Raw genomic sequence first — 100,696 nt, forward strand, 5'->3', positions numbered from 1 at the left:
GGCGTTGCCGGACCCATCCACGGAGAAGAACTTCAGCGTGGTGTCGCTGGAAATGTAGAGGTAGCTGCCGTAGTAGGGCGTGGAGGCCGTGGTCGGCTCGCTGCCATCGAGCGTGTAGTACGTGTTGGCGCACCAGGTGTTGTCGGCGCAGTAGAGGTAGACGTACTGCCCCGAGGAGTACGTGCCGCCCGCTGGCGAGGCGTAGGTAAAGGGGGGCGTCGTGTCGGGAATGATGACGTACGCCTCGGTGTGCACCGGCTCGGCGTTGCCGGCCACGTCCACGGAGAAGAACTTGAGCGTGGTGGTGGCGGTCAGGGAGATGTAGCCGCTGGTGACGGGCGAGCTCGTGGTGGGCGTGGAGCCGTCGGTGGTGTAGTGGATGGCCGCGCAACCGCTGCCGGTGTCATCCGAGCAATACAGGTAGACGTACACGGTCCCGTTGTACGTGCCACCGGGCGGGTAGACCCCGGTGTACGGCGCCACCATGTCCAGGAAGTACCACGCGTACTGGGTGGCGCTCACGTTGCCCACCGTGTCCACCGCGAAGAAGGCGAGGGCCGTGCTGGTGGAGACGGCAATGGGCTCGGTGTACAGGGGCGAGTCCATCGTCGGAGAGGAGCCGTCGGTGGTGTAGTGGATGGCGGCGCACCCGCTGCCGCCGGTGTTGTCCGTGCAGCTCAGGGTGACGCTCTGCGCGCTGTTGTACGTGCCGCTCGCGGGGTCCGCGGACACCGTGGGGCTCTCCGTGTCGATGAGGTACGTCTCGGTCCTGGGGGACTCGGCGTTGCCGGCCGTGTCCACGGAGAAGAACCGCAGCGTGGCATTGGCGGTGATGGAGAAGGGAGCGGTGTACCGCGGAGAGCCCGTCGTCGGGAGGGAGCCGTCGAGGGTGTAGTACGTGGCCGAGCAGCCGCTTCCCGAGCCATCGGCGCAGAGCAGCGTGACGGACTGGGCGCTCCCGTAGGCGCCACCGGCGCGGACGGCCGTCGTCACCGGGGCCACCGTGTCGAGGACGTAGCTCTCGGTCGAGACGCCGCTCACGTTGCCCACCTTGTCCGCCGCGAGGAACTTGAGGGTGGTGCTGGTGGCGATGGTGAGGGGCGCGCTGTAGGTGAGCGAGGAGAGGGTGGGCGTGCTGCCATCGAGCGTGTAGTGGATGGAGGCACACGTGCTGCCGCCGGTGTCCGAGCAGGTGAGGGTGACGCTCTGCGCGGTGCGGTAGGTGCCACCCGGCGGAGCCGCGGCCACGGTGGGCTTGTCCCGGTCGATGACGTAGGTGACGGTCTTCACCGGCTCGGCATTGCCGGCCGCGTCCACGGAGAAGAACTTGAGCGAGGTGGTGGCGGTGAGGGTGAAGGGCGCGGAGTACGTGCTCGAGGAGGACGTGGGCGTGCTGCCATCGAGCGTGTAGTACGTGGCCGCGCAGCCGCTGCCCGCGCCGTCGGTGCACAGCAGCGTGACGGACTGCGAGTCCGCGTAGGGGCCGCCCGGAGGCGTGGCCGTCGTCGTGGGCGCCACGTCGTCGAGGCGATAGAGCTCGGTCTGCACGTCGCTCGCGTTGCCCACCTTGTCCGTCGCGAGGAACTTGAGCGGGGTGGTGGCGGAGACGGTGAGGGGCGCGCTGTAGGTGGCCGAGGCCGTCGTCGGCACGGTGCCGTCGGTGGTGTAGTGGATGGCGGCACACGAGCTGCCACCGGTGTCCGAGCAGGTGAGGGTGATGCTCTGGGCCTTGTTGAAGAGGCCGCCCCTGGGCGAGGCGGAGACCGTCGGCGCCACCTGGTCGAGCGTGTAGAGCGCCACGCGGGTGGGCTCCTTGTTGCCGGCCTTGTCCGTGGAGAAGTAGCGCAGCGTGGTGGTGGCCGTGAGGGACAGGGCGCCGGAGTAGAGCGGCGAGCTGAGGGCGGGCGCGGAGCCGTCCACGGTGTAGTGCGTCTCGGCGCAGCCGCTGCCCGAGGCACCGTCGTCGCAGGCCAGCGTCACGCTCACGGTGCTCCCGTACGTGCCCGCCGCGGGGGTGGCCGTGGTGCTGGGGGCCACCGTGTCGATGGTGTACGTCTCCGTCTGCACGGCCTCCTGATTGCCGGCCAGGTCCACGGAGAAGAACCTCAGCGGGGTGTTGCCGGTGAGGACGAGGGCGCTGGTGTACTTCGCGGAGGCCATCGTCGGCATGGAGCCGTCGACGGTGTAATGCGTCTCGACGCAGCCGCTGCCCACGCCGTCATCGCAGCTGAGCACCACGCTCTGGTTGCTCTTGTAGATGCCTCCCGCCGGAGTGGCCCGGGTGCCAGGCGCCACGGAGTCCAGGTCGTACTCCTCGGTGCGGACGGACTCGGTGTTGTTGGCCTTGTCCACGGAGAAGAAGCGCAGCGTGGTGTTGGCGGTGATGGAGAGGGCCGTGGTGTAGCGCGACGAGCCGTGGGTGGGGGTGGTGCCGTCCAGGGTGTAGTACGTGGCGGCGCAGCCGGCGCCCGTGCCGTCCTTGCACTCCAGCACCACGGTCCGCTCACCCGAGTAGGTGCCGCCGGGTGGGTTGGCGGTGGTGATGGGTGCGGTGAAGTCGAGCGTGTACTGCGCGGTGCCCGTCGGCCCCGGGTTGCCCAGCGTGTCCACGGAGAAGAACTTCAGCGTGGTGCTGGAGGTGATGGAGAGGGCCGTGGTGTAGCGGGCCGAGCCCGTGGTGGGGGGCGAGCCGTCGGTGGTGTAGTACGTGCCCGCGCAGCCGGTGCCCGTGCCGTCATCGCACGCGAGCACCACCGAGACGGGCGTGTTGGAGATGCCGCCCGGCGGGGTGGCCGTGGTGGTGGGGCCGGTCTCGTCGATGACGTACACCGCGCTCACGATCGGCGAGGTGTTGCCCGCGCCGTCCGTGGCGAAGAAGCGCAGCGTGGTGTTGGCGCTCACCAGCAGGGGGGCCGAGTACGCCGGAGAGTTGCTCGAGGGCAGCGTGCCATTGGTGGTGTAGCGGATGGGGCCGCAGCCGGTGCCCAGGCCGTCATCGCACGAGAGCGTCACCGTCTGGGGCGTGTTGTAGTTGCCCGCGGCGGGAGAGGCCACCACGGTGGGCGCCGTGGCGTCGAGCGTGTACTGCGCCATCTTCGCCCCCTCCGTGTTGCCCACCCCGTCCACCGAGAAGAAGCGCAGCGTGGTGCTGGCGGACACGAGCAGGGGCGCGGTGTAGCGGGGCGAGCCCGTCGTGGGCGCGGTGCCGTCGGTGGTGTAGTACGTGGCGGCGCACCCGGTGCCCAGGCCATCCGTGTCCGTGCACAGCAGCGCCACGGTGCGCGCGGAGTTGATGATTCCTCCTTCAGGAGAGGCGACGGTGAGGGGTGGCACCGTGTCCACCACGTAGCTCTGCGTCTGGGCCGTCTCCACGTTGCCCGCCGCGTCCACCGAGAAGAACTTCAGGGTGGTGTTCCTGGCGACGGCCACCGGGCTCGTGTAGCGCGTCGAGCTCGCCGAGGGCGCGGTGCCGTCGGTGGTGAAGAACGTGGCCGCGCACCCGCTGCCCGTGCCGTCCTCGCACGTCAGCGTCACCGTGAGGCTCGCGGTGAAGTTGCCACCCACGGGATTGGCCCGCGTCGACGGCGGCGTCGTGTCCGGGTTCCCGGAGGGAGGAGGCGTGGGATCGGGTTTGCAGGCGCTCGCGAGCGGGAGCGCGAGCAGCACCAGGACGAGCCGGCTCGACCAGGAAGACGTGGAGAACAAATCGATACCCCCAGAATGCATATTTACGGCGGGCGCAGCCTTTCACTGGCCGACACTTCGCCGCAAGTTCCCCTCTCTCGGTGGGTGATGGACTTCCGGAGACCTCCGGGTTTACGGGGTGGTGTCGCCTCGGGGGAGGGGGGGCCGCCGGGGATTCGTGGCCCGCTTCCCCGGGGGCTACTGTGCGGACCCGAGATGCGCTTCAAGTTCGTCCACGCCGCCGACCTGCACCTGGATACGCCCTTCCGGGGCGTGCCCGTCGATTCCGGACTGCTGGGCACCTTCCAGCAGGCCACCTTCCGGGCCTTCTCGCGCATCGTGGACCTGTGCTTGCGCGAGCACGTGGCCTTCCTGCTGCTGGCGGGGGACCTCTTCGACGCGAAGGACCGCTCGGTGCGCGCGCGCCTGGCGCTGCGGCGAGAGCTGGAGCGGCTGCACGTGGCCGGCATCCCCGCCTTCATCGTCCACGGGAATCATGATCCGCTGAGCGGGGACACGGGCGCGCTCGGGTTGCCCGGCTCGGTGAAGGTGTTCGGCCCCGACTGGGAGGAGGTGGAGGTCCGCCGCGAGGGGAAGCTCCTGTGCCGCGTGCAGGGCATCTCCTATCCCGAGGTGGAGGTGCGCGAGAACCTGTCGGCGCGCTTCCGCCGGACGGCGCCGGACTTCACGGTGGGCCTGCTGCACGCGAACCTCGGCGGAGCGGAGGGCCACGCCAACTACGCGCCCTGCTCGGTGGAGGATTTGAGCGCGCGCGGGCTGGACTACTGGGCACTGGGCCACGTGCACACCCGGGCCGAGTACGGGCTCGCCAGTGGCGCGGTGGCGGTGTACCCGGGCAATCCGCAGGGGCGGCACGTGAACGAGCCGGGCGAGCGCGGCTGCGTGCTCGTCGAGGTCGAGGACGGCGGGACGCGGCGCCGCTTCGTGCCGGTGGACCGGGTGCGCTGGCACCGGCTGGAGGTGCCGCTGTCGGGGCTCTCGTCGCTGGATGCGCTCGTGGCCGCGGTGACGGAGCAGGTGGACGCGAGCTGCTCGGACGAGCTGGAGGGCCACGCCGTGCGCCTCACGCTCACGGGCCGGGGGCCGCTGCACCGCGAGCTGGCCCGTCCGGAGGCGCTCGGGCAGTTGGAAGCGGAGTTGCGCGAGCAACTCGCCCGGCGTCACCCGCCCGTGCTGGTGGAGTCCCTGCGCGACGCGAGCCGGCCCGAGTTGGAGCTCGAGACGGTGCGCCTGTCGGGAGGTTTCTCCGGGACGCTGCTGGCCGAGGCCGAGGCGGTGGTGAAGGACCCCGAGGCCCTGGCCGCGCTGTGGGCGGAGGACGCGGAGCTGCGCGCGTTGAGTCAGCGCTTGCAGAGGCTGGGCGTGGACGCCCTGGAGACGCCCCGGCCCGAGTGGGTGGAGCAGGCGGCGGTGCGGGGCGTGGAGCAGCTGCACGAGGAGGAGGGGACGTGAGCGGGGGCTTTCGCATCGACGTGCTGCGCGTCCTCGGCTTCGGCCACTTCTCCGAGCATTCGCTGGAGCTGGGGCCGGGGCTCAACCTGCTGTACGGGCCGAACGAGGCGGGCAAGAGCACGCTGCTCGCGTTCATCCGCACCATGCTCTTCGGCCTCGAGAAGCGGGGCCGCTCGGAGGCGCGGTACGAGCCCGCGTCGGGCACCTTCGGGGGCGAGCTGTGGGTGCGCTCGGACGCGGGCCCGCTGGTGGTGCGGCGCGTGGCGGACCGGCGCGGCCGGGCGCCGCTGACGGTGCTGAGCCCCGAGGGACATGAGCTGCTCCCCTCGCGGCTGGACGAGGCGCTCGCGCATGTGTCCCGGGAGCTGTTCTGCGAGGTGTTCGCCTTCAGCCTGGACGAGCTGTCCAGCTTCGAGAACCTGGCCGAGGAGGACGGTGTCTCCCGGGCGCTGTTCGCCGCCGGGCTGCGAGGCGCGCGCCGGTTGCCGGAGGTGGAGAAGCACCTGGAGAAGCGGACCGGGGAGCTCTTCAAGAAGGGCGCGCAGAGACCCGTGCTCAACCAGGTGCTCCTCCAGCTGGAGGAGGTACGGGCGCAGCTCGACGCGCTGAAGGACCGACCGGAGAAGTACCTCCAGGAGCGCGAGCGGCTGGCGTCCCTCGGGCGCGAGCAGGAGGAGGCGCGGGCCCTCCAGGAGAACATCGCCCGCGAGCTGGAGCGGCTGTCGCGGTTGGAGTCGGCGCTCGGAGACCTGGGAGAGCTGGCGCGGGTGCGAGGCGAGCTGGCCACACTGCCGGAGCTGTCGGCCTTCCCCGTGGGCGGAGAGGACCGGCTGGAGGAACTGCTCCACCGGAGGACGGAAGCGCACGCCCAGCAGGCCCGCGTCGAGGAGCTGTTGTCCGGGGCCGGGGCGGAGCTGGCCCGGCTGTCGGAGGCCTCGGCGGTGCGCGAGCGCGAGGAGCGGCTGCGCTCGGCACTGGGCGCCTTCACGGTGAGGGCGGAGCTCCTGCGGGCACTGCCGGGCCGGCGCGCGGCGCTCGAGGCGAGGCGCTGGGAGGTGGAGCAGGCGCTCGGTGGGTTGGGGCTGGAGGTGGACGCGGCGGGCCTGCTGGCGCTGGAGCTGGGCCCCGCGGCGCGAGGCACCCTGGAGTCGCTGGCGGACCGGCTGTCGAGGGCGGAGGCCGAGCGGCGCGAGGCGGAGGTGGCGCTCGGGAGGGCACGGGTGGAGCGGGAGCGGCTCGAGGCGTCCCTGGCCCGGCTCGAGGAGGAGCGCGCGAAGCTGCCGGACGTGTCCGCGGCGGAGCTTCGCCAGCGGCAGGCGGCGCTGGGCCGCGCGAGGCTCCTGCGCGTGGAGCGGGACCAGGTGTCGGCGCAGCGCACGGAATTCCAGCAGCGGCTCCAGGCCCTGCGAGCGCGGAGTGAGTCCGAGCCCGGAGCGGCCCCCGCGCCCTGGACGGTGCTGCTCGCGGTGGGCGTGGCGGTGGTGTGGGTGGGCGCGCAGTGGCTCCACGCGGGAGGAATGGCGACGGCCATGGCCCTGCTGGGGGCGCTGCTGCTCGTCGTGACGTTGGCGCTCGGCTATGTGCGCTCGTTGCGGAGCCACCAGCAGGCGGTGGAGGCCCACGCGGCGCGCCAGCGGCAGCGAGCGCAGGAGGTGGCCCGGCTGCAGTCGACGCTGGACACCCTGACGGGGCGGCTGGTGGGGCTGGAGCGCGAGCTGGCGGCGGCCGCGAGTGAGGCGGGGGTGGCGGCGCAGGCGACGGTGGCCTCGCTCGCCGGGGCGGACGCGGCGCTGGCGGAGGCGTTGCGGCAGGCCGAGCGCGTGGAGCACCTCGAGCGAGACCGTGAAGCCCGCGAGGCGGAGCGGGACGGCGTGGTGCGCGAGACGCAGGCCGCGGAGCTGGCGGGACGGCGGGCCGAGCTTCAGGCGCGGACGCTCCGGGCCGAGCTGGCCACGTTGCTGGAGGCGCGGGGCTTTCCGGTGGAGCTCTCTCCACAGCGGGCGCTGGCGCTGTGGCGCGACGCGGCCGAGCAGCGGCAACGATTGGTGGCTTTGAGGGCGGAGGAGCAGGCCCTGGCCGCGGACGAGGCCGCCTGTGAAGCGGTCAGCGTCCGGTTGCTCGAGGAGGCCCGGGCCGCGGGGCTCCCGGAGGGGACGGCGGAGTCGGTGGCGACCGGCGTGGCCTCGGCGTTGGAGTCGCTGAAGGAGCGGGAAGCGGAAGCACGGGCCCTGCGGGCGCGAGCGGACGGATGGGCGGCGGAGCGGGCCCGGCTCGTGCGCCTCCGCGAGTCCGAGGAGCAGGCGGTGGCGGCGCTGCTGGCCCAGGGCGGGAGTGACTCCGAGGAGTCCTTCCGTCACCGGGCCCGTCAGGCGGAGCGCTTCGAGGTGCTCACCCGCCGCGTGAGGGAGCTGACGGGGCGCATCGAAGCGGCCACGGGCCAGGAGGTGGCGGCGGCGCGCGAGGCCATCCAGGCGGCGGGCGGCGAGGAGCGGCTGAAGGAGAAGCTGGGGCAGCTGCGGATGCAGGCGCCCGCCTGTGCGAAGCGCCTCGAGGCCCTGCACACCGAGTACGGTGAGGCCCGGAGTCTGCTCGCGCAGTGGGAGGGCGACGAGCGGGTGGCGGAGCTGCGGATTCAAGAGGAGCGGCTGCGGGCCCAGGCCGCGGAGCTGGCCACACGCTACGCCACGGACAAGCTGGCGCTGACGTTGCTGGCGCGGGCGCGCAGACGCTTCGAGGAGGAGCAGCAGCCCCGGGTCATCCAACTGGCCTCGGAGCACTTCGCGACGCTCACCCAGGGCCGGTACCGGCGCGCGTTCATCCCCGCGGGAGGCAAGCGGGAGCTGCGGGTGAGCGATGGGCGCGGGGACTGGAGCGCCGAGCAGCTCTCACGAGGCACGCGGGAGCAGCTCTACCTGGCGTTCCGTCTGGCGGTCATCCAGGACTTCGGGGAGACGCGCGGGGCGCTGCCGCTCATCGTGGACGACATCCTGGTGAACTTCGACCTGGAGCGCACGCGCGGCACGTTGCGGCTGCTGGCCGAGCTCTCCGAGCGCCACCAGGTCATCGCCTTCACCTGCCACCCGTGGCTGCGCGAGCTCTTCGAGGCCGAGGGCGCGCGGGTGGTGGAGCTGGCGTCCGGGGTGCAGGCAAAGACAGAGGCCACGACCCCCGAGAAGGGAGCCGTGGCCGCGTCGATGCGTCACCGGTGAGGGTACCGGGCCTTACCCGGGTTGCCCCCCTGGAGCCGGAATCAGAACTGGTGCGCCTCGGTGGAGTCGTTGAGGGCGAGCGTGCTGGAGCAGCCGCCGGAGATGACCTCGGCCACCTTGTCGAAGTAGCCGGTGCCCACCTCGCGCTGGTGGCGCGTGGCGGTGTAGCCGTCCTTCTCCGAGCCGAACTCCTTCTGCTGCAGCTCGGAGTAGGCCGCCATGCCGCGGTCCTTGTAGTTCCGCGCCAGCTCGTACATCGAGTAGTTGAGCGCGTGGAAGCCGGCCAGGGTGACGAACTGGAACTTGTAGCCCATGGCGCCCAGCTCGCGCTGGAACTTCGCGATGGTCTTGTCGTCCAGGTTCTTCTTCCAGTTGAAGGACGGCGAGCAGTTGTAGGCCAGCAGCTTGTTGGGGAACTTCGCGCGGATGCCCTCGGCGAACTTCCTGGCCTGGGCGAGGTCCGGGGTGCTCGTCTCGCACCAGATGAGGTCCGCGAACGGCGCGTAGGCCAGGCCGCGGGCGATGGCGCACTCCACGCCGCCCCTGAGGCGGTAGAAGCCCTCGGCCGAGCGGCCCGCCTTGCGGTCGATGAAGGCGTGGTCGTACTCGTCCGCGTCGCTCATCAGCAGCTTGGCGCTGTCGGCGTCCGTGCGGGCCACGAGGATGGTGGGCACGCCCATCACGTCCGCCGCGAGGCGCGCCGCCGTCAGCGTGCGGATGAAGTTGTTGGTGGGCACCAGCACCTTGCCGCCCATGTGGCCGCACTTCTTCTCGCTGGCGAGCTGGTCCTCGAAGTGCACGCCGGCGGCGCCCGCTTCAATCATGGACTTCATCAGCTCGTAGGCGTTGAGCGGCCCGCCGAAGCCCGCCTCCGCGTCCGCCATGATGGGGGCGAACCAGTAGCGCTCGCGCTTGCCCTCGGCGCAGTCAATCTGGTCCGCGCGGCGCAGGGAGGCGTTGATGCGGCGCACCACGTTGGGGACGCTGTCCACCGGATAGAGGCTCTGGTCCGGGTACATCTGCCCGGCGGTGTTGGCGTCGGCCGCCACCTGCCAGCCCGAGAGGTAGATGGCCTCGAGGCCCGCTCGCACCATCTGCACCGCCTGGTTGCCGGTGAGGGCGCCGAGCGCGTGCACGTAGCCCTTCGTGTTCAGCAGCTCCCACAGCCGCTTGGAGCCCATCTCGGCCAGCGTGTAGCTGATGCGGATGGAGCCGCGCAGCTTCTCCACGTCCGCCTCCGAGTAGTTGCGCTTGATGCCCTCGAAGCGCTGGGCGTGGAGCTTGGCGTGGGGAGAGGCGTCATTCGTCGTCGTCACGGCGTCGTACATGTCTGGGCTCCTCGAAGTCAGAAGGTAGGTACGTGTGAAGCGAAACGGGACTGCGGTTCCGGTAGGACGGCCTCTCAGCCGTGGGACATCAGGGCCTCGTAAGCGGGCAGGGTGAGGAAGTCCTCGAAGCGCGGCGCGGTGGAGAGCTTCTCGAAGAGCTCCCGCGCCTCCTTCAGGCGCTCGGCGCCGTAGCGCTCGGCGGCGCCCTCGGCTTCCATGTGCTTCATCTCCTCGGCGAGCACCTGGCGGAAGCGCTCCGCGGTGACGGGCTTGCCGTCGGTGAGCGGCACGCGGTGGTGGAGCCACTGCCACACCTGGGCGCGGGAGATTTCCGCGGTGGCCGCGTCCTCCATGAGGTTGTAGAGCGGCACGCAGCCCAGGCCCCCGAGCCAGGCGGCCATGTACTGCACGCCCACGCGGATGTTGTGGCGCAGGCCCTCCTCGCTGCGCGTGCCCTGGGGCATGGCGATGAGGTCCGCTTCCGAGATGCGCACGTCCGGGCGCTTGTTGGACAGCTGGTTCGGCCCGGGCATGTGCTTGTCGAAGAGGGCGCGGGCCACCGGCACGAGGCCCGGGTGGGCCACCCAGGTGCCGTCATGGCCGTCGCGCACCTCGCGCTCCTTGTCCGCGCGCACCTTGGCGAGCGCCGTCTCGTTGGCGGCCGGGTCGCTCTTGATGGGGATGAAGGCCGCCATGCCGCCCATGGCGTGCACGTTGCGGCGGTGGCACACCTGGATGAGGCGCAGCGAGTAGTTGTGCAGGAAGGCCTTGTCCATCGTCACCTGCCCGCGGTCGGGCAGGACGAACTGGGGGTCCGCCTGCAGCTTCTTGATGAAGCTGAAGATGTAGTCCCAGCGGCCGCAGTTGAGCCCCGCCGAGTGCTCGCGCAGCTCGTAGAGGATTTCGTCCATCTCGAAGGCGGCCGGCAGCGTCTCGATGAGGACGGTGGCCTTGATGGAGCCGCGCGCGATGCCCAGCTCGCTCTGGGCCAGGTGGAACACGTCGTTCCACAGCCGGGCCTCCAGGTGGCTCTCCATCTTCGGCAGGTAGAAGTACGGCCCGCTGCCCTTCTCCAGCAGCGCCTTGGCGTTGTGGAAGAAGTAGAGGCCGAAGTCGAAGAGGGACGCGGACACCGGCTTGCCGTCCACCTCCAGGTGGCGCTCCAGCAGGTGCCAGCCGCGCGGGCGGGCGAAGAGCACCGCCGTCTTCTCGTGGAGCGCGTAGTGCTTGCCGTTGTCGGCCGTGTAGCTGATGGTGCCGCGCACCGCGTCGCGCAGGTTGAGCTGCCCGCGCACCACGTTGTCCCAGGTCGGGCTGTTGGCGTCCTCGAAGTCCGCCATGAAGACGCTCGCCCCCGAGTTGAGCGCGTTGATGATCATCTTGCGCTCCACCGGGCCGGTGATCTCCACCCGCCGGTCGAGCAAGTCGTTGGGCAGCGGGGAGACGGTCCACTCCGATTCCCGGATGTCGCGCGTGTCGGGGAGGAAGTGGGGACGCTCGCCCTTGTCGTAGGCGGCCTGCACGGCCTTGCGCCGCTCCAGGAGCGACTCGCGGCGGGCGCCGAAGGTCCGGGCCAGCTTCGCCACGAACTCGAGCGCCGCGGGGGTGAGCACCGTCGCGTACTCGGGCAGCCAGGCGCCGCGCAGGGTGATGCCCTGGCCCAGGGTCCCATGCCCTTCGGTACGTTGCGGAGACGAGGAGGAGGGGACGGCCGCGTCCATTCAAAGCTCCTTGACGGGGTGCGTTGTAAAAGCCCCCAACGGGCTCCAATCTGTGTCCTGTCAGAGGCAGTGTGAAGTGCTCGCGTTCAGAAGTCGATAGCTTTGTAAGGATGTCAACACGGTCGGGATTAAACTTGTAAATTGACCGACGTGAAAAACGCTCGGCGAGCGGGCGATGCAATGGGGCGGGACCTGGCGCGTAGGGAGGAATGAGGCCGGCGGGTTCGGCGCGCCTCCACGAGGAGCGGAGCCATGGACGAGATGAAGCAGTGCGCGGCGTGCAAGATGGACATCCGGGCGGATGCCACGAAGTGCCCGCACTGCCGCGAGCGGCAGCCGGGGGAGCCGATGAACCGGGGGGGCCCGGGACGGGTGCTGGGCGGGGTGTGCACGATGCTGGCGCGCTCGCTGGGCGTGGACGTGGCGCTGGTGCGTCTGGCATTCGTGGTGGCCCTGGTGGTGACGGGCGGCACGGCGCTGGGCGTCTACCTGCTGCTGTGGCTGCTCACGCCGGCGGCGGCGGGGAGCCGGGCGCCGGTGCAGCGGGTGATGGGGTGGGTGGGGAAGGTGGCGGGCACGCCCGTGGAGGAGCCCCGCTACGAGCGCCGCGTCTGAGGGCCGCCTGCCCTCCGTGAGTTCGTAAAAGCCGGGCGGGGTGGGGGCGCGATGTGTTCCCGGGGTGGGTGCCCGGGTTTGTCAACGCGCCTCCCTGCCCGTGGGGCGACATGACGTCAGAGGTCAGGTATACTCTGGGCGCATGACTCAGGAAACCGGTGGGGAGTGGGCGGGGCGGCTTGCGGCTGTCGAGCTGGGACTGCATTCTGAGGGCATGAGCGACGAGCGGGCCCGGCGCGATGCCCTCTATGCGCAGCTGGAGACGCTCCCACCCAACTTGGTGGGTGAGATTCTCGGGGGCGAGCTGTACGCGAGTCCGCAGCTGCGGCCCAGGCACATGCGGGCAGCCGGTCGGCTATTGATCGTGCTGGATCCGTTCGACCGCGATCCGGGAGAGGAGGGGCCCGGAGGCTGGGTGCTTCTCTTCGAGCCCGAACTGCACCTGGGAGACGAGGTGCTGGTGCCGGACCTGGCCGGGTGGCGCCGGGAACGGATGCTCGAGCTGCCCGAGCCCGTGGGAATCGAGCTCGCTCCGGACTGGGTCTGCGAGGTGCTGTCACCTTCGACGGCGGCGATCGACAAGGGCCGGAAGATGGGCTCCTACGCGCGCGAGGGCGTGAAGCACCTGTGGCTCGTGGACCCCGCGCTGCAATCGTTGGATACGTACCGGCTGGAGAACGGCCGCTGGGTGCTGCTGGGCACGCACGTGGGCGAGGTGACGGTGCAGGCCGAGCCCTTCGAGGCCCTGGGCCTGAAGCTGGGCCGCCTCTGGAGGCGTTGATCAGGGCAGCTTGGGGCGGATGGGGCGGGGCGCGTCCGGGTTGACGTCGAGCAGGCGCACGCCGTCTCCCTCTCGCACCGTGCCTCCGCGCAGCACCTTCGCCAGCTGCCCCCGCTGGCCCCACGACTCCTTGAGCAGGCCCGGGCGGAGGCGCTCGAGCTTCGAGCAGGGCACGCAGGGCTCGGTCAGCTCCACCACCACCTCGACGCCCAACGCCAGGCGCTGCCCCGCCGGCAGGGACTCCAGCGGCAGCCCGGCGATGACCACGTTCTCCTTCAGCTCGCCCGCCCCGAGCCGCAGCGCGGCATGAGAGGCCTCGTCCAGCAGCAGGAGCTGCCGCTTGCCGTTCGGCTTCTTCTTCCCATGCCGGTCCCCCTGGAAGCCCCGGCCCTCGAGGGCCTCGGCCTCCGGGACACGCTTCATGGGGGTGCCCCGCTCCTGGGCGAGCAGCAATGCGCGGATGGTGCCGGTGGGAGTGTCCACTTCCTGAATCCTGCGCGGGGGCTCCTCCCACCGCAAGACGGATGCGGGGGGGCCCGGGCGCGGGGCGAGCGGGCCCGTGTTATCGCACCGGCTCCCGCCGAGGAGGCAACCACCGTGAGCAACCAGAACGTCCGCATCGAGAAGGACACGTTCGGTCCCATCGAGGTCCCGGCCGATCGCCTGTGGGGCGCGCAGACGCAGCGCAGCCGGCAGAACTTCGCCATCTCCACCGAGCGCATGCCGCTGGCCCTCATCCGCGCCCTGGTGCTCGTGAAGAAGGCCGCGGCACTCGTCAACATGGAGAATGGCTCGCTGCCCCGAGACAAGGGCGAGGCCCTCGTGAAGGCCGCCAACGAGGTGCTCGACGGCCAGCACGACGAGGAGTTCCCCCTGCTGGTGTGGCAGACGGGCAGCGGCACCCAGACGAACATGAACGTCAACGAGGTGCTGGCCAACCGGGCCTCGGAGCTGCTCGGCGGCGAGCGCGGTGAGGGCCGCAAGGTGCACCCCAACGACGACGTCAACAAGGGGCAGAGCTCCAACGACGTCTTCCCCACCGCCATGAGCGTGGCCGCCGCCGAGTCCGTGGTGCGCAACGTGCTCCCCGAGCTGCACGCCCTGCGCGACGTGCTCGCGGAGCGCTCGGAGAAGTTCCGGGACATCGTGAAGATTGGGCGCACGCACCTGCAGGACGCCACGCCGCTCACGCTGGGCCAGGAGTTCAGCGGCTACGTGGCGCAGCTCGAGCACGCGCGCCGGCACCTGGAGGCCGCGCTGCCGCACCTGTTCGAGCTGGCGCTCGGGGGCACCGCGGTGGGCACGGGCCTCAACGCCCCCAAGGGCTTCGCCGAGCGTGTGGCCCAGGAGCTCGCCCGCCTCACCGGTCTGTCCTTCGTCACCGCGCCCAACAAGTTCGAGGCGCTCGCGGCCAATGATGCGCTGGTGCACGCGCACGGCGCGCTCAAGGGCCTGGCCGCCTCGCTCTTCAAGATAGCGAACGACGTGCGCTGGCTGGCGTCGGGGCCGCGCTCGGGCATCGGCGAAATCACCATCCCCGAGAACGAGCCGGGCAGCTCCATCATGCCGGGCAAGGTGAACCCCACGCAGTCCGAGGCGCTCACCATGCTGTGCGCGCAGGTGATGGGCAACGACGTGGCCATTTCGCTGGGCGGCGCGTCCGGCAACTTCGAGCTGAACGTCTTCAAGCCGCTGCTCGCCCACAACTTCCTGCAGAGCTGCCGGCTGCTGGCGGACGGGATGCGCAGCTTCCGGCTGCACTGCGCGGTGGGCATCGAGCCGAACCCCGTGCGCCTCAAGGAGAACCTGGAGCGCTCGCTGATGCTCGTCACCGCGCTCAACCCGCACATCGGCTACGACAACGCCGCCAGGATTGCCAAGAAGGCGCACAAGGAGGGCAAGACGCTCAAGGAGGTGGCGGTGGAGCTGGGCCTGCTCACCGCCGAGCAGTTCGACCAGTGGGTGCGCCCGGAGAAGATGATCGGCAACCTGTAGCTCCGGTGCACCCGGGGCCCACTTCCCCGGGGCCGAAGCGCGGCCCCGAGGGAGCAGAGCGTCACCCGCCTACCGCTGGCGCCGGGGAGCGCGGGAAGGGCGGCCCGGCCGCAGCAGCCACAGCAACAGTCCCGTGGCCGCGAACGTGGCGCCCGGCACCGAGCTGCAACCCCCGCCCTCCGAGTCACCCTGGGGCGTCAACCGCGAGCTGTCGTCCGGGGCCGGAGCTTCAATCGGCTCGGAGGGAGCGGGGCTCGGCGCGGGCGTCGTCGGGATGCGCACGAGGTGTCCCGTCACCCTGAACTCGGTCTCGGTGACGCCGCTCTTGAGCGCCACCTTGCCGAGGTCATCGGTGGGAGGCGCATCCGAGCGGAAGGCGAAGCGGTCCGCCAGGAGCACCTCGGTCCCGCCCGGAGGCCGCACCCAGACGCTGTACGTCTTGGCGTTCAGGTCCGTGCGCATGCGCACGTGGTAGGTGGTGTTGGCCACGTAGGGCTGGCTCACGAGCGCGGCGTAGTTCGCCCCATTGCGCACGTCGAAGAAGCCGGAGTTGTTCATGCGCACCGCCATGGCCAGGCTGGGGTAGCCGGTGACGGTGGTGGAAGTGTCCGCGTAGCCGATGACGCCGTCGATGGGCTTGGCAAGCGGCGTCACGTCGAACTCGGTCTCCCGCAGCCCGGTGTTGCCCGTTCCCAGGTCGTGCACGCTCTGGGCCCAATTGAGCGTGGAGGTCCATTGCTGCGGGGTCTGGGTCTCGGACCGGATGGAGTGGTTCGTCACCCGGAACTCGTCGTTGAAGTGGCCGCTCTTGAGCGACACCTTGCCAATGTCGCTGATGGCGGGCGCATCCGAGCGGAAGGCGAAGCGGTCCGCCAGGAGCACCTCGGCCCCGCCCTGGGGCGTCACCCAGACGCTGTAGTTCCTGGCGCCCAGGTCCGCGCGGATGCGCACGTGGTAGGTGGCCTTGGCCTCGTAGGGCACGCTCGCGAGCGCGGCGTATTCCCCACCCCGGCGCACGTCGAGGAAGCCGCTCGGGTTCATGCGCACCGCCATGGGCAGGCTGGAGTACGCGGTGACGCTGACGGAGCTCCCCGTGTAGCCGACGACACCGTCGATGACCTTGCTCAGCGGGGTGACGTCGTACTCGATGATGCGCACCCCGGTGTTGCCCGTGCCCAGGCTCTGCACACTCTCGGGGAAGCCGAGCGTCGAGCGCCAGCCGGTCACATTCCACAGCTTGAAGCGGCTCAGCGCCTCGACGAAGTAGTAGTCCCCGTAGATGAGGCTCTTGTCGATGTCCTCACCCGAAGGCTTGATGGGCGTTTTGTAGAACGCCGTGCCGTGCAGGAGGATGCCGGGGCCGCCGCTGGTGGCCGGGTTCAAGTAGGCCGTGGAGCTGAGGCTGTCGAGCGTCGAGAGCGCGGCGTTGCGGTAGCGCTGGGCCGTGGCCGGATCCGTGACGTACTGGCTCAGCTCCAGGAGCGCCGAGGCGACGGCGGCGGCGGCCGAGGAGTCCTTCTGCTGCGAGGGCGCGTTGAAGTCCCAGTTGGGGACGAAGTCCGCGGGCAGATGGGACAGCCAGTACTCGGTGACCTTCTGGGCGGCCTGCAGCATGCGCGCGTCGCGCGTGTACCGGTACGCCATGGTGAAGCCGTAGATGGCCCACGCCTGGCCCCGGGACCACGTGGAGCTGTTGGAGAACCCCTGGAAGGTGCTCTTGCTGATGACGCCGCCCGAGGTGTTGTAGTCCACCACGTGGAAGGTGCCGCCGTCGGCGCGGACCATGTCCGCCGCGGTCTTCAGCGCATGGCTCAGCGCCATGTTGTTCCATGCGGGGTCTCCGCCGTTGCGCGCCGCCCAGAAGAGCAGCTCCAGGTCCATCATCGTGTCCGTCACCATGGGCACGTGCCAGACCGGGTCATTCCAATCACAGCAATCGATGACGCCCACCGTGGAGTTGTAGCGCCGGGCCAGCGTGTCCGCGGCCGTGAGCATCACCTGGTGGTAGTACTCATCCCCCGTCAGCCGGTACGCCTGGCCGTAGCTGGTCATGAACTTGAAGCCGATATCGTGGGTGATCTGCCGGATATCGCTCTGGGTCTTCTGGACCTCGAGGCTGCGCGTCCAGGCATCCGCCTTGCCGCGCCAGAAGGGGTCCCTTCCCTGGTCGTACATGAGCCAGAGCTGGCCGGGGAAGAAGCCCTGGACCCAGTCGATGTTGGCGGTGTTGGGGACGAGCCTCCAGCTGACGTCATCCGTCGTGGCCTTGGGGTACTGAGTCGTCGGAATGGCTGGGTTGGTGGCCGTGGCACGCAGCTTCTGCTGGGCGACTTGCAGGGCCCGGTCCGCCGTCGCGTCATCGAAGGCCCGCGCCGGCAGCGCCGCGAGCACACACAGGCACCCCGCCAGGAGCCATGGGAAAGATTTTCCCCTCTGTCTGCCCATCATGCACACCCCTCCCTGGATCGTGCGACCCGGAGAAGATGGGAGGTGCGGAGAGCCAGGGCATCCGCCCGGGAAGGGGTCCATTGCGTCGAGGCCCCGACGCTGCGGGGCGAGCGCCAGGGCCTCGGGGGTCCGGCCCTTCCGTGACAAGGGCCGTGGGGTTTTGTCCGTACCGGGCCGCCTGCTCTCCAGGCGTCCGGGGGTGCTGCTTCAGCGCGGAGCGAGCCGCTTGAGGATGGTTACCGTGTCCACCGCAGCCTGGGCCGGCGGGAGCGCCGTGTCGGCAATGCCAGACACCACGCGGGTGATGTCATGGTCCACCGTGCCCGCCTTCGCCCAGGTGTCCACCGTGGGCGCGGTGATGTAGACGGAGTAGGCGTGGTGTCCCGAGCCGGGCCGCTCGCCGATGAGGTGCAGGATGGCCCGGTGCGAGTCCTTGTCCGGCAGCGAGCCGTACAGCACCTCGCCGATGTGGTAGCCGGCGCGCACGCGTCCCGCGGTCACCACGATGGGCTGTGGTGCCACCTCGTAGCCCGCCGCCGTCAGCTCCGCGCGCACCCGCTCCAGGTACGGCCCCAGGTGTCCTTCGTCCGTGAGCGCCAGCGCGTTGAGCCCATCCGAGAGGACGAGCTGCACGTCGTACTGGCCCGCGTGCGCGTCGCGTAGGAGCCGCAGGGTGTCCACCGATGGCTCGGCGACCTGCTCTCCCGAGGGCGGGTGGAGGATGTAGTCCTCCCGGTCCTTGGAGCCGGTGGCCACCGTGACGGCACCCGGCAGCGCGCTCGTGAAGGTGGTGGGCAGCTCGGCCCAGATGCTCTTCTTCGCGTCGTCGTAGAGGTAGCGGATCTCCTGGTCCAGCGTGGGCTCGAGGTCCCACGTGTTGACGCCGTGGCCCTCGGCGAGCCACACGCCGCGCTCGCGCACCTGCGCCATCTGCGCCCGGGCCTCGGCGAGCACCTCCTCGTCCGAGCGCGCGTCCCCCTTGCGCCGCCGGTACTGGAGGTACACCCAGGTGGGGTCGCCGAAGTGCTCGGTGGGCCGGCCCTGCGCGTCGATGACGCCGAGCTCCTGGTAGAAGGCCCACAGCGCGTCATCCACCTTGTAGCCGAACTTCTCGCGGATGCGGACGTGGTCCTGGAACGCCGTGGTCAGGTAGCTGAGCATCGGATCATTCTTCGTGGGCAGCGCCATGAGGTAGGCGGGGTTGGCCGGCATGATCTGATCCAGGCACCAGTCGAGGTCATCCAGATTGACCTCCATGTGCAGCGTGGAGCAGACGTCGAGGCCAATGGTAATGCCGTGCAGCTTGCCCATGACGATGTCCTCGAGGCAGCAGCGCACGAGCTGCTCGCGGGTGCGGAACACCTCGGGGCCGATGAAGCCCGCCACGTCGTTGAGGTGCACCCAGGGCGCGGCGGCCCTGCCCGCCCCGAGCTGCGCCTGGGCCACGCGCTGCCCGAGCACGCGCGCGAAGCCGTACTTGCGCGACTCGTGCACCACCATGTCGAAGCCCTCGGCGTGGCCGTTGGTGGCGTCGGCGCCCTGGCCCGTCTCGAAGTAGAGGCCGTAGCGGCCGGTGCGCTTCGCCGCGTGCGCCAGCATCTTGGCGAGGGTGACGTCGAACGTCTGGTTGGCGGCCTCGGTGCTGCCGAGGCTCTGGAACCAGAGCGCCGTGGAGCCGGGGTCGAGCTCCTCCACCTGGGCCTGGATGTCGATGTGGGCCAGCACGCAGTGGGGCATCACGTCCAGGATGCCGAATGTCTCCAGCACATCCTTGAGCGCGTTCTCCACGGTGCGCACCGACTCCACCTCGCTGGAGACGGGGTTGGTGCCGAGCACCACGTCGCCCACGGCGTAGGCCCAGCCGTTGAACACCTGCCAGCGGATGTCGTCCGGGTGGTCGGTGGGCGAGTTGGGCTGGATGCGCGCGCCCAGGTAGCCCTTGGAGCCAATCTTGCTGCCGGGCAGCGGGTTGAAGATCTTGCTGCCCACCGCGATGAGCTCCTCATTGCTCATCAGCTTCACGAGGCAGCCGATGATGTCGCTCGTCAGCCCAGGCATGAGGGCCTTGATGTCGGCCTCACTCCGCTCGAGCAGGAAGCGCTTGAGCTCGCCCATCCTCCAGCCCTTCAGGGTGTCCGCGGCGGTGGGGTCCGCGCTCTGCTCGATGAGCGCGTAGATGCCGTCCTCGAAGACGGGGTGGGCGCGCAGATCCCCGATGCGGGTGTTGGCGAGCAGCAGGCGCGCGTTGGCTCGCGAGCGCTCATCCGCGGCGGCCAGGCCCACGGCTTCGTCCCCCTCCTTGTACGCGTTGGCCGCGCCGAGGAGCTGCTTGTAGAGCGTCTGATCGAAGCCGCCCTTCTTGCGCTCGAGGTAGCGGAAGAGGTCGTCCGTGGGCCGCGCGTCGGGGATGTACACGCCGGGGGGCGGGGTCGTCTGGGGCGGCGTGTCCTCCTTGCAGCCCGCCAGCGCCAGTGCCGAGGCGCCGAACATCACCGAGCGCATGAACGTGCGGCGGCGCATGCTCACCGGTTGAAGGAGTGGGTGGGGAGAGGGTGGAGTGAAGCCGTGTGCTGTCCCCCGGCGAGGCCGGACCTTGTGCATCGTCTTCATGGGTGTTCCCCTTCGGCGAGTGGGAGCGGAGCTCCGCGCGCCCCCTCGGTGCGCGGAATGACTGGAAGTGTCACGGGGCGCTGACATGGAAGGCAAAGCGGCCCTGTCTGACTTTGATCACCCGTGAGCATTGCGCGCGGGCGGGGTTCCGGAGAGCCTCGCGGGTGCATGACGGAGCGCCCGGAAGATTCACTGGAGGATCTCGAGCTGCCGTGGCTCCAGGCCGTGGTGGTGCAGGTGTACGCGCTCATCCTGAGCGTCCTCACGCGCACCGCGGATGTGCTCGTGCTGCTGGCGCGTCCCCGGTTGCTGCGGCCCTACCTGGGCATCTGGCTGGCCGGGCTGATGCACTCGCCCTACCGCTTCCGGCGCTCCTTCGAAGTCGTCCGGGTGCTGCGCTCCAGCGGCCAGGGGATGCGCGAGCTCATCTATGGCGAGACGCCGCTGTTCACCGCGGTGGGGCTCTTCCGGAGGGCGGGAGTGGGGCGGGGCAGCCGGGTGGTGGACCTCGGGGCGGGACGGGGGCGGGTGCTGCTCGCGGCGCGGTGGCTGGGCGCGGAGGCGCGCGGGGTGGAGTTGTTGGCGGACCACGTGGCGAGCGTGGCGGGACAGTTGAAGCCCGCGGGCGTTACCCTCGCCGTGGGGGACGCGATGCGGGAGGAGCTCGGGGATGCCACCCATGTCTTCGTGAACTGGACGGCGCTGAGCCCCGAGACGAAGGCCCGGCTCACCGAGCGCTTCCGGACCTGCCGCCCGGGAACGCGCTTCGTCGTGGTGACGCGGCCCATCGAGGGTCCGGACTTCGTGCTGCTCGGCCGGTACCGGAGACTCTTCACCTGGGGCTTCGAGGCGGTGTGGCTCCAGGAGTACCGTCCCGGACCCGGATGAACCTTCCCAACCTGGACAGCATCGAGACCCCGGCGGCGCTCGTGGACGAGGACCGCCTGGAGAGCAACCTGCACAAGGCCGCCGCGTACATGCGCGAGCGCGGGTTGCGGTGGCGGCCGCACACGAAGACGCACAAGGTGCCGGAGCTGGCGGCGAGGCAATTGCGCGCCGGTGCCGCGGGCATCACGGTGGCCACGCCGCGCGAGGCGGAGGTGATGGGCACGGTGGCCGAGGACGTGCTGCTGGCGTACTCGCCCGTGGGGGACTCGAAGCTGGCGCGGCTGATGGCGCTGCCCCGGAAGGTGCGGCTCTCGGTGGGGCTGGACTCGCGCGAGGCACTGGCGGGGCTGGCCGGAGCGGCCCGGGGGGCGGGGCGGACGGTGGGGGTGCTGGTGGAACTGGATATGGGGATGCGCCGCGTGGGCGTGCAGACGCCGGAGGAGACCGTGGCGCTGGCGCGTGAGGCCGCCGGGGCGCAGGGGCTCGAGTACCGGGGCGTGATGTTCTACCCGGGGCACATCCGCATGCCGATGGCCGAGCAGGGCCCGGCGCTCGCGGAGGTGTCGAGGCGGCTGGCCCCGTTCCTGGAGGCGCTGGAGGCGGCGGGGTTGAAGCCGGAGGTGGTGAGCGGGGGCTCGACGCCGACGCTGTGGCGCTCGCACGAGGTGGTGGGGATGAACGAGGTGCGGCCGGGGATTACGCCCTTCTTCGACCGGGCGAGCGCGTGGATGGGCGTGTGCGGTTGGGAGGAGGTGGCCTACTCGGTGCTCGCGACGGTGGTGAGCACGGCGGTGCCGGGGCAGGCCGTCATCGACGCGGGCTCGAAGGCGCTGGCCAAGGAGGAACTGCCGGTGGGCGGGTATGGCGCGCTGCTGGAGCGGCCGGAGGTGGTGGTGCACGCGCTGTCCGAGGAGCACGGGCTGTTGGACTTGTCGCGCACGGCGTGGAGGCCGCGCGTGGGCGAGCGGGTGCGGGTGGTGCCCAACCATGTCTGTGTTTCGGTGAACCTGCAGGAAGAGCTGTGGGCCGTGCGCGCAGGCCAGGTGGTGGGCCGCTGGGATGTGACGGGGCGGGGACGCGGCCCGGCGTAGCGCCCCTCGGGGACCGTGGCGGATTCGAACAAAAACTCGTCCGACCCACGAAAGACGTCCGGGGCGGGTTGGGGCACGATACCCGCCATGAAACACCTCACACTGATGACGAGCCTGTTGCTGGCAATCCTGACCGGCTGTGCCACCACAGCTCCCTCCGCCTCCTCCGAGCGCCGCTACGAGGGCTCCGCCCACCGGTTGAAGGAAGACCCCCGGGTGGGCGTGTACACGTCGAAGCCCTGGGGCTTCTCGACGAACTCCTTCTGGATTGAAGGCCCGGAGGGGGTGGTCGTCATGGACACCCAATTCCTGACCTCGGCGGCGCGCGAGCTCATCGAGCTGGCCGAGCGCGAGACGGGGAAGAAGGTGGTGCTGGCGGTGGTGCTGCACGCCAACCCGGACAAGTTCAACGGGACGCCGGTGTTCCAGGAGCGGGGCATCCGGGTGGTGACGGCGCGGCAGGTGAGCGAGCGGATTCCCTCGGTCTTCGAGCTGCGCACGCGCTGGTTCAAGAGCCGGTATGCGCCGGACTGGCCGGAAGTGGAGCCCCGGCCGGAGGTGTTCGGCGCGGAGACGACGGTGCTGGAGGCGGCGGGGCTGAAGCTGAAGGCGCACGTGCTGGGGCCGGCGTGCAGCGACTCGCAGGTGGTGGTGGAGTGGGAGGGGCACCTGTTCACGGGCGACATGGTGGCCAACGGCACGCACGCGTGGCTGGAGCTCGGGCATCAGCACGAGTGGATTCAGCGGCTGGACGAGCTGGCGCGGATGAATCCCCGCCAGGTGCACCCGGGGCGGGGCGAGTCCGCGGGTCCGGAGTTGCTGACGCGGCAGCGGGCCTACCTGGAGAAGGTCATCGAGCTGGTGCGGGCCCTGAATCCCACGCTGCCGGTGCGGGACGAGGCGGTGGCCGAGGCCGTGCAGAAGGTGAAGGCGGCCTACCCGGAGCTGAGCCTCGAGGTGTTCCTCCGCGTGGGCATGCCCGAGGTGTACCGGCGCGAGGCGGAGCTGCGCGCGAACGCGGCCGGTCACTGAGTGCGTCGCTCGGGGACCATGACAGGAGGCGGGCAGGGTGTTACGCCCGTGGCCTTCGAGGTCGAGAGCGAATGCGCCAGGAGAAGTTCGCGACAGCGGTAGAGGCCGGTCACAAGGGTCTGGTCTACATCCGGATTCCGTTCGATCCGTCGGTGACGTGGGATGTACGGACCCGCCACTTCGTCCGGGGCCGCCTGAACGGATGCTCCTTCGAGGGGGAGATCGGCTTCCGACGGAGGAAGTTCTACATGCTCCTGGACGAGGAGCTTCAGCGGGCGGCGAAGCTGTCACCGGGCGACACCGTCGAGGCCGCCATGGAACCGCGCGAGCCGGGGGAGGAGGAATCCTCATCCAAACCCGGCCTGGCGTGGGGCCGGCTCGCCAGCGGTGCGGCGCCGCGTCCACGGGCCAAGAGCGCCACTCGTGCGGTCACGGCCGCGAAGAAGCCCGTCAGGGCGGCCACGAAGAAGAAGGCCACCCGGAAGGAGGCGCAATCCGCACCTGCTCCCGCCCGAAAGAAGCCTCCGGCGCGCAAGCGGGTCGTGAAGAAGACATAGGCCCGGGAGCCCTCCGGCCGCGTTTTTCGCGGACTGGTACGACCATCGGACCAGTTGCGGGAAAACGCGCCGGGGGGGGTGCCGTCTCCCGCTGGGGTTCTCCAACCGCTCAGTGCTCGGTGCGGCCCTCCTGGCTCTGCTTGTAGACGGAGAGCCGCGTGGCGTGCAGGAAACCGCGGGGGATGATGCCGAGCCCGTCCCGGAAGGGATTGAAGCGCAGCCGCTCGGGGTCCAACCGCACCTCGTCCCGCAGGAAGAGGTCCGCCAGTGGCGTCCAGGTGTGCGGCAGCCCGTGCTCCCTCGGCAATATCTCGAAGGTGAGCAGGGCGCGGCCCTCGAAGATGGCGTCCCTCAACCGTTGCACCCGCGAGCCGTGCCGCTGGGGCATGCCTCGCAGCGTGGTGAGCCGCAGCTTCGCCCTCCCAATCCCTTGCACCGTGAAGGGCGCCAGGCCGTAGTAGTCGTTCTGGAGCCAGTCGTGCACGTGCGTGGAGAGGAACGCGGGCGCCAGCGTCCACACGTGGCGCAGGGTGGCGAAGAGCACGTCCTGGTCCCCGGGCGCCGCCTCCGCGGTAATCCGTGAGTCGCGCCGGAAGCGCACCGAGGCCCCGAGAATGTCCGGCCACTCGCGTCCGCCCCGCCACGTTGCCGTGGAGAGCCGCACCAGCGCCGGACCCGCGAGGCGCTCGGCCACGGCCGTGAAGGGGGGATCCGTCTGTATCGGCACGACTTCGGCCAGCAGGCAGATGCCCTCGGCGTGCAGCGACCGGGCGTGCCTCCGCTCCGAGATGGCTCGGAAGGGCGGCCCTCCCAGCGTCCCCACTGCCCGTCCGACCGTCTCCAGCAGGCCCATGCGCACCACCTCCGGGAGCACAGGGTGGGGTGCCCCCGGCTCCTCCGCCCAATTCCGGCTCCCCGTCCGGACGCAGGGCGAGCGGGGGAGCGGCTTCGCGCTGGCTCCGCCCTACTCCAGGGCCGCCCAGAGGCCGTCGAAGGCCCGGCAGAAGGGGAGCACCAGCCGCGGGTCGTCCGACACGAGCACGTTCTCGTGATTCACGTCCGCCGCCGCGCGCGTCCAGTTGTAGCTGCCGGTGAGCAGGCGCATCCGGTCGAACACGGCGAACTTGTGGTGCATGTGCGCCTCCGTCCGGTCCACCCGGACGGCCACGCCCTCCCGCCGCAGCCGGTGGATGTCCGAGCCCGGGTCCATCGCCTTGTCCCCGTCCGACACCACCCGCAGCCGCACGCCCCGCGCGTGGGCCTCCAGCAGGGCCCGCGCAATCCGGTCATCCGTCAGGGTGAAGACACACACGTCCGCGCTGCCCCGGGCCTCGCCGATGAGCCGCACGATGGCCCGCAGGGGCTCCTCCCCGGGGCTGAACCAGGCCTCCACCCGGCTCGTCTCCCGCAGCTCCCGCGAGGGCAACAGCGCCTTCACCGTGTCCTCCAGCCAGCAGATGACCTCCCGGGCCCGGGGGTCCGTTACCGAGCCGCGCGCCAGCTCGAAGGCCCGCGAGCGGAACAGGGCCAGCACCGCCTCCCCGGCCTTGCGGTCGTCGAGGACGGCCTGGAGCGCCTGGCGCTCGGTGCGGCTGAGGGTCCGGTCCTCCAGCGTGGCGGCGAGGATGGCGTCGATGTCGGAGGCGTTCATGGGCTCACCCGGGAAGGGCCCCGAGCGTAACCTGGAGCACGAATCGGAAAGAACGGAGGGGCGCCCGGCCGGAGGGCGCATTAGTGTTGGGGGGCCATGAACATCCCCTTTGTCATCGAGACCACCCACCGGGGCGAGCGTGCCTACGACCTCTACAGCCGGCTCCTCAAGGACCGGATCGTCATGCTCGGCACTCCGGTGACCGATGATGTGGCCAACGTCATCATCGCCCAGCTGCTCTTCCTCGAGTCCGAGGACCCCGACAAGGGCATCAACCTCTACATCAACTCGCCGGGGGGCTCGGTGACGGCGGGCCTGGGCATCTATGACACGATGCAGTACGTCAAGTGCCCCGTGTCCACCATCTGCGTGGGGCAGGCGGCCTCCATGGGCGCGCTCCTGCTGCTCGCCGGGGCGACGGGCAAGCGCTACGCCCTCCCCAACGCGCGCATCATGATTCACCAGCCGCTCGGTGGCGCCCAGGGCCAGGCCTCGGACATCGACATCCAGGCCAAGGAAATCCTCCGGCTGCGCTCCTACATCAACGGCCTCATCGTGAAGCACACCGGCCACACCATCGAGCGCATCGAGAAGGACACCGAGCGCGACTACTTCATGAGCGCCGAGGAGGCCCGCCAGTACGGCCTCATCGACGAGGTGGTCACCAAGCAGACGCTGTCGGCCGCGGTCCCCACGCCCAACAAGGGCTGAGCCGCCGCACCTCGCCACTTTCGCGCGCAAGCGCCGCGGCCCGGGATTCCCACGGCTGCAACGCTTGCGTGCCGGGCTTTGGGGCTCTCGTCGCGTCGCGAGGGAGCCCCCCGTGGCACGGACCGTGCTCATTTTCAAGCTGTCATGGTCCCTCTTCGCTCCGCCCTCGCCCTCATCGTCTCCTCCGCCCTCCTCGGCAGCGCCTGCACCGGTCCGACCCAGGAGGGGCGCATGGTCCCGGAGTCCTCCCACACCGTCCAGAACGAGCTGGGCTACACCGACGTCGTCAAGCTCAGTCAGGACTATGCCCTCACCTCGGGCTACGAGGTGACGGAGGTGGCCGAGGCCGTGCAGGTGCGCCCCAACTACTGGCGCATCCGCTTCGGCCTGGCGCCCGAGGGCTCGGGGAAGATGCTGGACGTGGACTTCGACCAGACCCAGGGCCGCGTCGTGGGCACCACCGTGGTGGGCAGCGAGGCGGCGGGCCGGGGGGTGCGGTAGGCCGTCCGCTCAGGGCACGGCCGACAGGAAGCGCGTCACGTCCTGCTCGAAGCGGTCCGCCTCCTCCAGGTAGGGGAAGTGCCCGCTCTGCTCGTACTCGAGGAAGGTGGCGTGCGGCAGCGTCGTCGCCAGGGCCTTCATGCTCTCCAGGCCGATGGAGTTGTCGTACCGGCCGCCCACGACGAGCACCGGCGCGGAGACGCGCTCCGGGGCGGAGAAGCGGTAGTTGGGCAGCTCGGTGGAGAAGAGGGCCCGGGACATCTCCCCCGTGTTGCGCAGGCCGCTCTCCGCGTCCACCGCCTCCTGCATCTGGAGGGACGTGGTGTTGTGGAATTGCAGCTGGTTGAAGAAGGCCTGCGCGTCCACGCCCCGCAGCGCCCGCATCACCCGCGCGTAGTCCGAGGTGTCCTTGTCCTCCGCGGGGGTGGCCGGGGCCGAAGCCAGACGCTCGGGGTACAGGCGCTCGAGCTCGCGCTTCCAGGTGGCGAAGGAGCTCGCCGCGTCGGAGAAGCCGCTCACGTACACCACGCCCGCCACGTGCTCGGGGTAGCGCGCCGCGTACTCCAGCGCGAGCGTGCCGCCGAAGGAGTGGCCCATCAGCACCCAGCGCTCCAGGCCCAGGTCCTGACGCAGCGCCTCGAGGTCCGCCACCAGCACCTCCAGCGAGTAGCGGGCGTCCCACGGGCGCTCGGAGCGGCCGCAGCCGCGCTGGTCGAGGTACACCATGCGCCGCTTCTTCTCCAGGCGCGGGCCCATTAGGCGGGCGAAGCTGTAGCTGTTGTAGCCGGGGCCCCCGTGGAGGAAGAGCACCGGGGCGCGCTCCGCCGGTGCCTCGCCGGCGATGCGGTAGTACAGCCTCACCCCATTGAGGACGCGCTGGTGCTCGCCCGCGGCCAGCGGCGGCTCGGTGTTGAGGGCGAGCGGCGCGTGGTGCGTACAGGCGGCCACCAGCGCGCACAGGACGGCACAACCCAGGAGTCCAAGACGCGAGGTTCGCATGGCCCGTATGTGTGTCATCTCCGGCCCCGGGTTGCCCGTGCCACGGGCGGCAAGTGTCGCCCGCTGTCCGGCGCGACTGTCGGGTGGTGGCTATTCCGTCCGGGTGATGCGGTTCGTCTCCGGCGGGGCGAGCGGGGAGTGCGTCTTCAGGTACGCCTCCAGTGCGTCCAGGTCCACCGGGCCGCCGCGGCGCTCGGTGCCCTCGGCGAGCACGCGGAAGCCGTCGCCGCCGCCCGCGAGGAAGTTGTTCACCGTCACGCGGTAGCGGCCCGCCGGGTCCACCGGCGCGCCGTTGAGCCGGAGGCTGGCCGGGTCCACCTTCTGGCCCACGGGTGCCGAGGCCTTCCACGTATAGGAGAAGCCCCGCGAGGGCTGGAGGATGCGCACGGTGTTGCCCTCCCACTGCGCCTCCAGCAGCGAGTGCAGCTGCGCGCCGGTGAGCGTGAGCGTCACCAGTGAGTTGCCGAAGGGCTGGATGGTGAAGGACTCGCCGTAGGTGACGTCGCCCGCGTCGAGGTCCGCGCGGACGCCGCCCGGGTTCATGAAGGCCACCTGGGCGCCCGCGTCCTTCGTCGCCTCGAGCTGCGAGTCGGCGATCAGATTGCCCAGCGTGGACTCGCCCGAGGGCCAACGCCGGGCGCCCGGCTGCTGGAGCGGTGCCGTCACCTTGCCGAGGACGCGGTCGCGCAGCGGGGCGGCCAGCCTGTCGTAGCGCTCCACCAGCGCCTGCACGTCGGGCACGCCCTCCACGTCCTGGGTGACGAGCACGTTGTGCGCGGAGCTGCCCACCACGTCGCCGGTGGAGGTGTCCAGCACGAGCTCCAGGTCGGTGATGACGCGCCCATAGGAGGCCGCGCTGGTGACGGGCTTGCCGTCGATGACGCAGTTGTAGGCCTGGTGGGTGTGGCCGCTGATGACGGCGTCCACCTCGGGGTCGAACCGGTGGACGATGTCCACGATGGCGCCGGAGATGCCCTCGCACCCGTCATACGGGCCCGGCGCGGGGTTCTGCGCGGCGCCTTCGTGAATCAGCACCACGATGGCGCGGATGCCCTGCCGTTTCAGCTCGGGGACGAGCGCGTTGACCGTGTCGGCCTCGTCGCGGAACTGGTAGCCCTGGATGCCCGCGGCCTCGACGATCTCCGGCGTGCCCTCGAGCGTCATGCCGATGAAGGCCACCTTCACGCCCCCGAGCTCGCGCACCGCGTAGGCCGGGAAGAGCGTGTGGCCCTGGGCGTCCACAACGTTGGCGGAGAGGTACTGGAAGCGCGCCCCCTCGAAGGGCGTGCCGTCCTGGCAGCCGTCCACCGGGTGGCAGCCTCCGGTCTGCATGCGCCGCAGCTCGGTGGTGCCCTCGTCGAACTCGTGGTTGCCCACGGAGGTGAGATTCAGCCCCGCGAGGTTCATCGCCTCGATGGTGGGCTCGTCGTGGAAGAGCGCGGAGACGAGCGGGCTGGCCCCGATGAGGTCTCCCGCCGCCACCACCAGGGTGTTTTGCGGATCCCGGGCGCGCAGCTCGGCCAGATGGCGGGCGAGGAAGCTCGCGCCGCCCACCTTCACCTTCTGGGCGCTGCCGTCGGGGTTGGTGCCGGTGCGGATTTCTCCGGAGGAGCCCTGGGGCGGCAGGAGGTTCCCGTGGAAGTCATTGATGGCCAGCAGGCGCGCATGGACCTGGCGGGGCGTTGTGCCCCGTGCCGTCGCTGTGCCCGGGCCCGGGCCCGGGTGGGCGCAGGCGGCGAGGAGCGTGGTGGCGAGCAGGAGCGCGTGGAGCGGCGAGGGCCGGGACGGCGAGGGAGGGTGCATGCGGGGGTTCCTATCACCCTCACCCCGTGCGTTGGCGCGTGCGTGCGAGTTCGCCCTAAGCTTCGGAGGACCGTGAAGGGAAACGTCATGTGGGCCCGCTCGTACACAGTCCGCGCGCTCTTCGCGGTGGGGTTCCTGCTCCTTTTCTACACGGTGACGCTGGGCGTGGCGCTCGGGCTGCTGGCCCTCCCGTTCTTCCTGGACACGACGCACCGCTTCCATGCGCTGTTCTCCGCGCTGTGCCTCGCGGGCGCGGGGGCCATCCTCTGGAGCCTGCTGCCGCAGCGCGAGCGCTTCGTTCCCCCCGGCCCCCGGCTCACCGCGGACGAGCACCCGCGGCTGTTCGCCACCCTCCAGGACGTGGCCGGGCGCATGGACATGGCGCTGCCCGCGGAGGTGTACCTCGTCGAGGACGTCAACGCGTACGTGTCCCAGGTGGGCGGCTTCCTCGGCTTCGGCGGCCGGCGGATTCTCTGCATCGGCCTGGGGCTGCTGGCGGTGGATGACCTCTCGCAGTTCCGCGCCGCCGTGGCGCACGAGCTCGGGCACTTCAAGGGCGGGGAGACGAAGCTGGCGGGGCTCGTCTACTCCACGCGCTCGGCGATGAGCCGCGCCCTGGCGTTGCTCGGCCAGCACGAGCTGCCGCTGCGCAAGCCCTTTACCTGGGTGCCCAAGCTCTTCCTGCGCATCACCCAGTCCATCTCCCGGCAGCAGGAGCTGGTGGCGGACGAGTGGAGCCTGCGCATCGCCGGCAAGCGGGCGCACGTCTCCGGCCTGCGCTGCGAGGCGCTCCACGCCCAGGGCTACCGCCGCTTCCTGGAGCACGAGGTGTACCCGCTGGCGCACCGGGACGTGGTGCCGGACAACCTCTTCGAGGGCTTCCGCCGCTACCTCGCGAGCCCCGCCTGGGAGGAGGCCCGGTGCGAGCTGGCTGGGGCCGGGCCCGCGCGCGACGCCCGGCCCTACGACTCGCACCCGGGCATGGAGGAGCGCATCGCCTTCGCGGAGGCGGTGCGGGTGCCGGACGTGCCCGAGGACCCGACGCCCGCGTACACGCTGCTCTCGGACGCGGAGGCGCTGGAGCGGCGCTTCACCGCGGAGCTGTGGCCGAACGCGGTGGAGCTGGTGCCCTGGGCCGAGGCCGGCGCGCGCTGGAGCGTGCTGTGGAACGAGACGGCCACGCGGGTGCAGGCGCGGGTGCCGGACTTCTCGCTGGCGCGGGTGCCGGGGCTGCTGAAGGACGCCGCCGCGCGCGAGGCCTTCGCGGAGGTCATCGACCCGCGGCTGGTGGGCTACCGGGCGCCGGACCGCGACGAGCGGGTGCACGAGGTGGTGAGCCACGCGGTGAGCGCGTACGTGGCGAGCATCCTCGGCCGGCACGGCATGACGTGGCGGACGTCCCCCGGCGAGCCGCTGACGTTGGAGCGCGACGGGGAGCGGGTGGAGCCCACGGCCCTGGTGGAGGGACTGCTCGCGGGGACGCTCGGGCCCGAGGCGCTGGAGCGCCTGCGCGAGCGGCTCGGGGTGGCACCCGGGGCCACGTGGAGCGTGCGCGAGGAGGAGCGGGCGAGGGCGCTCGCGCCGCTGGCGGTGGTGACGGTGCTGCGGGTGGGGGACGTGGTGACGGTGCGCGCCCCCTTCGAGCGCATGGGCCTGCCGCTGTGCTGCGCGCTGTGCCGGGGCACCCTCGCCCGCCACGTGGAGACGCGCTTCCACGTGGGTGGCGTGATGCGGGATGACGGCGACGTCACCATCCAGGTGCCCGTCTGCGAGGCCCATGCGCGCCAGGCGCACAAGGCCTTCAAGGTGCGCCACTACGACGAGGAGTCGGACCTCATCACGCTCGAGGTGCCCGGCCCCGAGTACGCCGAGCTCGTCCAGCGCAGCAACGCCTGAGCACCGTCAGTGCACCCGGCTCCCGGGCGGCGGCGTCACCGGAGGCGAGAGCTGCTCGCGCGACACCGTCTCGTTGCCCGTGGCCTTGCCCAGCTCGATGAGCGACTTGAAGCGCAGCAGGTCATCGTCCATCTGCCGCTTGGGGTCCGCTCCCAGCAGCCGGGCGAAGGCGTGGCCGAGCGCGCCCGCGGGCGGGTTGTAGGACATGCGGATGTCCAGCCGCGTGGAGCGCCCGCCGTGGAAGGGCTCGAAGTGGATGATGCCCGCGTTCTCCACCGTGGAGCCCTCCACGCTCTTCCAGGCGAGCACCTGGTTGGGGATGAGCCGGGTGATGAGCGCGTCCCACTCGAAGGCCATGCCCGCCGGGCCCCGCACCCGCCAGTGCGAGCGGTCCTCGCCACTGGTGCGCACCGACTCCACGTGGCTCATGAAGCGCGAGAAGTTCTCCATCGCCCGCCAGAAGGCGAACACCTCCTCCACCGGCGCGTGGACCATGATGTCCTTGTGGATTTCGATGGCCAGCCGCCCGCCACCCAGGCCCGTGAGACGCTTGAGCTCGATGTTGGTGATGCTGCGCAGGGTGAGCAGCGAGCCGAGGCACGTGGACACCACGCCGGGCACGCTCCGGTTCCTCGCGCCCCACGTGAGCAGGCTCGCGCCGCCGAGCCCCGCCACGAAGCGCGCCGCGGGAGACCAGTTGTGCTGGAGGAACTCGGGCCGGGCGCCGGGCCGTATCGCGCCTCCCTGCAACTCCGGGTGGCTGCCGGGTTGTTTGAAGACCTGTAGGTTGTCCGTCACGTCCAGCACGCCGCGCACCCGCCTCACGCGCGAGAGGATGCGAGGATGCTCGGCCTTGAGCGCGACGCCGTGCAGATGCACGCGGCCCTGCTCGACGTTCACGTGGATGGCAGCCGGGTGCGAGCACACGCGGCCCAGTGCCGAGCGGATGCGCGCCTCGATGGTCCGGTCGTCGACTTCCTCGCGGCGCACCCGGCCCATGGAGTTGAAGAAGAAGCCCCGGGTGCGGTGGACGAGATCCCTCGCCACCACGCCCGCCGCATCCCCCGCCGCGTGCACCACGTGAAGGGCCTTGTCCTGGGCCACGGCACGGCGGCGCCGCCCCGCGCGCGGATCCGACAGGTACATGACGCTCGCGCCCAACCCCATGCCCCCCACCAGCCACCAGGTAGCTCTCATTTCCCTGCCCTCCTTGGAACTCCAGTGCCCCAAGCTGGGTCCGGGTAATCCGCTCGGCAGCAGGCGGGCGAGGGCTCTCCTCCCTGGCTGTCTCGTACCTGGACCCACCTGCATGCACAGATTGGTGGGACGAAGGAGGGGAGAGCATGCCTGAACTGCCGCCGAACAGACCGGGAGGGCCGGTGAAGGAGCCGGAGCCGCGGACGTCGCCCCAGCGCGAGCCGGAGCCGCAACGTCCACCGGAAATCGAACCGCCCACGCGGAGGCACGCGCCGGAGATTGAACCGCCCACGCGCCAGCCCCCGGAGATTGAACCGCCCTCGCGGCGCGAGCCCCCGATGGAGGAGCCCGGCCGTCAGACGGAGCCGGAGAGCAATCCGCCGGGCATCCACGAGGCGCCGGACCCGTACCAGCAGCCGCCGGGGATACCGGGCATCATCGCCTGAGAGCCGTCCTCAGTCGCCAGCACCCGCGTGCCCGAAGAGGTTCTCGATGACCTGGGCATAGTGGGTGCTGACGATGTGGCGGCGCACCTTGAGCGAGGGCGTGAGCTCGTTGCGCTCGATGGTGAAGTCATGCGGGAGGATGACGAACTTGCGGATGGACTCCGCACGCGACACCGAGCGGTTGGCCGAGTCGATGGCCTGGCTGATCTCGGCGCGCAGCGCGGCGTCTTCCGTGAGTGACTCGAGCGGCTGCCCCGCCTTGTCATGCTTCCGCGCCCAGTTGGCGAAGGCCCCGGGGTCGAGCGTGACGAGCGCCGCCACGAAGGGTTTGCCCTCGCCCACCACCATGGCCTGACTGACGAGCGGGTGCTCGCGGATGCGGTCCTCCAGCGGCCCCGGCGCCACGTTCTTGCCCGCCGCGGTGACGAGGATCTCCTTCTTGCGGCCGGTGATGCGCAGGAAGCCCGCGTCATCCAGGCTGCCCAGGTCTCCCGTCTGTAGCCACCCGTCCTGCGTGAAGGTGCGCTGGGTGGCCTCGGCGTTGTGCCAGTAGCCATGGAAGATCTGCGGGCCCTTCGCGAGGATTTCCCCGTCGTCCGCGATGCGGATGGTGGTGCCCGGCAGCGGCTTGCCCACCGTGCCAATCCGGTTGGCCGTGTCGGAGTTGATGGTGAGCACCGGGCTCGTCTCGGTCATGCCGTAGCCCTCGAGCACCCTCAGGCCCATGCCGTTGTAGAAGTGGTTCAGCCGCTCCGCCAGGGGTCCGCCGCCCGACACGACGAAGCGCAGCTGCCCTCCGAAGGCCTGGCGGATGTTGCGGTACAGGAGTCGATCGAGCACCGCGTGCTGCAGCCGCGTGAAGAGGCCGAAGCGGCCCTCGGCGCGGTTGCGCGAGGCCTGGATGGCCACCTCCGTGGCGAGGTCGAACACGCGCACCTTGCCCGCCTGGTCCGCCTTCTGCTGCGCCGTCTGGTAGAACTTCTCCAGCACGCGGGGCACGGTGCCGAACCACGTGGGCCGCACCATGCCGAGCTCCTCGGGAAGCCGGCCCGCGCTGGTGGCGAAGGCCACCGTGCAACCCCGCTCCACCGCGGCCAGGAAGAGCATCTTGGCCAGGGCGTGGGCGAGCGGCAGGAAGAGCATCGTCCGGTCCTGCTCGGTAATCAGGTTGCCCGCGTAGGTGAGCACCTGCAGGGCGTTCATCCGGATGTTGGCGTGCGACAGCTCGCAGCCCCGGGGCCGCCCCGTGGTGCCCGAGGTGTAGATGAGCGTGGCCAGCCCGTCCGTGCGCAGCCGCGACAGCCGCTCGTCCAGCCGGGCCTCGTCGACCTCGTCCCCGCGCTTCTGCAGGTGCTCGAGCGCCGCCTGGTCGATGACGAAGGTGTTGCGGCAGGCCGGGAGCCGCTCCGCGGACTGGCGGTAGAGCGCGTGCAGGGCGTCCGTCTCGAAGAAGGCGGCCACCGCCTCGCTGTCCTTGAGAATCCACTCCACCTGGTCGGCGGAGGACGTCTCGTAGATGGGCACCGTGGTGGCCCCGATGGCGAGGATGGCGTAGTCGAGCAGCACCCACTCGACGCGCGTCTTCGACATGACAGCCACGCGCTGGCCCGGCTCGACGCCGAGCGCTATCAATCCCCGGGCCACCCGGCGCACCGTCCGGGCGATTTCCCCGGCGGTGAGGGGCTCGAACGTGTCACCGACACGACGCGAGAACAGGGGCTTGTCCGGTGTCTCGCGTGCGTGCTTCAGCAGGGGTTGGAGCAGGTGTGCATCCGGTGCGAGCGTGACCTGTCCCTGACCCGCCATCTCCTTCGTCTGCGCGCTGCCGCTCATATGGGAGCGCACCATAGGCCCTGGCAAGCGGCTCGACTACGGTCCGCAACCCACGTTGTTCCGATACCGACGCCGGTCCTCGTCGCTGCCCAGCTCGAGCGACTCGGCGAGCAGCCATTGGAACATCCCGTTGGCGATGGCCCGCTCCTGCCGCTCGTTGAACAGCCACGCGCCGAGGTTGCACAGGGGAATGTTCACCGCCTCGAAGGCGAGCCGCCGCGCCTCCCCTCCGCCGATGGCCGCGGCCAGGGTGCACTGCCGCTGGAGCGACAGGAAGCCCCGCCACTCCTCCTCGGCCTCGAGGGGGCGCCGCTCCGCCAACCGGCGTTCCACGTCCTCGGCGGCGGCTTCGATGCGCTCCAGGAGCTCGTTGCGCGCCCGGTACTCGACACTCTCGAAGAGTTGGCCGCTGGGCTCGAGCCGGTACAGCGGCACCTCCCGCGCCAGCACCCAGGCCGCGAGCTCCTCCGTCACCTGCTCGCCGAGCATCTCCAGCGCCCGTGCTCCGGCCCCGGGCGCGAGCCCCTTCGCGCGCTCCGCCACGAGGTCCTTCACCGTGAACGAGGACAGCGCCTGCTCCCATGCCTCCGTCGCCAGGGCGAGCACCATCGCCTCCTGTCCCGGAGGCACCCGCGCGAGCGCCGCGTGGAGCTCCAGCGCCCGGGCCAGGGGCTCCGGCGTGCTGCCCGCCAGCTCGCCCATGGCCAGCAGCAGGGACGGGGCGGGCGTCTGCTGCCAGGCGCGCTTCAGCAGGGGCCAGGTGGCCCACCAGCGCCGGGCGAGCACCCACCACGCCCCCAGGGCGAAGCGTCCCGCGCGAGGCTCGCGCAGCAGGCGCCGGGCCGCGGCCTGGAAGAAGGCGGCGAGCGAGTAGGAGCCACTGCCGCGTTGAGAGAGCTCGAGCACGTCGCGCCAGCGGCCGTGGGCGGCGGCATCGGCGAGGCTCCACTCCAGCGCGGCCTTCCGGGCCAGCCGGGGCGCGACGCGCCGGTCCAGGTGGCTCACGCTCCGGCACAGGGCGCGCGCGGTCTCCAGGTCTCCACGCGAGGCGGCCAGCAGTCCGCTCGCGACGAGGGCCGCGCCCCGCATCGGGACGCACGTGTCCGCCAGCTGTTGCTCCAGCCAGTCCCGGTCCTCGGCGGAGGGGTTCTTCGAGCGCAGGAGCGCCCAGGCGCCAGCGAGCACCCGCCCGCCCTTGGGGTCCGCGCCCCAGCTCAACGCGGCCAGGGAGCCGAAGCGGTACGCCGCGCGAGTCCAGCCCAGCGGGATGAACACCCACCGGACGGTGGTCCAGGGGAAGAACAGCGCGAGCCCGAGCAGGACGAGCGGGGCGCACCACCACGCTCCCTCCAGCAGCGCCGCGAAGCAGACCAGCGTGGCCGGGAGGATGAAGATGAGGCTGAGGACGAAGTAGCCCGCATCTGCCGCATAGGGGTTGGGCTGTCCCTTCGCCCCCTTCGCGCCGTTCAGGGCCCGGAGCGCCATGACGGCACCGACGATGGCTCCGACGGGAATCATGTTTGCCTCCGCCAGCCGAGCCGTGCCGCGGCCTCGGGCCAGGGCGCGGCCTCCTGTGCCGGGGACGCCTGCTGGGGAAGCGCGTCACCGGGGGGAAGCTGAGCCCAGAGCGCGTGCAGGAGCCGGGTGTCGGGGTCGCGCAGGGTGGCCATGGCGGAGCGGACGGTCTCGGCGGTGCGCGGCATGCGGCCCACGGGCGTGTCGTAGTGCGCGGCCTCGGCGAGCCCCAGCTCCAGCATGGCGAGCAGCTTCTGGCCCTCGCGCTCCACCTCCATGCGGGTGCACGAGGGGCGCAGTCCGAGCACGTGGAAGGCGTTCTCCCTCAACCGCGCGAAGACGTCCTTTTCGGACAGGCTCATCGGACCCCCGAGTCGTGCGCCATTCGGCGCTCCTGCGCGTCCTCGGGCAGCAGCCGCCAGAGCTGCTCCACCACCTGGCGCAATTCCTCGCGGCGCTGCTGCTCCAGGGCGCGCCGGCCCTTCTGGACCAGCTCCTCGGCGCGGGCCACGTCGGAGGCCTCGGACACGCGGCTGGAGGCGGAATCGAACTGCCACTCCCACGCCGAGGGGTGACGGTAGAAGGCGGCGTTGCCCAGCTTGCGGACGCTGCGCAGATGCCGCTGCAGCTCCACCGCCTGACGGCCGGCGTGCGCCCGCTCACAGGCCCGCATGGCGTCCTCGAGCAGCTTCTGCTCGGTGGGGCTGCCGAACTGCGACACCCAGGAGGACGCGACGGCGAGCTCCTCGCGCACCGTCTCCTCCAGCTCCGGCCAGCGCAGGCCCGACTCGGCCTGCTCGAGCTGCGCGTCCAGGTCCAACAGCCCGCGCCGGGCCTTCTGCCCCGCGTCCGCGTCCCCGCCGCGCGCCGCCTCCACGTCCCGCTCTATCTCCGCGAGCGCCGGGTCCGCGTAGCCCAGCAGGGACACCACCTCGGAGGCCCCGCGGCGGAAGGCCGAGCTGCGCAGCATCGCCACCCGCTCGCGCGCCGTAGTGAGGCCCTCCTGGAGGGACTCGGGCGTGGCGTCGGGCACGAGGAGCTGGGCCACCTGCTCGAAGACCTGTCCGAGCGCGGGCACCAGCGCACGGGCCGACAGCCGGCCGCCACGGTCCAGCTCCAGCGTCAGCTCCACCTCGGAGTCCGCGGGCAGCGAGGCGTTGAGCTGCTCTCCGCGAATCTCCAGCGCGCCGACGAGCCGGCACAGGTGGGCCCACTCGAGCTCGCCTTGGACGATGGGGATGCGCAGCACGTTGCCGGTGGAGCCGCGGGCGACGGCCTCGACGGTGCGCTGGCGGAAGGTGCGGCGGGCGGGGAGGGGAGCGCCGCGCTCGAAGTAGACGCGCACGGCGTTGTTGGCGAGCGCCACGCCGATGCTGCGCGACAGGGGCGGGTCGCTCAGGGTGAGGCCCTGGACGATGGTGAACGTGGTGGGAGACAGCGCCACCGGCTTGCCGTCCGCGCCGCGTCCCTCGAGGCGGAAGACATTGGGCTTGCGCGGGACGAGCTGCACGGAGAGGACGAAGGCGCCCTCGGCGGAGAGCGGGGACTCGGGGCTGCTCCAGCCACCGTCGGCCCGGACAAGCCGGATGTGAGAGGGTTTGGGGCCCGAGTCGCCCTCCACGAGCCGGCCCACGACATGCGGGGACAGGTCCGAGCTCATGGCGGGGTACTGGAGCCACACCTTGCGGCCGGAGGGCGCGGGCGGGGCGCTGGAGGCGGGGCGGCCATCGAGCCCGGCGGAGGCGGCGTAGAGCGCGGCACCCTGGGCCACGAGCGTCATGGGATCCAACCCCTCGGCGAAGGGAGCGCCAAGCGCGCTCTGCACCTGGGAGCGGAGGAAGGGCATGGCGGTGGGGCCGCCGACGAGCACCACCTTGCCGAGCTGCGAGGGCTCCAGCCCGTGCGAGGCGAGCAATCGCAGACACACCTGGATGGAGCGCTGCACCAGAGGAGCGCAGGCGGCCTCGACGCGCGAGCGGGAGAGGAGCACGTCCACGTCCACCGGGCCGCTGTCGGTCTCGAAGGCGGCGGGCACGAGGAGGGGGACCTCGTCGGAGCGGGACAATTCAATCTTCGCCTCCTCCACGGCGCGCTTGAGCTTGCGCAGGGCGGTGGCGTGGCGGGGGTCGGCGCGGCGGATGTCGGCGCCCTGGGTGCGCAGGAGCTCGGCGAGCACGTCGTCGACGATGGCCTGGTCGAAGTCGCGGCCGCCGAGGAAGTTGTCCCCGTCATGGCCCACGACGCGCAGCAGCCCATCGCGCGTCTCGAGGAGGGACACGTCGAAGGTGCCGCCGCCGAGGTCGTAGACGAGCCAGCTGCCCTCGTCCGAGTCGGCGCTCCAGCCAGCGGCGAGCGCCGAGGCGACGGGCTCCTGGATGAGCTCGACGCGGGAGAAGCCGGCGAGACGGGCGGCCTCGGAGGTGGCGGCGTTCTGGGGCAGCTCGAAGAGGGCGGGGACGGAGATGACGGCGCAGGTGGGGGCCACGCCGAGCTGCTGCTCCACGTCCTTGCGCAGGGACTTGAGGACCTCGGCGGCGAGCTCCTCGGGCTTGCGCGAGAGCTTCGCGGCGGCGAAGTCGAGGGACTGGGCGGTGCCCATGAGGCGCTTGAACTCGGAGCGGGTGTTCTGGGGATCCGAGTCGAGGAGGCGGCGGGCGCGCTCTCCGACGGTGACGGCGCCGCGAGCGTCGATGCGCACCACGGAGGGGGTGAGGTTGGCGCCCTGGGCGTTGCGGAGGAGCGTGAGTTGCTCTCCGTCGAAGGCCGCGGCGGTGGAGTTGGTGGTCCCCAGGTCGATGCCGAGGTAGAGGGGAGAGGCCATGGCGGCGGATGATACATGGCCGCTCCGAGCCAGCGCACCGGGGCCGGGGCTCGTGGGCCTTGGAATTCTGAGAGCGCCAAGGCGCGTGGGTCTCGCTTCCGTGCACGGCCCCGAGGGGCGGGGTCCGGAGTCCCTCTGGCCCGCGTGTTGCTCAGGCGCTGGGCACCATTTGAAGAGGGGGAACGATCATGAAGGGACAGGGGTGGAGTGCGCTTGCGCTGGGAGTGTGTCTCGTGGGTGGAGCGGCGTGGGCTGGGGAGCACGAGCACGAGAAGCAGCTCTGGCTGGAGCCGGCGTGGGGGGCCTTGCTGCCCGTGGTGGGGCTCGCCTCCAGCGGGCCGCTGCCGGGGACGGTGCTCTACGTGCCGGTGGGCATGAACGTGCCGCTGGGCGAGCGGAGCGCGCTCGGGGTGGAGCTGTCGTATCTGCACCGCCGGTGGATGCCGACGGAGGAGGGGACGACGCTGGACCACCGCGCGGATGCGGTGCGCGTCTCGGTGGGGCCTGTCTTCCAACTCTCGGGAGAGCGCCCCTACGAGGGATTCTTCGTGCAGCCGCTGGTGACGGCGATGTTCGTCTACAAATACGAGGAGACCCTTCTGCACGAGGGCGGCCGCAACGTCGTGGACAGGTGGGGGATGTCCACGGTCGTGTTCGAAGCGGGCCTGGACGTGGGCTACGGCTTCCGGTGGGGGAACTTCACGCTGACGCCCTTGATTGGAGCGAGCGTGGGTTACAGCCCGCTGGCGCTGCTCGGGACGGGACCGGACTGGCTGTGGATTGCCAGGGGGCAGCCGGGGGAAGCGAACAGGGGCGTTGCGTGGAACCTCAATCTCGACCTGCTGCGGCTCGGCTGGGTCTTCTGAGCGGGGAGTTCACCGCTTCGACAGGATGCGCCCTTGCGCGTCGATGGCGTACTCCGCTCCCGCGTCAGGGACGATGAATCCCGGGGCGCATTTCGACAGGTCCGGGGAGAGCAGCACGAAGAAGAGGTTCTCGTTAGCCTGCATCACGACGGTCCGATACGTGTCCCAACGGGCGAGACATTGGAACTCGGGGCCCTCCTGCTTCTCTGCCTGGATGTAAGGAGGCAGGTAGTCATTCATGGCCACCGAGAGGGCCTTCATCATGGCTCCGTCGAGGCGGGTGCCACCCTCATATGAGTTTGGAAAATTGATCTGGGCCGACTCCTCGGGAGGAGCCATCTCCGCCTTCTGATATCTGTGATAGCCGAAGCGCTCGAGCATCACACAGCCCGAAAGAGCGCAGGAGCACAAAAGGACGGCGGGGAAGAGAAATTTCATGTCGGCCTGCTTCGGTATCTTCCCCGCAGAGGTCTTCATAAAGAGAGCATTGGCTTGTATTACACTTCGGCAAAAACTGACCTTGTCAGGGTGACTTCGCTGAAACCAAGTCTCTGACGTAGCGGAGTGTATCTACCAGTCCTTGGATGACCTCATGATGTTCCACACCCAATCTCGGGTAGAGGGGAATGACAGGAGTGTCCCGCCAGCTCGGATCTCGTAGGAGCATCGGTGGCGACTTCAATGCAAGAGGTTGCAAGGCACGTAGGAGGTCAGGCCAGGCGTCTGGCTTGTTGGGGAATTCCAGCCAGAAAGGCGTTTCGGCAATAGTGTGCCAGCGCCAGGGACTCAAATAGAGGTAGAAGTCATGCCCAGCAATTCGAACTGTACGCCAGTAGGACATTTTGCTGCCGCCACTCGTTCCCCTGGCGCAAACATTTTGCGCAACGGCGGCTTCACTGACTTCTTCGATGAGTGCTCCAAACTGGTAGATACGCTGGCCGATGCCAGCTGACAGCTCTTCCTGGCGCAGCGGCAGGAACGCCGTCGTATCCTCACGTGTGCATAGCCCCAATAGCTGGTTCAGGTTCTCTGCGGAAACGTGATCCCCCTGCGAGAGGGCTGCGCTCTGGAGACTCTCCAGGAACGGCTTCCATGCGGCAATAGCCAGAAACTTGTTCGAACCGACTTGCGAAACGGACTGCCGCTCATGCCCGAATGCGGTGGTGGCACCGAGGAGCCCGTCCTTACATCGCAGCAGGAGTTCTCTCCACAGCAACTGGCGTCGTGCTTCCGGTACGATGACAAGCAGTGCCGTGGGCTTATCAGGCGGGAGCGCGTTAAGGTACGTCACCGGCTGGTTATCGGTCAGCCCCGCCCAGAACTTTGCTTCGATGAACAAAACCGGAGCTCCGCTTTTGTCGGCGCCACGCAGATCCGGACGTGCGGCGTTTTCTTCGCTTTGCTGCGCCGAGAAGGAAACCACCTGAGGCGGCGGAACGCCCAGCCTCTCCAAAAAGCGCAGGACCGCCTGTCGCAGGTACTCGTTTCGGCGCAGGATGAACGCGAGTGCTTCCGTGGCCACATTCTCGGGATGAGCGCTGAGACGAGAGGCCAAGTGTCCGAGCAGGCTGTCGTTGGTATCCATGACCCGTGATCCTCTTCCATCAAGGTCATGGATTCAAGATACGAATACGTAGGGGAAAGAACGGAGGAGGTGACTGCACTCTGCTTGCGTGCGCCCGGCCCGGTGGAGTCTGGGTCTCACGTCCCACCCTAATGCTACTCGTTCACTTCGCGCGCCCTCCGAGGAGGATTTCGCCTCGTAATTCCATGGCGGCTCTCAGGAAGTGACCGGGTAGTGTTAGCCGATGGAAATCCATGTGACAGCCGCCAAGGCAGAGGCGCCTACAGGTCTTTAGCCTGCTCTTTCTTGTGCTCCAGGCGCTCCATTTCCAGTTCTTGGTGCAGCCTTGGCGCCAGCATTATGCTTTCATAATCAATAAACAGCATGTCCTCATCAGGGATGCGGCGCCCGAAGAGGTTGATTCCTGTTTCTGAAGTTTCCCATTTCTTTTGCAGAATGAAATCACTCTGGGCACTGATGGCCTGCTGTTGAGCCTCAGCCTCTGCTCGTTCTGCAGATGCATCAATGCGAGACTGCTTGTACGTATCCGCTGGGGCCCCAGAAAGCGCTTCATTGATTTTGGCGCTCGACCACACGAGATCGGCTGCGAGGCGATGTTGGCCAACACGCTCCGCAGCTTCTTGTGCTGTATCAACATCTTCTGACGGGATTCCGTATTTCGTTGTCAGCAGTTCAGCGAGCGCTTTGTGTTCTATGCGAATATCTTCAAATTGCGTAAAACGGATGTGAACTACACCCAAGCGTCCCTTCGTAAAGAGGAAAACCACCCGCGCTGGATGCTCAGCGACGTTCATCGAGAGGGCAAGATCCCCTCGTGGCAAAGACTCGGCTGCAGGATAGAGCGATGCCACTTCATCGCGCGTCATTCCCCAGCGCGTCGACTGAAAGCCATCACGACTACGGTAGGTTCCTTCATTGAGCGCTCGGTTCGCCGCGTAGATGGCATCTCTCCGTGCCAGAGCGGATGAGCCCTGTTGTTCAGTCGCGCAAGCCACAAGTACAAGAGCCGTCAACCCCAAATAGCGCATGCGTCGCTTCTACTCCTCGAACAGTAGTGGAATCAATCCAGAGAGCCGCACCCGGACATCGGGGTTGGTGCTTGCGCAACCGAGGGCACTCACCAGCAGTGGCAGCACGAGCAGCCAGCAAGACTTGGTGAGCACGCCGTCTCCTCCGGCCGTCGATACCGTCAGCGTGAAAATCATCTTGTCCGGGCTGGTCCGGAGTCAAGGCTTCCACGATGTCAGCGGCTCGGACTACTCTGCACGTACTGCGTTGGCAGGGGGACCTGAGCATGGCCGAGGAGCGGACGTACCTGGAGCTGTCGGAAGACGGAGGCGGCTCGCACAAGTTCTACGAGGTGAAGGTCGAGGGCAACTCCCTCACCGTTCGCTACGGCCGCATCGGCGACAAGGGCCAGACCCAGGTCTCCCAGTTCCCCACTCCCGATAAGGCCCTCGCCGAGGCCCGGAAGAAGATCAACGAGAAGGTCCGCAAGGGCTACGCCCCCGCCGTCCTGGGCGCTCGCACGAAGCGCTCCGTCACCCGCCGCGAAATCACCAGCGGCCGCTCCAACGCCACCCAGGCCCCGCTCCTGTGGAAGTTCAACTCGGGCGACCGCGCCTTCGGCGTCTTCGTGGACGACTCGCGCTGCTGGGTCGGCAATGAGAGCGGCTCCATCTACTCGGTGGACCACGAGGGCCGCACCCTCTCCCAGTTCCGCCTCCTCGATGGGGTGAAGTGCATCGTCGCCGATGACCGCTGGCTCTACGCCGGGTGCGACGACGGCCGCGTCTACGACCTAGGCGGCAAGGTGCCGCGCGTGGCGTACAACATCTCCGACGACCTGGACATCTACTGGCTGGACATCAAGGACGGTGTCCTCGGCGTGTCCGACGCGGGCGGCAAGCTCACCGCCATCAACCACGAGGACGAGTCCCAGTGGGAGAAGCAGAGCGTCGGCACCCACGGGTGGATGGTGCGCTGCGACGAGCTCGGCATGTACCACGGCCACGCGCGCGGCGTGACCATGTACGACTGGGAGGACGGCCGCGAAATCTGGCACCGCCCCACCCAGGGCAACGTCATGTTCGGCTGGCAGGAGGAGTCCTCGCTCTACGCCTGCACCAACCTGGGCTTCGTCCACCGCTTCACCAAGAAGGGCGACGTGGGGCCCATCATGCAGTGCGATGCCGCCGTGTTCTCCTGCGCCGCCGTGGATGACGGCCGGTACGTCTTCGCCGGCGACAACATGTCCAGCGTCTACTGCTTCAACGACAAGGGCCAGCGGCTGTGGAAGCTGTCCACCGGGTGCGGCTCGGCCTTCTCCATGCAGTTCTTCCAGGACCGGCTCTACCTCGTCACCACCGAGGGCGTGCTCGGCTGCATCGACGCGAGCGAGAAGGCCATCCAGGCCGCGCAGTCCGGCTCGCTGCCCAAGGCACGCGACATCAAGGCGCCCGCGCCCATGGCCGCCGTGCCCACCAGCACCGTGGAGACCACGCGCGAGGCGGGCAAGGGCGTCATCGTCGAGTGCTACCAGGACGGCCCCCACGTGCGCGTGCGCGTGGTGTCCCCCGGCTACCGCCCCGAGTGGTACGTGCAATTCCCCAAGGACATCCGCCAGGCGGGCAGCCGCTACGTGGTGGAGGGCGTCCACGAGTCCGCGCGCGGTGGCTTCTACCGCGCCCATGGCGACATCCGCAGGCTGGTGAGCTGACGTGAAACTGCTCGAGCAGGTGACGCTGCTCTTCCAGGAGGGGAAGAGCGACAAGGTGTACGAGGTGGACCTCCTGGAGGTCTCCCCCGGCCAGTGCGTGGTGAACTTCCGCTACGGCCGGAGGGGCACCGCGCTCAAGGACGGCTCGAAGACGCCCGTGCCCGTGCCCCAGGCCGAGGCCAAACGCGTCTTCGACAAGCTCGTCCAGTCCAAGCTGGACTCGGGCTACCTGCGCGGCGGTGCGCCCGGGACTCCGGTGTCGCCTCCCACGCCCCGCGCGCCCGCGCCGCCGCCTCTCACCGTGGAGGCCCTGTCGGATACCTCGCCCCGCGAGCGCACCCTCCTGGAGCAGCTCCAGCAGGAGGCCACCGCCCGGCAGTGGTTCCGCCGCGCCAACGTGCGCGCCCAGCCCCGGGCCCTGGAGCGCGTCATCTGGCGCGTGGGCGAGCTGCGCCTGCGCGCCGCCGAGCCCCTGTTGCTGCCCCTGCTCGAGCGGGCCACGCCCCTGCGTGCGTACTGCGTCGCCGCCGCCCTGGGCCGCGTGGGCTCGGAGAAGTCCGTGTCCGCGCTCGGCCGGCTGTATGGGGACGCCTCCACGCCGGACATGGTGCGCCGCATCGCCACCGAGGCGTTGCTGCAACTGTCCGACGAGTCCACCCGCGCCGACTTCCGCCGGGACGTGCTGGCGAAGCTGCCCCCCGCGCTGCGCGAGCCGGCCCGGGGCTCGGACGCGGAGGCCTTCGGCAAGGCGCTCGATGCGCACCTCGCCTCCGGGAAGGAGGACGCGGCCGATGTCCTCGAGCCCCTGTACCTGGTGGACTCGGAGACGGTGCGGCCCGCGCTCCTGCGGGTGCTGCGCTCGCTGCCCTTCACCCTGCGCTCGGTGCGCGTGCTGCGCCACCTCTTCAAGGCCGCCGAGTACCGGTACGACGGCGAGGTGTTCGGCCTCATCGCCTGGCGCTACGAGAAGGAGCGCCCGCTCGGAGCCAGCCGGCCGCGCGGTTACACCCGCGACACGCGCCAGTACCTGCGGCGCCGGGTGTGGCGCACGCTGCGCCGCCTGGGCGAGCTGGAGAGCCCGGACTTCGTGAAGATGGCGGTGGGCGTGCTGCTCGCCTTCAGCGACGCGGACGCCTGCCCCGTGCACACCTCCGGCTATGGCAGCTACCAGAAGCAATGGGACGCGTGGTGGCCCTACTGGGCCTTCAACCAGCTCCTCTACCGGCAGAGCCCGCGCTACGAGCCCTATGAGAACGCGCTCGCCTTCGCTTGCAAGGGCGCGTACCGGCCCGGAGCGCGGGCGCCCGAGGTCCGCGAGGAGGCCTTCCCCCGGCTGTGGGAGCGCACTCCGGCGGGACTGCTGCACCTGCTCGACGAGAGCCGCTGCGCCCCGGTGCACGACTTCGCCTCCCGCGCGCTGCGCGCCTGCCCGGACTTCCTCGCGCGGCTGGACGTGGACGCGGTGGCCATGCTGCTCGAGCGCCCCTACGAGTCCACCGCGCGCCTCGGCTTCGAGCTGGCCTCGCAGCGGCTGGACGCGCGGCGTGAGCCCCGGGCCCTGCTGCTCGCGGTGGCCCGCTCCTCGTACGCCCCCGCCCGTCAGCAGGCCTTCCGCTGGATGGACGAGGTGCGCCACTCCCTTCTCGAGGACTCCGGCTTCCTCGCGGGCCTGGCCACCGCGCCGCACTCGGACACCCGCGCCTATGCCCACACCCTCGTGCGCGGCTCCGTCCTCTCCGCGCAGGCGATGCAGGCGCTCGTGGGCCGGTTGGTGGCGGCGCTGCTGTCGCTGAAGACGCCGGAGGACGCGCCCATCGCCTCGGACGTGGCCCGCGTGGTGCTCGCCGCGCTGGGGCCCTCGCCCCGGGCCATGGGGCTGGAGGTGGTGCGCGACCTGCTCACCCACCCGCTGCCCGAGGTGCAGGAATTGGGCGGTGAGCTGCTCCTGCGCTGGGACTTGCGCGGCGAGCCCGTGCCGGAGGAATTGCTCCTCCTGCTGGTGCAGTCCGAGCACGCGCCGCTCCGGGCCCTGGGCCTGCGGCTGCTCGTGCTCCTCTCCGAGACCGAGGCCACGTTGCTCGCCCAGGAGGCGCTCCTCACGCGCCTGGCCACCAGCCGCGTGCCGGACGTGCGCGCCGCGGTGCGCCCGTTGCTCGGGAGGCTCATGGCCGCGAGCCCCTCGGCGGGAGAGCGGGTGGTGGAGGCCCTGCTGGCCGCGCTGCTGCGCCGCCGCCTGCCCGAGGGCGTACCTGCCCATGTGGCCGCGCTCCTGTCCGGAGAGCTCGCGCCCGCGCTGGCCGCGTTGCCGGTGGAGACGGCGTGGCGGCTGCTCGACTCCGAGGACGCCGATGCGCAGACGGTGGGCGCGGCGTTGCTCGAGCGCCATGGCACGGTGCTGACGGTGGATGTGGCGCGCGCGGTGAAGCTCGCCGGGCTGGACGTGCTCGCGGTGCGCGAGTGGGCCTGGCGCTGGCTGGAGGCCCATGTGCCCGAGGTGCGCGCGGAGCTGGCCACGGCGGTGGGGATGCTCGACGCGCGTTGGGACGACACCCGCGCCTTCGGCTTCCGCTACTTCCGCGAGCGCTTCACCCCGGAGGACTTCTCGTTGGAGGTGCTCGTCTCCGTGGCGGACAGCGTGCGCAAGGACGTGCAGGCCTTCGGGCGGGAGCTGCTCACGCGCTCGTTCCGCGAGGAGGACGGGCCCACGCTGCTGGTGCGCCTGTCCGAGCACCCCTCGCCCGCGGTGCAGCTCTTTGCCACCAACTACCTGGAGCGCTTCGCCAGTGGCAAACCGGCGCTGGTGGAGCAGCTGGTGCCGTACTTCATCCGGGTGCTGAGCCAGGTGAACAAGGGCCGCGTCGCGCGCCAGCGGGTGCTGGGCTTCCTCCAGCGCGAGGGCCGGGGCACCGAGGCCAATGGCCGCGTGGCCATGGAGGTGCTGCACCGGATGTCAGCCACCATCGCTATAGAGCACCGGGCCGCGGCGCTGGAGGCCATGGTGGCCATCGCCAGGGCGCAGCCGGCCATTCCCATTCCCTTCCACATCCGTCCGGTGGAGGTCCGCCGTGCAGTTTGAGTACTCCTACGCGGGCAGCACCACGGTGCAAAACCGGGGCGACAGCACCGAGCTGTCCTTCGCGCCGGACCTCAAGCGCGAGCCCACCTTCTTCTCCGGCGAGCTGCGCCAGAACGTGGCCTTCCGCGAGGCCATCTCCGCGCTCCACGACGTGGTGGTGTCGGACCTGCGCTTCAAGCCCAAGGACAAGACGGCCTACAAGGCCTGGGCCGCGCAGCAGGAGCAGGTGGACCTGGCGGCCATCGCCGCGCAGAAGCAGTCGGTGGTCAGCCGCCTCAAGGCCCTGCGCGAGGAGCTCCAGGCGCTGGATACGGACAGCGCCCGGCGGATGAGCGGCTTCCACTCGGCGCGCGCGCGCTACTTCCAATACCTCTACGAGAAGAACCGGGACATGTGGTTCGTGTTCGACCCGGTCATCACCGTCCACCCGGACGAGTGCTTCTTCGAGTGCTTCAGCCAGGACGAATCCAGCTATGGACGGCTCGGCGCCAGCTACGAGGTGTTCCAGAACGTCGGCGAGTTCTCCTGCGGCACCACCAACATCGACTACTCGACGCCGCTCTACGACGAGTTCCAGAAGATCCGCTCCTACAAGCGCACGCGCTTCGAGGTGGACCCGAGCGGCTTCACCACGAAGACGGGCACGGACGCGGCGTACAAGGAGGTGAAGATCGACCTCCCGGACTCGTGGGTGCGCGGCTTCCTCCAGGTGAACTCGGCGATGGCGCTGCCGGCGGTGCGCTTCACGCTGCACCCCATGGACGTGCACAACTTCCTCTTCGTGCTCAAGCGTCACAAGGAGAAGAAGGGGCCGCGCTCCATGCGCTACGTGCTGGCGCCGGGGCAGCCCGTCAAGGTCATCTTCGAGCCGTGGGGCACGGAGGTGGTGTGCCGGCGCTCGGTGTTCGAGGGCGAGGGCTCGCACGACCTTCGCGTGTGGGGCCGCCGGCGCCTGGGCGTGCTCGAGCGGCTGATTCCCGTGGCCCGGCGCTTCACCGTGCACCTGCTGGGCTCGGGGCTGCCGTCCTTCTACGTGGCGGACCTGGGGGACCTGTCCTTCACGCTGGGCCTGTCCGGGTGGACGGCCAATGACTGGGCCACCGCGGGCAACTTCGACCTGATGGCGCCGCGCGGGCAGGTGGACGACTTCACCCGCCGCCGCGTGTTCGACGCCCTCAAGGAGACGTGGTCCGCGAAGCCCGAGGCCCTGGCCGCGAAGCTGGGGCTGGAGCGCGGCACGGTGCTCGGCGCGCTGTCGGCGTGGACGCAGGCGGGGCGGGCCATCTGGGATTTGAACAAGGGCGTGTACCGGGCGCGCGAGCTGAGCCGTGAGCCCCTGCCCATGGACAAGCTGCGCTTCGCCAACGAGCGCGAGGAGCGTGCCTCGCGCTTCCTGGACGCGGGGGCGGTGGTGGTGAAGGCGCGGGTGTCGCCCGCGGACGGCTCGGTGGAGCTGAGCGGCACGGTGCGCCAAGGGGACAAGGTGCTGCGTCCCACTTTGCGGCTCGACGCGGACCAGCGTATGGTTTTCGGCGAGTGCACGTGCAACTTCTTCCAGCAGAACAAGTTGTTCCGGGGGCCGTGCGAGCACCTGCTCGCGTTGCGGCTCCAGCACTCACGGGTGTCTCGCACATGAGCGCGGAGAGGGTCCGCGCACGCGGCGGTCAGGGGGCAGTACCTTGCAATCCGGACGGTGTTTCGCCGTCCATGCCTCATGGCCTGTCATGCTTCACTGGCCCGCTCTTTACTGTGCGGTGCCTCCCTCCCTGTGGCGGCAGCGTTGTCGACCTCGTAGGTCCAGCGCGCCACAGGGAGGGGGCACCGCTTGAGTTGAGACGGTCCAGTCCCGAGAGCAGTACGAAGGTGCTCTCTGACCGCCGCGTGGACGGACCCTCCCTGCCTCTCTAGAGCGACCATGTCCTCTCAGCCCCCTCGCAACCGGCAGGAGCTGTACGACCGCATCCGCGCCACCTCCAAGGAGGAGGTCATCCTCGAGGAGATGGTGCGCCTGGGCTTCTGGCCCGCGCGCAGTGGCATCCCCGGGGACCCCGTGGACGTGCTGCACCGGCGCAACGAGCTGCTGGGGGAAATCCGCGCGCTCGCCACCGAGCAGAGCCGCCTGGGCAACCTGGAGGCGCTGAAGCGCGAGCTGCGCAAGCGGCGGCTGGAGGAGAGCCGGCGCAAGCAGCAGGAGACGAAGGAGCGGCGCGAGCGCGAGCGGCTGGCGCGGGCCGCGGCCTGGAAGGAGCGCAAGGGCGGGGAGCTGCTCTTCCTCGGCCGGGGCGTGTCCGGCGGCCTGAGCGAGCGCACCCCGGACGAGGCGAGGCTTTCGCGTCTGGGATTGCCGGTGCTGGCCACGCCGGAGGTGCTGGCGGGAGCGCTGGGGCTGAGCGTGGGGAAGCTCCGGGCGCTGTGCTTCACGCGCACCGCGTCCACCACGACGAACTACGTGCGCTTCCTGCTGCCCAAGAAGACGGGCGGCACCCGGCTCATCTCCGCGCCCATGCCCCGGCTCAAGGCCGCGCAGGCGTGGGTGCTGGAGAACATCCTCGAGAAGGTGCCCGTGCACGAGGCGGCGCATGGCTTCCGTGCCGGGCGCTCCATCGTCACCAACGCGCGGCCACACGTGGGCTCGGGCGTGGTGGTGAACCTGGACTTGAAGGACTTCTTCCCCTCGGTGCGCTACCCGCGGGTGAAGGGCGTCTTCGCGCGGCTGGGCTACAGCGAGGCCACCGCCACGGTGCTCGCGTTGTTGTGCACCGAGCCGGACGTGGAAGAGGTGGAGCTGGACGGGCAGCGCTTCTACGTCACCCAGGGTGGGCGGCGGCTGCCCCAGGGCGCGCCCACCTCGCCCGCGCTGACGAACCTCCTTTGCCGGCGGTTGGACAGACGGCTGGCGGGCGCGGCGCGCAAGCTGGGCTTCGTCTACACGCGCTACGCGGATGACCTCACGTTCTCCGCCCATGGGCCGGGGCCGCACGACGCCGGCGAGCTGCTGCGCTTCGTGCGCTGGGTGGTGGGCCAGGAGGACTTCACCCCGCACCCCGACAAGACGCGCGTGCTGCGCCGGGGCCGGCAGCAGGAGGTGACGGGCGTCGTCGTCAACGACAAGCTCGGCGTGGATCGCCAAACGCTCAAGCGCTTCCGCGCCCTGCTGCACCAGCTCGAGAAGAGCGGACCCGAGGGCAAGCGGTGGGGGCAGGGCGGGGACGTCATCGCCTCGGCCGTGGGCTACGCGAACTACGTGGCCATGGTGGACCCGGTGAAGGGCAAGGCGCTGCAGCAGAAGGCCCGGGCCCTCGAGGCGCGCTACGGCCGCCGTCCCACCGCTCCCCCCCGCGCGAAGGCGGCCCCCGTGGCCACCGGCTCCGCGTCCGTGTCCTCCGTGGCTCCGGCGCAGGCTCCGGCCGCCCCGCCCGTGGCTCCCGCCGCCAGCCCGGGGAGCGAGCAGAAGCCCGCCGAGCCTCCGAAGAAGAAGTGGTGGAAGCTGTTCTGAGCCGGGACTCGCGTTAGGGTCCGGCCGTGAACGTGAACGGAGAAGTCGCCACCGGGGACCTCATCGTCCTGGTGCTTGGAGCGCTGCTGGCGCTCGGAGTCGTCTACTGGCTGCTGGCCGGCAACGAGGTCGGCCGCCTGAAGGACCAATACCTGCGCAGCGTCCACCTGCCGCGCGCCGAGGCCGAGCAGTCCCTCGCGCGTCACCTGGCCCGCATCCGGGAGCGCCACCCGGGCAAGTCCGAGGCGTGGTACCTGCGCCAGGTGCTCGCCGAGCTGCACCGCGATCGCCGCTGAGAAAAGACGACGGCCCGGAGACCGCGACCCACGCGGTTCCAGGCCTTCTTGGAGGGGACAGCGAAATGGATTAGCGCGTGCCCGAGGCCGCGCAGCGCAGCATCATCGCCTCGAGCTCCATGCGCGTCTGGGCGAGCGACTCGCGGCGCAGATCCTGGCGCAGCGCGTTCGACAGCGAGCGCGACAGGGTGCGGACGATGGCCAGCTCGTCCGAGGACCAGCGGCGCTCGTTCTGGCAGTCGTCCAGCCGCAGGAAGCCCCACCACTGGCCGTTGAGGTTGCCCACGTTGATGGGGCTGAGGAGCACCGACTTCACGCCCTGCGCCTCCAGGTTCACGTGCAGCGGGCCCGGGATGTTGCGCACCAGCTCCCAGACGGGCTGGCCGCGCGAGAGCACCTCCACCCAGCCGGCCATCTGATCCTTCAGCGGGAACGTCTGCAGCAGCGGCGTCATCGGGGCCACGCCCCAGACGTGACGCATCGGCGCCTGCCGGCGGCCCGGCATCGTCGCCAGGGTGTTCTCGTACACCACCGCCCGGTCCACGCCGATGGCCTTGCCCACCATCTCGATGGCCGACAGGACCGCCTTGGACGTGAACCCCTGCTCCACGAGCAGCTTCGAGGCCTCGGTCACCTTCGTGAATGCTTCGAGGGACATCGCATCCTCCGTTCCGAGGGGTCCGGGTGGAAACCCAGAATAATCAGACTCAGTCGCCTTCCTAGCGACTCATGAGTTCATTGAACAGCAAGAAGGGCCGGACTGTCAAGCCTCGCTGGATTTTCCTAGTTCGTCCGCAATTTCATGTTTTCCGGGAGTGAACCTCCCCGCACAGGTCCCCCGTGCACCGGCCCCCATCCGAGGGCCGGCTCGGTTAGCCTCGGGGGCGCCGGTGCCGGCCGGTGGGCCCGGATCTGGAGGTCTCTCGGGATGGATAGCCTGGACACGCGCCTGGAGCGGCTGGAGCGCCGCTGCCGCCGCCTGCAGTCCGTCACGTTCGCCGCGCTCGCGCTCGGGGTGCTGGGGGTGGGGGTGGCCGTGCTGCGCCCGGGCACGCCCGCGGAGGGTGGGGAGCTGGTGGCCTCGCGGTTGACCCTGCGGGACGCGAAGGGCCGCACCCGCGCCACGCTCTCCGCCACGGAAGGGGGCGAGGGCGGCCTGGTGCTGCACGACACCGAGGGCCGGCCCCGGGCCCTGCTGGGCGTGGACTCCAGCGGCTCGCCCCGGCTGCGCTTCGCCACCGCCCAGGGTGCCATGCTCGCGGAGCTCACCGTGTACGCGAACGAGGCCCCGCGCCTGGTGCTCGGCAACAACGGCGGCACCGAGTTCTTCACCGTGGCGATGATGGCGGATGGCTCCTCGCGCCTGGAGCTCGCGGACGGGGACGGGCGCCCGCGGGCCATCCTCGGCGCCGACGAGCACGGCTCGCCCGGGCTGCTGTTGGTGGATCGCCTGGGCCAGCCCCGGGCCACCCTGCGCGTGACGCCCAAGAACGACGCGAGCCTCGTGCTCGAGGGCCACGACGGCGAGGTGTTCCGGGCCCCGTCCTCCGTGCAGTAGGGGCGGGTAGGGCCTCGCGCACTCGCAGGTGCTCGCGCTGGACCGCTGAGTGTCCGGCGCGGCTCAGCGCGGCTGGCGCACGCCCACCTGCCGGCACATGGACAGCACGGGGCACGTGGAGCACTTCGGCGCCGTACCCGTGCACACGTGCTTGCCGAAGGGCACCAGCAGCCGGTTGAGCTCCACCCAGTGCTCGCGGGGAAGCTTTTCCTCCAGCGCGGCCAGTGTCTGCTCGGGCGTGCGCGCCCGCACGTAGCCCCAGCGGTTCGTCACCCGGTGCACGTGGATGTCCACGCTGATGCGCTCCTGCCCGCAGGCGACGCCCAGCGCCAGGTGCGCGCACTTGGGCCCCACGCCCTTGAAGGACTGGAGCACCTGCGCGTCGGCCGGCAGCTCGCCGCCGAGCTCCTCCACCGTCCGCACCGCGAGCGCGTGGAGCGTGCGCGCCTTGGGCTCGTGGAACGTCACCGGGCGGATGAGCGCGTCGATGCGCTCGGGGCCCAGCGCGCGCAGGGCCTCGGGTGTACGGGCCCGCGTGAGCAGCCGCAGCGCCACCGGCAGCGTCACCTCATCGCGCGTGCGGATGGACAGGATGCAGCCCACCAGTTGCTCGAAGAGGCTCGCGTGGCCCCGCTCCGCCAGCTCGAACATGGCGGCGTCCGCGAAACCCCGGATGGACTCGCGCACCCGCGCCAGCACCCTGTCGATCTCGAAGGGTTCCTTGTCCGCGCGGGGAGGCGCTTCCGGGGCCTCGCGGGCCGTCCGTCCGCTCCGGCTCGCCGGAGCCCGGAGACTACTGGGAGCCCGCCTTGGAACTACCCGGGGCATGAACCTTTCTCGCGTCTTCCTTGCCGCCCTTGTTCGGGCCACCGTGCGTGCCGAACTCGCCCGCGTTGCGCTGCTTGGGATACTCCTCGTCGTCCCGGCGCTCGCGGCCCTGGCCCGAGACGTCACCCGAGTCGACCTTCGGGTGCAGCTTCTCCTTGTCATCGGCCTGCACGTTCTTCCTGTCCTGGTCCTGTGCCATTCGGGCACCTCCCTTTCCCGGAGAAGATGGGGATGACCGGGGGGAGTTGGCTCCTGGACTCTGCCGCTCCGAGGGGCGGGCAGGCGGACGGACGGTGGAAGTGCCGCTCGCCATACCTGGGATTGGCGATTCGGTGTCCCGGTGCTCGGCGATGTCTACCTTTATTCCCATGAGCAATGGAGAGCGGGCGTTCGTCCAAGAAGGAGACCGGGTACTCATCCGGCAGCTGGAGGAGCGTTTCCGGTGGTTGACCGAGCTGCTCTACGACACCCGCGTGCCCTCCCACGTCCTGGATGAGGAACTCCTGCCGTACCTGGCCGAGCACGTCCGCTTCACGGACCCCTGGCAGCAGGGCGAGGGCCGAGAGACGTATCGGCGCGGCGCGGCGGGCTTCCACTGCATGTTCTCCTTCGACTTCGACATCTTCCAGCTCAACGTCCAGCTGGAGGAGGGCGGCACCGGGGGCCGCGCCATCGTCGACGGGGTGATGAACCTCAAGCAGTTCAGCTGGCTCTACACCTATCCACTCCGGACCATCCTCGTCTACGACTTCACCCTCGTGAGCTCCGCCGTGTCGGGTGGGGACGTGAAGCCGCTCGTGCATGCCCACGAGGAGATGTGGAGCCTGGGCGACATGATCGCCGCCGTTCCCGGGGTGGGCCGCCTCTACACGAGCGTCTTCCGCAAGGGCTTCAGCCACGGCTTCCTCGCGGCGTCCGCGCTCTGCCGCCGCTTGCGGGGTGCCTCGGCGACCCGGGGTTGAGGTGTCTCAGCTCACAGGTCGAGCGCGAACCAGCGGTCGCAGCCGAAGTGGCCGGTGGCCCCCATGGGGCGCGGCAGCGGCTGGAAGCCCAGGCGGCGGTAGAGCTTCTGCGCCTGCTCCATCCCCGCGAGCGTCTCCAGGTAGCAGATGCGGTAGCCCGCCTCGCGTGCGAAGGCCAGGCACTGGCGCAGCATGCGCTCGCCCGCGCCGCGTCCGCGCGCCTCGGGGAGGAAGTACATCTTCCGCAGCTCGCACACGCCCGGCACGTCTCCGTCCAGCGGCGCGATGCCGCCTCCGCCCACCACCCGGCCCGTCTCGTCCTCCACCACCCAGTAGGCCCGGCCCGGGCGCGAGTAGGCCGCGCTCATGCCATTCACCTCGGGGTCATGGATGGCGAACCCCGGCCCGTCCGCTCCGAACTCCGGCATCACCTCGCGGATGATCGCCGCCACCGCCGCGTCGTCCCGCGGCTCGATGGGGCGCAGCTTCAGTTCCGTGCTCATGGTGGCGGCACGGTTCCACAGCGGCCGCCTCGAGGCCAGTGCTGTCTCGGACGGCGCGCGGGCCCATACGGGGAGTGACACCGGCGCGAGCGCGTGTAGGGGAGGAGACAGGGCCGCATGGCCCGCTGCGTCAGCGTCGCGGTGTGGTGGATTTCCCCGCCGGGGAGCCCCTATACACCCGCCCGGGAAGTCCCTCCCGGAGACATCGCACATGGCCAACAAGGTCAAGGCAGTCCTCATCGGCGGTACCGGTTACGGCGGAGCGGAAATCCTCCGCCGGCTCCTCTTCCACCCGAACGTGGAGGTGGTGCGCATCACCGCGGTGGACAACATCGGCAAGAAGGTGGGCGACGTCCACTTCAACCTCGCCGGGCTCACCGAGCTCACCTTCCAGGAGATGCCCCCCGCCCAGGCCGTGGCCGGCGCGGACGTGGTGTTCCTGGCCATGCCCCACAAGACCACCGCCAAGGTGGTGATGGACATCATCGACTCGGGCGTGCGCATCGTGGACCTGTCGGGCGACTTCCGCCTGCGCGACGCGGCCTCGTACGCGAAGTACTACGGCGTGGACCACCCGGCGCCGCAGATGCTCACCGACGGCACCTTCACCTACGGCATGCCCGAGCTCAACCGCGAGGCCATCCGCAAGGCGCGCTACCTCGCCAGCCCCGGCTGCTTCGCCACCACCATCGCGCTCGGCCTGATGCCGCTGGCGAAGGCGGGCCTGCTCACCGGCCCCATCCACACCGTGGCCGCCACGGGCTCCTCGGGCAGCGGCGCCAATCCGCAGATTACGACGCACCACCCGCTGCGCGCGGCGAACCTGCGCACGTACAAGCCGCTCGAGCACCAGCACATCCCGGAGATCCTCCAGACGCTGCGCCACGCGGGCGGCAAGGAGGACATGTCGCTGGAGTTCGTGCCGGTGTCGGCGCCGCTGCCGCGCGGCATCTTCTCCACCTCGTTCGCCGAGGTGCCCGCCTCCGTCACGCAGGAGCAGCTCACCGCGGCGTGGAAGAGCGCCTACGGCAGTGAGCCCTTCATCCGGGTTGTCGGCGGCGGCCGCCAGCCCGAGGTGGTGGGGGTGTCCGGCAGCAACTACGTGGAGGTGGGCTTCACGCTCGGCCCGGTGACGGGCAACACGCGGCGCGTGGTGTGCTTCTCCGCGCTCGACAACCTGGTGAAGGGTGGCGCGGGCCAGTCCATCCAGAGCTTCAACCTGATGATGGGCTGGGACGAGCGCCTCACCCTCGCCGAGCCGGGGCTGTGGCCGTGAGCGGGCTCTCGGACTTCCGAGGGCGCTGGTTCGTCGTGAAGATTGGCGGCGAGCTGGCCATGGACAGGCCGAAGCTGGCCGCCAGCGTGGGCGCCGCCGTGCGCGCCTTCCTCGACGCGGGTATCCGCGTGGCCGTCATCCACGGCGGCGGGCCCCAGGCCACGGAGCTGCAGAAGAAGCTCGGCCTGCAGCCGAAGATGGTGGCGGGCCGGCGCTACACCGACGAGGCCACCCTCGAGGTGATGAAGATGACGCTCGCGGGCCAGGTGTCCGTGGACGTGGCCTCGGCCTTCCGCATCGCGGGCGTGCCCGCGCTGTGCACCACCGGCATGTCCGCCGGGCTCATCGAGGCGAAGCGCCGGCCGCCGAAGGTCATGAGCGGCGCGGGACCGGATCCGGTGGACCTCGGACTGGTGGGCGACGTCACCGGCGTGAACACCGAGGCCTTTCAGCGGATCGCCGACGCGGGCTTCGTGCCGGTGCTCGGCTCGCTGTCGGGAGATGGCCAGGGCAACGTGTTCAACATCAACGCGGACACGGTGGCCACGCGCGTGGCGGCGAAGCTGGGGGCGGCCAAGCTGTTCCTCGTGTCCAACGTGCCCGGCGTGCTCGCGAACAAGGACGACCCGTCCACGCGCCTGCCCACGCTGACGCCCGCCGAGGCCCGCGCGAAGATCGCCTCCGGCGTCATCCAGGGAGGGATGATTCCCAAGGTGGAGGAGAGCCTGGAGATGCTCGAGGAGGGCATCGAGGCCATCCACATCGTGGGCATCTCGCCCAACGACGCGGTGCTGCGCGAGGCCGAGAAGGCCGGCAGCCACGGCACCGCGTTCCTGCGCGGCTGATAGGCTTCACCCGCCTGTGCCCCGAGTGCGAAGGAAGCACCGGGGCGCGGGCGTGTGCTTCTGGTGGCTACCCCGAGGTGGTGGGGGGCGGGTTCAATTGGCTCAGCAGCTGGTCGATACGTGGCAGCAACTGGTTCCGCTGCTCGGACGTCAGCCGTGAGGTTGCCGCGAGTTGCTTGAGCATGTGCTTCGCGCGTTCGAGCAGCGCCCGAGCGCGCGAACGTTCATCCGGTGTTCCTGGCAGGAGCAGCTCGGCGAACTCCACGCTGGCTTCGATCAAGGTCTTCCGCCACTCGAGATGTTCGGGGTCCTTCGACGTCAGCTCCTCCGCGAGCTTCAGGCTTGTTTCGAGAGCCTTTCGTGCTTCTCCCCATTCTCGCCGGGCCATCAGCACGCGCCCCACGTTGAGCTGGCCAATCGAGACGTCGTACCACCACATGATGTAATCGGGCTCTCTGTTCGCCGCGTCCTCGGAGATAGCCAGGCTTCTCTTGAAGGCATTCAACGCCGCGTCCAGATCCCCCTGGGCGTTCAGGAAATGTCCCAGCTTCTCCAGGCAGATCGAGACATCTCGTAGCCAGTCCACGTTCCCCGGATCCGCCTGTAGCAGCGCATCGAGGATGGACAGACTTTCCTGATAGGTCTTCAGCGCCGTGTCCAGTTCCCCCTGCGCCTTCAGTACGTCTCCCAGGTTCTCCAGGCTCACCGACAAGTCCCGCTGCCTCAATGGGCTTCCGGGCTGCTTGCGTACCAACTCCCTCGCGGTGCTCAGGCTTCGCTCGTAGGCCTTCCGAGCCTCGACCCAGTCTTCCTTGTCCTTCAACACGTCTCCCAGCTTGGTCTGTCCCACCCAAACATCGCGCTGCCGCATGATGTTCTGGGGCTCCTTCGGCGCCAGTTCCTCGGCGATGGCGAGGCTTTGCGCATAGACCTTCCAGGCTTCATCCAAGGCGCCCTGCTGCCGCAGCACATCTCCCAGCCTGTTCAATCCCACGGAGGCGTCCCGCTGGGGAGAGACACCGTCGGGAACCTTGTCTGTCCAGGCGGCGGCGAAATCCACCACGGCTTGGTAGAAGCGAGACGCATCCCTCAAGCTCCCGCGGGAGAAGTACAGATCGCCCAGGCCCAGTCCCAATTTGTATCGGCCATAGGTCCTGAGTCCGTGGGTTGTTCTCCAGAGCTCATCCGCATGGGAGGCCCGCTCTCCCGTGAGCCGTTCCCATTGGGGGTGCGGGTCCTTTCCCAGAACCAACGGGAAATCGCCAGGATGAGCAGGGAAGAGCCGCGCGATTGCTTCGATTAGGAGCCGCTGCACCTGCTCGCGTTCACTCTCCATCATGCTCCAGCGGGTGTAGTCGGCGACGAGCGGGTGGATCCTCACGTCACTCGTACACCCCTGTTCATCACGAACCGGGTCGAGCAGTGACAGGTCCTTCTCCAGTCGCGCCAGGGCTCGGCCGAGCTCTTCCATGTCGACGTCGACGTCGAGGCTCTCTCGTTTCAGCAGGCGCTGAAGGAGCTTCCGGTCGATGGGGACGTTGGGTGCCAGGAACGCCGCCATCCGCAACGAGCGCCACGCCAGCGCATCGACCGGCATGTCCAGGTCGAGTTGCCGCCGGCTCAACTCATAGGTGGCGACGATCGAACGCTCATGGTCCCTGACGGTGTATCCCACCTCCTTCGCCGCCGCTTCGAGCCGATCCGTCAATCCCTTCCGGCTCACCGCGTCCCGATACTCCGCGAAGGAGAGCCCCAGCCGGCGCACATAGGCGCCCGCGAGGGAGAGCGCCAGCGGGTGTCCTCCCAGGATGCGCACGGCGATGTCCCTGGCCACGGGCAGCTCGTCGTGGGTGAGGGTCAGACGCCCCGCCTTGTCGGTCAGGAGCTCCAGCGCCGCGGTGTCCTCAAGTTGCTTGATCTCGAGCCCCTGGGCCCCTGGGAATTCACGCATCCGGGTCGTGATGAGGAGGCTCACGTGCTCGGGCGGAGGGGGCCAGAGGACGACTCCCCGCTGGATCTGCCTGTCGAACCGCGTCATGAGCTCTTCGGGAGCGCGGGCCTGGATGTCATCGAGGACGAGGAGGCGCCGGCCCGGCTTCGGCTCCGCGAGCCATTTCGCGAAACGGAGGGCCGCCTCCTCATCCTGGAGCTCCGACGCATCCGGGAAGAACTGGCGGGCGAGCTGGGCCCAGATGGCTCCGGGGGCGTGCTCCTCGGCCACCACGAAGAAGACTCCACCCGGGTAGTCCTGGCGATGACGCCATGCATACTCGATGGCGAGGCGTGACTTCCCGATGCCTCCACTTCCATGGGCGAAGACCCGTCCCGCCCACACGCCTGTCAGCACGACGCCTCCAGAGCCGCGAAGCGACTTGTGCAGCCGTTCCAGGTCTTCCGCTCGCCCCTTGAAGCCCTCTCCCAGGCTTTCACTCGGCACGCCGATGAAGGGCTCCCCCGCCGTGGGCTTCGCCTCGGGTGGCGTGCCCGCGGGAGCCGGAGGGCTCGCTTCAGGGCTCCCGGGTGCATCGAAGTACCCCTCGGGCCAGATGGGCCAGCGCGTCTGGTCCAACTCGCTCCGGGAGCGCAGGGGGCCGCATTTCTCCCAGACACCCCGGAACCCCGTTTCGAGCGCTCCCGGGCGAGGCCCATGGCGGCAGACAACGTGGTCGAACAGTTCGGGCTCCCCGGTGTTGAACGTGACCTGGTACTGCTCTCCGGCCCGGATGTGCTTGAACTCGCCAGCCCGATACCCAACGCCCCACGGTTGGGAGAGCAGGCGCGAGACCAGGAAGCGGTTGAGGATGGAGGCATCGAGCGTCAAGGGAGACGCCTCGAGCCCGTTGAGCACGGCCTCCGTGTCCGCGCGCAGCCGCTTCTCGAGCGCGCTGTCGACCCCGGCGGGGACCTGGAGCTTCCTGTACCGCTTCTCCAGGAACTCCGACGATCCTTCTCCCCGGGCCCGCCGTGCGAGGGCCTCCTGCTCGATGGACAGCAACTCCTGTTTGACGGTGTCGAGCCCGGGAGCGCTCAGCAACTCCTCGACGAGCTTCTCATGGCGGAAGTCGCTCAGCTTGACCCGGAGGAGGTCCACCAAGCCGCCATCTCCGCAGCCAGAGATGAGATACCGGAGCTTGCCGCCCCGGCGATGCGGTTGGTGCAGCCGGTCATCATCCCAGTACGACAGCCACTCGATTCCCTCGACCTCGCGCTCGAGCCCGAAGCCCACGGCGAGCACCACGGCATCGAACTCGTCCGGGACGTAGGCAGATGCGGTGTTCCACGCGACACGGCGTGGCGTGCCCTTCGCCGGGGGGAGGTCCACGGAGCGGACACCGCAGACGACCCGGAGGCGGGAGCGCTCGGGCAACCGGTCCCACTCCGCGTCGAGCTGACGGGCGACCTCCCCCGCCAGTGCGGCCCTCCAGGAGAGCAATGGCAGACCGGCCTCATCGGACAGGGACTCATCCTCCGGCCAGTCGTAGATGTGGGGATGCAGCCAGCGGGTGTGGTTGCCGCGAAACAGGGGGAGCAGTTGTGCCTGCTTCTCCAACAGCGTCACTGCGCACCCGAGCCGGGCCGCCGCGGCCGCGAGCGTCATTCCCGCGGCCCCACCTCCAATCACGGCCACGTGGCTGTCCTGCCGGATGCGTCCCGTCTCGCGGAGCGCATGGACGAGGTTGAGCGCACGCACCTGCTGCGAGCGCAGGGTCACCCGCCGCTCGAAGCACCCGAGCACGTAGAGCCCGGGCTCCTCGGGCACCTGCATGTGACGAATGACATCCGCGACACCGATGCTGCGCATCCACGCCCTCCTCGGTCCTCGGCAACACAGCTGCCGGGAGCCTCTCCATTCAAGGGGATGATACGCCTACGGACGAAGCACCCCATCTCCGCAAGGGTGGAGACCGGGCAACCCGTCGCGATGGGTAGACCATCCGTCAAATGCGCTCGGGTCTGGATTGTCGTCGTGAGAGCGCCTGGGTATCTTGATTCTGGGAGTCAGGTGCTCGTTGTTCCTCAACCGGTCTATGGGTGACGACCGGCGAACCGGGTAGGACGGTCGGGATTTTCTCTTCGTTTGGGTCTACCGGAACGTGACCTACGAACGAGGGAGCTCTTCAAGGCTCCAAGTCCCGGTTGAATCCCCTGGGAGTCACGACAGGCCCCCCTCCTCCCACGCACGTACCGCGTGGGCCACACGTATCCGGGAGCCGTCATGTCATCGCGTCACCGTCATTGTTACTCGAGCGAGCCTTCGCTCGAATCCGTCCTTCCCAAGCCAGTGGAGCAGCCGTCGGCTGCCGGGTCTCCCGCTGCTTCACGGCGCCTGGCTCGCGGACGCATCCGCCACCTGGGCGGCATGTGGAGGCGCATGCTGCGCGCTTCCTCGCGCTGGTTCGGGCACCCGCGTCCATCGCGGAGCCGGAAGTAGCGCACCCTCGGCATACACGGGCCCTCCACTTCGTTGGAGGGTCCGCTGTCCTCATCACCCCTTACGGGAGAACCGAAGATGTCCCGTACCCACGAGACGTCTGTCCCGGCCGAGGCCGCGCGCGAGCCGCGTGTGGCCGTCCTCATCGCCACCCATGGACGCCCGGAATTGCTCGCCACCCGGAGTCTGCGCTCGGTCGCGGCGCAGTCGCGGCGGCCGGACCTGGTCGTGCTCGTGGACGACTCGGCTCCCGGGCAGCGTCCGACGAACCGTGAGCTCGTACACCACTTCGCGGCGGACCTTCCGGGGACTCGGGTGGAGTACCTGGAGAACACCCGCACGCCGGGCCCCGCGGGAGCCTGGAACACGGGGCTGCTGCGGCTCTTCTTCCTGGAGGACCCGCGGGCGCTCTTCGTCGCCGTGCTGGATGATGACGATGCCTGGGCTCCAGATCACCTGGAGCACTGCCTCGGAGCGGCCGGGCAGCGTGGTCTCGACATGGTGGTCGCGGGCCTCATCCGCCACGACGAGGCGACCTCCGAGGGCAGACCCCAGTCCATCCCCGAACGGCTGCTCGCGGACGACTTCCTCGTCGGCAATCCCCACGTGCAGGGCTCCAACCTCTTCGTGCGCCTGCGCACGCTGCTGGAGGCGGGCCTGTTTGACGAGGCTCTCCCCAGCACGACCGACAGGGACCTGTGCATCCGTCTGGCCGACCTCGGGGACGTGCGTTTCGGAGCCATCGCCCGGCATACCGTCCATCACTACGCCGAGCCGGGGCGGGAGCGGGTGTCCTCACCTCGCTCTCCTGCGAAGCTGGCGGGCCTGGAGGGCTTCTGGCGCAAGTACGGCAGCAGGATGGCTCCCGAGCAGCGGCAGGCCTTTTTCAAGCGGGGCCGGGAGTTCTTCGGCTGGGAGCCCGCTCCCATGCAAGTGGAGCCATCCGTCTCGGAAGGAGCTGAACGCCTGGGAGAAGGCACCCCCGAGCCAACCCGTGCTCCTCCGCCGGAATTGGCCTTCGTCGTCGGCATCATCGCCGATGCGGGTGCTACCGCGCGTGTCCTCCCGCTGCTGAAGGACCTTCTCGCGTTCTCCCATGAGCCGGAGGTGGCGGGCCTCGATGTGGTGCTCCTGGAGAACGGACCGCGCCCGAAGGACGCCCACCCACTGGAGGAACTCACCTGGAGCATGCGGCGCGAAGGGCTCCGCTGCTGGCTGGTGGACCTCGAGCAACAACGGCGCGATGCCGAACGGGGCATCTTCGGTTTCCCCTTCGAGCGCGGTGAGGGGCGCGCGGAGATCGCCACTGCCCGCACGCTGCTCCAGCGCTACCTCTACTCGTTCGCGCATCAGAGGATCCGGGCCGTGGTGTGGATCCTCGATGATGACAAACGGCTCGAGGCCCTGGTTGGCCGGAGCGACGGCCAGCTCGAATCCGCCCGCCTCCCGTTGGTGCCACGGCTGCACCGCTTGCGTGAGCTGGGCGCTCACGTGGTACTGGGGGAGGACACTGGTGCTCCGCCCCTGCCAGCCGCGAGCACGCTCCGAGGGCAACTCGTCGACCTGCATTCCAACCTGCGGTGGATGAGCCGGCTCGAGCCCCACGCGCCCCTGCCAGATCGCTCCGCAGAGAACGCCCGGACGAGGCGCCACTTCCACGACTACTATTATGACCTCTCCCGCGAGGGCGGAGCCGCGGAGACGCCCTTCTGGCTGGTTCCGGAGCGCACCGGCGAGACGGTGATGGAGGCCCTGCGGCGGCTCGCCTCCCGGTTGCCGCTGCTCCTGTCGGGGGAACCGCTCTTCCGTCCCCTGGTGCATGACCTGGACGAAGATCCCGTGCTCAACGCCACGCCCTCCGTACGCCGCGGCGGCAGCACCTTCGTCTTCGATATCGAGGCGCTACGGGATGCCCCGAATGTCGCGCCCACGGTGAATGGCCGCGCCACGCGCCGGTCCGACATGCTCTGGGCGCTCCTCAACGTACACACGGCGGGGCGCCGCATCCTTCGCGCCTCCCTGCCGGTCCGGCACGATCGGAGCGATCTCTCCGCGCGTGGGCTCGACCTGGAAGGCTTCGCCAGCGATCTGCGTGGAGGGGCTCTCTACTGCGCCCTCGAGGAGCTCCTCCAGTCCAGGTGCGAGGGGGGTGGGCTTCGGGACGTTCCGTGCTTCTCCGAGGTGGAGCTCGAACGAGCCGTGAACGCTTTCACCAGACACCTCCAGGCCCGCACCGTCGCGGCCATGGCGGGCTTCGAGCGCATCCGGGGCGTTCTTCGCGGCCTCCGGGCCCTGCTCGTTTCCGAGCCATCCTCCTCGGCGTGCTGGCACTCGGAGCCAGGCGGGCGTGAGGTCGTGCGCGCGATCCATTCCATTCTCGACACGCTCGAGGTGGCGATTCATCCGGACCGTCTGGAGGCACTGCGGCGGGAATTGCTGGGCACCGACCTCACCGCCATCCGTGCCTTCTTCGCGGGGCTGAGCGCCGTCACCGAGGCCTACCGTAGCGCCTGCGCGCGCTCCGATGGGATGGAAACCTGGCTCGAGGAGCAGTCGGTGCAGAACGCGCGGACCCAACTCGAGCGGCTCTGTGCGCTTCCGAAGGATGCGCACCTGCTGGGCTGGGGATACGAGGGGGTTGTCTTCACCGCGGGAAACAGGGTCTACAAGTACTTCGCTTATTGGAAGAGCCGCGCCTCCCACGAGAAACGGCTCTTCCTTCGCGGCCTGGTCGGGCGCTGGAGGGGGACTCGCGTTCTCTACCCGCTCCTACGCCTCCACGAGGAGGGGGTGCATGCCGCGCTCGTGTACCCGTATGAGCCGAGCACTCCCTACGAAGGAGGACATGCGGAGGGTTTCGTCCGGCTGCTCCAGGAGTGCCGCCAGCAGGGAATCGTCTTCCGCAACATCACCCCCTCCAACCTACGCGTCACGGCGGAGGGACTGCGGCTCATTGACTACGGCTCGGATCTGGAACCCTTCAGTGAGGAAGAATTCCAGAGGATGTGCCGGCGGGCCTGGCTCACCTGGCGCTGGCACCACCGGGCGGACCTCAAGGAACTCCTCCGCCGTTCGGTTCAGGACGCGGACATGCCTGAGTTGTGTGGGATGGAGCGGCTCGTCCAGGCTGTGAACGCACCTCCAGCACTCCAGCAACTCGACCAGTTACTCGAAGCGGAGGTCCTGCGCCTCGGAGCGGGAAGGGTGCTCGATTACGGGTGTGGCAAGGGCAGACTGGCTGCGCGGCTGGCCGCCCGGGGACTGGAGGTGTTCGGCTACGATCCGGATGCTGGGCTTGCCTCGAGTTGGGAGCGGTGGCGCGGAAGCGAGCGGCTCGAATTCACCACCACTCCCGCACGGCTCGGTACCGAGCCCCCTTTCCCGGTGGTGCTCTGCTCCCTGGTCCTGTGCACGCTGGAGGAGGGTCCGGCCTACCATGAGGTCCTCCGGCACCTGAGGACGCTCGTGCACGACAGCAGCGGGTGTGTACTCCTCGCGGTGTGCAATCCCTTCTTCGTGCTCGGGGGGAACACCCCCTTCCAGGAGCGGCACGCGCCGGCTGGCGTGACGCTCGAGGACACCTTCTCCTGGGAAAAGGTCGTGACCGGCTCCTGCGAGCGGCGCCGGGACGTGCACCGTCCGCTGGAGCGGCTACGGAGAGACCTGCTCCGAGCCGGGCTGGCCCTCGAGGCACTCTCCCAGACGGAGACTGTCGACCTCTCCCGGTTGGAACCCTCGTCCGACTTCCTCGTTCTCCGGCTGCGTCCCCTGCCTCTTGGCGGCCCGCGCGTCTCGCTGATGGTGAAGACCTGCGTGATGGAGTGGGCCACCCTCGAACACCAGGTCCGGCACCTGGTGGGACAACTCGAAGGTCCCCGGGTCTTCTGCGAGCGCCTCCTGGTGGTCGACTCCCGCGCGAATGGATTCTCGCGCCCGTATGCCCCCGCGGATGCCAGTGCGCATGAAGTGGCCGTGGAGCGGTTGTTGCACGAGGGCTGGGTGGACCGCGTCGTCCGAGGCCCCACGACTCACGAGGAGGTGAGGGCGCTGAACGAGCGCTGGTTCGGCGTTTCCGCCCCCGCGACCCACGCGTCGAATGGCTCTCAGGTTGCCTCCACGCTGGCCGGCTTCGAGGCGTGCACGGGTGAGTATGTGCTCCAGGTCGATTCCGATGTTCTCGTCTGCCGGCGTGATCGCGGGTGGGATTACCTGGGTGAACCGTTGGCGCTCTTCGGGCAGGACCCGCACGCCCTCACTGTCGCCCTCAACATCTGTCAGGAGGATGCGCACCCCTTTACCTCGTCCCAGCAGGGCATGCCCTGGCGCGTGGAGGTGCGGGCCGCCCTGTTCCACCGGGACAGGTTCCTGGCCGTCCGCCCGCTGCCCAATGAGGTTTCAGAAGGAGCGCTCGTCCACTCCTGGTACCGCGCGGCGGATCAACGGCTTCTCCGTGGCCCCTGGCGTTCCTACCGGGGTGGAAGCACGAGCACCTTTTTCATCCACCCGCCCAATGCGTGCAAGCGAGACATGGGCGTGTGGATGGCACTTCTCGACCGTGTAGAGGACGGTTGGGTTCCCGAGGCGCAGCGAGGAGCGGTCGACCTCGTGGGGCCTGTCGAGGCGTGGCTGGGACCGCACCGGGGGGAGCGTTTCGTCTTCCTCATCCAGGGGCGCAACGTCCCTCCCGGCCGCCTCCTCCGCTGTCTCGATTCCCTGCTGAGCCAGCGGCATCGCGACTGGGGCGCAATCGTCGTCGATGACGGCTCCTCGCCTGCGCATGCCGCGTTCCTGGCTCAGGTGCTCGAGGACCACCGGGATCGTTTCACCTTGCTCCGCCCGCGCCTGCGACGCGGCAAACTGGCCAACTTCGTATGGGCCGTGCGGCATGTGGTGTCCCATCCGGAGTCCATCATCGTCACGCTCGATGCGGATGATGCACTGCTCGGTACCTCGGTGTTGGAGCGGCTCGCGCGCGAGTACGACCGGGGAGCGGATGCAACGGTTGGCTCGATGCTGCGCACCGACAAGCATGTGCACTACCCGGCCGTCCTCGAGGACCCTCGCTCCTGCCGGGGAGGCAATGTGTGGCAGCACCTGCGTACATTCAAGAAGAGGCTCTTCGATGCCGTGCCGGATGACTACCTCCGAATGGACGGGAGCTATGTGGCGGTGGCCAACGACTGGGCCGTCATGCTGCCGATCATCGAGTTGGCGGAGCACCCCGTGTACATCCCCGAGCCGTTGTACCTCCACGAGCCCTCTGGGGTGGGCAAGGGTCCGCAGAGGGAGAGGCGGGAGCGGATCATCGCCGGACTGATGGCTAGACCTCGTCTCGGGAGGACAGGCCCGTGAGCACGCGCAAGCCCTTGGTGGCGGTGATTGGAGATGCCGTCGTGGCACCCGGTTCGAGGAAGGAGCAGCTCGCGGAGCAGTTGGGAGGGCTGTTGGTGACGGCCGGGTACCGGGTCCTCACGGGGGGCCTTGGAGGGGTCATGGAGGCCGCGTGCCGGGGTGCACGTGGCGCCGAGTCCTTCCAGCCCGGTGACACCGTCGGCCTGCTTCCGGGCTTTGATCCGGACGAGGCCAACCCCTATGTCGACGTGGTGCTCCCGACCGGTCTGGACCATATGAGGAATGCTCTGGTTTCGACCGCGGATGCGGTGGTGGCCATTGGAGGTGGCGCCGGTACGATGGCGGAGCTAGCCCACGCCTGGCTTCTCAAGCGACTCATTGTCGGCTTCCGTGTCGAGGGATGGAGCGGCCGGGTCGCGGACACGCGGCTCGACGACCGTATCCGGCACCGCGACGTGCCGGATGACCGCGTCTACGGTGTCGACTCGCCCCAGGATGCGCTCGCATTGCTCGGAGACCTGCTCCCTCGCTACACCGGACGGCATCGCGGCATCCGACGAAGGAGCTGAGCCATCATCCGCCAGCTGAGGGGCTCACGCGGGCGTGCCCGTCACGGCGCGTCGCAGGCGCTCAGGGCCTGCTTGAGCTCGTCGGGATCCACCTCCACCTCCTTCAGCGCTTGCAGCCGCTTCGCCTGCTTCTGGGCCTCGGGGCATTGGCCCTCGGCCGCCAGCCATTGGATGGCCGGCACGCGCATCCCGACGTCCTCCTGCATCGCCTTCTTCAGCCACTCCTCGCGCCAGGGGCCTCCGCAGGCCGCGAGGCGGGGATGCATGGCGCAGATGCGGAAGCGGGCCCGGGTGGACTCCCATTCATAGCCATCCTCACGGGTCTCCAGCTTCGCGAAGAGCGCCAGGGCCTCCTCGTAGTGCCCCATGTCCTGCAAGGCCTCGGCGTACTCGTAGGTGCGCTCGGGAGAGTCCTGGCGCTTCGACCACGCTTCCCGGCGGCTCTTCAGCTCGACGGGCTCGGACAGTCGCACGGTCTTCAGCACGGTCTCGTAGAACGACTGGCGGGGCGGCGCCACCCCGGCCTTCTCCGAGTACCAGCCGATCCGGTAGATGCGCGTTCCCTCCACGCGGGCCTGCTCGAAGACGCTGCGGCCCTGACCGGTGAACGTCCAGGCCTTCCAGCCCTCCTGAAGGGCGGGGACCTCGGTGCGGGTGACGGGGCCTCGCAGTCGCCGCTCCCAATCCTGCTGCAGCAGCTCGGGATCCAACTGGTCCGGCTGCCGGAGCAGGTGCGAGGCCGTGTAGATGCCGCTGCCGGAGACAGGACCTGGCTGCCACGCATCGAGCCCCACGAACGTGCCCGGGTGGTTGGCCATGCGCCAGCAGATGGACAGCTCCAGCCCCTCCTTGGGCTCTCCGGCGCTCCGCTCGAGCGAGCACAGGCGCGTTGGCGAGGAGGCCAGCCACCACGACAGTCCCGCCGGGAGCGTCAGGAGGACGAGGCCGACGCCCAACATGCGCAGCCGCGTAAGGGCCCGTCCCGTGCGAGGCGCCAGCGTCGCCGCGGGAGTCCACAGCGACACGGCCAGGCCTCCGAGATAGCCGCCCAGGTGGCCCAGCACCGAGACCTTCTGGGCCGAGAAGCCAGACACCAGGAAGAAGGCGAACAGGATGTACGAACGCCAGCCGTAGGCGCTGCGCTGCCCGCGCGGGATGGCGTCCCCCAGGCGCAGCCCCAGACCCAGCTGGGCGCCCCAGGCGCCGTAGGCCAGGATGGACGAGCCCACGACCGGCAGATCCGAGAAGGGCACGATGAGCAGCGCCGCCCCGAGGCTCGCCCCGAGCAGCACCAGCAGCAGGCCCGCCATGCCCAGCACCCGCTCCACCCGGAAGCAGCTGTAGGCCAGGAGGGGCAGGTTGGTCATCAGGTGCAAGGCATTGCCGTGGAGCCAGGGCGCCGTCCATGCACTCCACCAGGCGCCCTCGAGAAGGGTCGGCTCGAACCCGACAGCGCCCACCCGTCCGGGCTCCATCCCTTGCAGGCCGAACCAGAGCTGAAGGCCGAAGGCCGCGAGCATCAGCACGCTCACCAGCGCGCTGGCCCACGGGATGTGCTTCCCCGACAGCCGCGCCGCCGCCCGGGCCGCGGGCGCATCCACGGCGCTGGCCAGCGCGGGGATCGTCTCGATGCGGGCGAACCCTGTCCCCGTCCAGGGGGCGTAGCGGACCTCGGCCGAGCTGAGCACCCGTCCCCGCCGGATTTCCTCCTCCAGCTCCGACGGATGCAGGGCCGTCTGCTCGTCATCGCCTCTCAGTTCGATCTGTTGCATGTTCCCCCTCGCCGAGCCCCGCGTGCCTTCGCACGGCTCGAGCTTTCCGCATCCTGGCACACCTCGCGCGGAGTACGCTGTTGTGCCTTTCCCTCATGACCAGGAGTCCTCCCTCGTGCGCAGCTTCGTCCGCCGTCTCGCGACGGCCGCGGTCTTCCTGTTGAGCCTCGCCGCCGTCAGCCCCGCCGCCGCACAGGGCCCGCTCCGCACGCGCATCGACGCGTTCATGCGCGCGGAGATGGAGCGCCAGAAGGTGCCCGGCGTCGGCATCGGCATCGTGAAGCAGGGCAAGGTCTTCCTGGCCAAGGGGTATGGCTTCGCCAACCTCGAGCATCAGGTTCCCGTCGGGCCCGAGACCCTCTTCCAGTCCGGCTCCCTGGGCAAGCAGTTCACCGCCATGGCGGTGATGCTCCAGGTGGAGGCGGGCAAGCTCTCGCTGGCGGATCCGCTGACGAAGTTCTTTCCCGAGGCTCCCACTTCCTGGGGCACCATCACGGTGCGCCACCTCTTGAATCACACCTCGGGCCTTCCCGATCTGGAAGGCAAGCTCGATTACCGGAAGGACTATTCGGATGAGGATCTCGCGCGCTACGCGTACGCGCTGACGCTCGAGTTTACCCCGGGCTCTCGCTGGAGCTACAGCAACACCGGCTATGTCCTGCTGGGCATCATCGTGAACCGGGTGGCGGGCACCTTCTACGGCGACATCCTGCGCGAGCGTGTCTTCAAGCCCACGGGCATGACGACGGCGCGGACCATCAACGAGGACGACATCATCCCGCACCGCGCCGCTGGCTACCGTCTGGTCAATGGGGAACTGAAGAACCAGGAGTGGGTCTCGCCCTCGCTCAACACCACGGGCGATGGCTCGCTCTACGTGTCCGTGCGGGACATGATCGCCTGGGACGCGGCCGTCCAGGCTCATGCCATCCTCGAGCCGGAGAGCTGGAAGGAAATCCTGCGCCCCGCTCCTCTCAACAGCGGAGCCACCTTTCCGTATGGCTTTGGCTGGATGCTCGATGAGCGCAATGGAAAGCCGCTGCACCAGCACAGCGGGGGTTGGCAGGGCTTCACGACCTACTTCGCCCGCTACCTCGGAGACTCCCTCTCCATCATCGTGCTGACCAACTCCGGTACCGAGAACCCCAGGTTCTTCGCGGAGGGGATCGCCGCCATCATGAGCCCCGCGCTCGCCGCGCCCGTCCCCAAGCCCATCGAGGACAAGGAGCCTCAGGTCACCGCTCGGATTTCGGCGCTGCTCGAGAAGGCGCGGGAGGGCACCCTCACGCCGGCCGACTTCGCGTATGCCCGCGCGGGGTTCTTCCCGGACCGGATGAAGGTCTATCAGGAGAAGCTTCGCGCCCTGGGGCCCGCGGGGCCGCCGGTGCTGGTCGAGCGAATCACGCGGGGCGATGACCGGGTCTACACGTATGACGTGCCCTTCGGTGCCAAGACCTATCTCTTCACCGTGGCGCTCGCCCCAGACGACCGATTGTCCTCGTTCGGGCTGCGGCCGAAGTGAGCCTGTCGCGGACGCGGAGCAGGGCAGGGGGGCCCGCGCTCCGAGCGTGAAGGACGCATCGGGGCGCGGGCGGGACGCGCGCTACTTCTTCACGGCGATGGAGCCGCGATACTTCGTGTTCTCTGCCCCGTTCGCGGCGACGGGGAGCAAAGTCATACACGCGAGAATCAGAAGAATCGCTTTCATGCTTCGAGTGCCTCCTTGGGCGCCCGGAGCCTCGCGGCGGGTTCTGGCGCGTCCAGCTTTGTCCCCGGAGGCCCGTGCTCCCTGGGGGCCTCCGTGCACTCGCGTCCACTTGTGCAGTAGGCTGCGCAGGACTTCGGGTGCACTGCGTCGTGCGGGTGGCACCCCGAGTCCAAGTTCCTCATTTCCCTGGGCCTCGGCCCCGGCATGGTCGTTGTAGGGGTCTTCACCCACCATGTACTGCTCGTCCTGTCGCCAGGAGCGTCTCGGCGGCCTGCTCTGCGCCGCATGCGGCAAGGCCATGGCCCCGCGCCCTCGCGAGGTCCTCGAACAAGAGCTCGCCCACGTCCACTTCCTCCTCGGGGAAATGCAGGCGTGGGACTCCACCTACGTCCCCAAGGGCGCCCGGACCTACCTCAGCCAGCGCTACGAGCGGCAGGCCCGCATCCTGCTCTCCGTGATCGCCGAGTCCCCCGCGGCCCCCGCTCCCGTGCGCGCTGAGACGGTGCAGGCGCCCGAGGTCGAGCCGGCTCCAGAGGTGGAGACTCCCGCTCCCGCTCCAGAGCCGGTGCGTCCTCCGGTCGTCCTCGAAGTGGCGGGGGAGCGCGAAGCTCCTTCGGAGGCCGCGGCTCGCGTCGCCCGGGGCTTCGATGAGGCCTCGGAGCCGGCTTCGGCTCCAGCTTCGGCCGAGTCCGTTGACGGGGATCCGGCTCGAGAGGCCCGGTACCCTCACCCCGACCCTCTCCCGGAGGGCGAGGGGGTGGAGGCACGGCTTCCTCCCATTGTCACCGAGCCCCTCTTCGAGGCTCCTCCTCCTCGCACCGTCACCGCTCGCATCGTCGAGGAGGTCTCCACCTGGGACACCGTCTGGCGCCCCTTCCTCTACGAGAGCATCGGCTGGTTCATCGGCGCCTTCCTCATCGTCGCCGGCTCCCTCTATCTCGCCTTCGATAGCTGGGCGGGCCTCACCTCCTTCTCCCGCTCGCTCGTCGTCTTCGGCATGACCGCGGGCTACTCCGCCGCCTTCTCCATCTGCGGCTCCCTGCTCGCCCGCCGCGAGGCGCTCGCCGGTGCGGGCCGCATCCTCGGCCTCATCGGCGCCGCCGTGGCTCCGCTCGCGGGCGTCGCGCTCGGGCCCCTCGACAGTCTCAGCCTCGAGGGCGTTCCGCTCGCGCTCCTCCTTCCCTTGCTGCTCGGTTGGTCGGTGGGCGCCGCCGTCCTCGTGCGCAAGCCCGCCGAGTCCTTCGACGCGCCCTCCCGTCCCTTCGTCCAGCTCGCGTTGGTGGGCACCACGTTGATGATGGGGCTCGCCCCGCTCTTCGCGCGTGTAGGCGCCCTGGCGTCCTGGCTCGACGTGCTGCCCTGTGCCCTCTTCTTCGTCCTCTCGCGCCGGGCCGTGCCCGAGCCCCGGAACAACAAGGCGCTCGCCTTCGTCCTGGCCGCGCCGCTCTACCTGATGCTGCTCTACGCGGTGCGCCTGCACGTGGCGCTCTCCGCCGCCGGGGTGGCTCCCTCCTTCGGGGGTTACGCCCCGTTCCTCGCCTTCCTGCTCGCCGCGTGCCTCGGCTTCCGCCAGCTCCCGCCGGACGAGGCCGCGGATTCACTCTCGGTGAGCGTCGCCTCGCTCCAGGTGGCCTGCCTCGCGCTCGCGGCCACGGGCTCGCCTCCGGCCTTCTTCTTCACCGCCGCCGTCTTCACCTGGACCGTGTTCGGCCTCTCCCGTGGCGAGCTGCCCCGGGTGAGCTGGTTGTATGCCGTCTATGCCGGCGCGTACTTCGCCTATGCCTCCGCGGGTCAGCTCGTCCCCGGCGCCGTGCAGGCCCTGATCGACTCGCTCAAGGCCTCGCTCGGCTACCCCGTGTCCGGTGCGCTCCCGTTCCAGTACGGGGCCCTCACGGCCGTGCCCTTCGTGCTCGCGGGCTCCGTCCTCGCCGGAAGGCTGCTCGCCCGAGAGGAGCGGACCGGCTCGGAGCGTGACGCTCAGAGCGCCGAGGTGCTCCTGCGCTCCACCGCCATCGCCAGCGGGCTCTTCGTCCTGCTCGGGCACTCGTCGGGTGCTGACTTGCGCCCGGGCTTCTGGACCGCGCTCGGGCTCATGGTCGTGTGCGTGGCCAGTGGGCTGCTCTACGAGCGCCTCTATCTGTCCATCGTCGGCGCGGCGCTCACCGTTCCCCTGTCGTTCTCCGCCTATGCCCTCTTCGGCTATGCGGGGGCCTGCCTCGTGTGCGGTGGGGTGGCGCTCGCCTTCGCCGGGCTGTCGCTCGTCTGCACCCGCGACACGCGCCTGAACTTCAGCGTCGCGGTGGGGTGGCTCTCGCTCATCGGCTTCGCGTATGGCCTCAACGCAGGCCCCACGGTGTCCGCTCTGGTGGGCCTGGTGCTCTGCGGCGCCGCCGGGCTCCTCGTGGCGTGGAACCTCGCCAATCCCTACCTGCTCGCCGTCGCCGCCTTCGCGGCCGCGGCCGTGGTGCCCAAGCTCGCCAGCCTCGTCGATCCCTCGTGGGTGCCCGTGGCGCTCGCCGTCTCGGCGCTGGGGCTCGCGGGCCTCGGGGAGCTCGGGGGCCGGGCGCGGCTGCTCGGCTGGCCCGGCATCGCGTATGCCCTCCTGGCGTTCGGCTGGGGCTTCTCCATCGGAGTGCCCTGGTTCGGCGTCACCGTCCTCCTGGCCGCCGCCGCAGTGGCCGTGGCCTCGCGACTCACCCCCGTGGTGCGTCCGCTCGCCGTCGTCCTTGCCGGCTTCGCGCTCCTGCCCCAGGTGGACCACGTCATCGTCTGGCCGTGGATGACGCCGGCCCTGTCCGTGGCCCTCTTCGCCCTCTGGTCGCTGGGGGCGTCCCTGGCCGCGGCGCGCTGGGGCCGCAGTGCGAGCACCCTCACCGCGGGCCTCGTGTCGCTCCTCTTCACCGGGGCGGTGGTGGTATCGGAGACGTTCCCCTCGGTGCAGCCGTACCCGCTCACGCTCGGCGCGGCGCTCGGGGCCCTGCTCACCGCGCGCGCGCTGCACCCGTCCGTCAGCGTCGTCGTCGCCGCGATGTGGGTCGGCTTCCATGTGTTCTACCACCTCAGTGGGCAGGAGGGGCTCGTCGCGGCCACGCTGCTGAGCCTGCTCGCCCTGCTCGAGTCGCACCGCGGGGCCTTCCGTGTCCTCGCGGGGGAGCGCCGTTTCGCGCTCGCGGCGAGCGTGTGCGCCATGCCCTTCCTGCTGCTCGCGAGCGTGAAGGGCTACGGTGCGCTGGTCCCGCTGGTGTTCGCCGGCACGATACTGTTGCCCCTGGTGTGGACGCGTGCCAACCGCCAGCCCTTCTTCGCGGCCCTCGCGCCGCTCTTCACCCTGGTGGTCGCGCTCCAGAAGCCCTACGCCATGCACTGGGCGGCCGCGCTGCCGCTGCTCGCGCTCGCGCTGGTGCGCGCCGCCGAGCACCTGCCGGCCGCGCGCGTCCTCCTCTTCGGCGAGGAGGATGAATCGGCCGCGCTCAAGCTGTCCGGGTGGATGCTGGCCTCGCTGACGCTGGTGGGCGTGGTGCTGGTGCCCGAGACGAAGGCCGACCCGGGGGCGCTCTCGCCGCTGGTGGCCTCGCTCGTGCTGCTGCCCGGGCCGAAGCCCTCGGTGCGCGTCGCCATCGGCGTGGGCCTGCTGCTCTTCTGCTTCCCGCTGCATCCGGTGGTCATCGGGCTGCTGCTGGCGCTCGGCTTCCTCACGCACCACATTCCGGGCGCGCTGTGGGCCTTCTTCCGCTCGCCGCCGGACGCGTCGCTGCGGCCCGTCACGGTGGTGGGCTCGCTCGCGCTCTGCGGATGGAGCCTCGTGCTGGAGGCGCCCACGCCCGGCGCCATCACCCTGCTGGCCGGAGTGCTGCTGGTGGGGGCCTTCCTCCTGTCGCGGCGCTGGATGTTGACGGCCTCGGTGCTCACGCTCGCCGTGGCCTCGCTGGGCAAGACGCCGGAGCACGGCTTCCTCGAGTGGCGTGCGGAGTCGGCGCTGGCCTTCGCGGCGGTGGGGCTCGGCGCGGCGGTGCTGTCGGCGCTCTTCCAACTGGGGCGCATCCAGCGGGCCGCCTCGCGCTGGTCCGAGCGCCTGTCGCCGGGGCTCCCCGACACGTGGAGCGAGCCGCTGTGGAGCGCGGGGGCCATGGCTACGGTGGTGCCCGTGCTGCAGCACCTGTTGAATCAGGGGCCGGGCGGACTGCCGCTTCCGGTGGCGCTGCTGGCGGGGGGCGCCTCGGTGGTGCTGATGGTGTCGCGCGAGCGGGCCATGGCCAACGTGGCCACCGCGCTGCTGGCGGGGGTGCTCGTCGCGGTGGTGCCGCCGCTCTGGACGCCCGCGGTGGTGAGCGTCACGGGCCTGGTGCTGTGCATGGTGGGCACGTGGCTGGACGAGCGTGACGTGGACGTGGGCGCGGCGCTGCACCACGCGGGCTGGGTGCTGGCGCTGCTCGCCATCTTCGGCTTGAGGGACCTGAAGCACCCGGGCACCGCGGTCTGCCTGCTCTCCGGCATGACGACGGCCTGGGCGGTGGTGTACCGGCGCCCCGAGCGCGCGGTGGTGGGGTGGGTGGTGACGCTGCTGGGGCTGCACGGGCTGCTCGCGCACGCGGGGTCGCTCTTCTCCACCGGCAAGGGGCCCGAGCTCATCCTCCCGCTCTTCGGCGCCCTCAGCGCGCTGCTGGCCACCACGGCCCTCTTCCTCGCGCACGAGCGGGATCGCCGGGGCGTGGGCCACTCCTTCGCGGTGGTGGCCATGGCGGAGATGTTGCTCGGGCTGGTGCTGGTGCCCGGGTCGGCCGGAGTCATGCTGTCTGCCATCATCGACTGCGTGTGCCTGGCGGTGCTCTTCTTCGCGCTGGTGCGCCGCGCCGTGCGCGAGGAGGACGAGGGCTCGGCCTTCCTCGCGCAGGCGGTGCTGGTGATGGGCTACCTGTCGGTGCGGCTGCATGCGCTGGCCGCGGGGCTGGGCCCGTCGGACAGCATCGCGGCGCTCGTGGGTGGCGCCCTCTTCTCCGGCCTCTACGTCTTCGCGCAGCGCGAGGGCGCGGGGCTGCCCGCCTTCCGCAGGCCGGCGCTGTGGGGCGCCTTCCTCTTCCCCCTGGCGGGCCTGCTCACCGCGCCGTGGGAGCAGCCGCTGTACGTGGCGGCCCTGCTGGTGGGCTATGCCGCGCACTTCGCCGCGCTCTCCGTGCACCCCTCGCAGCGCGGCGTGTCCTCGCTGGTGTCGGTGGCCGCCTTCAACGCGGCGCTCTTCCTCGTCTGGCAGGGGACGGGCGCGGGGGAGCCGCAGTTCTACGTCATCCCCGCGGGCCTCTCGCTGCTGGTGCTGCTGCGCGTCTTCCACGAGGCGCTCGAGCCGGACACACGGGCGAAGCTGCGCGCGCTGGCCATCACGCTTGTCTACGTGGCCGGGGCGTGGAAGCCGCTCATGTTCCAGGACGGCGGGGCCATGCTGCTGTGCGTCCTGCTGTGCCTGGTGGGCGTGGCCGCGGGCATGGCGCTGCGCATCCGCTCCTACGTGTACCTGGGCAGCGCCTTCCTGGTGACGTGCGTGCTGGCCAACCTCGCGCGCTTCGGCATTCGAGACCATCGCATGGGCGCGGCCTTCCTCTCGCTGCTCGGCGTGGGCGTGGTGGGCTTCATGGTGCTCTTCACCGCCAAACGCGCCGAGCTGCTGGAGCGCTACGAGCGGGTGCGCGCGATGATGTCCACCTGGGAGGGCTGAAGCATCGTCCCATGGGGCCGGCTGGAGTCCGCTGGCCCGCGAGGTGCAATTCCTCTCCGCCGAGGGGGAGGAGAGAATGGGGACGGGACGAGGCGCGGCGCTGCTGGTGTGTCTGGGGGTAATCCTCGTGGCCGGGTGCGGACCCACCGGTGACGAGGGGGAAATTTCCTTCCCACCCTCCGACCCCGGCACGGACACCTGTGCCGAAGCCATGGGCCCCGGTGGGCTCCAGGTGGCCCCCGTGTGCTCCGAGCCCGAGCCGGCTCCGCCACCGTCCGCGCCACCGTCCGAGCCACCTCCCGCGGCCTACGTCTTCCAACCGGGCTTCCACCTGGCGCTGCGCTGGTCCCACGCGGTGGGCGGCACCACCACGTTCCGCCTGCGCGTGCCGGTGCACCGGGCCGGGCCCCGGGTGCGGCTCGCCTTCCGCTCGGGGGATGGGGCCCTGGTGCTGCGCCGGGTCACCGTCGCCCGGGCGGGCCCCGAGGCCTCGCTGGCCTCCGAGCCGGTGCCGGTGACGTTCTCCGGCGCGCCCGGCGTCTCCGTGGGTACGCGCACGCGCGTGGTGTCCGACCCCGTGTCCTTCCCCGTGCGCTTTGGGGACGAGCTGGCGGTGTCCTTCGAGGTGCAGGGCGAGCTCGCCGCGAGCGCCATCGAGCTGCTCCCCGGCAGCGCCATGCGCCCGGGTGCCTGGGCCACCACGCCGGGGCCGCTGGGAGGCTCACCCTGGGCGGTGCCGGTGGGGCTGGCCACCGTGGACGTGGAGGGCCCTCCCTCGCGTGCCTTCGTCGCCCTGGGTGACAGCATCACCGAGGGCTACATCACCGGCCACGACGACCTGCGCGACACCTGGTCCTTCCGGGCCAGCGCCGAGCTCGGCGTGCCCATCGTCAACGCGGGTGTCTCCGGTCAGGGCTTCTACGATGCGCTGCGGTTGCTGGACGGGGAGGCGCTCGTGTTGTCTGGCATTACCGACTGCATCGTCCTGCTGGGCACCAATGACTTGAGCGGCGTCCCGGACAGCAAGCTCCAGGAGGACATGGTGCAACTGACGGAGCGGCTGAAGCCCTTCTGCCGCACCTGGGTCGGCACCCTGCTACCCAAGGAGTCCGCCAGCAACGGCAAATACGAGCAGGTGAAGGCGAGCCGCCTGGTGCTGAATGACTGGATACGGGCCCACCGGCAGCCGGACGTCATCGACTTCGAGGCGGTGACGCACGCGCCCGACAACGTGCACCTCTTCATCGACGGGTTGGCTGTGGATGGCATCCACCCGAATGCCGCTGGCCACCGGGTGATGGCCTCGGAGGTGGTGCGCGTGCTGCGCTCCGAGGGCGTGCTGCCACAGCCAGCACCCTGAGTGTCATGGTCTCACGGCTCGAGAAGGCTCGAATCACAGACGTCGGACGGCGAACATCTCGGGGGCCGCTTCCGGGGCCGTCCTCCAGCGGGCCGGTATGTTCGATGAGCCGCTGTGAGCCGCGCGGACGGGGAGGAGAGCCATGCGGGGGCGCGAAGTCGTCGTACAGGCGCCAGTGCGCCAGGAGGCGGAGCTGTTCCGGCGTCTCCTCGACGCGCTGCCGTACCCCATCTTCTGGAAGGGGAGGGACTTGCGCTACCTCGGGTGCAACGCGGCGTTCGCGCGGGTGGCCGGCCGGGCGCACCCCGACGAGGTGGTGGGGCTGAGCGACTACGAGCTGCCCTGGCGCAAGGAGGACTCGGACTTCTACCGGGCGTGTGACCGGCAGGTGCTGGAGTCGGGCGTGCCGCTGTCGGATTGCGAGGAGCCCATCCGGGGTGGCGACGGCCGGCCGCGCTGGACCCAGACGAGCAAGGTGCCGCTGCGCGACGAGCACGGCGCGCTCTTCGGGGTGCTCGGCATCCTCATCGACGTCACCGCGAGGCGCGAGGCGCAGGAGCAGCTCCAGGTGGCGCTGGCCGCGGGGGACGCGGCCAACCGCCTGTTGAAGGCGCAGGTGGCCGAGCGCGAGGCCATGCAGCGGGCCCTGGCCACGAGCGAGATGCGGCTGCGCACGGCGGTGCGCGGCGCGCAGCTGGCCATCTGGGCGTTGGATGCGGCGGGCACCTTCACCTTCATGGATGGAGGGGCATTCGGGGCGCTGGGCCTGGAGCCGGGCTTCCTCGCGGGCCAGTCCATCTTCGAAGTGTTCGGCGAGCATCCGGACATCCCCGAGCAGGTGCGGCGGGCGCTGGCGGGCGAGTCCTTCACCGGCTACGTCTCCTTCCCCGGCTTCCATTACGAGACGCGCTACACGCCGGTGTACGACGAGGCCGGCACGCTGACGGGCGCCATTGGCCTCGCGTTGGATGTCACCGAGCGCGTGCACTACCACGAGCTGCTGGAGCGGGAATTGGAGCGCACGCGCGCGCAGCTGCTGCAGGTGGAGCGGCTGGCGACGCTGGGCACGCTGGCGGCCGGCGTGGGGCACGAGCTGCGCAACATCTCCACCGTGCTCAACAGCCTGAGGACGTACTTCACCGAGTGCGCCCAGCGTGGCGTGCCGCCGGAGCCCGCGGAGCTCGAGGAGCTGGGCTGGGCCTGCGAGCACGTGGCCACGCACGGGCGGCACCTGATGGACCTGGGCCGGCCCGGACGCGCCGCGCCGGAGCGGGTGGATCTGCGCGAGCTGGTGTCGGGCACGCTGGCCATGCTGCGCACGGCGGGCATCACCAAACACCTCCAGGTGTCGTCCTCGGCGCCCGATGCTCCCCTCTGGGTGGAGACGAGCCGGACGCGCGTGGAGCAGGTGCTGCTCAACCTGGTGAGCAACGCCGCGGACGCGGTGGAGGCGGTGCACGGCCGGCCCGCGGAGGTGCGCGTGCGCCTCTTCGAGGACAGCGCCGCGGGTTTCGCCTGCTGCCGCGTGGAGGACACCGGGGTGGGCATGGCCCCGGACACGCTCGCCTCCATCTTCGAGCCGTGGTTCACCACCAAGCCCCCGGGCCGCGGCACCGGCCTGGGGCTGCCCGTGGTGCGCACCATCCTCCAGGAGTACGGCGGGGACCTCGCCGTGGAGAGCCAGCCGGGAGAGGGCAGTGCCTTCACCTTCCGGCTGCCCCTGGCGCTCCGTCCGTCCTGACGGCCGGGCAGCGGGGCCATGCCAACGCCTGGCCGTAGAGGGTGCAGGCGGGGGCGGGGGTGGATAATGTCGCCCCCCCTCCGTCGCCCAGGGATGTCCGCATGCGCCGTCTGCTCCTCGTTCCGGTGTGTCTCCTCGCCGCCTGTGCCGGCACCGCGCCCGCGCGCCGTCCGGCCACCGGCCCGGTGCCGCCCGCTCCGGTGGCCCCCGCGTCCGAGCCGGTGTCCGAGGCCTCGCGGATGGAGACGATGGAGAGCCGGGCCGCCTCCCTGGAGGCCGCGGCGCGGGCGCTGAGCGCCACGGTGGAGGCCGCGCGGGCCCTCTCCGGGGCCACCAGCCTCCGGGCCTCGCTCGCGGCGGGGGCGGGCGCTCCCTCGCGCGTCGCGTCCCTCATCGTCGCGCGCGCGGTGCGACTGGTGGGGGTGAAGCAGCTCGGCCGCGTGGACCGGGGCGTCCCGGATGATTGCTCCGGCCTCGTGCGGCTCGCCTACCTCGAGGGCGGCATCGACCTGGTCAACCACGGCTTCCTCAATGGGGAGAATGCCGTCACCGCCATCTACCGCCGCGCCGAGACCCGGGGCGCCCTCCACCACCACCGCCCCCGCCCCGGGGACCTCGTCTTCTTCCGCGAGACGTATGACCGCAACCGCGATGGCAAGCGCAACGACGGGTTGACCCACATCGCCGTCGTCGAGAGCGTGGAGCGGGACGGCACCGTCACCTTCATCCACCGGGGCAGCAAGGGCATTGCCCGCTCGCGCCTCAACCTCTTCTTCCCGCGCACCCACCGCATCGGCCAGGACGGGCCCGTGCTCAATGACTTTCTTCGCGCCGCGTCCCAGGGCCAGCGCGCCTGGCTGACGGGCGAGCTCCTCGTCGGCTTCGCCTCTCCCGGACCGCTGTAGGACGGGCGGCGTCCGTGTGGGCTCGAAGACAGACTTGAAGACAGACGCCACTCATGCGTTATGAGCGGCATGCGAAATCTTCTGCTCCTCGGAGTGCTCTGCCTCGCACCGGGCTGCGTGCTGCACACCGGCCATGGCCACTACCCACTTCCTGGCCCCCAGCCCGCGCCCCGGCCGCGCGCCATGTCCTATGACGAGGCCGTGTCGCTCGGCCTGGGCCAGTGCCGCTCGCGCGGCTACCAGTGCGAGCTCAAGGAAGCCCACATGACGGGCAACGACGTGTGGAAGGTGAAGTTCCGCGCCTTCGCCTCCGGCGGCGGCAAGGGCCACCTGCACATCGACTACGACGCCTACAGCCGCGCCATCCTCACGCTCGACGACAAGGTGAAGGGCCGGGAGAAGGATTGGGACGACGACGACGACGATGACCACGGGCACGGCCATGGCCACGGGAAGAAGAAGGGCCATGCGAAGTGGGAGGACTGACGGACGCTGAGCCGGCGCGAGGCCGGGACGCTCACTTCTTCGTCAGCGTCTCGAGGGCGTCCTGCGCCTCGTCCTGGCCGCAGTTCTTCGAGCCGAGCAGCGCCTTCTCCCGGGGCACCCGGGCCAGCTTCTCGAGCGCGGGCACCGCCTGCGCGTCTCCCAGGCCCGCGAGCCGCTTCGCCGAGCGCACCCGGATGCCGCAATTCTTCGACTCGAGCGCCCGGGCGTACAGCTTCACCAGGTCGAGCTTGTCGGTGGACTGCACCGCCTCGAGGTAGCGCAGCGCGCCCCACTCCCGGGGAGAGAACGGCTCGTCCGCCAGCTCCTCGAGGTGCTCCTTCACCTTGTCCTTGGGGAACGAGGACAGCAGCTTGCGCAGCTTCGCGTTCGACTCGTCGTTGCCGAAGTCCTCGGCCAGCCCGTCGAGCACCGCGGGCTCGAGCGACTCGCGCGCCTCCGCGTCCAGCCCCGTCAGCGCCGAGAGCTCCTCGTCGTGCCGGTCGAGCTCGTGCAGGGCCCTCGCGCGCGTCTGCCGCACCGGCGCGTCCTTCTTCGCTCCCGCCGGGACCTCCGACAGCCGCTTGAGCGCGTCCGCGGGCTTGCCCGCCTCCAGCAGCCCGCGCGCCTGGTAGACGGGATCATTGTGGCGCGCCACCTCGTACGACGTGAGGCCCACCACCGCCACCAGCCCCAGGCTCACCCCCGCGGTGCGGCCCGGGTGCGCGCGCACGAGCCCCACCCCCCGCTCCGCCAGCGAGCGCGCCACCCGCGCCACCGGCTCCCAGGCCGCCCGCAGCACCCGCACCACCGGGCCCAGCCGCGACTCGAGCGGCTCGCCCAGCGACGGCGTCACCTCGTCCTGGCCTCCGAAGGGCAGGCCCTCCGGGGCGCGGCGGCAACGGTAGAGATTCAGCGGCTCGCCGTTGAGGGGCGTGGGCACGCTGCCACACGGCTCGGCGTCGCCCTCCACCCGGCTGCGCGCGAGGTTGACGGACTCGGTGAAAACCACCTCACCGGGCTCGGCCACCTGCTCCACCGCCTTCGTCACCTCCACCGGCTCGCCGAGCACCGCGTCGTGCGAGACGAGCACCTCGCCGGTGTGGAGGCAGACGCGCACGGGCAGCTGCTCGTCCGGGCCGCACTGCTGGTTGTGCCGCCACAGCCGGTCCTGCATGGCCATGCCGCAGAGCACCGCGTGGGTGGGCGAGGCGAAGACGGCCAGCAGCGAGTCGCCGCGCTTCTGCACCAGCCGGCCGCCGTAGTTGCGCACCAGGGGCAGCAGCAGCCCGTCGTGCGCCTCCAGCATGCGCGCGTTCTGCTCGTGCGTCTGGCGCGAGGTGCGCTCGGTGTAGCCCTCCAGGTCGGTGAGCATCACCGTGAGGTTCTGCGCCTTGCTGCCCGACAGCGTCCCGCTGCCCACGGGGACGAGCGTGCCCGAGGGCTTGGAGACGAGCACGCCCGTGGTGCCGCGCACCGCCTGGCGCACGGCCAGCGGGGTGGCGGGGCGGGTGAGGGCGCGCGAGGGCGAGGCGGCGTTGGGGGGCACCACCATGTCCTGCGAGCGCGTGGGCGCGCGCGAGGGCGAGGGGCCCACGGGCTCGGGCGTGGCCGGCACGGGCGGGCCGAAGGCATGCGTGCCCGGGGCGGGGGACTCGGCGGGCCCGGGCGCGGACTCGGCGAAGGGGGCCGTGCCGCTGCCGGGCCGCGAGGGCGGCTCGGGGAAGAGGAAGGTGGAGATGCTCGGGCCGGGGGCGGGCGCACCCGAGGCCATGGCCAGGGGGTGGCCCGCCGCCACCTGGGCCTCGGCGGCGAGGGCGCCGAGCGCATCCACCAGCGCGCTCGCATGCTGCAGCCGGTGGGCGGGGGCCTTCTCCATCAGGCGCATCACCAGCGAGACGAGCGCGGGATGGGCCGCGAGCGTGGGCGCGGCCTCGATGAGGGGCAGGGGAGAGGCCGCCGCGTGCTGGGCGACGTACTGGGTGGGGCCGGGCCCGGGGAAGGGCAGCTGGCCGGAGAGGACGCGGTAGGCGAGCACCCCGAAGGAGTACAGGTCGCTGCGCGGGTCCACCGGCGCTCCCACCGCCTGCTCCGGCGAGAGGTACTCCGGCGTGCCCACCACCAGCCCCACCTGGCTGAGGTTGCTCATCGCCGCGTCCGGCTCCACCAGCCGGGCGATGCCGAAGTCCAGCAACCGCGCCTGCTCGCCGCGCAGCCCCTTGGTGAGGAGCACGTTCTCCGGCTTCAGGTCCCGGTGGATGATGCCCTTGTCGTGGATGGCCGCCAGGCCCTCGGCGAGCTGGTACAGCAGGGGCAGCGCGCGCGCGGGCGCCAGGGCCCCCTGCTGCAGCACGTCATAGAGGTTCTCGCCCTCCACGTACTCCATCACCAGGCAGGCGCCGACGCTGGCCTCGCCATAGTCGATGACGTGCACCACGGCGGGGTGCTCCACCGCGGACAGCAGGCGCGCCTCGCGCTTGAAGCGCTCGATCATGCTGGGGTGCACCATCAGGTCCGCGTGGAGGACCTTGATGGCGACCTTGCGCCCCAGCGACACCTGCTCACCGAGATACACCTCGCCCATGCCGCCAGAGCCGAGGAGCTGGAGCACGCGGAAGCGGCCATCGAGGACGAGGGTACCGGTTTCGATCACGAGCGCAGCATCTTCGCCGGAAACGGGTGGCGCGGGCAGTGGCTCCGCGTGAAGGCGGGCCGCTCCTCTACCCGCCCTCCGGCCAGCGGAACAGCAAAACCCGCGTGCCCCTCCCCGCGCCGCTCGTCGCGTGGACTCTCACTGCATCTGTCCCGCCGGAGCGGACGAGGGTGTGCGGACGTGTGGGGTGCGCGGGACGTTCGCCAGGAAACAGAGGAAGGGGAGGGCTCACTTCGCCGCTCGGACTCCTGGCGGGTTCTAATTTCTTTCATTTCTTCCAATCCCAGGCGAATACCAGGAATCATACCTAAATCGGCAAAACCTGTTTGACAGGACAGGGCTGGAATCGTAGGGTGGTTGGCGTTGCCGCACGGATGAGCGCGCGACGGTCCCGCGGGGGGCCGTGTCGTGCGGGGGCCGTGGGCTTCTTCCCTCGATTCAACGCTCTGGAGTCCTTCATGAACCTGAAGAAGAACGCCCTCCTGTTGGGGGCCACGGGATTGCTGTGTGTGCTGCCCGCCTGTGGCGGCGAGCGCGCTGACACGGGCGCCGTCTCGGACGTCAACGAGGTCGAGCAGGCCATCTACACCGACCACGCCATCGTGACGTGCTCGAGCGCGACGATGTACGGCAACTACTCGACGACGGCGGGGCCGCAGAACCCCATGCGCGTCCTCTACTACGGCGACAAGGTCGGCATCCGGCAGGACGCGGGCTATCCGTCCTGGGCCGTCATCCTCGACTACGGCCCGGATGACTGGGGCTACCTGCTGCGCAGCTGCATGACGCGCTGCACGGGTGTGAACGCTCCCATCGCCGGCTGCTTCTGAGCCCCATGTCTTCCACGGAGAACACTTCCATGTCCGCTCGTCGGTTCTTCTCCCAGAATCCGCGCACCAACCTCGTGCGCCTCGGCCTGACCGCGCTGTGTGCCGTCGGGGCCTACCAGGCCTTCCAGGTGCAGAAGGCCTACGCCGCCACGCGCCGCACCGTCTGCGCCCAGGATCTCTACGTCCGCGATGCCCCGGCCGGCATCTTCATCGGCACGCTCTACTACGGGCAGTCGATGGATGTGACGAAGTACTCGCCGAGCGGTGAATGGGCGTACGGCTTCGCCTACGGCAACGTCAACAAGTGGGGCTGGGTGCAGAACGGTTGGTTCTGCAACTGAGCTACACCCCGGACACCCACCCGCCCGGTGGGTGTCTGGGATGGGCGGCGGGGGTTGGGTAGAGTCGGCCCATGGCCGAGAAGCGCCAGCACCGCCGGCTCAAACGCCGTTTGATCGTGAAGTACGGGGAGCGGGACCTGTCCCAGTCCGGATTCACGGCGGACGTGTCTCCGACCGGCGTGTTCATCGTCGCCTCGGTGATACCCCGGCTGGACACCCGGCTGCATCTCCAGCTCTTCGTGACGCCGGAGCAGTTCCTGTACTTCGAGGGAGAGGTGCGCCGGCACAAGCTGGTGCCTCTCGAGCTGCGCACCCTGGAGCGCAGCGGTTTCGGGGTGCGGCTGCTCACGCCGAGGGAGCTCATCACCTCGGTGCTGGGCCAGGAGCTGAACGCGCCGCGCTTCGAGCTCGTCTACGCCACTCGCGTGGCCTTCCAACAGGCGTACGAGCGGGAGCTGCGCATGGGGGCGGCCTTCATCTCCACCACCCGGCGGATTTCCCTCAACACGGAGGCGCTGCTGAGCCTGGTGCTGGAGTTCGCCGGGAACATCGTGGAGCTGGAGGCGCAGGTGGTCCAGGTGTTCCCGCCCCAGGAGAGTGCGGACGCCCCCGTGGGCCTGGCGCTCATCTTCAAGGACCGGGCCCGGGCGGAAGCGCTGCTGCGCCCCTGGTTGGGTTGAGACGCACGCCCGAGAGTCCGGCGCGCGGAAGAAGGTGCCGCGGCGGGCACACGCGCCGAGGACATTCCGGGGGCGGGAGCGGGAGCCCCGCCGCCTGCTCTCCGGGCGGGGGAACAGCAAAAATTTCGAGGGCTTAGCCCACGTGATACCCTCTGGCGCCCCTCAGCAGCCCCCGCGATGGCCACCGATAGCGACAGCCCCAAGCCCGCGTCCGAAGCGCAAGCCGCCGCCCCCGAGCTGCGCCTGTTGGACAGGCGCGCCTTCGTGGGGTTTCCGCCCCTCGAGCTGGCACCCGGGCTGTCCATCGCCGACTTCGCGCTGCAGATTCCCGACGTCACCTTCCCCTTCAACGTCAGCGCCGGGGCCTCGCGCTACCAGCGCAAGAAGCTCCTCTTCGGCTTCCTCGAGCTGCACGTCGACGCGGGGCTGGTGGTGCGCAAGGTGGCGGAGCTCGCCGGGCGCGTGGCGGGCCTCGAGGGGCTGAAGCTGCACTTCCGCCCCGGTTACCTGGAGGGCCAGGCCTTCCTCCAGGCCCCCGAGCGCACCCCGCTCACCTTCAAGGTGGCCTTCGACGCCGACGGCGAGCGGCTCGTGCTCTACCTCTACGACGTGCGGCTGTACGGCTTCTCCTCCACGCCCTCGGTGCAGGTGCCGGGCCTGATCGCCGCCACCGTGGCCGAGCTGGGCCTCCTGCCCGACGTGGAGGTGCGCGGCGCCACCGGCTTCGCCACCCGCGTGCTGCCCGCGCTCTGCCAGAAGGCCGCCGTGAGCCGGGGCTTCAAGATGCCCGTGCTCGACACCGCGCGCCTGTCCTCCGCCGAGGTGAGCAGCGCGGGCCTGCGTCTGCGTTTCACCGCCGGGGGCCTGCCGCCTCCCGCTCCGCCCGACGAGGAGCTGCTGCTGGCCCTCGAGGGCGCCCGCGCCTTCGCCGATGCCGAGGCCCTCGTCGCCGCGGGCAAGCTCGCCGAGGCGCGCGATGCGTACCTGCAGGCCGGGGACGCCCAGGACGCGCACCCCTTCGCCGCCGAGCGCCTGCTGTCGCTCCTCGTGGCGGACCCCCAGGCGCATGACCTGGCCCTGGACGTGGCCTCCACCCTGCTGCGCCGCCGCGAGAAGAGCCCCGCCGCCCTCTGGGGCGAGGCCGTGGTGCGCGAGCGCCGGGGAGAGCACGCCCGCGCCGCCGAGCGCTACCTCGCGCTGTGCACCCTGTCGCGCCGCGCCTCCGAGGAGGCCGCCGCCTTCTTCTCCGCCGAGGCCGCCGCCCGCGCCGCCCGCGACCACGCGCCCCAGGTGGCGGTGAAGGCCCTTCACGAGGTGCTCGGCCTCAGGCCGGACCACCTGCCTTCCCTCAAGGCCCTCGCGCGCGCCTCGGATCAGAGCCGCGACCGTGCCGGCGCCGTGCGCGCCTACCGCCGCATCGCCGCGCTCGCCCGCGACCCCGCCGAGGCCGCCGATGCGCACGTGCACCTCGCGCGCCTGTGCGCCCAGACGGAGGATGACGTCGCCGGGGCCCGCCTGCACTGCGAGGCCGCGCTGCGCCTCTCTCCGGACCAGCCGGATGCGCTGCTGCTGCTCGGTGAGCTGTGCCACCGCGGCGGCGAGCACCTGCGCGCCCTCAAGGCCCTGGACCGTCTGCGCGAGGTGGCCATGGCCCGCCACGAGTTGGACCGCGTGGGCCGCGCCAACCTCCTCGCCGGCCGCATCTGGGAAGAGGGACTCCAGCAGCCGGACAACGCGCTGCTGCGCTACCGCGAGGCCGTGTCGCTGCTGCCCGGCGAGCCCGAGGCCCTCTTCGCCTCCGCGCGCATGGCCGAGAAGCTGGGCAAGCTCCAGGAGGCGCTCGCCGGCTACCAGCAGGCCCTCGAGCTGGCCGGCCCCGCGCCGCGCTCCGAGGCCATCCGCCAGGCCGCGCACCAGAGCCACCACGCCCTGGCGCGCCTGTACCGCACCAGGCTCGGCGACCCCGCCCGCGCCCGCGAGCACCTGGAGGCCGCGCTCGCCCTGGAGCCGCGCGACGCCACCGCGCTCGACGAGCTGATTCCCTACTTCCGCGCCACCGGCCGCTCCCAGGAGCTCGCCGAGGCGCTGGAGAAGGCCGCCGCCATCCACGAGGAGCCCGCCCGCCGCGCCGCCCTCTGGGCCGAGGCCGGTGAGCTGTACCGCGGCCGCCTGCAGCAGCCCGAGAAGGCCGAGCGCCTCCTCACCTCCGCCCTGGAGGCCGACGCCGACCACAAGCCCGCGCTCGAGTCCCTGCTGGCGCTCGCCGAGGCCCGCCGCGATGGAGGCCTGCTCACCCGCTGCCTCTCCTCGCTCGCGCGCCTCACCCCCGAGCCCAAGGAGCGCGCGCAGAAGTACCGCCGCCTCGCCGTGGCCGCGCGCGACCTGGCCTTTGATTTGGACCTCGCCGCCACCGCCCTCCAGGAGGTGCTGAAGGCCGAGCCGGATGACCTGCCCACCCTGGGCGAGCTGTGCGCGCTGCAGCGCAAGCGCTCGGACATGGCGGGCCTGGCCCACGCCCTCGAGGAGCGGGCGCGCGTGGCCGAGGCGCAGGGTGACAAGCGGCTCGCCGCGGCGGCGTTGCGCGAGCTGGCCAACGTGCTGGAGGCCCGGCTGGGACGGCTCGGCGAGGCGCTGGTGGCCCTGGAGAAGGCCGCGCGTCTCTCCCCGGACCAGGCCGTGCTGCTGGAGCTGGCCGACCTCTCGCTGCGCTGCGAGCGCCCCGAGCACGCCCGGCGCGCGCTGGAGACGCTGCTGTCCACGCTGCCGCGCACCAGTGCCCCCGAGCGCCTCGCGGACGTGCGCTCGCGCCTGGGCCGCGCGTGCGAGCTGATGGGAGACCGCGAGGCCGCCATCGCCGCCTACGCCCAGGCCTTCCCGCTGCGCCGCCTGGACGACGCGCTCGCCTCGCGCCTGGAGGCCCTCTACACCGAGGCCGGGGAGACGCGGGAGTTGGCCGAGCTGTGGGCCACGCGCGCCCAGGCCCTCGTCACCGCCGAGCGCGCCGCCGAGGCCGCGCCCCTCTTCCTGCAGAGTGCCCGCGTCCTCCTGGAGCGCGGCGAGAAGGGCCCCGCCCTCCTGCGCCTGTCCGCCGCCCTCGACGCGAGCCCCTCCGGGCCGCTGGCCGCCGAGGCCCTCGACGCGCTCGCCGAGCTGGAATTGGAGCGCGGCGAGAAGCTGGAGGCCGCCCGCCTCTTCGCGCGCAAGGCCGCCCTCGTCACGGAGCCCCGCACCGGTGCGAAGCTCCTCTTCCGCGCCTCGGTGCTCGCCATGGGCACCAGCCGCGAGGAGACGTTCCTCGCCGAGGCCCTGGAGCGCGATGCCTCCTTCGCTCCCGCCCGTGTGCGCCGGGGCGAGCTGCGGTTGCAGGCGGACCCCCGCGCCGCGCTCGAGGACTTCGAGGCCGTGCTGGCCCTGCCCGCCACGGACGCGGACGCGCTGGGCGAGGACGAGCTGCTGGAGCTCACCCGCCGCGCCTCCTCCGCCGCCGTGCGCGCCGGCCGCGCGGATGCCGCCCGCCGTCTGCTCGCGCAGTACTGCGCCCTGGCCCCCGACGACATCGAGGCCCAGGTGGAGCTCGCGGGCCTGCACCGCAAGGCGGGCGCTCGCGAGCCCCTGGCGGACCTCCTCACCTCGCTGTGGCCGCATCTTGCGGGAGACGCGCGCCGCTCCGCCCGCCGCGAGCTGACCGAGCTGTCCCTCACCCTGGGCCGCTCCTCCGAGGCCGCCGACGCCCTGCGCAGCCTCCTCGCCGAGGAGCCTCACGACACCTGGGCCACGCAGTCCCTGCTGGAGCTGCTGCCCCCGCCGGGCACCGGCACGCCCCAGGAGGAGGCCGAGCGCCTCGCGCTGCTGGGCACCCTCATCACCGCTTCCGAGGGGGATGCCCGCGCCGAGCTGCTCGCCCGCCGCGCCGCGCTGCACCGCAACGCCGGCCGCTCCCAGTCCGCGCGCGAGGACTTCCTCACCGCCACGAAGCTCTCCCGCCGGCCCGCGCCCCTGTGGCTCGCCCTCGCCGCGCTCGCCCGCGAGGCGGGGGACGACGTGGACGAGCTGGAGGCCTGGCGCAACGTCGTCGTCTCCGAGCCGGACCTCGCCGAGCGCGCCCGCGCCCGTCTCCTCTCGCTCGCCTCCACGCTGGTGGAGAAGGACGCGCGCACCCCGGCCCGAGAGGCCCTGCTCGCCGCCGTGGCCCTGCCGCTGTCCCCGGCCGAGCGCTGTGATGCCTTCTTCGCCCTCGCCACGCTCGCGCGGCGCGATGGGCAGACGGACGCCGAGGCGGAGGCGCTCGCCGAGGCCGCTCGCCAGGGGCCCGTGCCCCGCCGCGTGGAGGCCCTGCTGGCGCGCGCGAGCCTGCTCGAGAAGAGTGAAGACTTCCCGGAGGCCGCGAGCAGCCTGGAGTCGGCGCTCTCCCTCGCCCCGCGCCATGCCGGGGCCACCACCGCGCTCCAGCGCGTGCTGAGGGAGCTGGAGGACTGGGCGCGCCTCGCGGGCCTGCTCGCCTCCGAGGCCCCGCATGCGCCTCCCGCCGAGGCCGCCGCCCTCTACGCGGAGCTGGGCACCCTCCACCTGGAGCGCCTGGAGCAGCCGGACGCCGCCGAGGCCGCGCTGCGGCAGGCCGTGCGTCTGGCTCCCGAGAACGTCGACGTGCGCCGCCGGTTGGTGGCCCTCGTGGCCGGCCGGGGCGACTCCGCCGAGGCCGCGAAGCTCCTCGACGTCGACACCCGCGGCATTCCTCCCGCCGAGGCCGCCTCCCTCCTGCGCGAGGGCGCCGTCCATGCCCGCGCCGCTGGAGACATGGCCCGGGCGCTCGAGCTGGCCCGCCGTGCCCATGCCCTCGTGCCCGCGCGCGACGCGCAGCTCGCCGAGCTGGCCGAGCTCCTCTTCCTGCACGGGGATGTGAAGGAAGCGCTGCCCCTGCAGGAGCAGCTCGCCGCCGCCGCGGACTTCTCCGCCGAGCCCGAGCGCGCCGAGAAGGCCTGGCTGCGCCTGGGCGCCCTCGCCGAGAAGCTGGGCGACTCGCGCCGCGCGGTGTCCGCGTACAAGCGTCTGCTCGTCGAGCGCCCGCTGAACGAGGTGGCCGTGCACCGGCTCGCCTCGCTGCTGGAGAAGGACGAGCCCCGCGCCGCCTTCGAGGTGCTCGTCACCCACGCGCGCGCCCTGCCTGCGTCCGAGGACACCGCGAAGCGGCTCGTCTCGCTGTCGGAGCGGGCCCGCGAGTCGCTGGCGGATGCCCAGCTCGCCGCGTCCCTGCTGGCGCGCGCGGCGGAGATGGCCGACGAGCCGCTGCCGCTGCACCAGTCGCTCGCCGACCTCTACCGCGAGACCGGCCGCGTGCCCGAGCTGATGGCCCAGCTCCAGGTGGTGGCCTCGCTCTGCCAGGAGGAGGGAGACCTCGACGGCGCCATTGACGCCTGCTCCGAGCACGCGCTCCTCGCCGAGGAAGCGGGCCGGGTGGACGAGTCCCTGCGCTCGCTCGAGGCGCTGTGCTTCCTCCTGGAGAAGGCGGACCGGAAGGACGAGGCCGCCGACTACGAGCGCCACCGCGCGGAGATGCTGCGCGATGCGAAGCTGGACCTGCCCGCCGCCGAGCTGGCGCTGGAGCGGGCCTTCGCGCTCTCCGAGCAGCTCGACACGGCGCGCATGGGGATTGAGCTCGCCGTGCGCCGGGACGACTCCGCCGCCGAGGCCCGCTGGCTGGAGCGCGCCCTGCCGCTGCTCCCCGGGACGTGGGAGAGGGCCGTGTCGCAGCTGCGGCTGGCGAAGCTCCACCTCGACGTGCTGGGGGACTCCGCCAAGGCCGAGGGCTTCCTGCGCGAGGCGCTCCGCCACGACCGTTCCCTCGAGGAGGCCGAGACGCTCCTGTGCGAGCTGCTCGAGCGCGAGGGCCGCGTGGCCGAGCTGGCCGCCTTCTTCGAGGACTCCGCCTCGCACGAGGAGGACGCCCAGCGCCGCGTGCAGCGGCTGCTGCGTGCCGCCACCCTCTACCGCGAGCACGCCGGACGCCCGGAGGCCGCCGTCCTCGCGATGCTCGCCGCGCGCTCGGCGCAGCCGGATGACCTGGGCCTCACCCGGCAGACGGCGGACCTGCTCCACGAGCTGGGCCGCGAGGAGGACGCCTCCGAGTTCGACGCCCTCCTGCTGGAGTCGGACCCCTTCCTGGAGCCCCTCTACTCGCGCCACCGCGCATACCTCGCCCGCTCGGGAGACACCCAGGCGCTCGCCGCGCTGATGCTGCGCCGCGCCCAGAAGCAGCCTCCCGCGCAGGCCGCGGAGAGCTACCTCGCCGCCGCCAGGGCCTTCCGCGAGGCCGGTGCGCTGGAGCGCGCGCTGCTGTGCGAGGACCAGGCCTTCGAGCTCGCGCCCGCCAGCGCCGAGGCCTTCAACGTCCTGCGTGCCCGCGCTGGCGGGGACGTGCGCCGTCTGGCGGAGCTGCTCTCCCTGCGTGCCGCCGCCGTGCCGGCCGAGCAGGCCCTGCCGCTGCTGCGCGAGCGCGCGGGCCTGTTGCTCGACGCGGGCGAGTCGCTGCTCGCCGCCCAGGCCTTCGATGACTACCTGGCCAAGGCGGGCGATGACGTGGACGCGCTCTCCACGCGCGCGGAGCTGGCCGCCGCGGGTGGTGGCCCCAACGCGGCCCAGCCGTATGACCGGCGCCTGCTGTCCGCCGGGGGCGAGTCGCTCCCCGTGCCGGTGCGCGTGCGCACGCACCTGCGGCTCGGCCATGCCTCGCTGTCCTCGGGTGCGTTCCGCGATGCGGCGGAGTCCTTCGAGGCCGTGGTGGCGCTGGAGCCCGAGGGCGAGCGCGGCCAGGAGGCCCTGTCGCTCCTCGCGGAGGTGTACAACCGCACGGGCGACTCCAAGGGCTTGTACCGCACCTCGCTGAAGCTCGCGCGCAAGGCGGACCCCACCACCGCCGAGGTGCTGTACCGCCGCGCCGCGGACCTCTTCGAGGACCCGAAGGACTCCATCGACGCGCTGCTGCACCTCACGCGCCTGCGTCCCGCGGATGCCACCATCATCGACCGGGCGGTGACGGGCCTGCGCGCCCTCGGCCGCCCCGCGGACCTGCTCGCTGTCTACGAGGCCGGGGCCCAGGCCTCCGGTGGCTCGCGCGCGGCGGAGCTGCTGCTGGCCGCCGCCGACGTCGCCGCGGAGCAGCTCGACGACCCGCGGCGTGCCATGGCCCTCCGCGATCGCGCGGCCGAGGCGGACCCGACCAACGCGGCCGCGCTCGAGGCCCGGGTGGACGGCCTGCGCAAGCGGGGCGACCAGACCGCGCTGCTGGAAGCGCTCGAGCGGCTGGTGCCCGCGACGGAGGACGCCGACGAGGCCTCCCTGCTGCGGCTGGAATTGGCCTCGCTCGCCGCCGCCGCCGGCCGCGAGCCGCTCGCCCGCGAGACGCTGGAGGCGGTGGTGGCCCGGGGTGCTTCGGGTTCCGGTTACGCCGACGCGCTGGAGGCCCTGGAGCCGTTGCTCGCGCAGGAGCCGGGCCGTCTGGCCGAGGTGCGTCTGGCTCGCGCCGAGCTGCTGGCCAACGCGGAGCGCCGGGAGCTGTTGCTGTCCGCGTCGCGTGAGTTCGCGGCCGCCGGCCGCATGCAGGAGGCGTTGAGCGCGGCCCGGTCCGCCGTCGCCGTCGAGCCCGACGTGGAGTCGCTGCGGCACGTGGCCAGCCTGCATCAGGCCGTGGAGGAGCCCGGTCGCGCGGCCCAGGCGCTGTTGCAGGCCGCCCGCCTCGCGTACTCCGCGCAGCGGCCCACGCTGTGGGTGGAGGCGGCGGACCTCTGGGAGTCCGCGGGTGAGAACGCCGAGGCCCTCGAGGTGCTCGAGCGTCTGGCCACGGAGGCCCCGGGCACGCTGGCCCCATCGGAGCTGGCCGAGCGCTTCCACCGGCTGGGCGCCCCCGCGCGCGCCGTCGAGGTGGGCTTCGGCCCGGCGCTCGAGTCGGGAGATCTCACGGGCGCCCTGGCGCTCGCCGAGCGCGCGGGAGACGTGGCTCGTGCCCGTCAGGCGCTCTGGGCGCTGGTGGCGCTGCCGGAGGCGGATGCCGCGCACGTCACGGACCTGTCCACCGGCCTGCGCGCGGAAGGGGACTGGGAGGGGCTGCTGCGGTTGGCGGAGCTCCTCGCGCAGTGGGACGCGGCCCTGGCCACGAGTCTCCGCGACGAGGTGCTGCGCGCGGAGGCCGCGTCGGCCGAGCTGCGCCTGCGTGCCCTGGAATCGCTCGCGGCGCTGCCGGGCTTCACCGAACGCCTGCGCGGCCTGATGTCTGGCATTGGCGGCTTCCCCGAGGCCGTGGCCGAGACGCTGCTCAACCATGTCCGGGAGCTGCCGCTGGACGAGCGCGTGGAGGCCCTGGCGGACGCGGCGGATGGCTGGCCGGAGCGGCGCGGCAAGCTGCTGCGCGAGCGCTTCCGGTTGCAGCGGGACGCGGGCCGCACGTCGGACGCGGCGGACACGCTGGGTCTGCTCATCCTGCTGGAGACGGAGCCCAAGGCTCGTGCGAGCCTCCACGTGGAGCATGGCGACATGCTGATGTGGGTGGGCGACAAGGCGCGGGCGCTGGAGGCTTTCGAGAAGGCGCTCGAGGATGCTCCCGGCACGGTGCGCGCGCTGGAATTCCTGCTGCCCATCTACGACGAGACGAAGAACCACGCGCGCTTCGTGGTGGTGGCCGAGCAGCTCGCCTCCATCCTCGCCGGCCCGGCCGCGATGGGGCTGTGGCGCGAGCGGTTGGCGGAGGCCTACGAGGCGCTCGGCCGTCTGCCGGAAGCCGCCGAGCAGCTCAAGCTGTTGCCGGAGACGCCGGAGCGGTTGGAGCGGCGCGTGCGCATCGCCGAGGCGCAGGGCCTCACGGGCGAGGCGCTGCAGCTGCGCGAGCGTCTCACGGAGGACCCGGCCCAGCTGGAGGCCATCCTCCGCCAGTACCTGGACGGGCAGCTGGTGGTGTTCGCGGTGCGCCTGGCCGAGCGGCTCTTCCAGGCGGGCCAGCTCTCGCTCGAGGCGAAGCGGCTGGTGGCGGAGCGGCTCTCGCCCACGTACGAGGGCTCGGCGCTGGCCATCTACCTGTGGCCCGAGCTGTTGCGGCAGCAGCTGGTGGACGCGGACGCGTGGACGCTCTACGCCGAGGCGCTGGCGGCCAGCGACGACGTGCCCATGGAGGTGGCGCGCGTGGACGGCTTCGGCGCGGCGCTCGTGTCCAGCACGGCGAGCGCCTCGGCCGCGACGCTCTCCCCGGTGGCCCTGCCCGAGGGCTTCCGCCACCCGCTGCCGCCCCACGCGGTGCCCGTGACGGACGAGAGCATGCCCCGCCTGCACTCGGCCCTGCGGCCCACGCTGAAGGGCCTGGGAGCCGGTGAGCTGCGTGTCTTCATCAACCCGACGGGCGGCGTGGAGGCGTACCTCGCCTCGCCGGAGGAGCTGGTGCTGGGCGCGGGAGCACTGGCCGGCTTCGGCCCGGTGGAGCTGAGCTTCCTCTGCGCGCTGGCGCTCTGCCTGGGGGCATCCGGCGAGGCGCTGAGCCGGCCCGGTGCGGTGCCGGGCTTCGACGAGGCGGCGGTGGCGGCCTTCCGCGCGGTGCCGGCCTCGCTCGCGGCGTCGCGCGTGCTGGCGCACCTCTCACCCGAGGTCCGCGGCTCGGACCCCTCGCGCCTGGACGTGGGCACGGTGCTGCGCACCAGCTCCGCGTTCCGCGCGGTGGCCCTCGCTGCCCTGGAGACCGTGTAACCTCCCTCGCCCTCTATGCCCATCCGTCGACGCCTGCTCCTCGTGTCGCTCCCCGTGGTCGCCATCGCCATCGCGTGTGCTTCCGAAGCGGTGTTACCGGGGGACCTGGTCATCGGCATGTTCGACTTCCACGCCCAGGCGGACTGGCCGCGGACGGACTGCAAAGCGGACGGTGGCGACTTCACCCGGCTCGTGGATGGGGGCTTCGACTTCTCGGGCACCTTCTCGCGCGACAGCGTGGACGGTGGGGTGTGGTTCTCCATCGACGGCTTCTCGCGCACGGCCACCTTCGATGCGCCGTCGCAGCGCTACGTGTCCACGCACCGGGCCTCGGCGCAGATTCCGAGCTGCGGGGAGAGCTGCAAGGGCGCGGAGATCGAAGAGACGATTTCGGTGGTGGTGCTGAGCGACAGCCAGGACGAGAGCATTGGCAGCCGGTGCGGCAACCTGCCCGATGCGGGCCTGCCGGATGGCTCGGTGCCGGGCCCCACGGTAAATGGTTACGACGCCGAGCGGGCCTGTGGTGAATTGAAGGTGACCTTCCTTCCGGGGAAGGAGAACTGCAAATGCGTGACGTCGTGCACGGCGGTGTACGGCGTGGAAGGGAAGCGGCGCTTCAATGGCGGCAACTAAGAAGGCGGTGGTGCTGCTGTCGGGTGGGTTGGATTCGACGACCTGTCTGGCAATGGCGAAGGCGGACGGTTTCGAGCCGGTGTGCCTGGCGGTGTCCTACGGGCAGCGGCACGCGGTGGAACTGGAGCGGGCGCTCCGGGTGACGCAGGCCATGGGCGTGAAGGACTTCCGGGTAGTCACGGTGGACCTGCGGCAGGTGGGCGGCTCGGCACTGACGGCGGACATCGAGGTGCCCAAGGACCGGCCCGAGAACGAGCTGTCCCACGGCATTCCGATTACCTACGTACCGGCGCGCAACGCGCTCTTCCTGTCGCTGGCGTTGGGGCTGGCGGAGGTGGTGGGCGCGAGCGACATCTACATCGGCGTGAACGCGGTGGACTACAGCGGGTACCCGGACTGCCGGCCCGAGTTCATCCGGGCCTTCGAGCAGATGGCGATGCTGGCGACGAAGGCGGGGGTGGAGGGGACGCACTTCCAGGTGCACGCGCCGCTGTCGGGGATGAGCAAGGCGGACATCATCCGGGCGGGGGTGAAGCTGGGCGTGGACTACGGGATGACGCACTCGTGCTACGACCCGGACGCGGAGGGCAGGGCGTGCGGACGGTGCGACAGCTGCGTGCTGCGGCGCCGGGGATTCGAGCAGGCGGGGGTGCCGGACCCCACGCCTTACGTGAAGGGAGCCTGAGCGATGGCGGGACCAGCAAGCGTGGCGTTGGGACTGTGGCTGGCGGCGGGAGGCGCGCCGGTGGTGGACGCCACCGAGGTGGTGAAGGACCTGGTGGTGGAGATGAAGTACGCCACGCCGGACAACTTCCTGAAGCGCAAGGTGTACCCGGACGGGGCGCGGTGCCTGATGCTGCCGGAGACGGCCGAGCGGCTGAAGAAGGCGGCGGACGCGCTGAGGCCGAAGGGCTACCGGCTGAAGGTGTACGACTGCTACCGGCCCATCGCGGTGCAGTGGGAGATGTGGAAGATCTACCCGCACCCGGGCTACGTGGCGAACCCGAAGAAGGGGGGCAATCACAACCGGGGGGCGGCGGTGGACCTGACGCTGGTGACGCTGGACGGCGGCGAGGTGGAGATGCCGACGGCGTTCGACTCCTTCGAGAAGTCGGCGCACCACGGGTACGCGGGAGGCACGCAGGTTTCGCGCGAGCACCGCGAAGTCCTGCGCGAGGCGATGGAGGGAGCGGGCTTCAAGCGGAACCCGATGGAGTGGTGGCACTACGACCTGCCGGGAGCGACGAAGCTGCCGGTGCTCGACGTGCCCTTCACGAAGCCCGAAGAGGGCTCCAACCCCAAGTAGTTCCTTACCCCGTGTGGGGCAGGTGGACATGAATCCAAGATGGCTCCTCCTGCTCTGCGGCGTGGTCTTCACGGGCTGTGCTCATCGGCCCTGCCAGGTTCTGGGAGACCTGTTCGGCTGCAGCTGTGTCAGCAAGAGGCCGCAGCCGGAGTCCCAGGACATGAGCGTCCAGCTTCCCGTCTTCGATCACACCCTGACGCCAGACGTGGACGTGGATGGCTATACGCTCCAGGCCATTCGCATCGCGGCGGATGATCTCCTGAATGACGACCCAACAGGGCTCCCCTGTGGCGAGAATCAGGTCTCCTATCGCTACAGGGCCCAACGGAAGGGGGATGTCATCTTCGTCCGGATTGAATTCAAGCCTGAGAATTGCGGCAGGACCGTCGGCATGCTCGATGACGGCGCAACCTACGCCATTGGCGTGGACGGCCGAATCCTCCGGCGAGAATTGGATGGCGGCTGAGGCATTTTCTAGAGATCGAGTCAGCTCGCGCAGCCCCGCTCTTCCTCTCAAGGCACTCGTTCAGGTTGACTGATGAAGAGCGCGTGGAACAGGGTGGTGTTCGGGGGCTCCTTCGGTTCCACGATGAGCGGAACAGGTGTCTCGGCGAGTTCGCGTGACAGTGCCTCGATTCCGAACGTCGCTTCGATGCTCCTGGCGACGACGCTCGCGGGAGCCTGCATTTCAGGCGGAAGGGGTCCGAGAAAAACCTTGTCGCCGATGCGCTTGCCGTCTCTGTAGTCGTACTGCACGCCATAGACGGTGTAGACGGGCGCGAGGATGCTGACACATCCGACGACGACCCAGTGTCGCGGCTGGTTCTCCGATTTCAGGTACACGGAGCAACGGAAGCAGGCGTCACATGTCGCCGTGGCATTCCCGAGGGTGAACCCAGGCAGCGCACCTCCGAGCTCGCGGAGGAACGCCCTCCATTGATCCATCTTCTCGAGTTCCTTCCCCCATAGTGCCTGGAACCGCTCGACCTCCGGACTGTTTTCGAGCCTGAAATTGAAGTCCTTATCCGGACGCCAATATTTCCGCGCGATGGAGGTCAGTTCTTCCGCTGTAAATGGCATGGGGTCAGAACCCGAACTTCACAGGTTTTGTCTTCTTGTCACATGGAGTTAGTACACGCGAACCAATAACAGCGCGGTTCAAGATGATGTTGAACGTGTTCTTGAACTCCTCACAGGCGAGGCCAGGAGTCGTGGCAGCTGTAGCGGAGTCGATTACGGTCTCTGCGGCCTGGTTGCCGCAATCCGCGGCGATGCGTTGCGCGAGGATGGTGGAGATGGGGCCCACCTCGTCGGTTTCGAGCGGCATCTCGATGCCGAACTTGCAGACGAACGATTCCTCGGTCGTCATGTTCGTCATGCGCGCATGGATACAAGCTGCGCGCCACCCGCCTGCTCCTGGCTCGGTCTGCTCGACGACCGTGACGAACTGGAAGTGGCTGGGCTGCAGGCGGTTGAAAACGCACCCCGCGAGCGTTGACAGCAGGAGGACGCTCAATATCAGCCGTGCTGTCGGTTCGGGCATATCGAGGGCCTGGGGTTCTGCTCTCCGGTATCCACGGCCAACACTTCAGCACGTGACCAGACCACCCAGGGCACTCCAGTGCGCCGAGCAGTTCCCGAGCCGACAATGCTTCGCGGGTGCTGCTCCAGGCCCAGCAGGGAGAAGTGCCGGAGGCCCGTGAAACCCAGACACGGACCTCCGGCTCAATGCGTCTCAACTCACGGGCACGTGGCCGTCACGGTGAAGCCGCGGTTCGTCAGGTGCGTCTTCACGGTGGTGCAGTCGGTGGACGAGTAGCCGAGGTTCTTCGCCGCAGTGACGAGCGCGTTGGCCGCGGTGTTGAACGACGGGTTGGTGGGCAGCAGGAAGTGGTGCTGGAGGATGAGCGTGTCCGCGCGCGTGCCGCCGAGCGACGTGCGGATGTTCCACAGCGCGCCGGACCAGATTTCGCCGTCGGCGTGGACCTCGCCCGCGACGCTCTCGGGGTAGTGCTTGGTGGTGTCGAGCCGCCGCAGGCAGGGCGGGTTCGCGCTGCTGTACGAGACGGCGTCCCAATCGGCCACGCAGGCGTCCTGGAAGCCGCCGCTGGTGGCGGTGCCCAGCGAGGCGCCCCAGTAGTCGCCGAAGCCCTCGCCCATCGCGCCGGACTCCGCACCCGAGCCGAAGCCGGGCACCTGGTTGTCCTGGATGGAGTGGCCCAGCTCGTGGAGGATGACCTCGGCGTCCTCGGCGTCATCCACGCCGCCCGTGCCGTAGGTGATGATTTTGGTGTTCGGCGTGTACCAGGAGTTGTCCTGGGTGGTGCCGTTGGCGCTGAACACCTGCTGGCGGTTGTTCACGTTGGTGAACCCGAGCGACTGGATGTAGCGCTCGGCGTAGTCGATGTGGAAGTAGCCCATCGTCTCGGTGAAGCCCGCCTGGCCGCGGCTGTAGCTGAACGTATTGGTGGCCGAGGACACGCGCTTCTTGGTGTTGGAGCTCGAGGCGTACGTGCCGTCCAGGAAGCCGTTGCCCGCGAGGTTGAGCAGCGACTCGGTGCGGTAGGCGGTGCTGGGGACGGTGGAGGTGTCGCGCAGGGTGATGTCGCGGGTGGCGACGACGGCGTTGGTGCCGATGAAGACGCGGCCGGTGCCGGTGGCGTAGCGGTTGGTGTCGCGCGGGTTGGCGAGCAGCTCACCCGAGTCCGCGTCCACGAGCATCTCCCAGGTGGGGCCGTCCTCGGAGGGCTCCACGACCTTCCACGCCAGGCGCGGGGCGGCGCCACGCGCGGAGACGACGAGCGAGGCCGAGCCGTTGGCGCTCGCGGTGGCCAGGCCCACGGCGGTGCGGGCGTTGGCGCGGGCCTGCTCGGCGCCGAGGGCCGGCTTCACCGAGGCGAGCGCGGGCGCGGACACCGAGTCGTTGTTGAGGCCCACCACCTCACCGGCGCGGTTGAAGTGCACCCGCACCTCGGCGCCGTCCACGGGCACGCCGCGGTGCACCTGCTGGAAGGTGTAGTGCGCGCCCATGGGGCTCTCCACGGAGCGCACCAGCTCGAGGTCCCCCACGGCCTGCACGCCGTAGCGCCCGCCGTAGGTGCGGAGGAACTCGCGGGCCGCGGCCTCCGAGGCCTGTCCGTAGCCGCTGGCGAGCACGCCATAGGCGCTGGCGGGCTTTCCATCCGCCCGGAGCTCCGAGACGGCCGTCTGCGAGTCATCCACCTCTCCAGCGGGGGCCTCCCCACAGGCGGACAGCGTGAAGAGGCCGAGGACTCCAGCGAGGGCGGAACGCGTCAGGATATTGCGCTGCATGGACTGCACCTCCGGTGAGGAACGTCGAACGGAGGCGCAGTCTAACCCAATCCGGCTGGAAAATCCCGTTATCCTAGAATGGAAGATTTCCCTGGACCTTGAGGCTCAAAGGTTCGCGGCTCAAAGGGTCGCGTTGAGCTCGAGCACGGGGAGCTTGGGGCTCATGACGTCCGGGTACTTGATGCCGGCGCCGGTGTTGAGCAGGAGGACGCGCTGGCCGGCGTCGAGCCAGCCGTCGCGCAGCAGCATGCGAGCGGCCCCCACGAGCGCGGCGCCCTCGGGGCAGATGAAGGCGCCCTCCAGGCGGCTGATGCGCTCGAGGCCCCACAGGGTGTCGGCGTCGGGCACGGCCACGCAGGTGCCGCCCGTGTCGCGCA

At 70.5% G+C, this 100,696-nt stretch carries 68 protein-coding genes and 1 pseudogene; 39 read left to right on the forward strand and 30 right to left on the reverse strand.

Going from position 1 to position 100,696, the window contains the following annotated elements; all coding sequences use genetic code 11:
* Nucleotides 1-3,705, reverse strand: a 3,705-nt coding sequence (locus tag ACJ8AN_RS36290) for a chitobiase/beta-hexosaminidase C-terminal domain-containing protein (RefSeq protein WP_407760166.1), incomplete at its 3' end; no start/stop codon positions are given.
* A 195-nt stretch (nucleotides 3,706-3,900) separates the two neighbouring features.
* Between ACJ8AN_RS36290 and ACJ8AN_RS36295 the strand changes: the two genes are divergently transcribed.
* Entirely contained in the window at nucleotides 3,901-5,157 is a 1,257-nt protein-coding gene (locus ACJ8AN_RS36295; RefSeq protein WP_407760167.1) for an exonuclease SbcCD subunit D, read from the forward strand.
* On the forward strand, nucleotides 5,154-8,366 hold the full coding sequence (locus ACJ8AN_RS36300) for an AAA family ATPase (RefSeq protein ID WP_407760168.1): 3,213 nt from the start codon (nucleotides 5,154-5,156) through the stop codon (nucleotides 8,364-8,366). Before ACJ8AN_RS36295 ends, ACJ8AN_RS36300 begins: the two co-directional genes overlap by 4 nt.
* 41 nt (nucleotides 8,367-8,407) lie before the next feature.
* Here the strand turns inward: ACJ8AN_RS36300 and aceA are convergent, their stop codons facing one another.
* Both aceA and aceB read right to left on the reverse strand, forming a co-directional pair.
* Nucleotides 8,408-9,694, reverse strand: a complete 1,287-nt coding sequence (gene aceA / locus ACJ8AN_RS36305; protein ID WP_407760169.1) for an isocitrate lyase — start codon at nucleotides 9,692-9,694, stop codon at nucleotides 8,408-8,410.
* A gap of 74 nt (nucleotides 9,695-9,768) precedes the next feature.
* On the reverse strand, nucleotides 9,769-11,415 hold the full coding sequence (gene aceB, locus ACJ8AN_RS36310; RefSeq protein ID WP_407760170.1) for a malate synthase A: 1,647 nt from the start codon (nucleotides 11,413-11,415) through the stop codon (nucleotides 9,769-9,771).
* Between the two features lie 252 nt (nucleotides 11,416-11,667).
* Here aceB and ACJ8AN_RS36315 point away from each other — a divergent pair, with 252 nt between their 5' ends.
* Complete coding sequence (locus ACJ8AN_RS36315; protein WP_407760171.1) at nucleotides 11,668-12,030, forward strand: PspC domain-containing protein; 363 nt, start codon at nucleotides 11,668-11,670, stop codon at nucleotides 12,028-12,030.
* A 214-nt stretch (nucleotides 12,031-12,244) separates the two neighbouring features.
* The gene (locus tag ACJ8AN_RS36320; RefSeq protein WP_407760172.1) at nucleotides 12,245-12,811 is read left to right on the forward strand and encodes a Uma2 family endonuclease; all 567 of its coding nucleotides are present in this window, start codon (nucleotides 12,245-12,247) and stop codon (nucleotides 12,809-12,811) included.
* Here the strand turns inward: ACJ8AN_RS36320 and ACJ8AN_RS36325 are convergent, their stop codons facing one another.
* Nucleotides 12,812-13,294, reverse strand: coding sequence for an MOSC domain-containing protein (locus ACJ8AN_RS36325; protein ID WP_407760173.1), 483 nt, complete (start codon nucleotides 13,292-13,294; stop codon nucleotides 12,812-12,814).
* Between the two features lie 114 nt (nucleotides 13,295-13,408).
* On the opposite strand from ACJ8AN_RS36325, the gene fumC reads away from it, so the two are divergent.
* Nucleotides 13,409-14,806, forward strand: a complete 1,398-nt coding sequence (fumC, locus tag ACJ8AN_RS36330; RefSeq protein ID WP_407760174.1) for a class II fumarate hydratase — start codon at nucleotides 13,409-13,411, stop codon at nucleotides 14,804-14,806.
* 69 nt (nucleotides 14,807-14,875) lie between these two features.
* On the opposite strand, the gene ACJ8AN_RS36335 is transcribed toward fumC, so the two are convergent.
* Both ACJ8AN_RS36335 and eutB read right to left on the reverse strand, forming a co-directional pair.
* The gene (locus ACJ8AN_RS36335) at nucleotides 14,876-17,197 is read right to left on the reverse strand and encodes a glycoside hydrolase family 88 protein (protein ID WP_407760175.1); all 2,322 of its coding nucleotides are present in this window, start codon (nucleotides 17,195-17,197) and stop codon (nucleotides 14,876-14,878) included.
* 264 nt (nucleotides 17,198-17,461) lie between these two features.
* Nucleotides 17,462-19,774, reverse strand: coding sequence for an ethanolamine ammonia-lyase subunit EutB (eutB, locus tag ACJ8AN_RS36340; protein ID WP_407760176.1), 2,313 nt, complete (start codon nucleotides 19,772-19,774; stop codon nucleotides 17,462-17,464).
* A gap of 258 nt (nucleotides 19,775-20,032) precedes the next feature.
* Between eutB and ACJ8AN_RS36345 the strand changes: the two genes are divergently transcribed.
* From ACJ8AN_RS36345 to ACJ8AN_RS36360, 4 genes are all read left to right on the forward strand, one after another.
* Nucleotides 20,033-20,752, forward strand: coding sequence for a class I SAM-dependent methyltransferase (locus ACJ8AN_RS36345; RefSeq protein WP_407760177.1), 720 nt, complete (start codon nucleotides 20,033-20,035; stop codon nucleotides 20,750-20,752).
* On the forward strand, nucleotides 20,749-21,843 hold the full coding sequence (locus tag ACJ8AN_RS36350) for a D-TA family PLP-dependent enzyme (RefSeq protein WP_407760178.1): 1,095 nt from the start codon (nucleotides 20,749-20,751) through the stop codon (nucleotides 21,841-21,843). The genes ACJ8AN_RS36345 and ACJ8AN_RS36350 overlap by 4 nt, the downstream gene beginning before the upstream one ends.
* An 87-nt stretch (nucleotides 21,844-21,930) precedes the next feature.
* The gene (locus ACJ8AN_RS36355) at nucleotides 21,931-22,875 is read left to right on the forward strand and encodes an MBL fold metallo-hydrolase (RefSeq protein ID WP_407760179.1); all 945 of its coding nucleotides are present in this window, start codon (nucleotides 21,931-21,933) and stop codon (nucleotides 22,873-22,875) included.
* 71 nt (nucleotides 22,876-22,946) lie between these two features.
* Nucleotides 22,947-23,432: a DUF1905 domain-containing protein gene (locus ACJ8AN_RS36360; RefSeq protein ID WP_407760180.1), complete on the forward strand. Its 486-nt coding sequence runs from the start codon at nucleotides 22,947-22,949 to the stop codon at nucleotides 23,430-23,432.
* Nucleotides 23,433-23,541: 109 nt separating this feature from the next.
* Here the strand turns inward: ACJ8AN_RS36360 and ACJ8AN_RS36365 are convergent, their stop codons facing one another.
* Both ACJ8AN_RS36365 and ACJ8AN_RS36370 read right to left on the reverse strand, forming a co-directional pair.
* A complete protein-coding gene (locus ACJ8AN_RS36365; RefSeq protein ID WP_407760181.1) occupies nucleotides 23,542-24,285 on the reverse strand; it encodes a hypothetical protein in 744 nt (247 codons plus the stop codon).
* A 111-nt stretch (nucleotides 24,286-24,396) separates the two neighbouring features.
* Complete coding sequence (locus tag ACJ8AN_RS36370; protein ID WP_407760182.1) at nucleotides 24,397-25,083, reverse strand: phospholipase D-like domain-containing protein; 687 nt, start codon at nucleotides 25,081-25,083, stop codon at nucleotides 24,397-24,399.
* 96 nt (nucleotides 25,084-25,179) lie between these two features.
* Here ACJ8AN_RS36370 and clpP point away from each other — a divergent pair, with 96 nt between their 5' ends.
* Together clpP and ACJ8AN_RS36380 are read left to right on the forward strand one after the other, a co-directional pair.
* Complete coding sequence (gene clpP, locus ACJ8AN_RS36375) at nucleotides 25,180-25,794, forward strand: ATP-dependent Clp endopeptidase proteolytic subunit ClpP (RefSeq protein WP_407760183.1); 615 nt, start codon at nucleotides 25,180-25,182, stop codon at nucleotides 25,792-25,794.
* A 231-nt stretch (nucleotides 25,795-26,025) separates the two neighbouring features.
* Nucleotides 26,026-26,295: a hypothetical protein gene (locus ACJ8AN_RS36380; protein ID WP_407760184.1), complete on the forward strand. Its 270-nt coding sequence runs from the start codon at nucleotides 26,026-26,028 to the stop codon at nucleotides 26,293-26,295.
* A 9-nt stretch (nucleotides 26,296-26,304) separates the two neighbouring features.
* Here ACJ8AN_RS36380 and ACJ8AN_RS36385 read toward each other — a convergent pair whose 3' ends face one another.
* Complete coding sequence (locus ACJ8AN_RS36385) at nucleotides 26,305-27,294, reverse strand: alpha/beta fold hydrolase (RefSeq protein WP_407760185.1); 990 nt, start codon at nucleotides 27,292-27,294, stop codon at nucleotides 26,305-26,307.
* A 90-nt stretch (nucleotides 27,295-27,384) separates the two neighbouring features.
* The gene (locus ACJ8AN_RS36390; protein WP_407760186.1) at nucleotides 27,385-29,097 is read right to left on the reverse strand and encodes a bifunctional metallophosphatase/5'-nucleotidase; all 1,713 of its coding nucleotides are present in this window, start codon (nucleotides 29,095-29,097) and stop codon (nucleotides 27,385-27,387) included.
* A 72-nt stretch (nucleotides 29,098-29,169) separates the two neighbouring features.
* On the opposite strand from ACJ8AN_RS36390, the gene ACJ8AN_RS36395 reads away from it, so the two are divergent.
* Nucleotides 29,170-30,993 (forward strand): M48 family metalloprotease, encoded by a 1,824-nt coding sequence (locus ACJ8AN_RS36395; RefSeq protein WP_407760187.1) that lies wholly within the window; start codon nucleotides 29,170-29,172, stop codon nucleotides 30,991-30,993.
* Nucleotides 30,994-30,999: 6 nt separating this feature from the next.
* Here ACJ8AN_RS36395 and ACJ8AN_RS36400 read toward each other — a convergent pair whose 3' ends face one another.
* Nucleotides 31,000-32,190 carry an SRPBCC family protein gene (locus ACJ8AN_RS36400; RefSeq protein ID WP_407760188.1) on the reverse strand — a complete coding sequence of 397 codons (1,191 nt, stop codon included), beginning with the start codon at nucleotides 32,188-32,190 and terminating at the stop codon, nucleotides 31,000-31,002.
* 146 nt (nucleotides 32,191-32,336) lie between these two features.
* Here ACJ8AN_RS36400 and ACJ8AN_RS36405 point away from each other — a divergent pair, with 146 nt between their 5' ends.
* Nucleotides 32,337-32,636 (forward strand): hypothetical protein, encoded by a 300-nt coding sequence (locus tag ACJ8AN_RS36405; RefSeq protein ID WP_407760189.1) that lies wholly within the window; start codon nucleotides 32,337-32,339, stop codon nucleotides 32,634-32,636.
* A gap of 9 nt (nucleotides 32,637-32,645) precedes the next feature.
* Here ACJ8AN_RS36405 and ACJ8AN_RS36410 read toward each other — a convergent pair whose 3' ends face one another.
* The 4 genes from ACJ8AN_RS36410 to ACJ8AN_RS36425 are packed head-to-tail and all read right to left on the reverse strand — an operon-like array spanning nucleotide 32,646 to nucleotide 38,805.
* A complete protein-coding gene (locus ACJ8AN_RS36410; RefSeq protein WP_407760190.1) occupies nucleotides 32,646-34,469 on the reverse strand; it encodes an AMP-dependent synthetase/ligase in 1,824 nt (607 codons plus the stop codon).
* Between the two features lie 36 nt (nucleotides 34,470-34,505).
* A complete protein-coding gene (locus tag ACJ8AN_RS36415) occupies nucleotides 34,506-35,987 on the reverse strand; it encodes a hypothetical protein (protein ID WP_407760191.1) in 1,482 nt (493 codons plus the stop codon).
* Nucleotides 35,984-36,346: a hypothetical protein gene (locus ACJ8AN_RS36420; protein ID WP_407760192.1), complete on the reverse strand. Its 363-nt coding sequence runs from the start codon at nucleotides 36,344-36,346 to the stop codon at nucleotides 35,984-35,986. Before ACJ8AN_RS36420 ends, ACJ8AN_RS36415 begins: the two co-directional genes overlap by 4 nt.
* Entirely contained in the window at nucleotides 36,343-38,805 is a 2,463-nt protein-coding gene (locus ACJ8AN_RS36425) for an Hsp70 family protein (protein WP_407760193.1), read from the reverse strand. Before ACJ8AN_RS36425 ends, ACJ8AN_RS36420 begins: the two co-directional genes overlap by 4 nt.
* Nucleotides 38,806-39,038: 233 nt before the next feature.
* Between ACJ8AN_RS36425 and ACJ8AN_RS36430 the strand changes: the two genes are divergently transcribed.
* Nucleotides 39,039-39,671 carry a hypothetical protein gene (locus tag ACJ8AN_RS36430; protein WP_407760194.1) on the forward strand — a complete coding sequence of 211 codons (633 nt, stop codon included), beginning with the start codon at nucleotides 39,039-39,041 and terminating at the stop codon, nucleotides 39,669-39,671.
* Between the two features lie 9 nt (nucleotides 39,672-39,680).
* On the opposite strand, the gene ACJ8AN_RS36435 is transcribed toward ACJ8AN_RS36430, so the two are convergent.
* The 4 genes from ACJ8AN_RS36435 to ACJ8AN_RS36450 all read right to left on the reverse strand — a co-directional run bounded on the left by ACJ8AN_RS36435 (nucleotide 39,681) and on the right by ACJ8AN_RS36450 (nucleotide 42,419).
* A complete protein-coding gene (locus ACJ8AN_RS36435) occupies nucleotides 39,681-40,109 on the reverse strand; it encodes a hypothetical protein (RefSeq protein WP_407760195.1) in 429 nt (142 codons plus the stop codon).
* Between the two features lie 85 nt (nucleotides 40,110-40,194).
* The gene (locus tag ACJ8AN_RS36440; protein ID WP_407760196.1) at nucleotides 40,195-41,256 is read right to left on the reverse strand and encodes a hypothetical protein; all 1,062 of its coding nucleotides are present in this window, start codon (nucleotides 41,254-41,256) and stop codon (nucleotides 40,195-40,197) included.
* A 260-nt stretch (nucleotides 41,257-41,516) separates the two neighbouring features.
* On the reverse strand, nucleotides 41,517-42,284 hold the full coding sequence (locus ACJ8AN_RS36445) for a hypothetical protein (RefSeq protein WP_407760197.1): 768 nt from the start codon (nucleotides 42,282-42,284) through the stop codon (nucleotides 41,517-41,519).
* Nucleotides 42,285-42,293: 9 nt separating this feature from the next.
* Nucleotides 42,294-42,419: a hypothetical protein gene (locus ACJ8AN_RS36450; RefSeq protein ID WP_407760198.1), complete on the reverse strand. Its 126-nt coding sequence runs from the start codon at nucleotides 42,417-42,419 to the stop codon at nucleotides 42,294-42,296.
* Between the two features lie 131 nt (nucleotides 42,420-42,550).
* Here ACJ8AN_RS36450 and ACJ8AN_RS36455 point away from each other — a divergent pair, with 131 nt between their 5' ends.
* The 5 genes from ACJ8AN_RS36455 to ACJ8AN_RS36475 all read left to right on the forward strand — a co-directional run bounded on the left by ACJ8AN_RS36455 (nucleotide 42,551) and on the right by ACJ8AN_RS36475 (nucleotide 50,843).
* On the forward strand, nucleotides 42,551-43,975 hold the full coding sequence (locus ACJ8AN_RS36455) for a WGR domain-containing protein (RefSeq protein WP_407760199.1): 1,425 nt from the start codon (nucleotides 42,551-42,553) through the stop codon (nucleotides 43,973-43,975).
* A 1-nt stretch (nucleotide 43,976) separates the two neighbouring features.
* Nucleotides 43,977-47,051, forward strand: a complete 3,075-nt coding sequence (locus ACJ8AN_RS36460; protein WP_407760200.1) for a hypothetical protein — start codon at nucleotides 43,977-43,979, stop codon at nucleotides 47,049-47,051.
* A complete protein-coding gene (locus ACJ8AN_RS36465) occupies nucleotides 47,041-48,687 on the forward strand; it encodes an SWIM zinc finger family protein (protein ID WP_407760201.1) in 1,647 nt (548 codons plus the stop codon). The genes ACJ8AN_RS36460 and ACJ8AN_RS36465 overlap by 11 nt, the downstream gene beginning before the upstream one ends.
* Nucleotides 48,688-48,966: 279 nt before the next feature.
* Entirely contained in the window at nucleotides 48,967-50,547 is a 1,581-nt protein-coding gene (locus ACJ8AN_RS36470; RefSeq protein WP_407760202.1) for a reverse transcriptase family protein, read from the forward strand.
* Nucleotides 50,548-50,573: 26 nt separating this feature from the next.
* Nucleotides 50,574-50,843: a hypothetical protein gene (locus ACJ8AN_RS36475; RefSeq protein ID WP_407760203.1), complete on the forward strand. Its 270-nt coding sequence runs from the start codon at nucleotides 50,574-50,576 to the stop codon at nucleotides 50,841-50,843.
* A 70-nt stretch (nucleotides 50,844-50,913) separates the two neighbouring features.
* Here the strand turns inward: ACJ8AN_RS36475 and ACJ8AN_RS36480 are convergent, their stop codons facing one another.
* Nucleotides 50,914-51,501 (reverse strand): GAF domain-containing protein, encoded by a 588-nt coding sequence (locus ACJ8AN_RS36480; protein WP_407760204.1) that lies wholly within the window; start codon nucleotides 51,499-51,501, stop codon nucleotides 50,914-50,916.
* Nucleotides 51,502-51,771: 270 nt separating this feature from the next.
* Between ACJ8AN_RS36480 and ACJ8AN_RS36485 the strand changes: the two genes are divergently transcribed.
* On the forward strand, nucleotides 51,772-52,401 hold the full coding sequence (locus ACJ8AN_RS36485; RefSeq protein ID WP_407760205.1) for a hypothetical protein: 630 nt from the start codon (nucleotides 51,772-51,774) through the stop codon (nucleotides 52,399-52,401).
* 63 nt (nucleotides 52,402-52,464) lie between these two features.
* Here the strand turns inward: ACJ8AN_RS36485 and nth are convergent, their stop codons facing one another.
* Nucleotides 52,465-53,100 (reverse strand): endonuclease III domain-containing protein, encoded by a 636-nt coding sequence (nth, locus tag ACJ8AN_RS36490; RefSeq protein WP_407760206.1) that lies wholly within the window; start codon nucleotides 53,098-53,100, stop codon nucleotides 52,465-52,467.
* Between the two features lie 94 nt (nucleotides 53,101-53,194).
* Nucleotides 53,195-53,428: a hypothetical protein gene (locus ACJ8AN_RS36495; RefSeq protein ID WP_407760207.1), complete on the reverse strand. Its 234-nt coding sequence runs from the start codon at nucleotides 53,426-53,428 to the stop codon at nucleotides 53,195-53,197.
* 169 nt (nucleotides 53,429-53,597) lie between these two features.
* On the opposite strand from ACJ8AN_RS36495, the gene ACJ8AN_RS36500 reads away from it, so the two are divergent.
* Nucleotides 53,598-54,191 (forward strand): hypothetical protein, encoded by a 594-nt coding sequence (locus tag ACJ8AN_RS36500; protein WP_407760208.1) that lies wholly within the window; start codon nucleotides 53,598-53,600, stop codon nucleotides 54,189-54,191.
* Nucleotides 54,192-54,202: 11 nt separating this feature from the next.
* On the opposite strand, the gene ACJ8AN_RS36505 is transcribed toward ACJ8AN_RS36500, so the two are convergent.
* Complete coding sequence (locus ACJ8AN_RS36505) at nucleotides 54,203-54,694, reverse strand: GNAT family N-acetyltransferase (protein ID WP_407760209.1); 492 nt, start codon at nucleotides 54,692-54,694, stop codon at nucleotides 54,203-54,205.
* A gap of 211 nt (nucleotides 54,695-54,905) precedes the next feature.
* On the opposite strand from ACJ8AN_RS36505, the gene argC reads away from it, so the two are divergent.
* Both argC and argB read left to right on the forward strand, forming a co-directional pair.
* Nucleotides 54,906-55,970 (forward strand): N-acetyl-gamma-glutamyl-phosphate reductase, encoded by a 1,065-nt coding sequence (argC, locus tag ACJ8AN_RS36510; RefSeq protein WP_407760210.1) that lies wholly within the window; start codon nucleotides 54,906-54,908, stop codon nucleotides 55,968-55,970.
* Nucleotides 55,967-56,815, forward strand: coding sequence for an acetylglutamate kinase (argB, locus tag ACJ8AN_RS36515; RefSeq protein WP_407760211.1), 849 nt, complete (start codon nucleotides 55,967-55,969; stop codon nucleotides 56,813-56,815). Before argC ends, argB begins: the two co-directional genes overlap by 4 nt.
* A gap of 67 nt (nucleotides 56,816-56,882) precedes the next feature.
* Here the strand turns inward: argB and ACJ8AN_RS36520 are convergent, their stop codons facing one another.
* Nucleotides 56,883-60,617, reverse strand: a complete 3,735-nt coding sequence (locus tag ACJ8AN_RS36520; RefSeq protein WP_407760212.1) for an FAD-dependent oxidoreductase — start codon at nucleotides 60,615-60,617, stop codon at nucleotides 56,883-56,885.
* A 708-nt stretch (nucleotides 60,618-61,325) separates the two neighbouring features.
* On the opposite strand from ACJ8AN_RS36520, the gene ACJ8AN_RS36525 reads away from it, so the two are divergent.
* A complete protein-coding gene (locus ACJ8AN_RS36525; protein WP_407760213.1) occupies nucleotides 61,326-66,599 on the forward strand; it encodes a glycosyltransferase in 5,274 nt (1,757 codons plus the stop codon).
* On the forward strand, nucleotides 66,596-67,168 hold the full coding sequence (locus ACJ8AN_RS36530) for a hypothetical protein (RefSeq protein WP_407760214.1): 573 nt from the start codon (nucleotides 66,596-66,598) through the stop codon (nucleotides 67,166-67,168). Before ACJ8AN_RS36525 ends, ACJ8AN_RS36530 begins: the two co-directional genes overlap by 4 nt.
* A gap of 41 nt (nucleotides 67,169-67,209) precedes the next feature.
* Here ACJ8AN_RS36530 and ACJ8AN_RS36535 read toward each other — a convergent pair whose 3' ends face one another.
* A complete protein-coding gene (locus tag ACJ8AN_RS36535; RefSeq protein WP_407760215.1) occupies nucleotides 67,210-68,940 on the reverse strand; it encodes a rhomboid family intramembrane serine protease in 1,731 nt (576 codons plus the stop codon).
* Nucleotides 68,941-69,055: 115 nt separating this feature from the next.
* On the opposite strand from ACJ8AN_RS36535, the gene ACJ8AN_RS36540 reads away from it, so the two are divergent.
* The 6 genes from ACJ8AN_RS36540 (at nucleotide 69,056) to ACJ8AN_RS36565 (ending at nucleotide 80,847) form a co-directional block, all read left to right on the forward strand.
* Complete coding sequence (locus ACJ8AN_RS36540; RefSeq protein ID WP_407760216.1) at nucleotides 69,056-70,462, forward strand: serine hydrolase domain-containing protein; 1,407 nt, start codon at nucleotides 69,056-69,058, stop codon at nucleotides 70,460-70,462.
* 484 nt (nucleotides 70,463-70,946) lie between these two features.
* Nucleotides 70,947-76,355 carry a hypothetical protein gene (locus tag ACJ8AN_RS36545; RefSeq protein WP_407760217.1) on the forward strand — a complete coding sequence of 1,803 codons (5,409 nt, stop codon included), beginning with the start codon at nucleotides 70,947-70,949 and terminating at the stop codon, nucleotides 76,353-76,355.
* Nucleotides 76,356-76,566: 211 nt separating this feature from the next.
* Nucleotides 76,567-77,715 carry an SGNH/GDSL hydrolase family protein gene (locus tag ACJ8AN_RS36550; RefSeq protein WP_407760218.1) on the forward strand — a complete coding sequence of 383 codons (1,149 nt, stop codon included), beginning with the start codon at nucleotides 76,567-76,569 and terminating at the stop codon, nucleotides 77,713-77,715.
* A gap of 142 nt (nucleotides 77,716-77,857) precedes the next feature.
* The gene (locus tag ACJ8AN_RS36555; protein WP_407760219.1) at nucleotides 77,858-79,456 is read left to right on the forward strand and encodes a PAS domain-containing protein; all 1,599 of its coding nucleotides are present in this window, start codon (nucleotides 77,858-77,860) and stop codon (nucleotides 79,454-79,456) included.
* Between the two features lie 101 nt (nucleotides 79,457-79,557).
* Complete coding sequence (locus tag ACJ8AN_RS36560) at nucleotides 79,558-80,361, forward strand: CHAP domain-containing protein (RefSeq protein WP_407760220.1); 804 nt, start codon at nucleotides 79,558-79,560, stop codon at nucleotides 80,359-80,361.
* 69 nt (nucleotides 80,362-80,430) lie between these two features.
* Nucleotides 80,431-80,847, forward strand: a complete 417-nt coding sequence (locus ACJ8AN_RS36565; protein WP_407760221.1) for a hypothetical protein — start codon at nucleotides 80,431-80,433, stop codon at nucleotides 80,845-80,847.
* 31 nt (nucleotides 80,848-80,878) lie between these two features.
* Here ACJ8AN_RS36565 and ACJ8AN_RS36570 read toward each other — a convergent pair whose 3' ends face one another.
* Nucleotides 80,879-83,497 (reverse strand): protein kinase domain-containing protein, encoded by a 2,619-nt coding sequence (locus tag ACJ8AN_RS36570; protein WP_407760222.1) that lies wholly within the window; start codon nucleotides 83,495-83,497, stop codon nucleotides 80,879-80,881.
* Nucleotides 83,498-83,955: 458 nt separating this feature from the next.
* Here ACJ8AN_RS36570 and ACJ8AN_RS36575 point away from each other — a divergent pair, with 458 nt between their 5' ends.
* The 8 genes from ACJ8AN_RS36575 (at nucleotide 83,956) to ACJ8AN_RS36610 (ending at nucleotide 97,473) form a co-directional block, all read left to right on the forward strand.
* Entirely contained in the window at nucleotides 83,956-84,327 is a 372-nt protein-coding gene (locus tag ACJ8AN_RS36575) for a hypothetical protein (protein WP_407760223.1), read from the forward strand.
* A 29-nt stretch (nucleotides 84,328-84,356) separates the two neighbouring features.
* A complete protein-coding gene (locus ACJ8AN_RS36580; RefSeq protein ID WP_407760224.1) occupies nucleotides 84,357-84,668 on the forward strand; it encodes a hypothetical protein in 312 nt (103 codons plus the stop codon).
* A gap of 71 nt (nucleotides 84,669-84,739) precedes the next feature.
* Nucleotides 84,740-85,348: a PilZ domain-containing protein gene (locus ACJ8AN_RS36585; protein ID WP_407760225.1), complete on the forward strand. Its 609-nt coding sequence runs from the start codon at nucleotides 84,740-84,742 to the stop codon at nucleotides 85,346-85,348.
* A 177-nt stretch (nucleotides 85,349-85,525) separates the two neighbouring features.
* Complete coding sequence (locus ACJ8AN_RS36590; protein ID WP_407760226.1) at nucleotides 85,526-95,068, forward strand: flagellar hook-length control protein FliK; 9,543 nt, start codon at nucleotides 85,526-85,528, stop codon at nucleotides 95,066-95,068.
* 15 nt (nucleotides 95,069-95,083) lie between these two features.
* Entirely contained in the window at nucleotides 95,084-95,701 is a 618-nt protein-coding gene (locus ACJ8AN_RS36595; protein WP_407760227.1) for a hypothetical protein, read from the forward strand.
* Nucleotides 95,688-96,386: a 7-cyano-7-deazaguanine synthase QueC gene (queC, locus tag ACJ8AN_RS36600; RefSeq protein ID WP_407760228.1), complete on the forward strand. Its 699-nt coding sequence runs from the start codon at nucleotides 95,688-95,690 to the stop codon at nucleotides 96,384-96,386. Before ACJ8AN_RS36595 ends, queC begins: the two co-directional genes overlap by 14 nt.
* A gap of 3 nt (nucleotides 96,387-96,389) precedes the next feature.
* Nucleotides 96,390-97,007, forward strand: a complete 618-nt coding sequence (locus ACJ8AN_RS36605; protein WP_407760229.1) for a M15 family metallopeptidase — start codon at nucleotides 96,390-96,392, stop codon at nucleotides 97,005-97,007.
* Nucleotides 97,008-97,167: 160 nt separating this feature from the next.
* On the forward strand, nucleotides 97,168-97,473 hold the full coding sequence (locus ACJ8AN_RS36610; protein WP_407760230.1) for a hypothetical protein: 306 nt from the start codon (nucleotides 97,168-97,170) through the stop codon (nucleotides 97,471-97,473).
* 47 nt (nucleotides 97,474-97,520) lie between these two features.
* Here ACJ8AN_RS36610 and ACJ8AN_RS36615 read toward each other — a convergent pair whose 3' ends face one another.
* The 4 genes and pseudogenes from ACJ8AN_RS36615 to ACJ8AN_RS36630 all read right to left on the reverse strand — a co-directional run.
* Nucleotides 97,521-98,087 (reverse strand): hypothetical protein, encoded by a 567-nt coding sequence (locus ACJ8AN_RS36615; RefSeq protein ID WP_407760231.1) that lies wholly within the window; start codon nucleotides 98,085-98,087, stop codon nucleotides 97,521-97,523.
* A 4-nt stretch (nucleotides 98,088-98,091) separates the two neighbouring features.
* A complete protein-coding gene (locus tag ACJ8AN_RS36620) occupies nucleotides 98,092-98,550 on the reverse strand; it encodes a hypothetical protein (RefSeq protein ID WP_407760232.1) in 459 nt (152 codons plus the stop codon).
* A gap of 197 nt (nucleotides 98,551-98,747) precedes the next feature.
* On the reverse strand, nucleotides 98,748-100,319 hold the full coding sequence (locus tag ACJ8AN_RS36625; RefSeq protein ID WP_407760233.1) for a M36 family metallopeptidase: 1,572 nt from the start codon (nucleotides 100,317-100,319) through the stop codon (nucleotides 98,748-98,750).
* Nucleotides 100,320-100,439: 120 nt separating this feature from the next.
* Nucleotides 100,440-100,696 (reverse strand): annotated as a pseudogene (locus tag ACJ8AN_RS36630) (threonine synthase); the annotation flags it as partial.

The sequence above is a fragment of the Archangium sp. genome, assembly GCF_045802675.1.
GTDB lineage: Bacteria > Myxococcota > Myxococcia > Myxococcales > Myxococcaceae > Archangium.

What these genes read in the sequence shown, in the direction of transcription:
- ACJ8AN_RS36295 (WP_407760167.1), top strand. Translation starts at nt 3,901, where the DNA reads ATGCGCTTCAAGTTCGTCCACGCCGCCGACCTGCACCTGGATACGCCC.
- aceA (WP_407760169.1), bottom strand. Translation starts at nt 9,694, where the DNA reads ATGTACGACGCCGTGACGACGACGAATGACGCCTCTCCCCACGCCAAG.
- aceB (WP_407760170.1), bottom strand. Translation starts at nt 11,415, where the DNA reads ATGGACGCGGCCGTCCCCTCCTCCTCGTCTCCGCAACGTACCGAAGGG.
- ACJ8AN_RS36315 (WP_407760171.1), top strand. Translation starts at nt 11,668, where the DNA reads ATGGACGAGATGAAGCAGTGCGCGGCGTGCAAGATGGACATCCGGGCG.
- ACJ8AN_RS36320 (WP_407760172.1), top strand. Translation starts at nt 12,245, where the DNA reads ATGAGCGACGAGCGGGCCCGGCGCGATGCCCTCTATGCGCAGCTGGAG.
- eutB (WP_407760176.1), bottom strand. Translation starts at nt 19,774, where the DNA reads ATGCGCCGCCGCACGTTCATGCGCTCGGTGATGTTCGGCGCCTCGGCA.
- ACJ8AN_RS36345 (WP_407760177.1), top strand. Translation starts at nt 20,033, where the DNA reads ATGACGGAGCGCCCGGAAGATTCACTGGAGGATCTCGAGCTGCCGTGG.
- ACJ8AN_RS36350 (WP_407760178.1), top strand. Translation starts at nt 20,749, where the DNA reads ATGAACCTTCCCAACCTGGACAGCATCGAGACCCCGGCGGCGCTCGTG.
- ACJ8AN_RS36355 (WP_407760179.1), top strand. Translation starts at nt 21,931, where the DNA reads ATGAAACACCTCACACTGATGACGAGCCTGTTGCTGGCAATCCTGACC.
- ACJ8AN_RS36360 (WP_407760180.1), top strand. Translation starts at nt 22,947, where the DNA reads ATGCGCCAGGAGAAGTTCGCGACAGCGGTAGAGGCCGGTCACAAGGGT.
- ACJ8AN_RS36365 (WP_407760181.1), bottom strand. Translation starts at nt 24,285, where the DNA reads ATGGGCCTGCTGGAGACGGTCGGACGGGCAGTGGGGACGCTGGGAGGG.
- ACJ8AN_RS36370 (WP_407760182.1), bottom strand. Translation starts at nt 25,083, where the DNA reads ATGAACGCCTCCGACATCGACGCCATCCTCGCCGCCACGCTGGAGGAC.
- clpP (WP_407760183.1), top strand. Translation starts at nt 25,180, where the DNA reads ATGAACATCCCCTTTGTCATCGAGACCACCCACCGGGGCGAGCGTGCC.
- ACJ8AN_RS36380 (WP_407760184.1), top strand. Translation starts at nt 26,026, where the DNA reads ATGGTCCCGGAGTCCTCCCACACCGTCCAGAACGAGCTGGGCTACACC.
- ACJ8AN_RS36385 (WP_407760185.1), bottom strand. Translation starts at nt 27,294, where the DNA reads ATGCGAACCTCGCGTCTTGGACTCCTGGGTTGTGCCGTCCTGTGCGCG.
- ACJ8AN_RS36390 (WP_407760186.1), bottom strand. Translation starts at nt 29,097, where the DNA reads ATGCACCCTCCCTCGCCGTCCCGGCCCTCGCCGCTCCACGCGCTCCTG.
- ACJ8AN_RS36400 (WP_407760188.1), bottom strand. Translation starts at nt 32,190, where the DNA reads ATGAGAGCTACCTGGTGGCTGGTGGGGGGCATGGGGTTGGGCGCGAGC.
- ACJ8AN_RS36405 (WP_407760189.1), top strand. Translation starts at nt 32,337, where the DNA reads ATGCCTGAACTGCCGCCGAACAGACCGGGAGGGCCGGTGAAGGAGCCG.
- ACJ8AN_RS36410 (WP_407760190.1), bottom strand. Translation starts at nt 34,469, where the DNA reads ATGAGCGGCAGCGCGCAGACGAAGGAGATGGCGGGTCAGGGACAGGTC.
- ACJ8AN_RS36415 (WP_407760191.1), bottom strand. Translation starts at nt 35,987, where the DNA reads ATGATTCCCGTCGGAGCCATCGTCGGTGCCGTCATGGCGCTCCGGGCC.
- ACJ8AN_RS36420 (WP_407760192.1), bottom strand. Translation starts at nt 36,346, where the DNA reads ATGAGCCTGTCCGAAAAGGACGTCTTCGCGCGGTTGAGGGAGAACGCC.
- ACJ8AN_RS36425 (WP_407760193.1), bottom strand. Translation starts at nt 38,805, where the DNA reads ATGGCCTCTCCCCTCTACCTCGGCATCGACCTGGGGACCACCAACTCC.
- ACJ8AN_RS36435 (WP_407760195.1), bottom strand. Translation starts at nt 40,109, where the DNA reads ATGAAATTTCTCTTCCCCGCCGTCCTTTTGTGCTCCTGCGCTCTTTCG.
- ACJ8AN_RS36440 (WP_407760196.1), bottom strand. Translation starts at nt 41,256, where the DNA reads ATGGATACCAACGACAGCCTGCTCGGACACTTGGCCTCTCGTCTCAGC.
- ACJ8AN_RS36445 (WP_407760197.1), bottom strand. Translation starts at nt 42,284, where the DNA reads ATGCGCTATTTGGGGTTGACGGCTCTTGTACTTGTGGCTTGCGCGACT.
- ACJ8AN_RS36455 (WP_407760199.1), top strand. Translation starts at nt 42,551, where the DNA reads ATGGCCGAGGAGCGGACGTACCTGGAGCTGTCGGAAGACGGAGGCGGC.
- ACJ8AN_RS36470 (WP_407760202.1), top strand. Translation starts at nt 48,967, where the DNA reads ATGTCCTCTCAGCCCCCTCGCAACCGGCAGGAGCTGTACGACCGCATC.
- ACJ8AN_RS36480 (WP_407760204.1), bottom strand. Translation starts at nt 51,501, where the DNA reads ATGTCCCTCGAAGCATTCACGAAGGTGACCGAGGCCTCGAAGCTGCTC.
- ACJ8AN_RS36485 (WP_407760205.1), top strand. Translation starts at nt 51,772, where the DNA reads ATGGATAGCCTGGACACGCGCCTGGAGCGGCTGGAGCGCCGCTGCCGC.
- ACJ8AN_RS36495 (WP_407760207.1), bottom strand. Translation starts at nt 53,428, where the DNA reads ATGGCACAGGACCAGGACAGGAAGAACGTGCAGGCCGATGACAAGGAG.
- ACJ8AN_RS36500 (WP_407760208.1), top strand. Translation starts at nt 53,598, where the DNA reads ATGAGCAATGGAGAGCGGGCGTTCGTCCAAGAAGGAGACCGGGTACTC.
- ACJ8AN_RS36505 (WP_407760209.1), bottom strand. Translation starts at nt 54,694, where the DNA reads ATGAGCACGGAACTGAAGCTGCGCCCCATCGAGCCGCGGGACGACGCG.
- argC (WP_407760210.1), top strand. Translation starts at nt 54,906, where the DNA reads ATGGCCAACAAGGTCAAGGCAGTCCTCATCGGCGGTACCGGTTACGGC.
- ACJ8AN_RS36520 (WP_407760212.1), bottom strand. Translation starts at nt 60,617, where the DNA reads ATGCGCAGCATCGGTGTCGCGGATGTCATTCGTCACATGCAGGTGCCC.
- ACJ8AN_RS36525 (WP_407760213.1), top strand. Translation starts at nt 61,326, where the DNA reads ATGTCCCGTACCCACGAGACGTCTGTCCCGGCCGAGGCCGCGCGCGAG.
- ACJ8AN_RS36535 (WP_407760215.1), bottom strand. Translation starts at nt 68,940, where the DNA reads ATGCAACAGATCGAACTGAGAGGCGATGACGAGCAGACGGCCCTGCAT.
- ACJ8AN_RS36545 (WP_407760217.1), top strand. Translation starts at nt 70,947, where the DNA reads ATGGCCCCGCGCCCTCGCGAGGTCCTCGAACAAGAGCTCGCCCACGTC.
- ACJ8AN_RS36550 (WP_407760218.1), top strand. Translation starts at nt 76,567, where the DNA reads ATGGGCCCCGGTGGGCTCCAGGTGGCCCCCGTGTGCTCCGAGCCCGAG.
- ACJ8AN_RS36555 (WP_407760219.1), top strand. Translation starts at nt 77,858, where the DNA reads ATGCGGGGGCGCGAAGTCGTCGTACAGGCGCCAGTGCGCCAGGAGGCG.
- ACJ8AN_RS36560 (WP_407760220.1), top strand. Translation starts at nt 79,558, where the DNA reads ATGCGCCGTCTGCTCCTCGTTCCGGTGTGTCTCCTCGCCGCCTGTGCC.
- ACJ8AN_RS36565 (WP_407760221.1), top strand. Translation starts at nt 80,431, where the DNA reads ATGCGAAATCTTCTGCTCCTCGGAGTGCTCTGCCTCGCACCGGGCTGC.
- ACJ8AN_RS36575 (WP_407760223.1), top strand. Translation starts at nt 83,956, where the DNA reads ATGAACCTGAAGAAGAACGCCCTCCTGTTGGGGGCCACGGGATTGCTG.
- ACJ8AN_RS36580 (WP_407760224.1), top strand. Translation starts at nt 84,357, where the DNA reads ATGTCCGCTCGTCGGTTCTTCTCCCAGAATCCGCGCACCAACCTCGTG.
- ACJ8AN_RS36585 (WP_407760225.1), top strand. Translation starts at nt 84,740, where the DNA reads ATGGCCGAGAAGCGCCAGCACCGCCGGCTCAAACGCCGTTTGATCGTG.
- ACJ8AN_RS36590 (WP_407760226.1), top strand. Translation starts at nt 85,526, where the DNA reads ATGGCCACCGATAGCGACAGCCCCAAGCCCGCGTCCGAAGCGCAAGCC.
- ACJ8AN_RS36595 (WP_407760227.1), top strand. Translation starts at nt 95,084, where the DNA reads ATGCCCATCCGTCGACGCCTGCTCCTCGTGTCGCTCCCCGTGGTCGCC.
- queC (WP_407760228.1), top strand. Translation starts at nt 95,688, where the DNA reads ATGGCGGCAACTAAGAAGGCGGTGGTGCTGCTGTCGGGTGGGTTGGAT.
- ACJ8AN_RS36605 (WP_407760229.1), top strand. Translation starts at nt 96,390, where the DNA reads ATGGCGGGACCAGCAAGCGTGGCGTTGGGACTGTGGCTGGCGGCGGGA.
- ACJ8AN_RS36610 (WP_407760230.1), top strand. Translation starts at nt 97,168, where the DNA reads ATGAGCGTCCAGCTTCCCGTCTTCGATCACACCCTGACGCCAGACGTG.
- ACJ8AN_RS36615 (WP_407760231.1), bottom strand. Translation starts at nt 98,087, where the DNA reads ATGCCATTTACAGCGGAAGAACTGACCTCCATCGCGCGGAAATATTGG.
- ACJ8AN_RS36620 (WP_407760232.1), bottom strand. Translation starts at nt 98,550, where the DNA reads ATGCCCGAACCGACAGCACGGCTGATATTGAGCGTCCTCCTGCTGTCA.
- ACJ8AN_RS36625 (WP_407760233.1), bottom strand. Translation starts at nt 100,319, where the DNA reads ATGCAGCGCAATATCCTGACGCGTTCCGCCCTCGCTGGAGTCCTCGGC.